This is a genomic window from Pseudomonas sp. HP_12 (assembly GCF_055283955.1).
Genome location: NZ_JBTOQG010000007.1, coordinates 1 through 112,331 on the forward strand (window position 1 = coordinate 1; position 112,331 = coordinate 112,331).

108 protein-coding genes, 1 other RNA gene and 2 pseudogenes (1 of these 111 running past the window's edge) are annotated in these 112,331 nt (G+C 60.7%); 51 read left to right on the plus strand and 60 right to left on the minus strand.

Going from position 1 to position 112,331, the window contains the following annotated elements:
* Positions 1-153 precede the first annotated feature (153 nt).
* Both cysQ and nudE read right to left on the minus strand, forming a co-directional pair.
* On the minus strand, positions 154-1,038 hold the full coding sequence (gene cysQ / locus ACYASU_RS06875; RefSeq protein ID WP_463582373.1) for a 3'(2'),5'-bisphosphate nucleotidase CysQ: 885 nt from the start codon (positions 1,036-1,038) through the stop codon (positions 154-156).
* The gene (nudE, locus tag ACYASU_RS06880; RefSeq protein WP_463582374.1) at positions 1,035-1,601 is read right to left on the minus strand and encodes an ADP compounds hydrolase NudE; all 567 of its coding nucleotides are present in this window, start codon (positions 1,599-1,601) and stop codon (positions 1,035-1,037) included. Before nudE ends, cysQ begins: the two co-directional genes overlap by 4 nt.
* A gap of 96 nt (positions 1,602-1,697) precedes the next feature.
* Between nudE and yrfG the strand changes: the two genes are divergently transcribed.
* Entirely contained in the window at positions 1,698-2,360 is a 663-nt protein-coding gene (gene yrfG, locus ACYASU_RS06885) for a GMP/IMP nucleotidase (protein WP_463582375.1), read from the plus strand.
* A 72-nt stretch (positions 2,361-2,432) separates the two neighbouring features.
* Here yrfG and lysM read toward each other — a convergent pair whose 3' ends face one another.
* Positions 2,433-2,879 carry a peptidoglycan-binding protein LysM gene (gene lysM / locus ACYASU_RS06890; RefSeq protein ID WP_192171331.1) on the minus strand — a complete coding sequence of 149 codons (447 nt, stop codon included), beginning with the start codon at positions 2,877-2,879 and terminating at the stop codon, positions 2,433-2,435.
* A 171-nt stretch (positions 2,880-3,050) separates the two neighbouring features.
* On the opposite strand from lysM, the gene ACYASU_RS06895 reads away from it, so the two are divergent.
* The 4 genes from ACYASU_RS06895 (at position 3,051) to ACYASU_RS06910 (ending at position 8,112) form a co-directional block, all read left to right on the plus strand.
* On the plus strand, positions 3,051-3,938 hold the full coding sequence (locus ACYASU_RS06895) for a LysR family transcriptional regulator (RefSeq protein ID WP_463582376.1): 888 nt from the start codon (positions 3,051-3,053) through the stop codon (positions 3,936-3,938).
* Between the two features lie 94 nt (positions 3,939-4,032).
* On the plus strand, positions 4,033-4,872 hold the full coding sequence (fdhD, locus tag ACYASU_RS06900; RefSeq protein WP_192171333.1) for a formate dehydrogenase accessory sulfurtransferase FdhD: 840 nt from the start codon (positions 4,033-4,035) through the stop codon (positions 4,870-4,872).
* Positions 4,873-4,874: 2 nt separating this feature from the next.
* Positions 4,875-7,205 (plus strand): FdhF/YdeP family oxidoreductase, encoded by a 2,331-nt coding sequence (locus ACYASU_RS06905; protein WP_463582442.1) that lies wholly within the window; start codon positions 4,875-4,877, stop codon positions 7,203-7,205.
* A gap of 445 nt (positions 7,206-7,650) precedes the next feature.
* A complete protein-coding gene (locus ACYASU_RS06910; protein WP_037016408.1) occupies positions 7,651-8,112 on the plus strand; it encodes a glycine zipper domain-containing protein in 462 nt (153 codons plus the stop codon).
* Positions 8,113-8,182: 70 nt separating this feature from the next.
* On the opposite strand, the gene ACYASU_RS06915 is transcribed toward ACYASU_RS06910, so the two are convergent.
* Positions 8,183-8,611 (minus strand): acyl-CoA thioesterase, encoded by a 429-nt coding sequence (locus ACYASU_RS06915; protein ID WP_192171334.1) that lies wholly within the window; start codon positions 8,609-8,611, stop codon positions 8,183-8,185.
* 54 nt (positions 8,612-8,665) lie between these two features.
* Positions 8,666-10,597, minus strand: coding sequence for a RecQ family ATP-dependent DNA helicase (locus ACYASU_RS06920; RefSeq protein WP_463582377.1), 1,932 nt, complete (start codon positions 10,595-10,597; stop codon positions 8,666-8,668).
* Between the two features lie 241 nt (positions 10,598-10,838).
* On the opposite strand from ACYASU_RS06920, the gene ACYASU_RS06925 reads away from it, so the two are divergent.
* The 3 genes from ACYASU_RS06925 to ACYASU_RS06935 all read left to right on the plus strand — a co-directional run bounded on the left by ACYASU_RS06925 (position 10,839) and on the right by ACYASU_RS06935 (position 13,873).
* Positions 10,839-11,645, plus strand: coding sequence for a hypothetical protein (locus ACYASU_RS06925; RefSeq protein WP_282365752.1), 807 nt, complete (start codon positions 10,839-10,841; stop codon positions 11,643-11,645).
* Between the two features lie 130 nt (positions 11,646-11,775).
* On the plus strand, positions 11,776-12,903 hold the full coding sequence (locus ACYASU_RS06930) for a hypothetical protein (protein WP_463582378.1): 1,128 nt from the start codon (positions 11,776-11,778) through the stop codon (positions 12,901-12,903).
* A 235-nt stretch (positions 12,904-13,138) separates the two neighbouring features.
* Positions 13,139-13,873, plus strand: coding sequence for a hypothetical protein (locus ACYASU_RS06935; protein WP_282365753.1), 735 nt, complete (start codon positions 13,139-13,141; stop codon positions 13,871-13,873).
* Positions 13,874-13,934: 61 nt separating this feature from the next.
* On the opposite strand, the gene ACYASU_RS06940 is transcribed toward ACYASU_RS06935, so the two are convergent.
* Entirely contained in the window at positions 13,935-15,476 is a 1,542-nt protein-coding gene (locus ACYASU_RS06940; RefSeq protein ID WP_423571891.1) for a phosphoenolpyruvate carboxykinase, read from the minus strand.
* 191 nt (positions 15,477-15,667) lie between these two features.
* Positions 15,668-16,570: an Hsp33 family molecular chaperone HslO gene (hslO, locus tag ACYASU_RS06945; protein WP_192171341.1), complete on the minus strand. Its 903-nt coding sequence runs from the start codon at positions 16,568-16,570 to the stop codon at positions 15,668-15,670.
* Positions 16,571-16,668: 98 nt separating this feature from the next.
* On the opposite strand from hslO, the gene ACYASU_RS06950 reads away from it, so the two are divergent.
* Complete coding sequence (locus ACYASU_RS06950) at positions 16,669-17,478, plus strand: phosphatase PAP2 family protein (protein WP_463582379.1); 810 nt, start codon at positions 16,669-16,671, stop codon at positions 17,476-17,478.
* Positions 17,479-17,543: 65 nt separating this feature from the next.
* Here ACYASU_RS06950 and ACYASU_RS06955 read toward each other — a convergent pair whose 3' ends face one another.
* On the minus strand, positions 17,544-17,945 hold the full coding sequence (locus ACYASU_RS06955) for an RNA-binding S4 domain-containing protein (RefSeq protein WP_065987435.1): 402 nt from the start codon (positions 17,943-17,945) through the stop codon (positions 17,544-17,546).
* Between the two features lie 118 nt (positions 17,946-18,063).
* On the opposite strand from ACYASU_RS06955, the gene rimA reads away from it, so the two are divergent.
* From rimA to rimK, 3 genes are read left to right on the plus strand one after another with little or no spacing between them, the layout of a single operon-like run.
* Positions 18,064-18,837, plus strand: coding sequence for a S6 modification regulatory phosphodiesterase RimA (gene rimA, locus ACYASU_RS06960; RefSeq protein ID WP_463582380.1), 774 nt, complete (start codon positions 18,064-18,066; stop codon positions 18,835-18,837).
* A 15-nt stretch (positions 18,838-18,852) separates the two neighbouring features.
* On the plus strand, positions 18,853-19,335 hold the full coding sequence (rimB, locus tag ACYASU_RS06965) for a retropepsin-like aspartic endopeptidase RimB (RefSeq protein WP_065987437.1): 483 nt from the start codon (positions 18,853-18,855) through the stop codon (positions 19,333-19,335).
* Positions 19,332-20,237: a 30S ribosomal protein S6--L-glutamate ligase gene (gene rimK / locus ACYASU_RS06970; protein ID WP_065987438.1), complete on the plus strand. Its 906-nt coding sequence runs from the start codon at positions 19,332-19,334 to the stop codon at positions 20,235-20,237. The genes rimB and rimK overlap by 4 nt, the downstream gene beginning before the upstream one ends.
* 77 nt (positions 20,238-20,314) lie before the next feature.
* On the opposite strand, the gene ACYASU_RS06975 is transcribed toward rimK, so the two are convergent.
* Together ACYASU_RS06975 and ompR are read right to left on the minus strand one after the other, a co-directional pair.
* Complete coding sequence (locus ACYASU_RS06975) at positions 20,315-21,628, minus strand: ATP-binding protein (RefSeq protein ID WP_192171344.1); 1,314 nt, start codon at positions 21,626-21,628, stop codon at positions 20,315-20,317.
* 166 nt (positions 21,629-21,794) lie between these two features.
* Positions 21,795-22,535, minus strand: a complete 741-nt coding sequence (gene ompR / locus ACYASU_RS06980; protein ID WP_065987440.1) for an osmolarity response regulator transcription factor OmpR — start codon at positions 22,533-22,535, stop codon at positions 21,795-21,797.
* Between the two features lie 280 nt (positions 22,536-22,815).
* On the opposite strand from ompR, the gene ACYASU_RS06985 reads away from it, so the two are divergent.
* The 3 genes from ACYASU_RS06985 (at position 22,816) to gshA (ending at position 27,307) form a co-directional block, all read left to right on the plus strand.
* Positions 22,816-25,140 (plus strand): Tex family protein, encoded by a 2,325-nt coding sequence (locus tag ACYASU_RS06985; RefSeq protein ID WP_463582381.1) that lies wholly within the window; start codon positions 22,816-22,818, stop codon positions 25,138-25,140.
* The gene (locus tag ACYASU_RS06990) at positions 25,140-25,523 is read left to right on the plus strand and encodes a PaaI family thioesterase (RefSeq protein ID WP_463582382.1); all 384 of its coding nucleotides are present in this window, start codon (positions 25,140-25,142) and stop codon (positions 25,521-25,523) included. Before ACYASU_RS06985 ends, ACYASU_RS06990 begins: the two co-directional genes overlap by 1 nt.
* Positions 25,524-25,720: 197 nt before the next feature.
* Complete coding sequence (gshA, locus tag ACYASU_RS06995) at positions 25,721-27,307, plus strand: glutamate--cysteine ligase (protein ID WP_463582383.1); 1,587 nt, start codon at positions 25,721-25,723, stop codon at positions 27,305-27,307.
* A 238-nt stretch (positions 27,308-27,545) separates the two neighbouring features.
* On the opposite strand, the gene argA is transcribed toward gshA, so the two are convergent.
* Both argA and argE read right to left on the minus strand, forming a co-directional pair.
* Positions 27,546-28,844, minus strand: a complete 1,299-nt coding sequence (gene argA, locus ACYASU_RS07000; RefSeq protein WP_463582384.1) for an amino-acid N-acetyltransferase — start codon at positions 28,842-28,844, stop codon at positions 27,546-27,548.
* 149 nt (positions 28,845-28,993) lie between these two features.
* Complete coding sequence (gene argE, locus ACYASU_RS07005) at positions 28,994-30,142, minus strand: acetylornithine deacetylase (protein WP_463582385.1); 1,149 nt, start codon at positions 30,140-30,142, stop codon at positions 28,994-28,996.
* A gap of 166 nt (positions 30,143-30,308) precedes the next feature.
* Between argE and ACYASU_RS07010 the strand changes: the two genes are divergently transcribed.
* Positions 30,309-31,676 (plus strand): CYTH domain-containing protein, encoded by a 1,368-nt coding sequence (locus ACYASU_RS07010; protein WP_463582386.1) that lies wholly within the window; start codon positions 30,309-30,311, stop codon positions 31,674-31,676.
* Positions 31,677-32,168: 492 nt separating this feature from the next.
* On the opposite strand, the gene ACYASU_RS07015 is transcribed toward ACYASU_RS07010, so the two are convergent.
* Positions 32,169-32,639: an Lrp/AsnC family transcriptional regulator gene (locus tag ACYASU_RS07015; RefSeq protein ID WP_192171351.1), complete on the minus strand. Its 471-nt coding sequence runs from the start codon at positions 32,637-32,639 to the stop codon at positions 32,169-32,171.
* 148 nt (positions 32,640-32,787) lie between these two features.
* On the opposite strand from ACYASU_RS07015, the gene ACYASU_RS07020 reads away from it, so the two are divergent.
* Both ACYASU_RS07020 and tfpB read left to right on the plus strand, forming a co-directional pair.
* The gene (locus ACYASU_RS07020; protein ID WP_463582387.1) at positions 32,788-33,135 is read left to right on the plus strand and encodes a hypothetical protein; all 348 of its coding nucleotides are present in this window, start codon (positions 32,788-32,790) and stop codon (positions 33,133-33,135) included.
* A 112-nt stretch (positions 33,136-33,247) separates the two neighbouring features.
* Positions 33,248-35,032 carry a type IV pilus assembly ATPase TfpB gene (tfpB, locus tag ACYASU_RS07025; RefSeq protein WP_192171353.1) on the plus strand — a complete coding sequence of 595 codons (1,785 nt, stop codon included), beginning with the start codon at positions 33,248-33,250 and terminating at the stop codon, positions 35,030-35,032.
* On the opposite strand, the gene ACYASU_RS07030 is transcribed toward tfpB, so the two are convergent.
* Both ACYASU_RS07030 and ACYASU_RS07035 read right to left on the minus strand, forming a co-directional pair.
* Complete coding sequence (locus ACYASU_RS07030) at positions 35,033-36,082, minus strand: L-idonate 5-dehydrogenase (protein WP_463582388.1); 1,050 nt, start codon at positions 36,080-36,082, stop codon at positions 35,033-35,035.
* Between the two features lie 14 nt (positions 36,083-36,096).
* Complete coding sequence (locus ACYASU_RS07035; protein WP_463582389.1) at positions 36,097-36,867, minus strand: glucose 1-dehydrogenase; 771 nt, start codon at positions 36,865-36,867, stop codon at positions 36,097-36,099.
* Positions 36,868-37,135: 268 nt separating this feature from the next.
* Here ACYASU_RS07035 and ACYASU_RS07040 point away from each other — a divergent pair, with 268 nt between their 5' ends.
* The gene (locus ACYASU_RS07040; protein WP_065987516.1) at positions 37,136-37,453 is read left to right on the plus strand and encodes a DUF2388 domain-containing protein; all 318 of its coding nucleotides are present in this window, start codon (positions 37,136-37,138) and stop codon (positions 37,451-37,453) included.
* A gap of 97 nt (positions 37,454-37,550) precedes the next feature.
* Here the strand turns inward: ACYASU_RS07040 and gcvH are convergent, their stop codons facing one another.
* From gcvH to ACYASU_RS07080, 8 genes are all read right to left on the minus strand, one after another.
* Complete coding sequence (gene gcvH, locus ACYASU_RS07045; protein WP_282365791.1) at positions 37,551-37,934, minus strand: glycine cleavage system protein GcvH; 384 nt, start codon at positions 37,932-37,934, stop codon at positions 37,551-37,553.
* Between the two features lie 66 nt (positions 37,935-38,000).
* Entirely contained in the window at positions 38,001-39,083 is a 1,083-nt protein-coding gene (gene gcvT / locus ACYASU_RS07050) for a glycine cleavage system aminomethyltransferase GcvT (protein ID WP_192171357.1), read from the minus strand.
* Positions 39,084-39,237: 154 nt separating this feature from the next.
* Positions 39,238-40,854 (minus strand): ABC transporter permease, encoded by a 1,617-nt coding sequence (locus ACYASU_RS07055; RefSeq protein ID WP_463582390.1) that lies wholly within the window; start codon positions 40,852-40,854, stop codon positions 39,238-39,240.
* 203 nt (positions 40,855-41,057) lie between these two features.
* Positions 41,058-42,059 (minus strand): extracellular solute-binding protein, encoded by a 1,002-nt coding sequence (locus tag ACYASU_RS07060; protein WP_463582391.1) that lies wholly within the window; start codon positions 42,057-42,059, stop codon positions 41,058-41,060.
* A gap of 267 nt (positions 42,060-42,326) precedes the next feature.
* Positions 42,327-43,547, minus strand: a complete 1,221-nt coding sequence (locus ACYASU_RS07065; RefSeq protein WP_463582392.1) for a 2-octaprenyl-3-methyl-6-methoxy-1,4-benzoquinol hydroxylase — start codon at positions 43,545-43,547, stop codon at positions 42,327-42,329.
* Positions 43,548-43,596: 49 nt separating this feature from the next.
* Entirely contained in the window at positions 43,597-44,784 is a 1,188-nt protein-coding gene (ubiH, locus tag ACYASU_RS07070; RefSeq protein ID WP_282365801.1) for a 2-octaprenyl-6-methoxyphenyl hydroxylase, read from the minus strand.
* Entirely contained in the window at positions 44,781-46,115 is a 1,335-nt protein-coding gene (gene pepP / locus ACYASU_RS07075; RefSeq protein WP_074892586.1) for a Xaa-Pro aminopeptidase, read from the minus strand. The genes ubiH and pepP overlap by 4 nt, the downstream gene beginning before the upstream one ends.
* A gap of 80 nt (positions 46,116-46,195) precedes the next feature.
* Positions 46,196-46,753: a YecA/YgfB family protein gene (locus ACYASU_RS07080; protein WP_463582393.1), complete on the minus strand. Its 558-nt coding sequence runs from the start codon at positions 46,751-46,753 to the stop codon at positions 46,196-46,198.
* A 149-nt stretch (positions 46,754-46,902) separates the two neighbouring features.
* Between ACYASU_RS07080 and ACYASU_RS07085 the strand changes: the two genes are divergently transcribed.
* The 5 genes from ACYASU_RS07085 to ACYASU_RS07105 all read left to right on the plus strand — a co-directional run bounded on the left by ACYASU_RS07085 (position 46,903) and on the right by ACYASU_RS07105 (position 49,215).
* Positions 46,903-47,112 (plus strand): TIGR02449 family protein, encoded by a 210-nt coding sequence (locus ACYASU_RS07085; RefSeq protein WP_037016503.1) that lies wholly within the window; start codon positions 46,903-46,905, stop codon positions 47,110-47,112.
* Positions 47,109-47,432, plus strand: a complete 324-nt coding sequence (locus ACYASU_RS07090) for a cell division protein ZapA (protein ID WP_065987460.1) — start codon at positions 47,109-47,111, stop codon at positions 47,430-47,432. The genes ACYASU_RS07085 and ACYASU_RS07090 overlap by 4 nt, the downstream gene beginning before the upstream one ends.
* 31 nt (positions 47,433-47,463) lie before the next feature.
* A non-coding RNA gene (ssrS, locus tag ACYASU_RS07095) (6S RNA) lies at positions 47,464-47,642 on the plus strand.
* 101 nt (positions 47,643-47,743) lie between these two features.
* Entirely contained in the window at positions 47,744-48,373 is a 630-nt protein-coding gene (locus tag ACYASU_RS07100) for a 5-formyltetrahydrofolate cyclo-ligase (protein WP_463582394.1), read from the plus strand.
* A 392-nt stretch (positions 48,374-48,765) separates the two neighbouring features.
* Positions 48,766-49,215, plus strand: a complete 450-nt coding sequence (locus ACYASU_RS07105; RefSeq protein ID WP_463582395.1) for an EVE domain-containing protein — start codon at positions 48,766-48,768, stop codon at positions 49,213-49,215.
* A gap of 15 nt (positions 49,216-49,230) precedes the next feature.
* On the opposite strand, the gene ACYASU_RS07110 is transcribed toward ACYASU_RS07105, so the two are convergent.
* Entirely contained in the window at positions 49,231-49,641 is a 411-nt protein-coding gene (locus ACYASU_RS07110; protein WP_192171367.1) for a flagellar basal body-associated protein FliL, read from the minus strand.
* Positions 49,642-49,776: 135 nt separating this feature from the next.
* On the opposite strand from ACYASU_RS07110, the gene ACYASU_RS07115 reads away from it, so the two are divergent.
* Entirely contained in the window at positions 49,777-50,754 is a 978-nt protein-coding gene (locus ACYASU_RS07115) for an NADPH:quinone oxidoreductase family protein (protein WP_463582396.1), read from the plus strand.
* Between the two features lie 63 nt (positions 50,755-50,817).
* Here the strand turns inward: ACYASU_RS07115 and ACYASU_RS07120 are convergent, their stop codons facing one another.
* Entirely contained in the window at positions 50,818-51,453 is a 636-nt protein-coding gene (locus ACYASU_RS07120; RefSeq protein WP_463582397.1) for an energy transducer TonB, read from the minus strand.
* Between the two features lie 252 nt (positions 51,454-51,705).
* Here ACYASU_RS07120 and ACYASU_RS07125 point away from each other — a divergent pair, with 252 nt between their 5' ends.
* Positions 51,706-52,848 (plus strand): acyltransferase family protein, encoded by a 1,143-nt coding sequence (locus ACYASU_RS07125; protein ID WP_463582398.1) that lies wholly within the window; start codon positions 51,706-51,708, stop codon positions 52,846-52,848.
* On the opposite strand, the gene ACYASU_RS07130 is transcribed toward ACYASU_RS07125, so the two are convergent.
* A complete protein-coding gene (locus ACYASU_RS07130; RefSeq protein WP_463582399.1) occupies positions 52,845-53,834 on the minus strand; it encodes a WaaS/CpsH family glycosyltransferase in 990 nt (329 codons plus the stop codon). The genes ACYASU_RS07125 and ACYASU_RS07130 overlap by 4 nt on opposite strands.
* Before the next feature lie 217 nt (positions 53,835-54,051).
* On the opposite strand from ACYASU_RS07130, the gene glpT reads away from it, so the two are divergent.
* On the plus strand, positions 54,052-55,401 hold the full coding sequence (gene glpT / locus ACYASU_RS07135; RefSeq protein ID WP_282365818.1) for a glycerol-3-phosphate transporter: 1,350 nt from the start codon (positions 54,052-54,054) through the stop codon (positions 55,399-55,401).
* A gap of 141 nt (positions 55,402-55,542) precedes the next feature.
* On the opposite strand, the gene relB is transcribed toward glpT, so the two are convergent.
* From relB to ACYASU_RS07175, 8 genes are all read right to left on the minus strand, one after another.
* On the minus strand, positions 55,543-55,737 hold the full coding sequence (gene relB, locus ACYASU_RS07140) for a type II toxin-antitoxin system RelB family antitoxin (protein ID WP_192171373.1): 195 nt from the start codon (positions 55,735-55,737) through the stop codon (positions 55,543-55,545).
* Between the two features lie 76 nt (positions 55,738-55,813).
* On the minus strand, positions 55,814-56,488 hold the full coding sequence (locus ACYASU_RS07145) for a gamma-glutamylcyclotransferase (protein WP_192171483.1): 675 nt from the start codon (positions 56,486-56,488) through the stop codon (positions 55,814-55,816).
* Positions 56,489-56,699: 211 nt separating this feature from the next.
* Positions 56,700-57,668 carry a CDP-6-deoxy-delta-3,4-glucoseen reductase gene (locus ACYASU_RS07150; RefSeq protein WP_463582400.1) on the minus strand — a complete coding sequence of 323 codons (969 nt, stop codon included), beginning with the start codon at positions 57,666-57,668 and terminating at the stop codon, positions 56,700-56,702.
* Positions 57,668-59,134 (minus strand): 4-hydroxy-3-polyprenylbenzoate decarboxylase, encoded by a 1,467-nt coding sequence (ubiD, locus tag ACYASU_RS07155; RefSeq protein WP_463582401.1) that lies wholly within the window; start codon positions 59,132-59,134, stop codon positions 57,668-57,670. Before ubiD ends, ACYASU_RS07150 begins: the two co-directional genes overlap by 1 nt.
* 70 nt (positions 59,135-59,204) lie before the next feature.
* Positions 59,205-61,163, minus strand: a complete 1,959-nt coding sequence (locus ACYASU_RS07160) for an acyltransferase family protein (RefSeq protein WP_463582402.1) — start codon at positions 61,161-61,163, stop codon at positions 59,205-59,207.
* A gap of 96 nt (positions 61,164-61,259) precedes the next feature.
* Positions 61,260-62,519, minus strand: coding sequence for a transcription termination factor Rho (gene rho / locus ACYASU_RS07165; RefSeq protein WP_037016529.1), 1,260 nt, complete (start codon positions 62,517-62,519; stop codon positions 61,260-61,262).
* 228 nt (positions 62,520-62,747) lie between these two features.
* Positions 62,748-63,077 carry a thioredoxin TrxA gene (trxA, locus tag ACYASU_RS07170; RefSeq protein ID WP_192171377.1) on the minus strand — a complete coding sequence of 110 codons (330 nt, stop codon included), beginning with the start codon at positions 63,075-63,077 and terminating at the stop codon, positions 62,748-62,750.
* Between the two features lie 123 nt (positions 63,078-63,200).
* The gene (locus tag ACYASU_RS07175; RefSeq protein ID WP_192171484.1) at positions 63,201-63,905 is read right to left on the minus strand and encodes a FadR/GntR family transcriptional regulator; all 705 of its coding nucleotides are present in this window, start codon (positions 63,903-63,905) and stop codon (positions 63,201-63,203) included.
* 266 nt (positions 63,906-64,171) lie between these two features.
* Between ACYASU_RS07175 and ACYASU_RS07180 the strand changes: the two genes are divergently transcribed.
* The 5 genes from ACYASU_RS07180 to ppx all read left to right on the plus strand — a co-directional run bounded on the left by ACYASU_RS07180 (position 64,172) and on the right by ppx (position 68,727).
* On the plus strand, positions 64,172-64,957 hold the full coding sequence (locus ACYASU_RS07180; RefSeq protein WP_463582403.1) for a transporter substrate-binding domain-containing protein: 786 nt from the start codon (positions 64,172-64,174) through the stop codon (positions 64,955-64,957).
* A 23-nt stretch (positions 64,958-64,980) separates the two neighbouring features.
* Positions 64,981-65,646 (plus strand): amino acid ABC transporter permease, encoded by a 666-nt coding sequence (locus tag ACYASU_RS07185; RefSeq protein ID WP_346628106.1) that lies wholly within the window; start codon positions 64,981-64,983, stop codon positions 65,644-65,646.
* Positions 65,643-66,293, plus strand: a complete 651-nt coding sequence (locus ACYASU_RS07190) for an amino acid ABC transporter permease (RefSeq protein WP_463582443.1) — start codon at positions 65,643-65,645, stop codon at positions 66,291-66,293. Before ACYASU_RS07185 ends, ACYASU_RS07190 begins: the two co-directional genes overlap by 4 nt.
* Positions 66,280-67,014 carry an amino acid ABC transporter ATP-binding protein gene (locus tag ACYASU_RS07195; protein ID WP_463582404.1) on the plus strand — a complete coding sequence of 245 codons (735 nt, stop codon included), beginning with the start codon at positions 66,280-66,282 and terminating at the stop codon, positions 67,012-67,014. The genes ACYASU_RS07190 and ACYASU_RS07195 overlap by 14 nt, the downstream gene beginning before the upstream one ends.
* 210 nt (positions 67,015-67,224) lie before the next feature.
* Positions 67,225-68,727, plus strand: coding sequence for an exopolyphosphatase (gene ppx / locus ACYASU_RS07200; RefSeq protein WP_346627448.1), 1,503 nt, complete (start codon positions 67,225-67,227; stop codon positions 68,725-68,727).
* On the opposite strand, the gene ppk1 is transcribed toward ppx, so the two are convergent.
* Entirely contained in the window at positions 68,714-70,951 is a 2,238-nt protein-coding gene (gene ppk1 / locus ACYASU_RS07205; protein ID WP_192171381.1) for a polyphosphate kinase 1, read from the minus strand. The two genes, ppx and ppk1, sit on opposite strands and share 14 nt — an antisense overlap.
* Positions 70,952-71,468: 517 nt before the next feature.
* On the opposite strand from ppk1, the gene ACYASU_RS07210 reads away from it, so the two are divergent.
* Both ACYASU_RS07210 and elbB read left to right on the plus strand, forming a co-directional pair.
* Positions 71,469-72,098 carry a DedA family protein gene (locus ACYASU_RS07210; protein WP_346627456.1) on the plus strand — a complete coding sequence of 210 codons (630 nt, stop codon included), beginning with the start codon at positions 71,469-71,471 and terminating at the stop codon, positions 72,096-72,098.
* Between the two features lie 135 nt (positions 72,099-72,233).
* The gene (elbB, locus tag ACYASU_RS07215; protein ID WP_192171383.1) at positions 72,234-72,914 is read left to right on the plus strand and encodes an isoprenoid biosynthesis glyoxalase ElbB; all 681 of its coding nucleotides are present in this window, start codon (positions 72,234-72,236) and stop codon (positions 72,912-72,914) included.
* A gap of 54 nt (positions 72,915-72,968) precedes the next feature.
* Here the strand turns inward: elbB and ACYASU_RS07220 are convergent, their stop codons facing one another.
* From ACYASU_RS07220 to ACYASU_RS07235, 4 genes are all read right to left on the minus strand, one after another.
* Positions 72,969-73,451: a YaiI/YqxD family protein gene (locus ACYASU_RS07220; RefSeq protein ID WP_192171384.1), complete on the minus strand. Its 483-nt coding sequence runs from the start codon at positions 73,449-73,451 to the stop codon at positions 72,969-72,971.
* Positions 73,452-73,478: 27 nt separating this feature from the next.
* The gene (locus ACYASU_RS07225) at positions 73,479-75,371 is read right to left on the minus strand and encodes an FTR1 family protein (RefSeq protein WP_463582405.1); all 1,893 of its coding nucleotides are present in this window, start codon (positions 75,369-75,371) and stop codon (positions 73,479-73,481) included.
* Positions 75,372-76,036: 665 nt separating this feature from the next.
* Positions 76,037-76,663, minus strand: a complete 627-nt coding sequence (locus ACYASU_RS07230; protein ID WP_192171386.1) for a LysE family transporter — start codon at positions 76,661-76,663, stop codon at positions 76,037-76,039.
* 140 nt (positions 76,664-76,803) lie between these two features.
* Complete coding sequence (locus tag ACYASU_RS07235) at positions 76,804-78,714, minus strand: ATP-binding cassette domain-containing protein (protein ID WP_346629500.1); 1,911 nt, start codon at positions 78,712-78,714, stop codon at positions 76,804-76,806.
* 46 nt (positions 78,715-78,760) lie between these two features.
* Between ACYASU_RS07235 and ACYASU_RS07240 the strand changes: the two genes are divergently transcribed.
* A complete protein-coding gene (locus ACYASU_RS07240) occupies positions 78,761-79,228 on the plus strand; it encodes a TIGR02444 family protein (RefSeq protein ID WP_463582406.1) in 468 nt (155 codons plus the stop codon).
* Here the strand turns inward: ACYASU_RS07240 and ACYASU_RS07245 are convergent.
* The gene (locus tag ACYASU_RS07245) at positions 79,225-80,241 is read right to left on the minus strand and encodes an AlgP family protein (protein WP_463582407.1); all 1,017 of its coding nucleotides are present in this window, start codon (positions 80,239-80,241) and stop codon (positions 79,225-79,227) included. The two genes, ACYASU_RS07240 and ACYASU_RS07245, sit on opposite strands and share 4 nt — an antisense overlap.
* Before the next feature lie 179 nt (positions 80,242-80,420).
* On the opposite strand from ACYASU_RS07245, the gene ACYASU_RS07250 reads away from it, so the two are divergent.
* Complete coding sequence (locus ACYASU_RS07250) at positions 80,421-81,098, plus strand: FKBP-type peptidyl-prolyl cis-trans isomerase (RefSeq protein ID WP_192171390.1); 678 nt, start codon at positions 80,421-80,423, stop codon at positions 81,096-81,098.
* 92 nt (positions 81,099-81,190) lie between these two features.
* Here ACYASU_RS07250 and rsd read toward each other — a convergent pair whose 3' ends face one another.
* The 8 genes from rsd to ACYASU_RS07290 form a co-directional block, all read right to left on the minus strand.
* Positions 81,191-81,649: a sigma D regulator gene (gene rsd / locus ACYASU_RS07255; RefSeq protein ID WP_192171391.1), complete on the minus strand. Its 459-nt coding sequence runs from the start codon at positions 81,647-81,649 to the stop codon at positions 81,191-81,193.
* 182 nt (positions 81,650-81,831) lie between these two features.
* Positions 81,832-82,335: a disulfide bond formation protein B gene (locus ACYASU_RS07260; protein ID WP_463582408.1), complete on the minus strand. Its 504-nt coding sequence runs from the start codon at positions 82,333-82,335 to the stop codon at positions 81,832-81,834.
* 275 nt (positions 82,336-82,610) lie between these two features.
* On the minus strand, positions 82,611-83,858 hold the full coding sequence (locus ACYASU_RS07265) for a heme biosynthesis HemY N-terminal domain-containing protein (RefSeq protein ID WP_463582409.1): 1,248 nt from the start codon (positions 83,856-83,858) through the stop codon (positions 82,611-82,613).
* Positions 83,855-84,997: a uroporphyrinogen-III C-methyltransferase gene (locus ACYASU_RS07270; protein ID WP_463582410.1), complete on the minus strand. Its 1,143-nt coding sequence runs from the start codon at positions 84,995-84,997 to the stop codon at positions 83,855-83,857. Before ACYASU_RS07270 ends, ACYASU_RS07265 begins: the two co-directional genes overlap by 4 nt.
* A 49-nt stretch (positions 84,998-85,046) precedes the next feature.
* Entirely contained in the window at positions 85,047-85,820 is a 774-nt protein-coding gene (locus tag ACYASU_RS07275; protein ID WP_463582411.1) for a uroporphyrinogen-III synthase, read from the minus strand.
* Positions 85,817-86,758, minus strand: coding sequence for a hydroxymethylbilane synthase (hemC, locus tag ACYASU_RS07280; protein ID WP_192171396.1), 942 nt, complete (start codon positions 86,756-86,758; stop codon positions 85,817-85,819). The genes ACYASU_RS07275 and hemC overlap by 4 nt, the downstream gene beginning before the upstream one ends.
* Before the next feature lie 162 nt (positions 86,759-86,920).
* On the minus strand, positions 86,921-87,667 hold the full coding sequence (locus tag ACYASU_RS07285; protein ID WP_074892681.1) for a LytR/AlgR family response regulator transcription factor: 747 nt from the start codon (positions 87,665-87,667) through the stop codon (positions 86,921-86,923).
* Positions 87,664-88,746, minus strand: coding sequence for a sensor histidine kinase (locus ACYASU_RS07290; RefSeq protein ID WP_463582412.1), 1,083 nt, complete (start codon positions 88,744-88,746; stop codon positions 87,664-87,666). Before ACYASU_RS07290 ends, ACYASU_RS07285 begins: the two co-directional genes overlap by 4 nt.
* Positions 88,747-88,892: 146 nt before the next feature.
* Here ACYASU_RS07290 and argH point away from each other — a divergent pair, with 146 nt between their 5' ends.
* The 4 genes from argH to ACYASU_RS07310 all read left to right on the plus strand — a co-directional run bounded on the left by argH (position 88,893) and on the right by ACYASU_RS07310 (position 94,115).
* Positions 88,893-90,287 carry an argininosuccinate lyase gene (gene argH, locus ACYASU_RS07295; RefSeq protein WP_282365873.1) on the plus strand — a complete coding sequence of 465 codons (1,395 nt, stop codon included), beginning with the start codon at positions 88,893-88,895 and terminating at the stop codon, positions 90,285-90,287.
* Between the two features lie 63 nt (positions 90,288-90,350).
* Positions 90,351-90,644, plus strand: coding sequence for a hypothetical protein (locus tag ACYASU_RS07300; protein WP_282365877.1), 294 nt, complete (start codon positions 90,351-90,353; stop codon positions 90,642-90,644).
* Between the two features lie 170 nt (positions 90,645-90,814).
* Complete coding sequence (locus ACYASU_RS07305; protein ID WP_074892677.1) at positions 90,815-91,066, plus strand: TIGR02647 family protein; 252 nt, start codon at positions 90,815-90,817, stop codon at positions 91,064-91,066.
* 199 nt (positions 91,067-91,265) lie between these two features.
* On the plus strand, positions 91,266-94,115 hold the full coding sequence (locus ACYASU_RS07310) for a class I adenylate cyclase (protein WP_463582413.1): 2,850 nt from the start codon (positions 91,266-91,268) through the stop codon (positions 94,113-94,115).
* A gap of 1 nt (position 94,116) precedes the next feature.
* Here ACYASU_RS07310 and ACYASU_RS07315 read toward each other — a convergent pair whose 3' ends face one another.
* Both ACYASU_RS07315 and cyaY read right to left on the minus strand, forming a co-directional pair.
* Positions 94,117-94,350 (minus strand): DUF1289 domain-containing protein, encoded by a 234-nt coding sequence (locus ACYASU_RS07315; protein WP_463582414.1) that lies wholly within the window; start codon positions 94,348-94,350, stop codon positions 94,117-94,119.
* The gene (gene cyaY, locus ACYASU_RS07320) at positions 94,347-94,703 is read right to left on the minus strand and encodes an iron donor protein CyaY (RefSeq protein WP_192171402.1); all 357 of its coding nucleotides are present in this window, start codon (positions 94,701-94,703) and stop codon (positions 94,347-94,349) included. Before cyaY ends, ACYASU_RS07315 begins: the two co-directional genes overlap by 4 nt.
* Positions 94,704-94,991: 288 nt before the next feature.
* On the opposite strand from cyaY, the gene lptM reads away from it, so the two are divergent.
* The 6 genes from lptM to ACYASU_RS07350 are packed head-to-tail and all read left to right on the plus strand — an operon-like array spanning position 94,992 to position 99,592.
* Entirely contained in the window at positions 94,992-95,156 is a 165-nt protein-coding gene (lptM, locus tag ACYASU_RS07325; RefSeq protein ID WP_192171403.1) for an LPS translocon maturation chaperone LptM, read from the plus strand.
* Positions 95,157-95,165: 9 nt separating this feature from the next.
* The gene (gene lysA, locus ACYASU_RS07330) at positions 95,166-96,413 is read left to right on the plus strand and encodes a diaminopimelate decarboxylase (protein WP_282365888.1); all 1,248 of its coding nucleotides are present in this window, start codon (positions 95,166-95,168) and stop codon (positions 96,411-96,413) included.
* Between the two features lie 4 nt (positions 96,414-96,417).
* A complete protein-coding gene (gene dapF, locus ACYASU_RS07335) occupies positions 96,418-97,248 on the plus strand; it encodes a diaminopimelate epimerase (protein ID WP_463582415.1) in 831 nt (276 codons plus the stop codon).
* Positions 97,249-97,261: 13 nt separating this feature from the next.
* The gene (locus ACYASU_RS07340) at positions 97,262-97,999 is read left to right on the plus strand and encodes a DUF484 family protein (RefSeq protein WP_463582416.1); all 738 of its coding nucleotides are present in this window, start codon (positions 97,262-97,264) and stop codon (positions 97,997-97,999) included.
* A 2-nt stretch (positions 98,000-98,001) separates the two neighbouring features.
* On the plus strand, positions 98,002-98,907 hold the full coding sequence (gene xerC / locus ACYASU_RS07345; protein ID WP_463582417.1) for a tyrosine recombinase XerC: 906 nt from the start codon (positions 98,002-98,004) through the stop codon (positions 98,905-98,907).
* On the plus strand, positions 98,897-99,592 hold the full coding sequence (locus ACYASU_RS07350; protein ID WP_463582418.1) for an HAD family hydrolase: 696 nt from the start codon (positions 98,897-98,899) through the stop codon (positions 99,590-99,592). The genes xerC and ACYASU_RS07350 overlap by 11 nt, the downstream gene beginning before the upstream one ends.
* A gap of 110 nt (positions 99,593-99,702) precedes the next feature.
* Here ACYASU_RS07350 and ACYASU_RS07355 read toward each other — a convergent pair whose 3' ends face one another.
* The 4 genes from ACYASU_RS07355 to glnK all read right to left on the minus strand — a co-directional run bounded on the left by ACYASU_RS07355 (position 99,703) and on the right by glnK (position 102,517).
* Entirely contained in the window at positions 99,703-100,032 is a 330-nt protein-coding gene (locus tag ACYASU_RS07355; protein WP_192171409.1) for a hypothetical protein, read from the minus strand.
* A 93-nt stretch (positions 100,033-100,125) separates the two neighbouring features.
* Positions 100,126-100,557: a secondary thiamine-phosphate synthase enzyme YjbQ gene (locus ACYASU_RS07360; protein WP_463582419.1), complete on the minus strand. Its 432-nt coding sequence runs from the start codon at positions 100,555-100,557 to the stop codon at positions 100,126-100,128.
* 249 nt (positions 100,558-100,806) lie between these two features.
* Complete coding sequence (locus ACYASU_RS07365) at positions 100,807-102,144, minus strand: ammonium transporter (RefSeq protein WP_346627428.1); 1,338 nt, start codon at positions 102,142-102,144, stop codon at positions 100,807-100,809.
* Positions 102,145-102,178: 34 nt separating this feature from the next.
* The gene (glnK, locus tag ACYASU_RS07370; protein ID WP_002555808.1) at positions 102,179-102,517 is read right to left on the minus strand and encodes a P-II family nitrogen regulator; all 339 of its coding nucleotides are present in this window, start codon (positions 102,515-102,517) and stop codon (positions 102,179-102,181) included.
* 415 nt (positions 102,518-102,932) lie between these two features.
* Between glnK and ACYASU_RS07375 the strand changes: the two genes are divergently transcribed.
* The gene (locus tag ACYASU_RS07375; protein WP_192171412.1) at positions 102,933-103,217 is read left to right on the plus strand and encodes an accessory factor UbiK family protein; all 285 of its coding nucleotides are present in this window, start codon (positions 102,933-102,935) and stop codon (positions 103,215-103,217) included.
* Between the two features lie 20 nt (positions 103,218-103,237).
* Here ACYASU_RS07375 and ACYASU_RS07380 read toward each other — a convergent pair.
* Positions 103,238-103,390, minus strand: a pseudogene (locus ACYASU_RS07380) (helix-turn-helix domain-containing protein); the annotation flags it as partial.
* An 18-nt stretch (positions 103,391-103,408) separates the two neighbouring features.
* On the minus strand, positions 103,409-103,969 hold the full coding sequence (locus tag ACYASU_RS07385) for a GNAT family N-acetyltransferase (protein ID WP_463582420.1): 561 nt from the start codon (positions 103,967-103,969) through the stop codon (positions 103,409-103,411).
* A gap of 93 nt (positions 103,970-104,062) precedes the next feature.
* Here ACYASU_RS07385 and ACYASU_RS07390 point away from each other — a divergent pair, with 93 nt between their 5' ends.
* The 3 genes from ACYASU_RS07390 to ACYASU_RS07400 all read left to right on the plus strand — a co-directional run bounded on the left by ACYASU_RS07390 (position 104,063) and on the right by ACYASU_RS07400 (position 106,188).
* Entirely contained in the window at positions 104,063-105,556 is a 1,494-nt protein-coding gene (locus ACYASU_RS07390; RefSeq protein ID WP_463582421.1) for a YifB family Mg chelatase-like AAA ATPase, read from the plus strand.
* Between the two features lie 61 nt (positions 105,557-105,617).
* On the plus strand, positions 105,618-105,917 hold the full coding sequence (locus ACYASU_RS07395; protein WP_463582422.1) for a type II toxin-antitoxin system RelB/DinJ family antitoxin: 300 nt from the start codon (positions 105,618-105,620) through the stop codon (positions 105,915-105,917).
* Positions 105,904-106,188, plus strand: a complete 285-nt coding sequence (locus tag ACYASU_RS07400) for a type II toxin-antitoxin system RelE/ParE family toxin (protein ID WP_463582423.1) — start codon at positions 105,904-105,906, stop codon at positions 106,186-106,188. Before ACYASU_RS07395 ends, ACYASU_RS07400 begins: the two co-directional genes overlap by 14 nt.
* 50 nt (positions 106,189-106,238) lie before the next feature.
* Here ACYASU_RS07400 and ACYASU_RS07405 read toward each other — a convergent pair whose 3' ends face one another.
* The 3 genes and pseudogenes from ACYASU_RS07405 to ACYASU_RS07415 all read right to left on the minus strand — a co-directional run bounded on the left by ACYASU_RS07405 (position 106,239) and on the right by ACYASU_RS07415 (position 109,352).
* On the minus strand, positions 106,239-107,099 hold the full coding sequence (locus tag ACYASU_RS07405; RefSeq protein WP_463582444.1) for a methyl-accepting chemotaxis protein: 861 nt from the start codon (positions 107,097-107,099) through the stop codon (positions 106,239-106,241).
* A 42-nt stretch (positions 107,100-107,141) separates the two neighbouring features.
* Positions 107,142-108,263, minus strand: a pseudogene (locus tag ACYASU_RS07410) (Cache 3/Cache 2 fusion domain-containing protein); the annotation flags it as partial.
* Positions 108,264-108,431: 168 nt separating this feature from the next.
* A complete protein-coding gene (locus ACYASU_RS07415) occupies positions 108,432-109,352 on the minus strand; it encodes a LysR substrate-binding domain-containing protein (protein ID WP_346629513.1) in 921 nt (306 codons plus the stop codon).
* A 164-nt stretch (positions 109,353-109,516) separates the two neighbouring features.
* Here ACYASU_RS07415 and ACYASU_RS07420 point away from each other — a divergent pair, with 164 nt between their 5' ends.
* Complete coding sequence (locus ACYASU_RS07420; RefSeq protein ID WP_346629514.1) at positions 109,517-110,899, plus strand: NorM family multidrug efflux MATE transporter; 1,383 nt, start codon at positions 109,517-109,519, stop codon at positions 110,897-110,899.
* A gap of 179 nt (positions 110,900-111,078) precedes the next feature.
* On the opposite strand, the gene ACYASU_RS07425 is transcribed toward ACYASU_RS07420, so the two are convergent.
* Positions 111,079-112,331 carry the 3' portion of a putative bifunctional diguanylate cyclase/phosphodiesterase gene (locus ACYASU_RS07425; RefSeq protein WP_463582424.1) on the minus strand. It continues 418 nt past the right edge of the window, so the window shows 1,253 of its 1,671 coding nt (coding positions 419-1,671); the start codon falls outside the window, past its right edge; its stop codon occupies positions 111,079-111,081.

A 112,331-nucleotide genomic window follows, 5' to 3' on the forward strand; every position in this document is an offset into this window, starting at 1 on the left:
CCGTATTCAGCAGAGACATCTGCAGCGTCTTCTGACACCGCGCTTTCTCGCAGCAGACACAGCCCCTGTGGGAGTGAGCTTGCTCACGAAAGCGGCATTCCAGCCGCTGAAAATGGCGTGGATATACCGACCTATTGGCGAGCAAGCTCGCTCTCACAATTGATCCCCTACGGCGTCCTCAGAGCTGATGTGCGCCCAAGCCCTCGCCAACGCCAGCAACGCGCCGCGCCATGCCGCTTCCGCCGGTAACGCCAGGAAATACGAATTCAGCAGCGTCTCCCGCGCCGGGTACTCGAAGGTCGTGCCGTCCAGGTTCAGCACTACGCCGCCCGCCCCTTCCACCACACCTTGTGCAGCAGCGGTATCCCACTGAGACGTCGGCGCCAGACGCGGGTAGCAATCGGCGGCCCCTTCGGCCAGCAGGCAAAACTTCAGCGAGCTGCCGATATTGGTCAGCTGCAGCTCACCCACCACTTCCGACAAACCGGCCAGCAACCTCTGTTGCTCGGGGCTGGAGTGACGACGGCTGGCGACCACGGTGAACGCTTCTCCCGCGCCCGGCGCATTGCGCACGCTGATCGGCGCCAGATGCTGCGAATCGTCACTGCGCCACGCACCCAGCCCGGCGCCACCGAAATAGCAGCGGTTATTGGTCGGCATCGACACCACGCCAAATACCACGCGACCGTTCTCGATCAGTGCCACGTTGACGGTGAACTCTTCGCTGCCGGCAATGAATTCCTTGGTACCGTCCAGCGGGTCCACCAGCCACCAGCGTTGCCACTGGCTGCGTTCGCTCAACGGGATGTTGGCGTCCTCTTCGGACAAGATATGAATACTCGGATCCAGCGCCTTGAGGCCAGCCACCAACAGCTCATGGGCGGCCAGGTCGGCGGCCGTGACAGGTGAGTCATCCGACTTGACCTCGACTTCCACGCCGGCGCGCCAGAACGGCAGTATGACTTCGCCCGCCTGCCGGCAAAGTTCTATGACGGGCGCAAGCAGCGGATGCGGCAATTGGGCGAATGTCGGGTTCATGGCAGGAAGTCCCCACGCTCGGCCAACAGGTCGCGGGCGAGGTACAGCGCCGCCAGCGCGCGCCCTTCAGTGAACTGCGGGTTCTGAACCAGGCTGGAGAGCTCACGCAGATTGACCTTGTCCACGCGCATCGGCTCAGGCTCGTCGCCGGGCAGCGTTTCCTCATACAAATCGGTAGCCAGCACGACCTGAATTTTCTGGCTCATGTAGCCTGGCGAAAGGGATAGTTCGGTCAGGTGCACCAAGGTCCGCGCGCCATAACCGGCTTCTTCCTTGAGCTCGCGATTGGCAGCGGCCAGCACATCCTCGCCCGGTTCGATCAAGCCTTTGGGCAGCGACAGCTCGTACTGATCAGTGCCGCCGCAGTATTCCTCGATCAGCACGGCGTGGTCGGCATCGAGCATGGCCACGATCATCACCGCGCCGTAGCCACTGCCGCTGCCGACCAGCCGCTCGTAGGTGCGCTCGACGCCGTTGGAAAAGCGCAGCTGCACTTCTTCAACGCGGAACAGACGGCTGCTCGCGACGATTTTGCGAGAGAGGACGGTAGGTTTCTGCTGCATGACGAGCTCCTTGGCGTAGACGGGTTACTATACCGTGGCTTTTGCGGATGTCTTCGCCGCAAACCCACGCGACCCCTTCAACGCCGAGAGACTTGTATGCCTTCTTTGCCCTGGCGCGATATCGACACCGTTCTGCTGGATATGGACGGCACGCTGCTCGACCTGCATTTCGACAATCACTTCTGGCTGGAGCATCTGCCCAAGCGCTATGCCGAAGTGCACGGGGTCAGTCTGGCCATGGCGCAACTGGAGCTGATGCCGCTCTTCGAAAAAAACGCCGGCACCCTCAACTGGTACTGCACCGATTTCTGGAGCACGGAGCTGAACCTGCCGGTGAAGGACATGAAAGTCGAGATCGCCCACCTCATCGCCTTGCGCCCCGACGCCGAGACGTTTCTGGCCGCCCTCAAGCAGGCCGGCAAACGGGTCATCATGATCACCAACGCACACCGCGACTCGCTGTCGCTGAAGATGGAAAGACTGGAACTGGCGCCCTACTTCGAGCGTTTGATCAGCTCCCATGACTACGGTTATCCCAAGGAAAACCCGCAGTTCTGGGACGCGCTGCAGGACGACATCACGTTCGATCCGGCGCGCAGTCTGTTCATCGACGACACCTTGCCGATCTTGCGCAGCGCCGGGCGATACGGCATAGGCCATTTGTTGGCAGTGCGGGAGCCGGACAGCCGAAAAGGCCCGAAAGACACCGAAGAGTTCGAGGCTGTTGAGGATTATCGGGCGTTGGTACAGGGCTTGTAAGAATCATGCCGCATGGGATGCCGTACGGTCAGCGCTAACGCTGGTTTCCGTACGGCCAGTACAACTTACCGCTTACTCAGGAATACGCAGAACCTGACCTGGGTAGATCTTGTTTACGTCCTTCAGCATCGGCTTATTGGCGTCGAAGATTTTCTGGTACTTGTTGGCATCGTGATACACGCGCAGCGAGATGGCGCTGAGGGTATCGCCCTTCTGAACAGTGACGAACGTCGCAGCAACCACAGCAGGTGCGCCGGCGGCGATGGTCAGCTGATCATCAACGCTGCCAACACCGGCGATGTTACCGGCCGCCAGTACGATCTTCTCTTTCTCTTCCTGACTGGCGACTTCGCCCGTCAAGGTAATCTTGTCGCCTTCAACCGTCGCATGAACGTTGGGATTGCCCAACCCGACAGACTCGATGTGCTTTTTCAGCTCATCGCTGGCGTTGGCGTTTCCTGGGGTGAGCAGGTCGATAAGCTTCTCACCGGCTTCCTTCACAAAACTGAACAGACTCATGGGTTTCTCCTTGGTGTCGTCGTAGTGTCGTTGTGGTTTCCCGCGCAACATCTGTTCCGCTGACATTGCCCGACAAAACTCCGACCTGTGGCCGCGTCTCAAGGTTTCAAGCCATTTGACGTTCGGTCGCGATAGACTTCGCCGGGCCGGCCTGTGCCTCAAGGAAAGACGATGGACATCAAGCAGCTGAAATTTCTGATCGCCCTCGACGAAACCCGTCACTTCGGGCAGGCCGCTGCGCGCTGCCATATCACGCAACCGACCCTGTCGATGCGTCTGCGCAGCCTTGAAGAAGAGCTGGATCTGCCGCTGGTCAATCGCGGCCAACGCTTCGAAGGCTTCACCGCGCCGGGCGAACGCGTTCTGGCATGGGCGCGCACGGTGCTGGCAGCGTATGACGGCTTGCAGGCTGAAGCCGCCGCCTGTCGCGGGCATCTGGTCGGCACGTTGCGACTGGGCGTGGTGCCACTCTCGAACTTCGATCCGCTGCCCTTGCTGCAACGCCTGCATTCCCTGCACCCGAACATGCGCTTCGAGCTTTCATCCCTGAGCTCCGAGCAGATTCTCGATCAACTCGCCAGCAACCGCCTGGACCTCGGGGTTTCGTATCTGGACCGACTGGACTCCGAGCGTTTCGACTCATTGCAACTGGCCGAGACGCGGATGGGTGTGATGTATGACCAGCGCTATTTCAGCTTTGCCGAAGCGACGTCGAGCTGGGAAAGCCTGACCAAACTGCCCTTGGGCCTGCTCACCAGCGGCATGCACTTTCGGCAGTCCATCGATCACAACTTCCACAGCCGCGGCCTCCATCCGCAGCCGATCATTCAGACCGATGCGGTCCATCAGCTGCTGCAAGCGGTTCATGGCGGCTTCTGCTGCGCGATCATGCCGCTGGACGGCGGGCTGGAATCCCTCACCGAGCATCTGCGTTTGCAACCCATCGAAGACGCACAGACTCTGGCTCGACTAGGCTTGATCATGCGTCGCTCAGCGCCGCGCTCGGCATTGGCTGAAGCCTGTCTGGCGCTCTATCACACGATGATGCAAGAGAGTTGATCGACGTCATCTATCGGTGCATCAGTACTAGCGATTAGACGTAATCCGACCGGAGGCCTAGGCTTAAGCCTAATCATTCTGCCGGTTACTCCCAATGCACGCCAAGCACATGGATATCACGGCGCCCGCACAACAACTGCCCGCGCCCGCCGCAAGCCAGTCCTACAGCTATTCGAACCTCGAACACGACGTCAGCGAGCCCAATGTGCTGGCCGAGGAAGTCGCGTTGGCGATCGCCTACAACGGCATCAGCCAGGCGGTCATGCTGGTCACGCCCAGCGATCTGGAAGACTTCATCGTCGGCTTCAGCATCGGCAGCGGGCTCATCGAATCACCGGACGAGATCTACGACATCAAGCTCGGTGGTTGTGGCTCTGCGCAGACCGCAGAAGTTGAAATCGCCAGCCGCGCCTTCTGGAACCTGAAAACCCAGCGTCGGCAAATGGCCGGCACCAGCGGCTGCGGCCTGTGCGGCGTTGAAGCCGTCGAGCAGGCCTTGCCCGAGCTCAACGTGCTGCCCGGCGCCCCTCTTCCCCCCGCCGAATGGCTGAAAGGCCTGCGCGCGCGCATGGGCGAATTCCAGCCGTTGGGCGAACACTGCGGCGCGGTCCATGCGGCTATGTTCATGGACGCTCGCGGCGAAATTCTTTTAGGTCGTGAAGACATCGGCCGACATAACGCTTTGGACAAGCTGATCGGCGCACTGATTCGCCAGAACATCCCGACCACGGGCGGGCTGGCTATCGTCACTAGCCGCTGCAGTCTCGAACTGATTCAAAAAGTATTACGTGCCGGCATTCAGACCCTTGTCAGCCTGTCATCGCCGACCGGCCTGGCGCTGCAATGGGCTCGCCGCCACAACCTCAACCTCATTCATCTGCCTAAACACAGTGCGCCGCGGGTTTACAGTCCTGCGTTGGAGAATCAAGCGTGAGCATGCATAAAGAAGCCGACAAGGTATCGACCCCCCGCTACAAGCCCTACAAAGGCCCAGCTGGCGGATGGGGCGCATTGATCAGCGTCGCCCACTTCTGGCTGACCAGCGACAACGCCCTGAAGAACATTCGCACGATGCTCAAGACCAACCAGAACGGCGGCTTCGACTGCCCAGGTTGCGCGTGGGGCGATTCGCCGGAAAGCGGCATGGTCAAGTTCTGCGAGAACGGCGCCAAGGCCGTGAACTGGGAAGCGACCAAGCGCCGCGTCGACCCGTCTTTCTTCGCCCGCTACAGCGTGAGCGCGCTGCTTGAGCAAAGTGATTACTGGCTGGAATATCAGGGCCGTCTGACCGAGCCAATGGTCTACGACGCTCAGACCGATCGCTATAAGCCGATCGCCTGGGACGACGCCTTCGCCCTGATCGCCAAGCACCTGAACAACCTGCCAAGCCCAAACATGGCCGAGTTCTACACTTCGGGCCGTGCCAGCAACGAAGCGGCGTATCTGTATCAGCTGTTCGTCCGTGCCTATGGCACCAACAACTTCCCTGACTGCTCGAACATGTGCCACGAAGCCAGCGGCGTTGCGTTGTCGCAAAGCGTGGGCGTCGGCAAAGGCACGGTGACCTTCGAGGACTTCGAGCACGCGGACGCGATTTTCGTCCTCGGCCAGAACCCGGGCACCAACCACCCGCGCATGCTGGAGCCGCTGCGTGAAGCGGTCAAACGTGGCGCCCAGGTGGTGTGCGTCAACCCGCTGAAAGAGCGTGGACTTGAGCGTTTCCAGCACCCGCAGCACCCGCTGGAAATGCTCAGCAACGGCTCCGAGCCGACCAACACGGCGTATTTCCGTCCGGCATTGGGCGGCGACATGGCCCTGCTGCGCGGCATGGCCAAGTTCCTGCTGCAGTGGGAACGTGAAGCTCAGGCGAAGAACGAGCCATCGGTGTTCGATCACACGTTCCTCAATGAGCACACCAATGGCGTGCTGGAATACCTGGCCGCCATCGACGATACCTCGTGGGATTTCATCGTCGAGCAATCGGGTCTGCCATTGACCGACATCGAACTCGCCGCGCGCATGTACGCCAAAGGCAAGAACGTGATCATGTGCTGGGCGATGGGCATCACTCAGCATCGCCATTCGGTGCCGACCATCCAGGAAGTTTCCAACCTGATGCTGCTGCGCGGCAACATCGGCCGGCCCGGCGCTGGCCTGTGTCCGGTGCGCGGCCACAGCAACGTGCAGGGCGACCGCACCATGGGCATCAACGAGCGTCCGCCGGCGTTCTTCCTTGATGCGCTGGAGAAACGTTTCCAGTTCAAGGTGCCGCGTGAAAACGGTCATAACGTCGTCGAAGCGATTCACGCGATGCTGGAAGGCCGTGCGAAAGTCTTCATCGGGCTGGGTGGCAACTTCGCCCAGGCCACTCCGGACAGCCCGCGCACCTTCGAAGCCCTGAGCAACTGCGACCTGACCGTACAGATCAGCACCAAGCTCAACCGCAGCCATCTAGCCCACGGCAAAGAAGCGCTGATCCTGCCGTGCTTCGGCCGTACCGACATCGACATCCAGGCCGAAGGCCCGCAAGCAGTGACCGTTGAAGACTCGTTCAGCATGGTCCATGCGTCCAACGGCCAGCTCAAGCCGCTGTCGCCGCAGATGCGTTCCGAGCCTGCGATTCTGGCGGGCATCGCCAACGCGACGCTGGGCAAGCAGCCGGTGGACTGGCTGTGGCTGGTGGCGGACTACAGCCGTATTCGCGACCTGATCGCCGACACCATTCCCTCGTTCCAGAACTTCAACGAGAAGATCAAGAACCCGGGCGGCTTCTATCTGGGCAACGCCGCAGGCTCCCGTCGCTGGAACACGCCAAGTGCGCGGGCCAACTTCAAGCCGAACGTATTGCCGAGCGATCTGGTGCATGAAAGCGTGCGCGGGACAGGCATCGTGCCGGATCTGATCATGCAGTCCATGCGCTCGCACGATCAGTACAACACCACCATCTATGGCCTGGACGACCGTTATCGCGGCGTGAAAGGTCAGCGTGACGTGATGTTCGTGAACGAGGCCGACATCGTTCGGCTGGGCTTCGTACCGGGCCAGAAAGTCGACATCGTGTCGATCTGGGGCGATGACATCACGCGTCGCGTGAAGGGCTTCACCCTCCTGCCGTTCGACATCCCTGCCGGCCAGGCTGCCGCCTATTACCCGGAAGTGAACCCGCTGGTGCCGCTGGAAAGCGTCGGCGACGGCAGCAGCACGCCGACGTCCAAGTTCGTCGCGATCAAGCTGGAACGGCATGTGGAGACCGCGCGGATTATTTAATCTGCGTAGCAAAGCATATCTATGTGGGCGAGATGGCCCGCATAGACCTGCGTTCAGTCTCCAGAGAATTGGCTGAGTGTTCCGGCCCCTTCGTGAGCAAGCTCACTCCCACAGGTTCATCGCACTGATCGAGTTAGCTCGCTGACTCACGTCCTGGTGGGAGCGAGCTTGCTCGCGAAGGGGACCTTTCAGCCGCTGGATGTTCACCGGATGTACTGGTCACGTCGCGATCAAGCTCACCTGCGCAGCAGCCACAAAAAAAGGCCCGAATCGCGAGATTCGGGCCTTTGTCCAGTAGCGTATGACTCATCAACCTGACTTAGGTTCCCAAGCCAAAACAATAAGTTAGCGTTTTGTATACAGGTCGTGTTACTCGTCGGAATTCGATTGTGACATTTTCTTCATACTTGCAGGATCGCGGCGTCATCCCTACGAGCATTCCTACATGAAGTATTCCTCGATTCTGTTGTTGTCGTTCTCACTGGTCAGCGGTTTTGCCTCAGCAGGCGATAACGTGACGGCCGGCGTGGGCGGCGCATTGGGTGGGGTACTCGGCTCCGTCGTTGGCCAACAGGTCGGCGGCAGCACAGGTTCGGCAATCGGTGCCGGCCTTGGCGGCGCGGCCGGTGGCGCAGTGGGCGCCAACCGCAGAAACCGTACCGAAGCCGCAATCGGCGGCGGCCTGGGTGCCGCGGGCGGCAACGTGATTGGCCGCAGTGTCGGCGGCAGCACGGGCAGTCTGATCGGCGCAGCGGCGGGCGGCGGCGCGGGCGGCGCACTCGGCAACTACATGGGCGACGAAAGCCGCCGTGACGACGACCGAGGCCGTGGCTACCGTGGCGATCGCCGCGACTACAAACACGGTCGCGGCCACGCGTACGGTCATCGCAAGCATCATCGTGACTAACGCCGTCGAGTCCGACGCGCGCACCTGACCCGATGAACACCGGCCGCCCTTGACGCGGCCGGTTTCATTTTCAGACCACCAATCGCTCAAGCGCCTGCCGCAACCCCGTCGGGATCGGCACCGGCTGATTGGACGCCCGATCCACGAACACATGCACGAAGCGGCCTGCCGCCCGCGCTTCGTCTTCCCCCGCCTTGAACACCGCCAGCTCATATTGCACCGAGCTGTTGCCCAGCTTGCCAACCCGCAGCCCGACCTCGATCAACTCCGGATAGGCAATCGACGCAAAGTAATCGCACGACGAACTCACCACAAAGCCCACCGCTTCACCGTCGTGGATATCCAGCCCGCCCTGCTCGATCAGGTAGGTATTCACGGCGCTGTCGAAAAAGCTGTAATACGTGACGTTGTTAATATGGCCGTACACATCATTGTCGTGCCAGCGCGTCACGATCGGCTGGAAGTGGCGGTAGTCGGCGCGCTGCGGGGTGTCGTTCATGTGGCTCCCTCCGGTTTGTCTGTTGTGCTTCTTCGTTTATGAGGTTGGTAAAGGCTATTGAATCTGGCCCTGAATCCACTTCCGCACCTCGGCATACGGATACGCCTCCAGCGCCGCAAACCCGCCGATATTGCGGGCCTTGAGCCGGGTAAACATCGGCACGCTGATCCCGCAGAAAAACCGCGTCAGGCACTCCGCACCCGGCTCATGCCCTCGGACCTCAAGGTGCTTGCCAACGAACTCGCTGCACAGGTCCACGAAGTTCTGCTCGCTCAACGGCGTCAAGGCTGGCGGCTCGGGGAGCACAGCCACATGGCCCTCGCACACCGAACAATGGCCGCACTGCTCGGGCGCAAGGTCGTCGCCGAAGTATCGGGCCAGACGATGGCTGAGGCACTGCTCGCTGGCAAACAGTTCGAGCATCGCGTGGATGCGCGCGACTTCGGTCTTTTCGTGATCGACGAAATAGTCATGCAACTCCTCGCTCAGCGCCTGCGCGTCGAAGTCGGCGGCGATCAGGCTGTAGACCTCCGTCATCTGCTTGCTTTCGAGTTCGATCCAGCCCTTTTCCTGAAAGAAATCCAGCGCCGTCACCACTCGCCCGCGCTCGGCCTGATACTGCTGATACATCGCGTCGAAGTTAACGGTTGCCCAGGTGCGCGCCCGGCTTGACGTCTCGGTCAGCGCCTGCACGAACTCACGTCGTTCGCCCTGAAAGCGTTGCACCAGCACCTGCGGCTCTATCAGGTACTTGAAGCGATACTCCGCGAAATACGAATAACGCGGCGCAATGATCCCGCGCAGTTCCAGCTGCACCAGCAGCGTTTTGAGGGGCAGTTGGCGGATGTTGCTGAGGTCCGACAAAGGCGCCAGCAGAAACTCCCACTGACTGTCGTTGCGCGCGCCTTGCAGATCGTCCAGCACCAGCCGGATGCTCTCCTGCTCCGGCGTGTCGCCGTACACAAAGTTTTCCAGCACGTTCAGGCTATTGCGATTGGCCAAGACCAGACACTCCGACGTCGCCCCGTCGCGCCCCGCACGGCCGATTTCCTGGCTGTAGTTCTCGATGGATTTGGGCAGATCGAAATGCACGACGTTGCGGATGTCACTCTTGTCGATGCCCATCCCGAACGCGATCGTGGCAACGATGCAGTTCAGACGCCCGTCCATGAACTGGCGCTGGATCGATTCGCGCTTATCGTGGGGCAGACCGGCATGGTAGGCGTACGCCGGGATGCCGTTCTGCGACAGATGAGCGGCCACGAACTCGGCAGTCTTCTGCAGCGTGACGTAAACAATGCTCGGCTGCCCGGCCCGTTCGCCAAGCCACTCAACCAGACGCCGGCGCTTGTCCCGGCCCGCAACCGGCTCAACCCGCAGCGTGAGGTTGGGTCGGTAGAATCCGGTCGTCACCACATCGTCCGGCGCGATGCCGAACTTGCTTTGCATGTCATTGATGACTTGGGGCGTCGCGGTCGCTGTCAGGAGCAGCGCCTGGGGGATGTTGAACTCGCGCTGGTAGTCAGGGAGTTTCAGGTAATCGGGCCGGAAGTTGTGGCCCCACTCGGAAATGCAGTGCGCTTCGTCCACAACCAGAAGGGAGATTGGCACCTGAGTGATGAAATGCCGGAAGCGCTCGTTCTTCAGGCGCTCGACGGAAATCATCAGGATTTTCAACTCACCGGAGCGGGCCCTGGCCATGACCTCGGCGACGTCATCGCGGCTTTGCGCGGAGTCGATGCTCGCTGCCGCAATGCCGTGCCGTTGAAGGAAAGCCAACTGGTCCTGGATCAGCGCCAGCAGCGGTGACACCACCAAGGTCAGATGCGGCAGCAGCAACGCAGGCAGCTGATAGCAGAGGGATTTACCGGAACCTGTGGGAAATATCGCCGCAGCGGAGCGTCCTGCCAACACCGCACTGATGGCGGCCTCTTGTCCGGCGCGAAACTGCCGATAACCGAAAACCTGCTCAAGGGTTTGATGCATGTATGCCACTCCTTTGACCGTCGCAAGGGCGTGAACCATAGCGCGGTGGGTCCGGGCGCAATACACCTAAACCATTACAGAAATATCGGACAGGATACATCCCGGATACAAGTACCGTACGCGGTGCTGGCAAAACGGCATTCCGACGATTAATCTCGCGCGACGCAACCCATCGCTGCACATCAGACAGCCCGTTCGGCGGTAATCCCGTCTACGTCAGAAGATTCGCCAAGGAGAGGCAATGCAACCCACCACACCGCAGCCCGAGGATGACGGACTCACCATGCAGCGGCTGGCACCCGGTCAGTTCGACGTCGTGCTCGGTTCTCATCCCACCCGAAGCAGTGTTGCATCAGGCAAAAGCAATTGGCCGTTGAGCAGCCTTTTGATCTGCCTGGCACTGCTGATAGCCATCCTCTTTCTGATCGCGCAGATGTTTCGCACGCCCAAGCCGGCAGCAACGGTCATCCCTGCGCCGCCCATCGCTGAGGTGGTCAGCGAGCCTGACCCAGAGCCCGTCGCTCAGGTACGCAACGTCGAACAAGTGGTTTATATCGCCCCCAAGGTCGATATCTCCCAGCCCGCCGCGGCGCGGCCGCTCGACGCCTGCCTGAAAGACGGCAATGTCATCGACCGGGACGTCATCAATTGCCGCTTCGGTGAAGCTCAGGCCAACGACTCCCAAGTCACTCGCCCCCAAGGCATGGTTTCAGATCGTTACATGGCGAACTACAAGGCTGCCGCCGCCAAACCCAAAACAGAGCCCGCGCGACGCTACGAAGTAGCGGGCGTGTTCATCCGCGAAATTGACGGCCGCAACCGCTACGAAGCCCGCTATCGCATTTCCAACAACCACATTGAAACCAACAGTGTCTGCATGAACTTCCTGGCCGACAGTGTCGAACACCGTGAATGCCGCCGCGCCGCCGTACCCTACTTCAAAGACATGTGCAGCGATTGGAGCAAACGCGTCGCCAAAGACAAGAGCGACAAAAACAAACTGGCGCAAGAGCAATACTGCACGGCGGCCCGGGAATATTCCGCCTGATAGGTGATCAACTGACGTGCCGAGAAACCCATCAGTGCTTATTAACTAACACGCAGTAACAACAGCAGCCGACATGTTCTCAAACCGTCTTCTAACCTCGTCAGACCTATCAACCAACGAGGCTAGAAACATGACAACATTTACAATTTTCTTTTGCGGTACCGGCTCTACCAAATACGACAACTTGAACAAGAACTACTGGAACGGTGAGTTGGTCGCTACATTGGCGAACAACATCGACGGTCACGAGTTCGCCGAGTGGATTGTCATCGACGGGCCGGGTAGCGGCAACATGCAGGCCGATGAACTGTTCACCGAATCCAAAGGGTTTGGCTGGTCTGGCACCGCATTCGGCAAAGGCTGGCATGAGAATGTGCAGCATGCCGTCAACATCGTTCATGGCAAATTCGATTGGCAAAGAACCAAACTTTCAGAAGCTGACTACCTGCGTCTCAAAAAAGCCGACGTGCCTATCCCCGACGCTCAGGCGCATGGCTCCTGGTTCTGGCGGCAATACGACTACGGTAATCGCATCAGCCCGCAGGAACTCCAGCAACAACTGATCAAGAACCTGAGAAAAGGCGGCTTGATTCCAAAACAAATCAATCTGGTGGGCTGGAGTCGGGGCGGCGTCAGTTGCCACATGCTCGCCAATGCGCTGATGGCCAATCCGGTCACACGTCAAATCCCGGTCAATATCTTTGCGGTCGACCCAGTGCCCGGCCCACTGAATTATCAGCCTGAAAAAGTTTCTCTCGGTAGCAACGTTAAAGAATATGTAGGGTTCTATGCCCGCGATGAACGCTCCAAAGGGTTCTCTTGCATCATTCCGAAAACAGACCCCAAGACTAAAGTCAGCATATATCCCATGGCCGGACGTCACGCTACGCTGGTGGGTAACGCGTCGCTCACGGGCGCAAGTGGGCCAGGCGACCTGACAGAGCCTGGCAAGCTGGTGCGACATTACGCCGAAGTATGCCTGACCCGATGGGGCACTAAGCTCCAGCGAAAACTCAACTTGTCGGCTATCGAGATTGGCAAGCTGCATCAAAGTATCGTGATGCACGAAGCCGAGTTCATCAAAATGCGCAAAAACTCGTACACCGTTTTTTTTGAAGACTATAAAGCTGAACGTCATGTCAGTTACGCGAATAAGGCAACTGGCTTCAGCATGGTCGCAGGTACGCCGTTTAAGCCCGCGCAAGGCTTGGCGGCAAGCCTCGCAAAAGGGCATAGCGCCTACAAGGACATCTGCTGACAAAACCTGCAGTTCATAACAAGGGCGACTAGCGCATTATGTGGCTTTCCCGTCCATCGCCAATGGCCTCCTGCTGAGCGCTACGCTGGTGAAAAACAGAATTCCTGCGGAAGCCGCCCATAAGGGCGGCTTCTTCGTCCCGCTTTTTGTCATCGCTGCATTGACCCGCAAGCGTTTTATGCGGTCATAGGGAGCTAAGGTCAAAGAAACCCGCAGCGATTACGGACGGAACACCATGCCTCAAGCAGCCCCGCGAACACATACCAGCCTGTTTCCGCTGTTTCTCGCCGCTGCAGCCGCTCTTCTTTCGGGCTGCGGCGATGATGCCAAGACGACCAACGCGGCAACCGCGAGTGCATCGCCCCTGCAAAAGGTCATGAGTGTCGAGGTAAGCGGAGCGCTGAACCTTCACTACGAAGCAAGAGGCGATCAAGTAGCCGTGGGCTTCTTGCCCGGCAAACTGCCCGGTTCCAACTGGCTGACGCTGAGCGCGGATCAGGAAGCCGAGGGCGACCGCAATGAGGTGAGCATCGGGCCGATTCTCGGGTTCTCCTTCGATAACCCCGATCAGGAAAAGAAGGCGATCATGTTTCAAGGAGGCCGCGTCGAAGTTGCCCATGATGAAAACAGCGCGTCCTACGACACCGGTTCGTACTATCAGTATTTCGATACGGACAAGGGTGGCAACAACAGCAACGTCCAGCTCGTCTTCAGCAAAATCGAGAAACTCACCTCACCCAACAAACTGCTCGACCGCTATCGGTTGATCGGTACGTTTCAATTCAATGCCGCGCTTTCCCCTGAGCAGCCCACCGACGAATGCACCCGGGAAGCCGCTGCGTACGCCGCCGAGCATGGCGAGCGCCACCCCGGGTTCGACGCCAGGCTGTGTAACGCGAAGAGCGTGGTGGCGAAGGGCAGCTTCGACATTACCCAGGACTTTCCAGCGACGACGAAGGCGGACGGCTAGCTATCGCGCAGGCATAAAAAAACCGCCCCGAAGGGCGGTTTCTTTTTAGCAGGCGCCGATCTTACAGCTTCGGGCCCGCTGCCTTGATCGCGTCGCTCACGTCGAACTTCTTGAAGTTCTCGATGAACAGGCCGGCCAGTGCTTTGGCTGCTTCGTCGTACGCCGCTTTGTCAGCCCAGGTATTGCGTGGGTTGAGCAGGCCGGTTTCGACGCCCGGCACGGAAGTCGGGACATCCAGGTTAACAGTGTCGAGGTGCTCGGTTTCTGCACCGATCAACGCGCCGCTCTGGATGGCCGCGATGACGCCACGGGTGGTCGGAATGTTGAAGCGCTTGCCGACACCGTAGCCGCCGCCAGTCCAGCCGGTGTTGACCAAATAGACCTTGGAGCCGAAACCGCGGATACGCTTGATCAGCAGCTCTGCGTATTCACCAGCAGGACGCGGGAAGAACGGTGCGCCAAAGCAGGTGGAGAACGTCGACTTGATGCCAGCGCCCGAACCCATTTCAGTGGAGCCGACCAGTGCGGTGTAACCCGACAGGAAGTGGTAGGCCGCTTGTTCTTCGCTGAGGATCGACACGGGTGGCAGCACGCCGGTCAGGTCGCAGGTCAGGAAGATCACCGCGTTTGGCTCGCCGCCCAGGTTCTTCTCGGAGCGCTTTTCAACGTGCTCGAGCGGGTAAGCGGCGCGGCTGTTCTGAGTCAGGCTGCTGTCGGCATAGTCGGCATGGCCGGATGCGTCCAAAACCACGTTTTCCAGGACGGCGCCGTGCTTGATGGCCTTCCAGATCACCGGCTCGTTCTTCTCGGAGAGGTCGATGCACTTGGCATAGCAACCGCCTTCGATATTGAAGACAACGCCTTCGCCCCAGCCGTGTTCGTCGTCACCGATCAGGTAACGGGTCTCGTCGGCGGACAGCGTGGTTTTACCGGTGCCGGACAGACCGAAGAACAGCGTCACGTCGCCGTCTTCACCGATGTTGGCCGCGCAGTGCATTGGCAGCACGTCGGAGGCCGGCAACAGGAAGTTCTGCACCGAGAACATGGCTTTCTTCATTTCACCGGCGTAGCGCATACCGGCAATGAGGACCTTCTTCTGGGCGAAGTTGATGATGACGCAACCGTCGGAGTTGGTGCCGTCACGCTCGGGCACGCACTCGAAGTTAGCCACGTTGAGCACTTGCCATTCTTCACGACCGGCCGGGTTGTACTGGGCCGGATTGATGAACAGGCAGCGACCGAACAGGTTCTGCCAGGCCGTCTGGGTGGTCATCTTGACCGCCAGGTAGTGGTCTTCGGCTGCGCCTACGTGCACGTGGGAAACGAAGTGTTCCTGGGCGTTGTTGAACGCCTCGACACGCGCCCACAGGGCGTCGAACTTGTCGGCCGGGAACTTGCGGTTGATCGGGCCCCAGGCGATCGCAGCCTGAGTGGAGGGTTCGTCTACGATGAAGCGGTCGACAGGCGAGCGGCCTGTGCGGTGGCCTGTTTCCACGACGAGTGCGCCAGTATCGGACAGCACGCCTTCTTCGCGTTTGAGGGCTTCTTTAACCAGATCGTCGACACTGAGATCGGTGTGAACGGCGTTATTGGCTTGCGTCATGAGATTCCCCGTCGGCTCGATGGCCGAGTGCTCCAAACGTTTTGTAGTAGAAAAACCAACACTACTACAGCTAAAAAGTGGCCGGATTATGCCAGAAAAGCCCAAAAAAGGTAGGGCCCTCCTGTCAGAACTACATGAAGAAGAGTCAAGCGGGCCGGGCGGAAAGCTTTCAGCGCAGGACCCGCACTACATTAATGGCGGGTATCGGAAGGGGTATCTACCCCACCCCCTGCAAACAGCTGCGCTACATCGGTTGCATCGAACAGATAGCGCTGATTGCAGAACTGGCAGTCGATCTCCACCGCACCGTGATGCTCGATCACCAACTGCTGTGCATCTTCCAGACCAAGACTGACCAACGCATTGCCAGAACGTTCGCGCGAGCAGCTGCAACGGAACACCAGCGGCTGGACGTCGAACATGCGCACGACGTCTTCGTGGAACAGCCGTTTCAACACAGTTTCGTTGGTCAGGCTGAGCAATTCTTCGGCGGTCAGGGTGTCGACCAGCACATTGACGTGCTGCCAGCTGGCTTCGCGCTCATCCTGATCTTTCAGCTTCTCGGCCGGTAACTGTTGCAGCAGCAGCCCACGTGCGCGCTTGCCGTCGGCCTTGATCCAGAAGCGCGTAGGCAGTTGCTCCGACATCACAAAATACTCGGACAGACACGCCGACAGGTCGACGCCGTCCAGGCCTACGATGCCCTGGTAGCGTTTGCCCTGACGCGGGTCTATGGTCATGGTCAGGTCGCCGTTGGGCATCAGGTCGAGCAGCGTGGCGTCCGGCTTGACCAGGCTTTCGTCGTAGCGCGCAATGCCGCGCAACTCACGCTCGCTGGAGCACTCGACCATCAGCAGGGACACCGGCCCAAGCGACCGCGCCTGCAGAACCAGCAGACCGTCGAACTTCAGCGTGCCCACCAGCAACGCAGCGGCGGCGAGCATCTCGCCGAGCAACTGAGCGACTGGCTCGGGATACGGGTGTTTGGCAAGTACTTCGGCGTAGCTACGCTCAAGGGCCACGAGCTCGCCGCGAACGTCGCTCTCGTCGAAGATGAAGCGCTGGGTGTAATCGGTATCCGGAAAGTCTGGCATAGGAGAAGGTATCTGAATGGATGACAAAATGATGACAAGCGCCTATAAAGCGCGGTTTAGCACCGCTTGGTGCACTGTCATGCCGATGGGGGCATTTTATGGACTATCCCGCGTTGTTCCAACCCAAGTGGAACGTCAAAAAATTCTTGCTGTGCAATCTGGTGGCGCTGGCACTGCTGCTGCTGTGGATCTGGCCCACGGGCCACGCGGCATTCACGCATTTCGATGAAGGCCTGTTTCACGTACTGAACCGCCCGCTTGAGCAAAACAAGGCGTGGTTGTGGATCTGGACGGTTGCCAGCATGCGACCCTTCGATATCGTCGTCGGCCTGATTCTTCTGACGCTGCTCATAAAGGGCGACTGGGTGTTCAAATCCCTGCAAACCCGTGCCGCGCTGATCGGCTTCGTGCTGACGCTGATCCTGCTGCTGATCATCCGCACGGTGTTTTCCAAGATCATCGACCACAGCGCGCTGCAACACGACAGCGCCTCGATGATGATCCCTGATGCCATCAAGCTCAGCGACATATTCCCGGGTCTTGAAGACAAGTGGCAGCTCAAGGACCGTTCCAGCCAGAGCTTCCCGGGTGACCACGCTTCGGTGCTGCTGATCTGGGCGATGTTCATGAGCGTCTACAGCCGCACCGTCGGCCAACGTGTCGTCATCTGGGCGCTGGCGTTCCTGTTCATGATGCCGCGCCTGGTCGCCGGCGCGCATTGGGGTCAGGACGACTACATCGGCGGCGTGATGATCGCGTTGCTCGCGCTGGGCTGGAGTTGCTACACCCCGTTCGCGGCCACTGCTACCGCCTTCGTGTTTCGACTGACCGCGCCGGTCTTCAATGTGTTGGGCCGCCTGCCGCTGATCAAATGCCTGAGCATCATGAAGCAGGGCTCTCATTTGTAAGCTGCCCGTTGCTACCGAGCAGTCCGGGGTCGATTAACCCACGATCCCGGAAAGCGGCGAGATCGTCAGTCGTCACCCGAACGAAAATGAAACAATTGCCGACGCTGCTTTTTGGTCGGCCTGCCGTCGGTCGTCACGCCCAGGCTTCCGGCCTTGCGCATCTCGGCGGCTTGTTCGCGTTTGGCGAGGCTCTCCGGCGTTTCGCTGTACAGCAGCTGAGCCTCCGGGGCGCCACGGCGGACAATCGACAACGCCTGAACCACCACGGTCCGCTCATCGAAGCCCGCTCTGATCTGGAACTCGTCACCTACGCGCGGCTCTTTTCCCGGCTTGCAACGTTCGCCCCGGCAATGAACCTTGCCGCTTTCAATGGCGGCTTTTGCCAGCGCACGCGTCTTGAAGAAGCGCGCCGCCCAAAGCCATTTGTCCAGACGGACTTTGTCGTCCTCGTCTGACTTCTGTGTCATCTGAATTCCTCAATCGCGTAATGGTCAGAACCGTACTACGTCACGCCGGGGACGCAGTAACCGCCACCCTCGTTTACACTGCCCCCCAAGACTAAAGCACCGGCTTCAGGAGAACGACGTGACAGACTTCCCTACGTCATTGACCGGTGGGTGCCAGGGCTGCAGAGAAAGCGCCGCGCTGGATTTCGAATTTGAATTCGCCTATCAGCCAATCGTGGACGTCCGCAACCGCTCGGTGTTCGCTCACGAGGCGTTGGTACGGGGCGTCAACGGCGAAAGTGCCCTGTCTGTACTGAATCGGGTGGACCACACCAACCGTTACCGTTTCGATCAATTGTGCCGAACCCGCGCGATTTCAACTGCCGCCCGGCTGGGAGTGGACGAATACTTGTCGATCAACTTCCTGCCCAACGCGGTGTATCGCCCTGAACTGTGCATTCGCAGCACCCTTGAAGCGGCTCGCGCCCACAATTTTCCGCTGGACCGGCTGATCTTCGAGACCGTCGAAACCGAGCATGTGTGTGACAACAGCCACCTCACTAACATCCTTCGCGAGTACCGCCAGTTTGGCTTCAAAACCGCTATCGACGACTTCGGTGCCGGGCATTCGGGACTGACCCTGCTTGCCGACTTTCAGCCTGACCTGATCAAGCTTGACATGGCGCTGGTGCGCAACGTCCATCTGGATCCCGCACGGCAGGCCATCGTGCGCGGCATTGTCACAATGTGTACGGACCTGAACGTTACAGTGATCGCCGAAGGCATCGAACATGCAGGCGAACGAGACTTCCTCGCCGACTGCGGCATTTACCTCATGCAGGGCTACTGGTTCGCCAAACCTGCATTCCAGGCGCTGGCGCACATCGACGCCGGTGCCTGGCAAAACGTGTAAACGAACGGAAACGCTTTGAAAACATTTGATCATCTGACCGTCATCGGCCTCCGCGAATGGGTGGCGCTGCCCCATCTGGGCGTTGCCGGGCTGCGCGCGAAAATCGACACCGGGGCCAGCACCTCCAGCCTGCACGCGACTGAAATCGAGCCGTTCGAACGGGACGGCGAAAAATGGGTGCGCTTCAACGCGCATCTGGGGACGGTGGTGCAGCTGCGTCATCGTCGCTGCGAGGCACAACTGGTGGCGATGAAAACCATCAAAAGCTCCAACGGCCACGCTCAGGTTCGCTACGTCATTCGCACGACACTGGCGCTGGGGGATAGGGTCTGGCCGGTTGAGTTCACGCTGGCCTGCCGCAAGGCCATGCGCTACCGGTTGCTGCTCGGTTCCAAAGCCCTGATTGACGGCCAGTTGGTGGTCAATCCGGGTGTTACTTATATTCAGGACAAGCCGGTCTTCCCGGCTTCAAATCTCTCTGCCACAGGTGCTGCATGAAGATCGCTGTGCTTTCGCGAAACCCGCGTCTGTATTCAACTCGTCGTCTGGTCGAAGCTGGCATTCAGCGCGGCCACGAGGTCGTGGTGGTCGATACCCTGCGCGCCTATATGAACATCGCCAGTCATAAGCCGCAGATTCACTACCGAGGAAAACCCCTGGAAGGCTTTGATGCGGTGATACCGCGCATCGGCGCTTCCGTGACCTTCTACGGCTGCGCCGTGCTGCGTCAGTTTGAAATGATGGGCGTGTTCCCGCTCAACGAATCCGTCGCTATCGCGCGGTCCCGTGACAAGTTGCGCTCGCTGCAGCTGTTGTCGCGACGCGGCATTGGCTTGCCCGTCACCGGCTTTGCTCACTCACCGGATGACATCCCTGACCTGATCCAGATGGTCAACGGCGCGCCGCTGGTGATCAAGGTGCTCGAGGGCACGCAAGGCATCGGCGTGGTGCTGTGCGAAACCGCAACGGCGGCCGAGTCCGTGATCGAGGCCTTTATGGGTCTGAAGCAGGACATCATGGTGCAGGAGTACATCAAGGAAGCCGGTGGCGCGGACATCCGCTGCTTCGTGGTGGGTGACAAGGTCATTGCGTCGATGAAGCGTCAGGCGAAGCCCGGGGAATTCCGCTCCAACCTGCATCGAGGCGGCACCGCCAGCCTGATCAAGATCACCCCCGAAGAACGCATGACGGCCATTCGGGCCGCCAAGGTCATGGGCCTGAGTGTCGCGGGTGTCGACATCCTGCGCTCCAATCACGGGCCATTGGTGATGGAAGTGAACTCGTCGCCAGGTCTTGAAGGCATTGAAACCACCACCGGCAAGGATGTCGCGGGGATAATCATCGAGTACATCGAGAAAAACGGCGGGCCGCACATGACCCGCACCAAGGGCAAGGGCTAACGCTTAAGCCCGTTTCTGCACGGAGGCTTTGGTCGCGAGCACGCCGCCCAAGGTCTCCAGTCGGAATCAGTAACGAGTCAATCGGCATCCCGCGGCAGCAACAGCCCCAACGGCAACCGAACCCTGGCCTCCAGCCCGCCTCCCGAACGATTACGCAACTCGACATTGCCGCCGTGCATCGCTGCAATGCGCTTGACTATCGCAAGGCCAAGCCCCGTCCCCTTGCCACTTCGGGCGCGGTCACCACGGATGAAGGGATTGAAAATACCCTCCAGCTCCGACGGATCAATCCCCATACCCCGATCCAGCACGCTCAGCACCACATAGGGCGCACCGCTGTCGCCGGAAACATAGGCCGCCACTTCAACGCCGTCACCGGCATGGTGCATGGCATTGCCAATGAGGTTGTTGAGCAGCCGCTTCATGGAAACCCGTCGCAGCGGGAACGGCGGAATCGACTCAAGGCACAGCCGGACCTGCTCGACCGGGTTGTTGTAGGGCGCCACCACTTCGTGGACCAGCTCGACCAGATCGACTTCTTCGACCTCTTCATCGCGCCCGTCCCGAATAAATGCCAGGAATTGGTCGAGGATGGCATCCATGTCCTCAATGTCGCGAACCATGCCTTCCATGAATTCGTTGTTGGTCGGCATTAATTCCAGTGACAGGCGCAAACGCGTCAGCGGCGTTCGCAAATCGTGGGACACCCCGGCCAGCATCAGCTCGCGCTCCTGCCCGGCCTGCTCCACGTCTTCGGCCATCTGATTGAACGCCCGGTAAACCTCGGTCATCTCGCTGGGCGTGTCGCCCACCGGCAACCGCACGCTGCGGCCCTGCCCCAGCTGGCGTGCGGCAAAAACCAGGCGCTTGAGCGGCTGATTGAGCTGGCTGACGAAGATCCACGCCGAAGCCGTCGAGAGCAAGCCGATCGCCAGAAACCAGCCCAACACGCTCCAGATTTTCTGCCCGCGCAACGGATGTGGGTACAGCGGCACTTTCAGCCAGCCATCGCCGAGACTCGGCGCCCTCACCCACAGCGCAGGAGGCGCATGGACACGCAGACGCACTTCGGTGTCCGCGCCCAGTTCATCCTGCATCTGCCGTTGGTAGATTTCGGAATACGGCCAGTGCTGCTCGCCTTCCGGTACGCCGCCACCCACCACGCGGATCAGCCCGGCGGCGTCGGCGATGGTCTGCCGGTCGCTCTCGTCGGCCGCCCAGTAAGCCCGCAAAGTGAGTGCAACGCCGTGGCTGTATTGGCGATCGACCAGAACATCCTCGTTCATCAGCAAATAGACGAGGGTCAGGGCCTTCGAAAACAGCACGACAATGAGCACCAGCCACAGGGTGCGGGAGAAAAAACTTTGCGGGAACCAGAGCGGTGTCTTCATAACAGCAGCTACACACTTTGCGGAAGCGAGCCGGGCTCGCGAATTTGCGGAACACATGACACAGCAAAAACCAGCCACGCCAATGGCCGCTTTCGCGAACATCGAGGTGACTGGCTAACGTAGGCGGGCGTGAGACAGGCCCGGCAGGTTACCGTCGAACTTGCTGCTACTGCTTGTTGGCACCATCTGGCACGAAAACATAACCCACTCCCCAGACCGTCTGAATGTAACGCGGCTTGGCAGCGTCCACCTCAATCAGACGACGCAGGCGGGAGATCTGGACGTCGATGGAGCGCTCCAGGGCGTCCCACTCGCGGCCACGGGCCAGATTCATCAGTTTGTCCCGCGTCAGCGGCTCACGCGCATGCATGACGAGTGCCTTCAGCACGGCGAATTCACCGGTGGTGAGCATGTGTACTTCGTCGCCCCGCTTGAGCTCGCGGGTGGCGAGCGACAGAGCGTAGTCGCCGAAAGTGACGGTTTCGTCTTCCGTGGCAGGTGCGCCGGGTACGGGTGCGGATTGACGACGCAGCACCGCGCGGACGCGGGCCATCAATTCGTCAGGATTGAAAGGTTTTGCGAGGTAATCATCGGCGCCGAGCTCGAGGCCCTTGATACGGCTGAGCTCGTCGCCCTTGGCGGTCAGCATGATGATGGGGACTTGATTGTTCGCGGCGCGCAGACGGCGGCAGGCGGACAGGCCGTCTTCGCCCGGCAGCATCAGGTCCAGCACCACGAGGTGGAACACTTCGCGCGCCAGCAGCCGATCCATTTGCTCCACGTTGGGCACAGCCCGGGCGCGGTAGCCCTTGCTGTTGAAAAAGCGCTCTAGCAGGCTGCTCAAGCCCGGGTCATCGTCAACGATGAGGATTTTCTCGCCTTCAGCCGTTTGTGCAGTGCTGCTCATTGGAAGCTCCTTTGATCTCGGCGCGCATTATGGCGTAGCTGCAGTTATGCGCACCGTGTGCATTGTTAGCAGATTTTTCCTGAATCCACATGGGTGCTCTCGCTCAGTCACTTGAGGGCGATTCGCCGCGGCTGCGCGGGCTGAAACCGGCGTATCGACGGGCCGATCCCCTATTCAGGGCTCACTGGGTATAATGCGCCGCCTTCAAGGTCAGGCAACGCTCGTTCAAGGCGGTTCGCCAGCCGCTGATTTAATGCACACACATTTGCCAGGTGGTTTTATGGACAGTATCAACAGCCGCATCGCCGAGGAACTCGGCGTCCGCCCGCAACAGGTCGAAGCGGCCGTCGCGCTACTGGATGAAGGCTCAACGGTGCCTTTCATCGCTCGTTACCGCAAGGAAGTCACTGGCAGCCTCGATGACACGCAACTGCGTCATCTGGAAGAGCGCCTGCGCTACCTGCGCGAACTCGACGAGCGCCGCATCAGCATCCTTGCCAGCATCGAAGAGCAAGGCAAGCTGACCCCTGAGCTGGCGCGCGATATCAAGCTCGCCGACACCAAGACCCGCCTTGAAGACTTGTACCTGCCGTACAAGCAGAAGCGCCGCACCAAAGGCCAGATCGCACTGGAGGCCGGCCTGGGTGAGCTGGCCGACGGCATCTTCAACGATCCAACCCTGACCCCGGAAACCGAAGCTGCGCGCTTCGTCGATGCCGAAAAAGGCTTCGCCGACGTCAAGGCCGTGCTCGAAGGCGCCAAATACATTCTGATGGAGCGCTTCGCCGAAGACGCGACGCTGCTGGAAAAGCTGCGCAGCTTCCTCAAGCACGAAGCCGTGATCAGTGCCCGTGTAGTGCCGGGTAAGGAAGAAGAAGGCGCCAAGTTCCGCGATTACTTCGAACACGACGAGCCGCTCAAGAGCATGCCGTCGCACCGTGCGCTGGCGATCTTCCGGGGTCGCAACGAGGGCGTGCTGAGCTCGGCGCTGAAAGTCGGTGAAGAGCTGCCCGGCACCCTGCACCCGTGCGAAATGATGATCAGCGAGCGCTTCGGCCTGCAGAATCAGAACCGTCCTGCGGACAAGTGGCTGGCGGAAGTCGTGCGCTGGACCTGGAAGGTCAAGCTGTACTCCAGTCTCGAAACCGACCTGCTCGGCGAGCTGCGCGAAGGTGCCGAAACCGAAGCGATCAACGTATTCGCTCACAACCTGCACGACCTGTTGCTGGCCGCACCGGCGGGACCACGCGCCACGCTGGGCCTCGATCCGGGCCTGCGCACGGGTTGCAAGGTCGCCGTGGTCGACAGCACCGGCAAGCTGCTGGACTACGCCACGGTCTACCCCCATGTACCGAAAAACCAGTGGGATCAGACCATCGCCGTGCTCGCGGCCCTGTGCGCCAAGCATTCGGTTGACCTGATCGCGATCGGCAACGGTACCGCCAGCCGCGAAACTGACAAGCTGGCCGGCGATCTGATCAAAAAGTATCCAGGCCTGAAGATGACCAAAGTCATGGTCTCTGAAGCGGGCGCTTCGGTGTACTCGGCGTCGGAACTCGCTGCCAAGGAATTCCCGGACCTCGACGTTTCGATCCGTGGCGCCGTCTCCATCGCACGCCGCTTGCAGGACCCCCTCGCCGAACTGGTGAAAATCGACCCGAAATCCATCGGCGTCGGCCAATACCAGCATGACGTGTCGCAGCTCAAACTGGCCCGCGGCCTCGACGCGGTGGTGGAAGACTGCGTGAACGCCGTGGGTGTGGACGTGAACACCGCATCCGTCGCCCTGCTCGCTCGGATTTCCGGCTTGAACACCACCCTGGCGCAGAACATCGTTGCCCACCGCGACCAGAACGGCGCGTTCAAGACCCGTGCGGCATTGAAGAAAGTCCCGCGTCTGGGCGAGAAAACCTTCGAACAGGCCGCAGGCTTTCTGCGGGTTATGAACGGTGACAACCCGCTGGATTCGTCAGCCGTTCACCCTGAGGCGTATCCGTTGGTGCAGCGCATCGCCGCCCAGACCGATCGCGACATCCGTTCGCTGATCGGCGACGCTGCCTTCCTGAAGCGTCTCGACCCGAAGACATTCACCGACGAAACCTTCGGCCTGCCGACCGTCACCGACATCCTTCAAGAGCTGGAAAAACCGGGCCGCGATCCACGTCCGGGGTTCAAGACCGCTGAGTTCCAGGACGGCGTTGAAGACTTGAAAGATCTTCAGCCGGGCATGATCCTGGAAGGCGTGGTCACCAACGTCACCAACTTTGGCGCGTTCGTTGACATCGGCGTGCATCAGGACGGTTTGGTGCACATCTCCGCGCTTTCGGAGAAGTTCATCAAGGACCCTCGCGAGGCGGTCAAAGCCGGCGATGTGGTGAAGGTCAAGGTGATGGAGGTGGACATCCCGCGCAAGCGCGTTGGTCTGTCGATGCGCATGAGCGACACGCCGGGCGAGAAAGTCGACGGCGCTCGCGGTGCCCGTCCGGGAGCAGCGCCGCGTCAGCAGCAAAGCAATGCCCCTCGCAAGGAAGCCTCGACCCCGGCGCCGAGCAATAACCCGATGGCGTCGCTGTTCGCCAACGCCAAACAATTGAAGAAGCGCTGATGGATATCCCTGATGAGCTGACCCAGAGCGCCTATTTCAAGACGCTCGGCTGCCGGGTAATGAAACTGGACGAAGGCGTTGCCGTCGTCGCTCTGCCGCTTGAACCGCACCTGCGCAACCGCGGCAACGTCATGCATGGCGGCGCGCTGTTCAGTCTGGTCGACATCACCATGGGCCTGGCCTGCTCCAGCGCCCACGGCTTCGACAAGCAAAGCGTTACCGTGGAATGCAAAATCAATTACATGCGCGCCGTGGCCGAGGGCGAAGTCATCTGCACCAGCACGGTGCTGCATGCCGGACGCCGAACGCTGGTGGTCGAAGCCGAAGTTCGCCAGAACGACAAGCTGGTTGCCAAAGCGCAGGGCACGTTCGCGATCGTCTAGCTGTCCGATAGCGTTATGAGTTAATTTCGGCACTGTTCAGCAGTGTCGAAATTTTCTGATTTCCTTGTAGGAACGATCAGCGACGGGCATCGGCGTTAGGGCCATCGACGAGGCGAAAACGCCAGTTCCTTTCTTCACCCTTGTAGACCGCCATATCGCCCCCATATAGGGCCGACTGACGCGTGAAGGATTCCAACTTGAGCGAACTTCTCAACCGCCGCCTGACTCTGCTTGGCGAGCACTCCAACCTCTCCCTTCTGGAGAAGTGCTTGCACGGCATCGAGCGTGAATGCCTGCGCGTTACGGGCGAAGGCCGTCTGGCGCAAACCCCGCACCCGGAAGCCTTGGGAGCGGCGCTGACCAACGAGCAAATCACCACCGATTACTCCGAGTCGCTGCTGGAGTTCATCACTCCGGCCCTGGCCGACCCGGCTGACACGCTGGAAAGCCTGGACAAGATTCATCGCTTCGCCTACAGCAAACTGGGCAGCGAATACATCTGGAGCCCTTCGATGCCGTGCCCGCTGCCAGCCGAAGCGGATATTCCGATCGCCTATTACGGCACTTCCAACATCGGCAAGCTCAAGTACGTCTACCGTCAGGGCCTTGCCTTGCGTTACGGCAAGACCATGCAGTGCATCGCCGGCATTCATTACAACTTCTCGCTGCCTGAAGCCATCTGGCCCGTGCTCAAGCAGGACGCGAAATTCGAAGGCGATGACCGCGATTTCCAATCCGAGAGCTACATCGGCCTGATCCGCAACTTCCGTCGTTACAGCTGGCTGCTGATGTACCTGTTCGGCGCGTCGCCGGCGCTGGACGCCAGCTTCCTGCGCGGCCGTTCGCATCAACTTGAGCAGTTCGACGCCGAAACGCTGTACCTGCCTTACGCCACCAGCCTGCGGATGAGCGATCTGGGTTATCAGAGCAATGCCCAGGCGGACCTGACGCCTTGCTACAACGATCTGCTGACCTACACCGACAGCCTGCGTCGTGCGGTGGCAACGCCCTACGCGCCTTACGTCGAAATCGGCACGCACAAGGATGGTGAGTGGATTCAGCTGAACACCAACGTGCTGCAGATCGAGAACGAGTATTACTCGACGATCCGCCCGAAACGCGTCACTTATTCCGGCGAACGCCCGATTCAGGCGCTGGTCGCGCGCGGCGTGCAGTATGTGGAAGTCCGCTGTCTGGACATCAACCCGTTCCTGCCGGTGGGCATCGACCTTCAGCAATCGCGCTTCATTGATGCGTTCATCCTGTACTGCGCGCTGCACGACAGCCCGCAACTGGCGAGCAACGAGTGCGGCAACGCCAGCACGAACTTCCTGACCGTGGTCAAGGAAGGTCGTCGTCCCGGCCTGCAACTGAACCGCAACGATACGACGATCGACCTGAAAGTCTGGGCCAACGAGATGCTGGACACGATCAGGCCGATCTGTGAGCTGCTCGATGCCAGCCAGGGCACGGATCAGCACGTCAAGTCGCTGGACGTTCAGCGCGCGAAAGTGGCGGACGCCTCTCTGACGCCTTCGGCACAAGTGCTGGCGGCGATGACCGAGCACAAGGAAGGCTTCACGGCTTTCTCGCTGCGCCAGTCACAGGTTCACGCTGATCATTTCCGCAGCAATCCGCTGAGTGCCGAGGACCAGACGCACTTCGAAAGCAAGGCGCGCGAGTCCCTGGCTCAGCAAGCGGAGCTTGAACAAACCGAAGAGAAAGTGGATTTCGATACGTTTGTGGGTGCGTATCAGGCGAGCATTCTGGCAATCAGCAACTGACGCCAGGCCTGTTGTAAACGGTGGGAGCTCGCTCTCATCAAACAACACCGCAGATGTGTCTGCCGGCGGACGAAATGGTGGGACGACTAGGGTGGCGCTCCACATTGCTCGCGAAAGCGGTGGCTCAGGCGAGAGAGATGTATCGCCTGACCTGGCCCCTTCGCGAGCAAGCTCGCTCCCACAGGGGTTCTATCGAACCGAAAATGCGCGTCAGGCTCCAGGTCCTGACGCACTTCGCTTAAATCGCCTTTTCGAAAATCTTCGAATTACGCTGATAGTTGTACAGCGACGCACGGGCGCTTGGCAGGCGGTCAACGCTGCTGGCCTCGAAACCGCGCTCCTGGAACCAGTGCGCAGTACGCGTCGTAAGGACGAACAGGGTTTTCAGCCCCAGCGCCCGGGCGCGTTCTTCAATGCGCTCAAGCAGCTCATCGCCGCGCCCACCGTGGCGATACTCGGGGTTCACTGCCAGACACGCCAGCTCACCCGCTTCGGAATCGGCAATCGGATACAGCGCTGCGCAGGCGATGATCAGGCCCTCGCGCTCGACCACGCTGAACTGCTCGATTTCACGCTCCAGCACTTCCCGCGAACGACGCACGAGAATCCCCTGCTCTTCCAGCGGCGTGATGAGGTCCATCAGCCCGCCAACGTCGCCAATCGACGCTTCGCGCACCAGTTCGAATTGCTCCTGCGCCACCAGTGTGCCGCCGCCCGTGCGTGTAAACAGCTCGGAGAGCAGCGCGCCGTCTTCGGCATAGCTGACGATATGGCTGCGCGCCACCCCACCGCGACAGGCCTGAGCCGCCGCATCCAGCAGCTCCGCCTGGTAGTTGCTGCCCAAGCGTTGAAGGTGCGCGGGAACCTGTTGCGGACGCAACTCGCGGACCAATCGGCCCTGCTCGTCCAGCAAGCCTGACTCGGCACCAAACAGCAGCAGCTTTTCCGCACCCAGATCAATGGCCGCGCGCGTCGCAACGTCTTCACAGGCCAGGTTGAAGATCTCGCCAGTGGGCGAATACCCCAACGGCGACAGCAGCACGATGGAGCGCTCGTCGAGCAGACGGCTTATGCCCTTGCGGTCGATGCGGCGTACTTCGCCGGTCTGCTGGAAATCGACGCCTTCAAGGACGCCGATCGGACGCGCCGTGACAAAGTTGCCGCCCGTCACGCGCAACCGCGAGCCCTGCATCGGTGAAGCAGCCATGTCCATCGACAGACGCGCTTCGATGGCAATGCGCAGGGCGCCAACGGCGTCGATCACGCATTCGAGCGTGGCGAAATCGGTCACGCGCATGTCGTGATGGAAATGCGGCGTCAGGCCGCGCGCTTGCAGGCGGCTCTCGATCTGCGGGCGGGAGCCGTAAACCAGCACGAGGCGCACGCCAAGGCTGTGCAGCAACACAAGGTCGTGGACGATGTTGCCGAAGTTCGGGTGCTCGACGCCATCGCCCGGAAGCATGACGACGAAGGTGCAATCCCGGTGGGCATTGATGTAAGGAGACGCGTGGCGGAGCCAATTGACGTAATCGGGCATATCCGAAAGGAGCCTGTAGTGGATGGACGAAGGGTGGAAACACTCAAGACGGCATGAGCTTTATCGTCGGAACAGGCATCGCAACACGCGTACTCTCCTTATCGGGTCATTCTAAGACAGGGCCTGACTCCAGCAGCACGTGGGCGCACTCAAGGGGTAGCCAGGCAGTAATGTTCGATCAATTGACGTAACAGACGCACTGTAGGCTGCAAACGTGACATTTCAAGATATTCACCGGGCTGGTGCGCACAGGCAATGTCCCCGGGCCCCATCACGATGGTTTCGCAACCAAGGCGCTGAAGATAAGGCGCTTCGGTGCCAAATGCCACCGCTTCGGCCGTATGACCGGTCAGACGCTCTGCGATTCGCACCAGTTCCGCATCGGCGCTTTGTTCAAAGGGGGACACTTCCGAAAACAGCGGCGCATAGTCGATCTGCACCTGATGCAGCTCGGCGACGGGCTGCAGTTTCTGCCGAATCGCGGCACGCAGCACTTCAGGATCCATGCCCGGCAGCGGGCGCAGGTCAAACTCCAGCGAGCACTGCCCGCAGATCCGGTTCGGGTTGTCGCCGCCATGGATGCAGCCGAAGTTCAGGGTCGGTTGCGGAACGCTGAACTGCGGATTGCGGTATTGCTCCTGCCACTGTCGGCGCAGGCCTTTCAGCTCGCCGATGGCGTCGTGCATGGCTTCAAGGGCGCTGCGCCCCAGGCTCGGGTCCGAGGAGTGACCGCTGCGGCCGAGAATCTCTATGCGCTCCATCATCACGCCTTTGTGCAGGCGGACCGGCTTGAGACGGGTCGGCTCGCCAATAACTGCCGCGCGTCCCAGCACACCGCCCGTCGCCGCCAATGCCTTGGCTCCGGCCATTGAGCTTTCTTCGTCGCAGGTCGCGAGGATGATCAGCGGCTGCTTGAACGGCTGATCGAGCAGTGGCTGCAGCGCTTCGATGGCCAAGGCGAAGAAGCCCTTCATGTCGCAGCTGCCCAGTCCTACCCAGTTGCCGTCAACTTCGGTCAGCTTCAGTGGATCGGTCTTCCACAAAGCATCGTCGTAAGGGACCGTATCGCTGTGGCCCGCCAGCACCAACCCGCCGGGGCCGGTGCCGAAAGTGGCCAGCAGATTGAACTTGCCGGGGCTCACCTGCTGGATGTCGCAGGCGAAACCCAGATCGCCCAGCCAGCTTGCCAGCAGATCAATGACGGCGCGATTGGACTGGTCGAGCGCAGGCTGCGTACAGCTCACAGACGGCGCGGCGATCAGGGCAGCGAACTGGTCTTTCATGGACGGCAACGGCATAGGCGACTCCGGTGATGGGGTGCGACACGCGGACCATCATAGGTCGATTGCCCCGCATGAATAAACTGTCACGGTTGATGTCCTGTACACTGCACGGCCCACGCAGCTGTGTCGATTCCGGCTGCGACCCCTGTTATCAGCGATAGAGCGTTTGGATTCTCCGGCCATGCAGAAAGAAACCGAAATCAAACTCCGCGTCAGCCGCGAAACCCTCATAGCCCTGCGCGAGCACCCGTTGCTGAAGAAACGCAACAAGGGTGGCTGGGAGCGGTTGGAGCTGTTCAATCAGTACTTCGACACCCCCGAGCGTGAGCTGGCCCATGCCAAAGTTGCGCTGCGCCTGCGCCGCGACGGCGACGCCATCATTCAGACCCTCAAGACTCGCGGCCAGAGTGTCGCAGGCCTGTCCGAGCGTAACGAATACAACTGGGATGTGCCCAAAGCCAAGCTGGACCTGAAGAAGCTCGACGGCGAATGCTGGCCCGAGCAACTGGCGGATCTGGACAAGAAAACCATCAAACCGGTGTTCACCACTGATTTCGTCCGCGAAAAAGCGGAAATCGCCTGGGGCCGTGGCAAGTCCAAGGTGGTGATCGAGGCAGCGCTGGACCTGGGCAAGGTGGTCGCCGGCAATCAGCAGGAAGAAATCTGCGAGCTGGAACTGGAATTGCGCGAGGGCGACCCTGCCGCGCTGCTGGAACTGGCCGCAGAGCTGGCCGAGAAACTGCCGCTGATGCCCTGCGATATCAGCAAGGCCGAACGTGGCTATCGTCTGTTCGACGCCAGCAGCTACTCCATCAAATTGCCAACGCCCGAGCTGCATGGCGAACTCTCGGTAGACGACGCGTTCAGCGCCATCGCCTGGTTCCTGCTCGGCAGCAGTCAGCGTCTGGCCGAGCAATACCGTTTCAACGGTCACTGGAGCCTGTTGCAGGAGTGGGTCGAAGTCCTCGCTGAACTGCGCGCTCTGGCCGGCAGCCTCGGTCAAGCCGCTCCGCGTGCCACGACCCATGACCTGCGTGCCGCGCTGGACGCCTTGCTGGAGGACTGGCGCACGCTGGTGCTCGCCGGCCAGGAAGATGGCGATGTACGCGCCGCTGCCCATGAGCAGTTCATCGAAGAGCTGCAGGACACCCGTTGGGGCCTGTTCTCGCTGACCACGTCGCGCTGGTTGATGGCGCGCAGCTGGACGGTCGAGCGCAACAACCGTGGCAATCGTCAGGGCCACGCAATGCTCAGCAGCTGGGTGCCGCGCTTCCTCGGTGATGAGGCGACCGCGCTGAACCTACCGCGCTACCAGCAGCAGCCGGAAGATCTGGCCGAGCAGTTGCCACGCATCGAGCGCATTCAGGTGTGGCTGCATTACGCCCGCCAGGCCCTCGACCTGCCTGAGCTGGATCGCTTGTACGGCGAGCTGAACAAGCTCGAACAACTGGCGCATCTGGACATCACCGATGAAATCCTCGATGCCCGCGTCCAGCAAACCATCACCGTCCTGCAAAGCCGGGCGTGGAAAACATTGTTGAAGTTGTAAGACGCTGGCAGTAGGACCGGCTGACGCTGTTTTGGTAGGACCGGCTTCAGCCGGGAAGAGGCCAGTAATAGCACCCTCAATTTTTGCAGTGTGCCTACCTACGCTTTCCCGGCTAAAGCCAGTCCTACGAAAGGCGCGCGTGTGTCAGTAGGACCGGCTTCAGCCGGGAAGAGGTCAGTAATAGCACCCTCAATTTCGCAGTGTGCCTACCGACGCTTTCCCGGCTAAAGCCAGTCCTACGAAAGGCGCGCGTGTGTCAGTAGGACCGGCTTCAGCCGGTAAGAGGTCAGTGATAGCACCCTCAATTTCGCAGTGTGCCTACCGACGCCTTCCCGGCTAAAGCCAGTCCTACGAAAGGCATGCGTGTGTCAGTAGGACCGGCTTCAGCCGGGAAGCGTCCAGTGGCATCACTCTCAATTTTGCAGTGTGCCTACCGACGCATTCCCGGCTGAAGCCGGTCCCACTAAATGCACGCAGCGCGGGATTGGCACCCTATCTGTTGATCGGCAAGCTCGTCGTCGATTTGATTTCCGACAGCGCTACTGTCGAATTCACTTCCTGAATCCCGGGCACCAGCGAGAGCTTTTCGAAGAAGAATCGCTCGTACGCTTCGATGTCTGGCGTGACGATGCGCAGCAAAAAGTCCACCGACCCCATCAGCACATAACACTCCAGCACTTCGGGAAAGCCTCGGATCGCTTCGGTGAATTCGGTGAAATTAGACCGCCCGTGGGCGTTGAGTTTTACCTCGGCAAAAATCTGCGTGTTCAGGCCGATCTTCTTGCGATCCAGCAGTGTCACCTGCCGTCTAATCACGCCTTCATCCTTGAGCCTCTGAATGCGCCGCCAGCAAGGCGACTGCGACAGGCCGACCTGCTCGGCGATCTGCGCGCTGGACAGCGACGCATCCTCCTGCAGGAGCGCCAGAATCTTCCGATCGTAGGCATCCAGCTCAATCCGCATAATTAATTCCCGAAATAAGACTGCTGAACATAGACAAGTCTCGATGAGACTAATACAGCCCGTCTTCGACCAGTAATTTCTTTTTCAGCGTGTAAAACTTTCTGCCATTCAACGCCATTGCAACGACGAGATTGTCAGGAGGTATCCCATGCCACATTTCGAAACCGTCAGCCCTGCTCCGTTTCGCAACGACGTCTGGTCGGTCAGCAACGCTCACTGCCTGTCGCGCTATCAAATCCTTGCCGAAGCGGAAGCTGACGTACTCTGCCGGCTGCTCAACCTGTTCGCGATGCAGTACCTGATTCCCCAACAGGTCAGCGTGCTGCAGCAGGAAGGCATGCTGATGGTGAGCGTCGAGGTGGGTGGCATGACGTGGCACCGCGCTCAGGTGATTGGTGAAAAAATGCGCAACCTCGTCAGCGTTTGCTCGGTCGAACTTGAACCCATGGGCGATTTGCACGTCGTAACCGAGGCCGTCTCACTCGCCGCCAGTTGAGTGCTCCGAAAATATTGGCAACGCTTCGCTACCGGCAGGGCGCAACAACTGGCACGCTTGGGACTACTCTTGCTCAACACCGAAGTAAGCCGTCTCGTACCAAGGAGCCCGCATGTCCGTCCTCGCCTCATCATCTCAGGACCGCTGGCTGGATCTGAACGAAGTACTGCGTGACCTCGTCGCCCAGGGATACCTCGATCAGGACAACGCCGAATATGCGCTCACGCTGCGCCGAGCCGCGCAGAATCTCCACGCCCACCCGCTCGAACTCATCGCCACCCAGCAGTTCGACAACCACAAGCGGCCCGGCAAGAAACTCGACCTCGAAACCCTGACCGCCTGGCTGGCTGAGCAAGCCGGCCAGCCGTACCTGCGCATCGACCCTCTGAAGATCAACGTCGCCGCCGTGACCCCGTTGATGTCCTACGCCTTTGCCCAGCGCCACAAGATTCTCGCGGTGGACGTTGATCGCGATGCGGTGACCATCGCCAGCGCGCAGCCTTACGTGAGTGCGTGGGAAGCCGACCTGACCCACGTACTGAAGATGCCGATCAAGCGCGTCGTCGCCAATCCTGTCGACGTGCAGAAACTGGCCGTCGAGTTTTATCGGCTGGCGAAATCGGTCAGCGGCGCAAGCGCCAGCGATCAGAAAATCAGCAACATGGGCAACTTCGAACAGTTGCTCAAGCTCGGCGCCAGCGATCAGGAGCCGGACGCCAACGATGCGCACATCGTCAATATCGTCGACTGGCTGTTCCAGTACGCGTACCAGCAGCGGGCGAGCGATATTCACATCGAGCCTCGCCGTGAAGCCGGTACCGTCCGTTTCCGCATCGATGGCGTGCTGCACAACGTTTATCAATTCCCGCCCCAGGTGGCGATGGCTGTCACCAGCCGTCTGAAAAGCCTGGGCCGGATGAACGTGGCCGAGAAGCGCAAGCCGCAGGACGGCCGGGTGAAGACCAAGACGCCTGACGGTGGCGAAGTGGAGCTGCGGCTGTCGACGCTGCCCACGGCCTTCGGCGAAAAAATGGTCATGCGGATTTTTGACCCGGAAGTGCTGCTCAAGGACTTCGACCAGCTTGGGTTCTCCGGCGATGACCTGCGTCGCTGGGAGGGCATGACCCGTCAGCCCAACGGCATCATTCTGGTGACCGGCCCGACCGGTTCCGGTAAGACCACCACGCTGTACACCACGCTGAAGATGCTGGCGACTTCGGAAGTGAACCTCTGCACCATCGAGGACCCGATCGAGATGGTTGAGCCGGCGTTCAACCAGATGCAGGTGCAGCACAACATCGACCTGACCTTTGCCAGCGGCGTCCGCGCGCTGATGCGGCAAGACCCGGACATCATCATGATCGGCGAGATTCGCGACCTGGAAACCGCAGAAATGGCGATTCAGGCGGCATTGACCGGTCACTTGGTGCTGTCGACGCTGCACACCAACGACGCGCCCAGCGCCATCAGCCGTCTGCTGGAGCTGGGCGTCCCGCATTACCTGCTCAAAGCGACGATCCTCGGCGTGATGGCGCAACGTCTGGTACGGACGCTGTGCCCGCACTGCAAGGCGCCGATCGAAATGGATGAGGTCGACTGGCAAACCCTGACGCGGCCTTGGCAGGCGCCCGTGCCAAGCGGCGCGCACCGGGCAGTGGGTTGCGCGGAATGCCGTGACACGGGTTATCGCGGGCGTGCGGGGGTGTACGAGATCATGCTGATGTCCGACGCCGTGAAGTCGCTGATCACGGCGGACCTGGACCTGACGGCGTTGCGTCGCCAGGGCTTCAAGGACGGCATGCGCAGCCTGCGGTTGTCCGGTGCGCAAAAGGTCGCGGCGGGGCTGACGACGGTTGAAGAGGTGCTACGCGTGACACCGCAGAGCGAGCAGCGTTAGTTACTGGTCCGGCACCCCGAAATCCAGCACGACTTTCATCGCTTGCTGCTTGTCCCCGGCCAGCTCGAACGCCTGGACCGCGTCCTGAAACGCGAGGGTGTGGGAGATCACCGGGGTCACGTCGATCACCTTGCGATTGAGCAAGTCCACCGCCTGGGCGAATTCGGGATGGAAGCGAAAGGTACCGCGCAGGTCGATTTCCTTGCCCACCACCAGGTTCAGCGGAATTGCCACATCGCCACCGAGCCCGACTGTCACCACAACCCCACGCGGTCGCATGCAGGTCAGGCCATCGCGCAGGGCTTGCGCACTGCCGGAGGCCTCGAACATCACGTCGAAATAACCCTTGTCGGCGGTATAGCGCGCCAGTGCTTCGGGCTCGTCGCGCAGATTGTGGGTTTCGCTGGCACCCATGCGGCGCGCGCAGGCCAACGCGCTGTCGCTCAGATCTGCGGCAATAATCTGCAACGCACCCGCCGCGCGCAGGCTGCCGATCAGCAAGTTGCCTATCGGGCCGCAGCCGGTCACCAGGACGCGCTTGCCGAACACGCCGCCGGCGCGCTGGATCGCGTGAAGCCCGACCGACAGGGGCTCGGCCAGGGCGCCTTCAGCCAGCGTCGTGGTCGGCGCCAGCACATGGGCCTGGTTCGATTCGATCACCAAGTGCTCGCGGAACGCGCCCTGAATGTGCGGAAACGGCATCGCGCTGCCGTAAAAACGCATGTTCAGGCAATGGTTGAGCAGGCCTTCGTGACAGTATTTGCAGTCTCCGCACGGCCGTGACGGCGACACGGAAATCCGTTGCCCGACGCTGAAAGCGCTCTGGGCGTCGCCGACTTCCTCGATGACTGCCGAAATTTCATGGCCAAGGACCATCGGCTCTTTCAGCCCAACGGCACCGAATCCGCCGTGCTGGTAGTAGTGAAGATCCGAGCCGCAGATACCGCCGCGAGCAACGCGAACACGTAACTGGCCGGCAGACAACGGCAACGCTTCGTTGCCGGGCTCGACACGCAGGTCTTTCGCGGCATGGCAGACAATCGCTTGCATGGTCATTCTCCGGATTACAGCGATGCCGTGATGGCACCGTCGACGTAAAGGATGTGGCCGTTGACGAAGCTGGCCGCGTCCGAGGCGAGAAACACCGCCGCGCCCGCCAGCTCCGACACTTCGCCCCAACGACGGCTGGGCGTGCGTTGCACCAGCCAGTTGCTGAATTCGGTGTTGGCCACCAGCGCAGCGTTGAGCTCGGTCTTGAAGTAGCCCGGCCCGATCCCGTTGATGTTGAGACCGAACGGGCCCCAGTCGATCGCCATGCCTTTGGTCAGCATCTTCAGCGCGCCCTTGCTCGCGGTATACGGCGCAATACCCGGCCGGCCCAGCTCGCTCTGCACCGAACAAATGTTGATGATGCGCCCGCGCCCACGGGGGATCATGCAGCGCGCGACGGCCTGACCCACGAAGAAGGCGCTGTCCAGGTTGGTACGCATCAGCTCGTGCCAGTCCGCCTCGGCGAACTCCGCCAGCGGCCCGCGCCGTTGGATGCCGGCGTTGTTGACCAGGATTTCCAGCGGCCCAACGCGTTCTTCGATTTCCTGAACCGCAACGGCGACCGCCTTGCTGTCCGTCACATCAAAACTCTGCGTGTGAACTGCATGCCCCTCCGCGATCAGGGCTTGAGCGGACGATTGCAGCGTCTCGGCGTTGCGGCCGTTGAGCACGACCGTGGCGCCTGCTTCGGCCAGACCCCGGGCAATCGCCAGACCGATGCCTGCGCTGGAGCCGGTGATCAGCGCCACCCTGCCGTCGAGACGAAAACTTTCCAGAACAGCCATGACGCCCTCCTATTGTTTTTGCGGCTTGAATCTCGATGGGCTGCGCCAGCTGTTGTTCCGATCAACACAGAAGCCGCGCAGATTGCAGTCACCGTACTCTGCCCGATCAACTTCCCACCGTCATCAGCCATGACCTCCGAACGTTGATCAACGCCCGGACGAGACGACTTGGCAGGTCGTTGCGCTATGAAGCCCTGCGCATGGGGAACTAGAACGGGAGATGGCGTATCAAATCGTTTCAGAACAAACCAACATCGGAGTACCCGTCATGCGTCTTAAACTTGCTGTAGCCACGTTAGCTTTGCTTTCCCTGCCGGTCGGTTCAGCAATGGCCGACGGTTTTCTGCGGGACGTGCTTTCGTCTGGTGCCACAACCGGTTCGACCTACCTCACCTTCCGTCACCACAAGCTGATCGTCGCTGCACAAGATGACGCTGGCAGCTTCGTCGCCAGCAACGGCGAAATCCGTGGCCCATACCTGGAAGCCGCCATGGATCAGGTGCGCAAGGACAACCCGGCCCTCAAGGCATCGGACATGGACCTGGCGAACGCCATCCTGGCGAAGAACCTGGTTGCCGAGCAATAAGTCAGACCTGTCGGGACGGGTTGGCGGCATAACGCCAATCTAGCTCCCAATAAAAAGCCGCTCACTTGAGCGGCTTTTTTGTGCCTGACCGATGGGCTTATTCGCCGATCAGTGCCTTGTAGCCGGCTGCATCAAGCAGCTTGCCCAGGTCCGCGGTATTGGCTGGCTTGACCTTGAAGATCCACGACGCGTATGGCGCCTCGTTCAATGCCTCTGGGCCATCAGCCAGCGCCTCGTTGACCTCGACGACTTCGCCCGCCACGGGCGAGTAGATGTCAGACGCAGCCTTTACCGACTCGACGACACCGGCCTGATCACCTGGGGCCGCGAAAACCTTACCCACCTCAGGCAGCTCGACGAACACCACGTCACCCAGCGCTTCCTGCGCATGATCGGAAATACCGACAACGATCAGATCACCCTCTTGCTTCGCCCACTCGTGGCTCTCGGCAAAACGCAGTTCGGCGGGAATAGTGCTCATGTTCTTATCCTCTCTACTTCATCAGGTCAGCGGAAAAACCCGCCAGGGATGGCTTTCAAATCAGGGTTAAATCAGGGCCTTGCCGTGACGCACGAATGCGGGTCGAACCACTCGGACCGGGTACCACTTGCCCCGGATTTCCACCTCGGCACGGTCAGCGGTGGCCATCGGCACTCGCGCCAGCGCGATCGACTTGCTTAGCGTAGGAGAGAAACTACCACTGGTGATCTCTCCTTCGCCAACTTCCGCTATTCGGACGACCTGATGAGCGCGTAAAACGCCCCGCTCTTCGAGGACCAGCCCTACAAGTCTTGAGGAGATGCCTCGCGCGCGCTCTGCTTCGAGTGCTGCACGCCCGATGAACGTTCGGTCTTCAGGCGTCCACGCGACCGTCCAGGCCATGTTGGAGACCAGCGGCGAAACCTGCTCGTCGATTTCCTGACCGTACAGATTCATGCCCGCTTCCAGCCGCAGCGTATCGCGGGCGCCCAGACCGATAGGCGAGATGCCGGCACCGACCATGTCGTTGAAAAAACTGCAGGCTTCGGTGGCGGGCAGGATGATCTCCAGGCCGTCTTCACCGGTATAACCCGTGCGGGCAATGAACCAGCCGCCTTCCTGCTGGCCTTCGAAGGGTCTGAGGGTGTGGATGAGCGCGGTGCGTTCCTGATTGACCAGTTCGCCGATCTTCTGCCGGGCGTTTGGCCCCTGAATGGCGAGCATGGCCAGCTCCGAGCGATGCCTGACGCGCACGTCGTAGCCGGCAAGGTTGGCGTTCATCCAGGCCAGGTCCTTGTCGCCGGTGGCGGCGTTGACCACCAGTCGATAACCCTCGTCGGTCAGGTAGACGATCATGTCGTCGACGATACCGCCGTGGGTGTCGAGCATCGCGCTGTAAAGCGCCTGCCCGGTCTGTTGCAACCTGCCGACGTCGTTGGCCAGCAGATGTTGCAGCCAGGGCTTGGCCTGGCTGCCGGATACATCGAGCACATGCATGTGCGACACGTCGAAAATCCCGCAATCCCGGCGCACCTGATGGTGCTCCTCGACCTGCGATCCGTAGTGCAAGGGCATGTCCCAACCACCAAAATCGACCAGCTTCGCGCCGAGCGCGAGGTGCAGGTCAAAGAGGGGCGTACGCTGTCCCATGGGTTTCTCCTTCCGGGCGTGGCGAAGACGCGGTCACTGGCAATCCCGCAAATCCCCCGTGAATTGGGGTTTGGAGCCGTTGCTAATTTGTGGAATTGTCTGACAGACCGAGTCGATTGCGGCGCATTGTAGCCGCAAGGTTGGGACCCCGCACCTAACCAATCGGCTTAGCCGAACGTCTGATCAAACCGATGACCGGGAGCAGCCCGACCAGCACCAACGTCAGTGCAGGCAGAGCCGCACGCGCCCACTCGCCTTCACTGGTCATTTCGAAGATGCGCACGGCCAGCGTGTCCCAGCCAAACGGGCGCATGAGCAGCGTGGCGGGCATTTCCTTGAGGACGTCGACGAAGACCAGCAGCGCAGCGCTCAACGTGCCGGGTATGAGCAGCGGCAGATAAATCCTGAAAAACAATCGTGGCCCACTGACCCCCAGACTGCGAGCGGCTTCGGGCAATGAAGGGCGAATGCGCGACAGGCTGTTCTCGAGCGGCCCGTAGGCGACCGCAATGAAGCGCACCAGGTAAGCAAGCACGAGCGCCCCCAGGCTGCCCAGCAAAAGCGGCCGGCCAGCACCGCCCATCCAGGTGGATAAGGGCACGACCAGTTCCCGGTCGAGATAACTGAACGCCAACATGATCGACACCGCCAGCACAGAGCCGGGCAGCGCGTAGCCGATGTTGGCGAGGCTGACGCCCGAGCGGATGGCGCGAGTGGGGGCGAGACGCCGGGCAAACACGAGAATCATCGCGACGCACACCGTGACCAGCGCAGCGATGCCGCCCAGATAAAGCGTGTGCAGGATCAACCCGGCGTAGCGCTCGTCGAGGTCGAAACGCCCGCGCTGCCAGACCCAGACAATCAACTGCAGCAGTGGCACCACAAACGCGCAGGCGAACACCAGCCCACACCATGTGCTGGCGGCGGCGGCGTTCAGACCGCGCAGGTGATACAGCGCATTGACCCTCGGACGCTCGTTGCTCGGTCGGCTCGCCCCCCGTGCGCGATGCTCGCCGTACAGCAGGACCATGACGGCCAACAGCAGCAGGCTCGCCAGTTGCGCCGCGCTCGACAGGCTGAAGAAGCCGTACCAGGTTTTGTAGATGGCGGTGGTGAAGGTGTCGAAATTGAACACCGACACCGCGCCGAAATCCGCCAGGGTTTCCATCAACGCCAACGCGACACCGGCACCGATCGCCGGCCGCGCCATGGGCAATGCCACGCGCCAGAACGCTTGCCACGGCGACTGCCCCAAAATGCGGGCGGCCTCCATCAGGCCTTTGCCCTGCGCCAGGAATGCCGTGCGCGCCAACAGATAGACGTAGGGGTAAAACACCAGCACCAGCACGATGATCACGCCACCGGTCGAGCGCACTCGCGGCAGACGCAGGCCGGAGCCGAACCACTCGCGCAACAGCGTCTGCACCGGACCTGCGAAATCCAGCAATCCCACAAAGACAAACGCCAGCACATACGCCGGGATGGCAAACGGCAGCATCAGCGCCCAGTCGAGCCAGCGCCGCCCTGGAAACTCACACAGCGCCGTCAGCCACGCGAGACTCACGCCCAAGACCGTAACGCCCAGCCCGACGCCGAGCACCAGCGTCAGGGTGTTGCCCAGCAACCGTGGCATCTGGGTTTCCCAGAGGTGGGACCAGATCTGCTGATCGACGGTTTGCCAGGAGAACATCAGCACGCTCAACGGCAGCAGCACCAGCGCGGCGATGGTGAAAACCAGGGGGTACCAGCGACGCTGGGGGGAATGGGCCAAAGGGGTTACTCATGGAGAGTTGCGGGTTGCCGAAGCCCTCGGGGGGAGCGACCGGGGTGGCGCTCCACCTTGCTCGCGAAGAGGCCGGCACATCCGCTAGATCTCCAGCGATTGAAATGCCGTCTTCGTGAGCAAGCTCACTCCCACAGGATCTTCACCAAAATGCAAAAACCGGCGTTAATCCGGGCTTTTTTTGCGAAAGATCAGTTCCAGCCAGCACGGTCCATCATGCGAATCGCCTCGGCCTGCCGCCGACCGGCCACTTCAACCGGGATTGTGTCCGCCTTGAATGCGCCCCAGCTCGCCACTTCTTCGGACGGTGCGACTTTCGGGTTGGCCGGGAATTCCTGGTTGGTGCCGGCGAATATCGTCTGGGCTTCGGGGCCCGTCATCCATTCCACCAACGCCTTGGCGGCGTCGGCATGGGGCGCGTATTTGGTCAGGCCGATGCCGGAAAGATTGACGTGCACGCCGCGATCCGACTGATTGGGCCAAAACAAGCGCACGGCAAGGTCCGGATTGTCCTTGTGCAAGCGACCGTAGTAGTAAGTATTGACGATGCCGACGTCGCATTGGCCGGCATTGATGGCTTCCAGCACCGCGATGTCATCGGAAAACACGTCGGTCGAGAGGTTGTTCACCCAGCCCTTGAGAATCTTTTCAGACGCCTCGGCGCCGTGGGTTTCGATCAGCGTGGCGGTCAGCGACTGGTTGTAGACCTTCTTGGCGGTACGCAGGCAAAGACGTCCTTCCCACTGTTTGTCGGCCAGCGCTTCGTAGGTGGTGAGTTCTTCAGGTTTGACGCGATCGGTGGAGTAGGCGATGGTCCGCGCGCGCAGGCTCAGGCCGGTCCAACTGTGGGTGGAAGAGCGGTATTGCGGGGGAATATTCGCGTCGATGACCGGCGAAGTGAACGGCTGCAGGATACCCATCTGTTCCGCTTGCCAGAGGTTGCCTGCGTCGACGGTGAGCAGCAGGTCAGCCGTTGCGTTCTGGCCCTCGGCCTTGATGCGCTGCATCAGCGGGGCTTCCTTGTCGGTGATGAACTTGACCTTCACACCGGTCTTGGCGGTGTAGGCATCGAACACCGGTTTGATCAGCTCATCGATTCGGGAGGAATACACCGCCACTTCATCTGCGGCCTGGGCGGTGCTGCCGAGCACGGTTAATGCCAGGGCAGCCAAAAGACGCTTGCTCGCCTGCATGCAGGTTCTCCTGATTCGAGAGAGGGGAAAAACGAGGCGAAATGGTAGTGAATCGCATCTACCATCTCAACCGAAGTCAGGATTGAGCCGTTACCGGATGTTGCGGAGTGCCGGCGGTGAACCCTCTGAACGCGCGCGGTTTCAGTGGGACCGGCGTCAGCCGGGAAGAGGCCAGCTTCAACGCCATCAGATTCCCCGCGTAGCAAATGGCGCTTTCCCGGCTAAGCCGGTCCCACAGTGAAGCGCGCGGACAGAAGTGCTGTGCCGTCAGAGCTTCGCCAACTCGGGGAGGTCCCCGGTCAGCCCCAGCGCCTGACGCACGAACAATGCTTTGGCTTCTGCCGAATGATCGACCATCTTCAGCCCGGCATTGCGCAACAAACGAACCGGCAGCGCATCGGCCTGGAACAGCCGCTCGAAGCCTTCCATCGCCGCCATCAACGCCAGATTATGCGGCATGCGCCGACGCTCGTAACGGCTCAACACACGCTCATCGGCCAGACGCTCTCCGCGCTCGACCGCACCGCGCAGCACTTCGGCGAGCACCGCCGCGTCGAGAAAGCCCAGGTTGACGCCCTGCCCCGCCAATGGATGAATGGTGTGTGCGGCGTCGCCGATCAGCGCAAGGCCCGGCGCCACATAGCGCTTGGCATGGCGTTGCCGCAGCGGGACGCAAACCCGCGAATCAGCCGAGATCACCTGCCCGAGACAGCCTTCGAACGCATTCTCCAGCTCACGGCAGAAGCGTTCGCCATCGAGCTTCATCAACCGCTCGGATTGCTCCGGTGTTACCGACCAGACGATGGAGCACCAATGCTCACCCTCTCGATCCAGCGGCAAAAAGGCCAGCGGGCCGTCGTCAGTAAAGCGCTGCCAGGCGGTTTTGCGGTGGGAATCCGCCGTGCGCACGCTCGTCACAATGGCATGATGCAGGTAGTCCCATTCCCGCGTCGCGGTGCCCGTCATGCGCCGCACGGTCGAGTTGGCGCCATCGGCCGCGACTACCAGCGGCGCGCGCAATGTGCGGCCGTCGGACAGGGTCAGCAGCCAGTCATCGCCGGAGTGACGCATCTGCTCCAGACGCGCATCGGCCAACAAACCGATGTTGCTGTCATGCAAGCGTTCGACCAGCGCATCCTGCACCACGCGGTTTTCAACGATATGCCCAAGCACTTCGGCGTGAACGCTGGAGGCAGAAAAATGCACCTTGCCCGTGCCGCTGCCATCCCACACGTGCATGTCGCTGTAGGGGCTGACTCGCCGCGCAACGATGCCGTCCCAGACGCCTAGCCGCTCGAGAATGCGCTGACTGGCGATGGACAGCGCGCTGACGCGCGCCTCGAATGGCGCGTCGGCCACGAACGGCTTGACCGTCAGAGGACCACCATCCACCACGAGAATGTTCAGCCCACTGTCGCGCAGCGCCAGTGCAAGCGCGCTCCCCACCATTCCGGCCCCGACAATCAGCAGATCTGCGCGCGTTTCCATGCTTTAAATCGTTCTCGGTTGTGGCGAAGGCCACGAATGAATGGAGTGTTCAGACATCGCTTCGCGTTCCCAGGCCCATGGCCTGACGGGCGAACCAGCTCTTGGCGGACGGCAGCAGATCCAGGCCCAGGAGGCCCAAGTTGCGGCCTGCCGTGACGAGGGATTGCTGACTGCTGAACAGCCGGGTGACTTGATCCGAAAAGCCGACGGTCAGTTTTTGATCAACGCGCTGGCGCTCGCGGTAGGCCTGCAGCGTCGACAGCTCGCCCAGCGGTGCTTCGCTGGCGAGCAGTGATTCGGCCAGGGAGGCCGCATCACGCAGCGACAGGTTGAAGCCCTGCCCCGCAATCGGGTGAAGACTGTGGGCCGCGTTGCCGAGCACCACCAGATGGGAGCGGATCTGCTCTTCGGCCTCGATCAACGCCAGCGGATAGCTATGCCGCGCACCCACTTGTTTCAGCGCACCCAAACGGTAGCCAAAGACGCCCTGCAGTTCTTCCAGAAAGCGTCGGTCGTCCAGCGCCATCAGCCGTTGAACGTCATTGCCGGTGCGCGTCCAGACCAGTGCGCAGCGGTTGTCCGGAAGCGGCAACAACGCCATGGGGCCATTTTCGGTGAACCGCTCGAAGGCCTCACCACCGTGTGGATCTCCCGGCGTGATGTTGGCAATGAGGGCGCTCTGATCGTACGGCGTGTTCCGCACGGCAATGCCCAACTGCTCGCGCAGGCTGGAGCGGCCGCCGTCGGCCAGCACCGCCAGATCGCAAGTGAGCTGAGTTTCGTCGTTCAGGGTAAGTTGGTAGCCATCGGGCAGCGCCTGCATGTGCGTGACCTCAGCCGGCACCCGCCAACTGATCACGTCCTTGTCCAGCGCCTGCCACAGGCATTGGCCAAGCCAGGCGTTTTCAACCACATAGCCCAGGGCCGGAACGCCTTCCTCCATCGAAGACAGGTGCGCAGCGCCGAACCGGCCTTTGTCGGAAACGTGAATTTTGAGAATGGGCTCGGCGCGGCGGCTGATCTGCTGCCACAGGCCCAGGCGCTCGTAGATCTGCCGCGCGCCGAAAGACAGCGCCGAAGAGCGCGCGTCATAGCTGGGCTGGTACGTGTCGCCAGGCGCAAACGGCTCGATCAGGACAATTTTCCAGCCCCGCGCCTTCGCCCCGGCTTGCAGGGCGAGAGCGAGGCTTGCGCCGACCAGCCCGCCGCCGACGATGGCCAGATTAAAGCGGCTCATGCGGCTTGGGTTCGCGCAGCGGCCATCAGGGCCTCAATGTCGGCAACGGTTTTTGGCACGTCGCCCGTCAGGATTTCACAGCCTTTTTTGGTCACCACGACGTCATCCTCGATTCGCACGCCAATCCCGCGCCACTTCTTGGCAACGGTCTGATTGTCCGGGGACACATAAATGCCGGGCTCGACCGTCAGCGCCATCCCGGCCTCCAGCACGCGCCACTCGCCGCCGACCTTGTATTCGCCGACATCGTGCACGTCCATGCCCAGCCAGTGTCCGGCACGGTGCATGTAGAAAGCTTTGTACGCTTCGGCGGCAATCAGTTCATCCACCGCGCCTCGCAGCAGCCCGAGTTCAACCAAGCCTTCGGTGATAACCCGAACCGTCGCCTCGTGGGCCTGATTCCAGTGATTGCCGGGTTTGATCGCCGCAAACGCCGCTTCCTGGGATTTGAGCACCACCTCGTAAATCGCTTTCTGTTCGGCGGAGAACTTGCCGCTGACCGGGAAGGTACGGGTAATGTCACTGGCGTAGCAGTCGATCTCGCAACCGGCATCGATCAGCACCAGGTCGCCGTCTTTAAGCGGCGCGTCGTTCTCCTGATAGTGCAGGATGCAGGCGTTGCGCCCCGACGCGACGATCGAGCCATAGGCCGGCATCTTCGCGCCGCCCTTGCGAAATTCGTAATCAAGCTCCGCTTCCAGGCTGAACTCGTAGAGCCCGGCGCGACTGGCTTGCATCGCCCGCACGTGGGCCCGGGCCGAGATCTGCGCGGCCTCACGCATCACTTTCACTTCGGCCGCCGATTTATACAGGCGCATGTCGTGGAGCAGGTGATCCAGCGCAACGAATTCTTTCGGCGGCTGCGCACCCAGATGCGCCTTGGAACGGATGACGTTGATCCACTCCATCACATGTCGATCGAATTCAGGATTGCTGCCCATGGACGAATACACCCGATCGCGACCTTCGATGAGGCCGGGCAGGATGTCGTCGATGTCGGTGATCGGGAAGGCATCGTCAGCGCCATACTCGCGCATCGCGCCGTCCTGACCCGCGCGCAGGCCGTCCCACAGCTCGCGCTCGGGATTGCGCTCGCGACAGAACAGGACGTACTCACCGTACTCGCGGCCGGGGATCAGCACGATCACCGCTTCAGGCTCGGGGAAGCCGCTCAGGTACTGAAAGTCGCTGTCCTGGCGGTACACATGTTCAACGTCCCGGTTCCGAATGGCCACAGCCGCCGCTGGCAGAATGGCGATGCTGTTGGGCTCCATCTGCTCCATCAACGCCTTGCGGCGGCGGGCATATTCGGCTTTCGGGATATGAATCATGGGCAAGTGCGGTACTCCGGGAGGTGCGCTTCGGCCACCGCCGCGCAGGGCGGCATGGCCGAAGCAGCGATGACGCGCTGTCAGTGCAAAGACGGCTTGGCTTCGTCTTCGGCGTCGGTTTTCTGGTTGAACTCGGTGAACAGCAGCAACGGCGCAACGCGCAGGTATTCCATCACTTCCATGTAGTCGCTCTCGCCGTCTTCGGACTCGTCGAGCGCATCGTGGACCTGAGCGATGGCAGCCAGATCTTGCAGCACGTCCCTGGCATCATCGCTCAGCGACTGACCACCGACCCGGGCAAAGCCGCTAAGGAAACCCTGGCACCACTGGGCCATGGCGGCGGTGCGCGTAGCCAGAGGCTCATCATCGCCGGGCAACAGCAACACGACGGTCATGTCGTCGCCGGTCAGTTCGCTTTTGACCATTGCCTGCAGGCCGATCAGGGCCTGGCGCACTTTGTCGTCAGGCTCTGTTTCCAGCAGCAGGTGAGCGTCGGTCAGCCACTCCTCAGCATCAAAGCCTGCGCCGGCGCAACTGCGACCGAGCAAAAGGCCGTGCAATTCGGCAGGCGATACGTGATGACCACTGCTGGTAAGCAGGGTGGCGAAGCCGTTGTACGGGGATTTCTGAATAGGCATGGGCAACTAGGCGCCAGGCGGCGCAATGTCTAGAATGAAGGCCTTGTATCGTAGCACCGGCAGACGCGCCCAAGCTATCAGGCGATGTCCGGGGCGAATCCAGACGCCAGCGCCTGCACCACTCATCTGAAAGTAATCAGTGGAAAACAATGGAAGACAACGACCTGCAAGCGCTGATGGCTCGACTGGAGTTATTGATCAATCGTGTCGAGCAACTAAAAAGTCAAAACGGACTCCTATTAGCTCAGGAAAAATCCTGGCGCGAGGAACGCGCTCAACTCATTGAAAAAAACGAAATCGCCCGGCAAAAGGTCGAGTCCATGATTTCGCGCCTCAAGGCCCTGGAGCAAGACTCATGAGTAATGGCAACAGCATCACCGTGCAAATCCTCGACAAAGAATATTCGATCATCTGCCCGCAAGAGGAGCGCACCAATCTGGTCAGCGCCGCGCGTTATCTGGACGGCAAAATGCGCGAGATCCGCAGCAGCGGCAAAGTCATCGGCGCCGACCGTATTGCGGTGATGGCCGCACTGAACATTACCCATGACCTTCTGCACAAACAGGAACTGCCACCCGCAAAGGCCCAGGCAAATGGTGCCAATAGCGAGCAGGTTCGCGATTTGCTGGACCGTGTAGACCTGGTCCTTGCCACGGATTCGGATAAAGCACAAGGCTGATTGTTCGGACATGATTCGGTATACTTGCGACCGCTCCCTGGAGTGCTTGCCAGTCGGTCATGTCCCTGAGCCGATACGCACAACCACGGGGGTTGCACGTTGGGGTTGGTGTGCATGTCCGCTCGACGGAAAGCCTTAAAACCTCCTGCAATCTCCACCTTGAACTTTCGGGTTCAAGGGCTACACCGACAGCGGTTCGTCGGGGAGTCTCGAACCTTCTACCCATCGCCAGGCGTCCCGTCTGGCGGTGGGCATCGTGAATCTGCCTGATTACACGACATCACCTTCCAAAGCCTTACGGACCCGCCAGCATGACCTCATCCGGCGCCGCTCCCCTCCCAGATCCTTCAAGCCTCACTCGCCCACAGTTGCGTCGGCTGCTTCGCCATAATCGCCGCGCGCTCAGCCCGGCAGAACAGCGACAGGCGGCGCAGGGTGTGTACCGTCAACTTGCGCAAAACCCTCTGTTTCGCCGCGCCCGGCACGTTTCTCTCTATCTTCCGATGGACGGTGAGATCGACCCGCGCCTGCTGCTTCGTGCCGCTCAAAAACGCGGCAAGGCCACCTACCTGCCAGTGCTGAGCGCCTGGCCGCGAACGAAAATGGTGTTCCAGCGCGTGCATCCAGGGGAGAAGTTCAAGCCGAACCGGCTCCGTATCCCCGAGCCGCGCATCAATGCCAAGCGACAGCGCAAGATCTGGACACTGGACCTGGTGTTGATGCCGCTCGTGGGATTCGATCCGCAAGGCGGACGTCTTGGCATGGGGGGCGGCTTTTACGACCGCAGTCTGGCTTATCGCGCGCGTCGTAAAACCTGGCGCAAGCCGGTGCTGCTGGGACTGGCCCATGAGTGTCAGAAAGTCGCGAAGCTGGCGGTCGCCAGTTGGGATGTTCCGTTGGCAGGAACGGTGACGGATAAGCGCTGGTATGTGGCGGGGTGAATTGTCAGCAAGGCGCGCTCCTGAGAGGAAAGCGCGCTGCGAAAGCGGTTTAGCGGCGGGACAATGGCTGCTGTTGCTGAGTGATTTCAACCGGCGCGTCTGCCTTTGCGGCCCACAGACTTTGCGCGTAACCGGTGGTGACGATTCCCAAGCCGAACAAAATTGCCAAAACCCACAGTACATCCGGCTTGCGTCGCATTCATCGTCCCCTTTGTAACGAATCAGAATCTAAAATCGATAACGTTTAAACAGGCTGCCAGATCGTGCAGCCCTTAAAATGCCGGCATTCTGCGGCAACGTGACGCAACACGCAAATACTGACGCCAGCCGACTGTCGGGTTGTCATCAAAACGTAGGACAACTTTCCCAACACCTGTTCAGGAGCCTTGTAAATGGCCTATTGGCTGATGAAATCCGAGCCCGACGAGCTCTCGATCAGCGGGCTTAAAAAGCTCGGTCAGACACGCTGGGACGGTGTCCGCAACTATCAGGCGCGGAACTTTCTACGTGCGATGGCCGTGGGTGATCAGTTCTTTTTCTACCATTCCAGCTGCCCCGAGCCCGGGATCGCCGGCATTGGAGAAATCGTTAAGTCAGCGTACCCCGATCCCACCGCGATGGACGAGAAAAGCCACTACTTCGATGCCAAAGCCACCGAGGAGAAAAATCCCTGGAGCGCCCTTGATGTGGATTTCGTCGAGGAGTTTCCGAAGGTGCTGGGACTGGGATTTCTGAAGCAGCAAGCTGCCCTTGAGCAATTGCCACTGGTGCAGAAAGGCAGCCGCTTGTCCGTCATGCCGGTGACGGACGAACAATGGGCGGCCGTACTGGGCCTGCGCTGAGTTCAGAGCGCGGCGTTATTGGGCAATGAAGTTGTTGAACAGCAGGTCATCAACGACGGGCTTGCCGGTTTCCTGGGTCAATACCTGCTGGGTCTGCTTCAGCGCTTCCTGACGCAGTTTTTCCTTGGCATCCACGTTGCCCATGCTGTCGACCGTTTGCTGAGTGAACAACGCCACCAACTGGTTGCGAATCAGCGGCTCGTTCTGCTTCACCAGTTTCTGCGCTTCGGCGCCGGTCACGCGCAAGGCGACGTCGGCCTTGTAGACGTGCAGCTTCGGGCTACCGTCCAGCGCGTAGTTGCCCACGAAAGGTGGCGTCAACGCCACGTAGGAAACCTTGTTCGGATCTTCTTTCTCGCCGCCCTCTTCGGCCAGCGCTACAACAGGCATCGACAATGCCATCAACATAACAATCCACGCTTTCACAGTCCGCTCCTCAATCCGTTTTGCCGCATAGCTTACTTCAGCTTATGCACGCCTATCAGGCCGGGCCATGCTCATTGACCCCACAACCTCGCTACCTGTACTTATCGGCCATCCCCGAAAAAGGAATAGCCCTCGATGAAAGCCGTGCTGTGTAAAGCCTTCGGTCCCGCTGCAGATCTGGTGTTGGAGGAAATCCCCAGCCCGGAGCCGAAGAAAAACGAGATTCTTCTGGACGTGCACGCTGCCGGGGTCAACTTCCCGGACACGCTGATTATCGAAGGCAAATACCAGTTCAAGCCGCCTTTTCCGTTTTCGCCCGGAGGTGAAGCGTCGGGCGTCGTGACGGCTGTCGGCGAAAAGGTCAGCCATGTTCGTGTCGGTGACCGAGTGATGGCGCTGACCGGCTGGGGCAGCTTCGCCGAACAGATCGCCGTGGCCGGTTACAACGTCCTGCCCATCCCCGAAACGATGGACTTCACCACCGCTGCTGCTTTCAGCATGACGTACGGCACCTCCATGCACGCCCTTAAACAGCGCGCCAATCTGCAGGCAGGCGAAACGCTCCTCGTCCTCGGCGCATCGGGGGGCGTCGGCCTCGCCGCGGTTGAGATCGGCAAAGCCATGGGCGCTCGCGTGATCGCCGCCGCCAGCAGCGCAGAAAAGCTGGAGGTCGCCAAAACCGCCGGCGCCGACGAGTTGATCAATTACAGCGAAAGCAATCTGAAGGATGAAATCAAACGCCTCACCAGCGGCAACGGCGTCGATGTGATCTATGACCCTGTGGGCGGTGACCTTTTTGATCAAGCCGTTCGCGGCATCGCCTGGAACGGCCGATTGCTGGTCGTCGGCTTCGCCAGTGGTCGCATCCCCGAACTGCCGGTCAATCTCGCGCTGTTGAAAGGTGCCTCGGTTGTAGGCGTGTTTTGGGGCTCATTTGCCCAACGCCAGCCGCAAGACAATGCGGCGAATTTCCAACAACTGTTCACCTGGTTCAGCGAAGACAAGTTGAAGCCGCTGGTGTCGAAGATTTACCCGCTGGAGCAAGCCGGGGAAGCGATTGAATCGCTGGCGCAGAGAAAAGCGGTGGGCAAGGTAGTGGTTAGCGTCAGGTAGCGTGCATCGGGATCGACCTGTTCTGAAGAAACGGAACTCACTTTGCGCAGTTCTCTGCACGGCTCATAGCATCCTCCTCACTTGATCAGGCAACACGTCCTTGTAACGCAGTTCCGGAGTCGCCCGGCAGCGCTGAATGACCTCCGGAACTGCATCTGCCAGCGCATCCCCCAGCGCGAACCTGTCCTCGTCGGACAGCTTTCTGTAAGTCGCCACCCTCGCGAGCACGCTGTAGGTGTGCCGGAACACGCTCATCTCCACCTGTTCAAGATCAGACGAGTTCTGCTGGAAGTCTTCGAAGCGTTTGTTGAATTTCGCGCAGGACAGGTGGCGCAGACTCCGATGCAGCCAAGGCACGGCGGCATTTCCTTCACGCGGGTGGACGAAGTAATGCTCCTGACGCAGCGAAATGACTGCCGGACGCTGCTCACTGACGACCCAGGGTTTTACGCGCCACGTTGGCACCACCTTTACGACGGCGAGGGAAAACAGAGGATGCGAGCTGTCCAGCACCTCAGGCTCGGAAACCCGTCCATCATGGTGCGCCACTAGGTCGTAGACGACCCACCCGGATATTCCCGATTTTGAAAGCGAATACGGCCAGGCAGGCGCCCTGCGGTAATCAAACTCCACACTGTGCTCATCTGCATGGGCGCCGATACATACCGCGAACATCAGCCATAAAACCCACTTGCTCATCACTGCCATCACCTGCGCGCTTCTCTCGTCTACCTCCTGCGTGGGTGCAAAAGGCTGGCGCGCATTTTGTTTGCTGTTCTCCGGCGGCAATAGCTCATGACTTCCCAGGGCTGCGTAGGATCGGTCCCAAAATCAACACGCCGCTAAACAACCCGCGACGGCGCCTGATGTGTTCCGTATATTTCACGGCCGATACATACCGAACACGAGTCATTCGGTATCGACTCCCATACGAACTGCGGACCCGTGTTGATGACCGTCACTCTGCTTTTGATCACGTTGTACGCGCTGTCGATCGCGATATTTTGCTTCGCCACCCGGCGCCTGCCGATCCTCTCCCGAGACGCGCTTCATCGCGTTTCGTCGCTGGACGGGCTGCGAGGCGTGCTCGCAACCGCAGTCATTGTTCACCACTTCATGGTCAGTTATTACTGGCACGTCAACGGCGTTTGGGAAACCACGGACAGCCGCGTGCTGAACAACATGGGCACGGTGCCGGTGTCGTTGTTTTTCATGATCACCGGTTACCTGTTTACCGCGAAGATCTACCGAAGCGAGCCAAAATGGCGTCAGATTCTGTCGTCACGGGTACGACGAATCTTCCCGATGTATCTCTTCAGCGTCGCGCTGATTACGGCCATCGCGCTGTACCAGTCCGCAGGCATCAGTGCGCCGGTCATGGACACGATCAAGGCGCTCGGGCGATGGGTGATTTTCATCGGCAGCCCCCTCAGTGGTTTTCCGGACACCGTGCGTATCAACGCGTCGGTGCAGTGGACGCTGCTCTATGAAGCGGTCTTCTACCTGTCGCTGCCGGTGCTGTATTGCCTGCTTCGACGCAAGCTCCCCGGCATGGCCGTCGTGGTCGCGCTGATTGCGCTGGCGTGCCTGTGGGGCGAGTACCACCATCACTTTCACAACCGGTTCATAAAACTGTTTGCTGTCGGGATCGCGGTGGCGGTCTTTGAAGACCGGATGCGCCAGTGGAAAATCGACTTCACGGGCGTACGCTGCACGTTGGTAGCGGTCGCGATACTGCTGATCTGCATGAAACTCAAATCGTACTCAACGCTACAAATGCTGATCCTCGGCCTCCCGTTTGCGCTGTTCGTACTCGGCAACAGCTTGCACGGGGTGCTGGAGATTCGAGGGTTGAAGATTCTGGGCGAAGCGAGCTTCAGCATTTACCTGCTGCACGGCATCGTCATCTACAGCGTGTTCAGCCTGCTGGGCGCGTACGACTTCGCCATGCCGGACCCGCTCAGCTACGCGCTGTACTTACCGTTGATCATCCTGCTGACCAGCAGCATCAGCGTCGCAACGTACTGGTGCATCGAGTACCCGTTCCTGCGCAAGGCATCGCCGAGCGCCAAAGCAACCCTGCCGAATGCTTAAGGCTCGGTAACGGTTAACTGACGCTGCCTAGCCGGGGGCGGACTGAACACCTCATTCGCCCAACTGGCCATGCTGTACCGCTGCACGACTTCTTCGGGCGGGTCCACGTACTCCCCGTTAATGAAAGCGTCAGGGATAACGGGGTGCTCGCTGTCGATGATCAGGATGTTGCGCGGATCGTAGAAGTCGTAATCCGCCACCGATGGATTGTTGGTGATCATTTTCTTGCGGTAGAGCAGCGCTTCAAAAAAACGGAAGCTCAAACCCGCGTGGCCCGGCCGGACGATATCGATCAGGATTTCCGAACGCCTGACGTATTCGGCCGTTTCATCGATGTCCATGCGCTGGCGGAAGAAGGTCAGTAATGGACTGGCTCCGGGCACTGGTTTGCTCTGCACCAGAAATTTGCAGGTGCTGGTGTAGCCCAGCTGTTCAAACGCTTGAGCCACCCGGCCAAGCACATCAACGCGGTGCTTGCCGCCCATCACGACGAAAGCCTTGAAGTCGGACGTCGTTTTGAAATCGGCGTGCTCTTCGTAGATGTAGTTGTAGAGCTTGCGCAGCTGATACTCGTGGGCATCGGCACTGTCGAAGGTGTAGACCTTGTCAAAGGTCGCCAGTTGATCGAGCGGCATGGACAACCGTGCGATTCCGTCTGACAGATACGCAATGGTCAGCTGAGCGGCGGACTTTGCCCGCAAGACCAGCCCCTGATCCAGCTGACTCGGGTTCACCACCAGCAATGCGTCGACATGCCCTGCTGCCCGGATCGTAGCGTTGGCACGCCGAATGATCAGGTACTTCTTCAGCCATCGCCGCATCTTTCCCGGAAGCCAGGACAGCTCCTTCCCGCCTTGGGTCAGGTTAATGAACACCACGTCGTTCGACTTGCCGAGAAAGTGGCTGAGCCGGCCAAGGTATCCGCCGACATCGCGGCACAGAATGATGATCTTTTGATTCCGAATCCCAAGCGGGGGTGACTGCATGTCGGTTTGCCAATCGTGAGCCCATGAGCGCGCACTTTACCTGTCCCACGCATTGAAACCCACCTGCGCGCAGCACTGCACAAACGCGATGTTCGCAAAGGAATTCCATCCCGCCCCGCATTTACGCCCTTTTTATCCGATGAGAAGCCTTCCTATTTTCTGTAACGAAAATGTAATATTCGGATTCGCATAACAAAAAAATAAATGGAGTGTCCCGATGTTTGCCTTTTTCCGTCCTGCCGCGCATCAGGCTCCGCTGCCTGCGGAGCGTGTCGACTCCACCTACCGCCGCCTTCGCTGGCAGATTTTCGCCGGCATCTTCTTCGGCTACGCCGGCTACTATTTGCTGCGCAAGAACTTCTCGCTGGCCATGCCCTACCTGATCGATGAGGGATATACCCGCGGTCAACTGGGGCTGGCGATCTCGGCGATCGCCATTGCGTACGGCCTTTCGAAGTTCCTCATGGGGCTGGTGTCGGATCGCTCCAACCCGCGTTACTTCCTGCCTTTCGGATTGGTGATTTCCGCGCTGGTGATGTTCGTGTTCGGATTCGCACCCTGGGCGACGTCCAGCGTGACGATCATGTTCATTCTGCTGTTCATCAACGGATGGGCCCAGGGCATGGGCTGGCCGCCGAGCGGACGCACGATGGTGCACTGGTGGTCGCAGAAGGAACGTGGCGGCGTCGTGTCGGTGTGGAACGTGGCGCACAACGTCGGCGGCGGCTTGATCGGCCCGCTTTTCCTGCTCGGACTCGGCTGGACCAACGACTGGCACGCCGCATTTTATGTGCCTGCGGCGGTTGCCCTGTTTGTCGCTCTCTTCGCCTTCGTCACCATGCGTGATACCCCGCAGTCCGTGGGCTTGCCGCCGGTCGAGGAATACAAGAACGACTACCCGGAAGGCTACGACGCGAGCCACGAAGAGGAATTCACCGCCAAAGAGATCTTCGTCAAATACGTCCTGCGCAACAAAATGCTCTGGTACATCGCGCTGGCCAACGTGTTCGTTTACCTGCTGCGTTACGGCGTGCTGGACTGGGCGCCAACGTACTTGAAAGAAGCCAAGCACTTCGACGTCGACAAAACGTCGTGGGCCTACTTCTTCTATGAGTGGGCAGGTATTCCGGGCACGTTGCTGTGCGGCTGGATGTCCGACAAGATCTTCCGTGGCAACCGTGGCCTGACCGGCATCGTATTCATGGCAATGGTGACCGTTGCGACGCTGGTCTACTGGCTCAATCCGCCCGGCAACCCCACCGTCGACATGATTGCGCTGGTCTCGATCGGCTTTCTGATCTACGGCCCGGTCATGCTGGTCGGCTTGCAGGCCCTTGAGCTGGCACCGAAGAAAGCAGCCGGCACGGCAGCGGGATTCACTGGCCTGTTCGGGTACCTCGGTGGTTCGGTCGCCGCCAGCGCCCTGATGGGCTACACAGTCGACCACTTCGGCTGGGACGGCGGCTTCGTGCTGCTGGTGTCCGCTTGCATCCTCGCGATAGCGTTCCTGGTGCCGACGCTGCGCCATACGCGGGTGGCGAGCCAGTCGCGAGAGGAAATGGCTTAAGTCTCAAACGGAAAAGGCTTGGTCAGTGCGCTGATCAAGCCACGTCTGTTCAAGGGTATTGCTGGCGAGCGTGAAGGTGGATTTCGCTCATCAATATACTCAAGTATCTCCCACAGATCGGCGACTGCCTCCGGGCGCCAATCAACGATCATCGCTACGCTTGTCGCGCTTGGCGGCCAGTCTCGCTTTCAGTTTTGCCATGACTTCATCATGCGGGACGTTAGGTCGTGGGTCATCTACCGAAGCCTGCACCTTGGCACGGAGCCAAGCGTCGTAGCGCGCAGCCTGCTCTTCTGATTCGAACTCCGACACAAGCGGAGAAAGCCGAGCACTCATGATTAGCTCCTCAATCGGTTTCGATGCAGTCTAGCCGTCTCGCGCGTAAACCTGATCGAAAGATCGTGACCAGATGCTATATCGCCAACAACACCGGTTTACACCGCTTGAACCGCGCCTCCAGGCTCAGGTCCGGCATGGCGTGGGTGCGCAGTGCGTGGATGGTTTGTTCGACGTATTCCCACGTGGTCCCGTACCGCCCGCTGGCATTGGCCAGCACTTGGGTAAGCACGCTGTCGGGCAGGTTGCCGGCGTAACTGGGCAAATGCCGCTCCAGCACAAATCCCAAAGCCTGCACCTTGGTGCCGTCTTCAAGTCGGCAGTTGAGCCAGTGTGGGCGGTAGGACGGGAACGGCATTTCTCTCTGCCACAACGCCAGCAGCGATTCGTCGATATTGTCTTCGGGCAATCGGTAGGCGAATCCGCTGCAGGAGCCGCCTCGATCCAGACCGAAGACCAGCCCCGGCTGCTCGGGGGTGCCGCGATGTTCATGGGACCAGAGATAGAGGCCGCGATGATAACCGTGGACCCGACCGCGCTGACGCTCGACGGCGCTGCACTCGGGCCGCCAGATCAATGATCCGTACGCGAACAACCAGATCGGGCCGCCCTGGTGACGGCTCATCGTGGCGTGGATGGAGGCAAGCAGCTGTTCTCGGGTGAGCTTCGGCCCAAGATCGATGACCGGCGGGTAGGACAACCCCAGGCCGTCATGGACAGCTCCCGCCAGGATATTGATTTGATTCCCCATCTGGTTCCCCCCACCGGCAAGGCTGACGCCGGTGCAACGCTGAACGCTCATGAAACGGGTCTGGCAACAACGAATGAACAATCAGACGGCATCGCAGGCAGTGTGACGTTGTGACTCGGCCACCGGCGCATGGGTCACGCCGGAAAAACCGATATCTGACAAACAGTCATGCAATACGCTGTCCACATCCAGCTCGGCGAGTGGCTGCGCTTCAGGGCCTCGGCGCGTAAGCGAAAACATCGGCACGCATCTGATGCGCATCCATGCCAGCCAGCACCAGCGCATCAAGGGTCGAATAGACCATCGCCGGTGAACCGCTGGCGTACACATAAAGCGACTTCAGATCGCTGAAGTCCTCGCAGACCGCCTCGTGCAGCATGCCGCAGCGCCCTTCCCAACCGCACAGATCACTGACGACCTTGTGCAGGAAAAGGTTGGGCAGCGTCTGCCATTCATCCCAATGCCTGAGCTGATAGAAATCTTCCGGACGGCGCATTCCCCAATACACATGCACCGGATACGGAAAGCCTTTTGAGCGGCAATGCTCGATCAGGCTGTGCATCTGCCCCATACCGGTGCCTGCCGCGATCAATACCAGCGGGCCATCGAGCAGTTCGCCCAGGTGAGTATCACCAAAGGGCAGGTCAACTCGCGCCATGCCATCGCGCTGCAACTGTTTGATCAGATTTTGCGCACTGGCCTCGCGGGCGAGCACGTGAAATTCCAGATCTCGCCCGCTCTCCGGCGCCGAGGCCATGGAAAATGCCGATTTCTCGCCGTCGTCTCGATGGATCATCAGGTACTGACCAGCGTGATAACGCGGCGGTTTGCCCGCAGGCGCACGGAGCATCACGCGCCAGACATCGCCGCCGACTTCCACACATTCGCTGACCTGGCAGGCGAACGTGCGCACCGGCAACTCGCCGAGCGCCAGCACACTGTCCCACAGCACGACGCAGTCTTCCTGCGGCACCGCCAGGCACGTATAGATTTCGCCGTGGTTGCGGATTTCTCCGCCCTGCTCGACGCTGCCTTCGACCAGCAGCGCGGAACAGATGTGGCAATTACCGTTGCGACAGCTTTGAGGGCATTCGTAGCCCAGACGCTGAGCGGCGTCGAGGATCCGCTCGCCCGGCAATGTCTCGATGACTGCGCCCGATGGCTGCAAGGTTACACGCATCAATCAATTCCCAGCTGAGTCCAGATTTCATCGATCCGGCGGGTCACCGCTTCGTCCTTGACGATAGCGCGACCCCATTCACGGGTGGTTTCGCCCGGCCATTTATGCGTGGCATCGAGCCCCATTTTCGAACCCAGGCCGGAGACCGGCGAGGCGAAATCGAGGTAGTCGATTGGCGTGTTGTCGATCATCACCGTGTCGCGCTTGGGGTCCATGCGCGTGGTGATCGCCCAGATGACGTCATTCCAGTCACGGGCATTGATGTCGTCGTCGGTGACGATAACGAACTTGGTGTACATGAACTGTCGCAAAAACGACCAGACACCCAACATCACACGCTTGGCATGGCCGGGATACTGTTTCTTGATCGTCACAACCGCCATGCGGTACGAGCAACCCTCGGGCGGCAGGTAGAAGTCGACGATCTCGGGGAACTGCTTCTGCAGAATCGGCACGAACACTTCATTCAGCGCAACGCCCAGAATGGCGGGCTCGTCAGGCGGCCGGCCCGTGTAGGTGCTGTGGTAGATCGGTTTGATGCGGTGGGTGATGCGCTCGACCGTGAAGACCGGGAAGCTGTCGACCTCGTTGTAGTAGCCGGTGTGGTCGCCGTACGGCCCCTCATCGGCCATTTCGCCGGGATGAATCACGCCTTCGAGGACAATCTCTGCACTGGCCGGGACCTGGAGGTCGTTGCCACGGCACTTGATCAATTCGGTACGGTTGCCACGCAGCAGGCCGGCGAATGCGTATTCGGACAGGCTGTCAGGCACCGGCGTCACGGCGCCGAGGATGGTAGCGGGATCTGCGCCCAAGGCCACCGAGACCGGGAATGGCTTACCCGGGTGTTTGTCGCACCAGTCCTTGAAATCCAGCGCGCCGCCGCGGTGGCTAAGCCAGCGCATGATCACCTTGTTGCGGCCGATCACCTGCTGGCGGTAGATGCCCAGATTCTGCCGTTCCTTGTTAGGCCCGCGAGTGACCGTCAGGCCCCATGTGATCAGCGGGCCCACATCGCCGGGCCAGCAGGTCTGTACCGGCAGCATGCCGAGGTCGACGTCGTCGCCTTCGATCACGATCTCCTGACACGGGGCGTCCTTGACGACTTTCGGCGCCATGGCGATGACTTTTCTGAAGATGGGCAGCTTGGACCAGGCGTCTTTCAGGCCCTTGGGCGGCTCGGGCTCCTTGAGAAAGGCCAGCAGCTTGCCAATTTCCCGCAGCTCGGACACCGATTCGGCGCCCATGCCCATGGCCACCCGCTCAGGCGTGCCAAACAGATTGCCGAGCACCGGAATGTCGAAACCCGTCGGCTTTTCGAACAGCAGCGCTGGCCCCTTGGCGCGCAGGGTCCGGTCGCAGATTTCGGTCATTTCCAGTACAGGGGAAATAGGCACCTGAATGCGTTTCAACTCTCCGCGCTGCTCAAGCTGCTGCACGAAATCCCGTAGATCCTTGAATTTCATTAACCCGGCCACTCACCAAATAGATGCACATCCTACCTGCTCTGACCGCAGACGGCAGCCTGTGTCCAACTCAAATGCGCGGTGTTGCGCGGAATACCGGCGCGAACAGCGGCTGCATCTTCTCGCCGCCCAGATCCGACAGGTGATCCTCGTCCTTGTACAGCGAACGCCCGTCAACTTCGGCACGGCACAGGCCGCCCTCACACAGCAGTGGTTTTGGATCAATCAGGTGAACGCCCGCATCCGCTTGGCTGAGGGTGGCGAACAGCTGATTGATGAACGCCTGTCGCGCATCGAGCTCCGTCGCCGGCCGCCCAACCTCTGCCGCCGAACGCCCGACCCGCGCCAGGCTGCTCAATCTCTCGATGGTGCCCTTGCGCTGCTGCGGCACTTCCTTGAACAACCAGACCTGGGCGCCGGCTGCACGCAATTCGGCGATCTGCGCTTTCAACGCATCGGCAAAATACGCTTCGTTTTGAGCAATGGATTCCCGTTTCAGCAGCACGTTGCTCTTGTTGCCGTCTTCCAGGCCGTAGATGTACAGGCTCCAGCGCGCGGCCAAGGTGACATCGGGAATTTGCTGCATTCGAACGCGCTCGACGTTCAGCGCATTGAAATCCTGACAGCGCTTACTGGTTGCGGTGCTAACAAGGGGCGGGCATCCACTCATGCTCGCCAGCCAGACAGGCATGTGCGCTCGCTCGGCCGCGATTCTGACGCCAGGCCACAAAGCCGCTGCATGACTGTCGCCCCAGATGAGATGGGACGGCGCGGCGTCGGCACTGCCACCCGCTCGACAGAGCTTGTCCAGACCCTTGCTGTGCTTTGATCCGAGCAGGAAGCAGTCCATCTGACCGGCGTTCCATTCCTGAGACTGCGCATAGGCAAGCGCCTGACCCGACATCCGTTGCGGCACGCCATCACTGGAGCGCACCGCCTGCCCTACCAGCGCCAGCACGGCCAGGGTCAGCAGGCCGCCAATCAGCACCGGCTTGCGGCCGGCCAGTAAGCGGCGCTCACGGAACGGCAGCTCGATGAAGCGCCAGCTCAGCCAGGCCAGCGCGCCGGCCAGAAGAATCCAGCCGACCGCTTCCAGGTCGGAAATGCCGTCGGCGGAAATCGCATTGGCGTAGACATGGATAGGCCAATGCCACAGGTACAGCGAGTAGGAGATGAGACCGATCGCCACCAGCGGTTTGATGCTCAGCAAACGCCCGATCCATGACGCGGGATGACCGTTGGCCCAGATCATCGCAGTCGTGCCCAGCACCGGCAGCAGCGCCGCCCAGCCGGGAAATTGAGTGGTTTTGTCAAAGCTCAGCATCGCCAGCACGACCGCCGCAAAGCCGCTCAGGCTGATCGTCTGGTACACCCAGCTCGGCAGCGGGCGTTTAGGCGCAGACGCGACGGCCAGCATCGCACCACAGAGCAGTTCCCATGCACGCATCGGCAGCAGAAAGAACGCGGCCTCGGGCTTGTGCTTGATCGCCCAGATGTTCAGCCCGAACGACAGCACCAGCAAGCCGAGCAGCAACCAGCGCCAGTGCCGCACGTACCGCGTCGCCAGCACCATCAGCAGCGGGAAGAAAATGTAGTACTGCTCCTCCACCGCCAGCGACCAGGTGTGAAGCAGCGGTTTGAAATCTGACGCGGAATCGAAGTAGCCGTCCTGCCGCATGAACAGCAGGTTGGACATGAACATCGACTGATACCGCACTTCCCGGCCCAGCTCGGCGTAGTCCTTGGGCGTCAGCAATATCCAGCCAAACGCCAGCGTAGCCAGCACGACAACGGTCACGGCGGGGACGATACGCCGCGCGCGACGGGCCCAGAAATCAACGAAACTGAATCGCTCAGCGCTGATCTCACGGAAAATGATGGACGTGATCAGGTACCCGGAGATGACGAAGAACACATCGACGCCGACGAAGCCGCCGCTCAGTCCAAGACCGAAGTGAAACAACAGCACCGGGACCACGGCCAGGGCCCGCAGCCCATCGATATCTCGGCGATTGCCAAACGTGTGCATGACGCTCCTTGTCTACGGGAGGGGTCTACGGAAAAGGGCAAAAAAAATGGTGTCCGGAAGGACACCATTTTTCTACGGTCGGTTCAGCGCAGGGTGTTACTTGCGCTTCATCGACAGGAAGAACTCATCGTTGGTCTTAGTCTGTTTCAGCTTGTCGATCAAGAACTCGATGGCGGCGACTTCATCCATAGGATGCAGCAGCTTGCGCAGGATCCACATGCGCTGCAACTCGTCGTCGGCCGTCAGCAACTCTTCGCGGCGTGTGCCGGAGCGGTTGATGTTGATGGCCGGGAAGACGCGCTTCTCTGCGATCTTGCGATCCAGAGGCAGCTCCATGTTGCCGGTACCCTTGAATTCTTCGTAGATCACTTCATCCATCTTCGAGCCGGTTTCAACCAGCGCGGTGGCGATGATGGTCAGCGAGCCGCCTTCTTCGATGTTACGTGCCGCACCGAAGAAACGCTTTGGCTTCTCGAGGGCGTGCGCATCGACACCACCGGTCAGGACCTTGCCGGAGCTCGGAATGACGGTGTTGTAGGCGCGAGCCAGACGGGTGATGGAGTCAAGCAGGATGACCACGTCTTTCTTGTGCTCGACCAGGCGCTTGGCCTTTTCGATCACCATTTCGGCGACCTGCACGTGCCGGGTCGGTGGTTCATCGAAAGTGGAAGCAACCACTTCGCCGCGCACTGTGCGCTGCATTTCGGTTACTTCTTCAGGACGCTCATCGATCAGCAGAACGATCAGATGGACTTCAGGGTTGTTACGCGTGATGTTCGACGCAATGTTCTGCAGCATGATGGTCTTGCCCGCCTTTGGCGGAGCAACGATCAGGCCGCGCTGACCTTTACCGATCGGGGCACACAGATCGATGACGCGACCGGTGAGGTCTTCGGTGGAACCGTTGCCGGCTTCCATCTTCATGCGAATGGTCGGGAACAGCGGCGTCAGGTTTTCGAACAGAATCTTGTTCTTCGCGTTTTCTGGACGGTCGAAGTTGATGGTGTCGACCTTGAGCAGTGCGAAGTAACGCTCGCCTTCCTTTGGCGGACGGATCTTGCCGACAATGGTGTCGCCCGTGCGCAGGTTGAAGCGGCGGATCTGGCTCGGCGAGACGTAAATGTCGTCTGGGCCGGCGAGGTAGGAGGCGTCTGCAGAACGAAGGAAGCCGAAGCCATCCTGGAGGATCTCCAGCACGCCGTCACCCGAGATTTCCTCGCCGCTCTTCGCGTGCTTCTTCAGCAGGGAGAAAATCACGTCCTGCTTGCGCGAACGGGCCATATTTTCTATGCCCATCTGTTCGGCCATTTCGAGCAGATCGGTAATAGGCTTTTGCTTGAGTTCAGTCAGGTTCATATAGGAATGACGTAATCATGTATGGAGGGGGAAATTAAGCTTTTGGCTTAATGAGGCCGCGCCGCAGAGAAGGCGACAGGATCGCGTGCAAATCGAAAGGAGACGGTCGGCGACAGCTAGCAGGGGGCAACGGAGAAGCCGTTGCGGGGCCGAATGTACCACTTGATTTTCTAAGCGTCTAGTACGACGCCAGAAAAAAACCCCGCGATTTGCGGGGCTTTAACGTCATCAGATATTGGCGTCGAGGAACGCTTGCAGCTGGGACTTGGACAGTGCGCCGACCTTGGTCGCGGCGACTTCGCCGTCCTTGAACAGCATCAGAGTCGGAATACCACGGACGCCGTGCTTGGCCGGTGTTTCCTGGTTGTCGTCGATGTTCAGCTTGGCGATGGTCAGCTTGCCATCGTAATGAGTAGCGATGTCATCCAGAACCGGGGCAATCATCTTGCACGGGCCACACCATTCAGCCCAGTAATCGACCAGTACAGGGCCGCTGGCCTTCAGGACATCGGCTTCGAAGCTCGCATCGCTGACATGCTTGATCAGGTCGTTACTCATGAGATTTCTCCGAGGTCATAGGCAAAAAAACGTGGGCCATCATAACTGTGTCACGCGGTGACAGGAAGCCGAGGTTGATTGTCTCTTGCTATGACTCGACAGGGTTGCCTCAATCGACGGAGCTCAGCCGGAGGGTGCGACGAACACAATGCCGGTGCGTAACGCCGCGCCGCGGATGTGCTCCTGCATGGCTTTCTGCGCCGGGCCAGACGCGTTTCGCGCCAACGCCCGGAGGATCTTGCGGTGCTCCTGCCAGGTCTCCATCGCCCTGCCCGCCCGGATAAATGGCAGCTTCTGGCTTTCCAGAAAAATATCGGCGCTGCTGGTGATGATCCCCAGAATCGCCTGATTGCCACTGGCGACAAGGATGCGTCGATGAAAATCGAAGTCGAGCCGGGCTGCGCACTCAAAGTCCCCGGCCTTGAGCTCAAGCCGCATCGCCTCGACGTTGTCTTCCAGTACATCGCGCTCGTCGGCCGTCAACGTCACTGCCGCAAGCCCGGCTGCAAAACCCTCCAGGGCGTAGCGCAACTGAAACGTCTCTGCGGGCGAGGCGTGCGCTGCATACGGCCAGGAAAATCCACTCGTGCTCCGTTGTGGTTCAGAAATCGCCTGCACGAAGACGCCCTTGCCGGGCTGCACACTGACGAGTCCCAGAGCGCTCAACGATGACAATGCTTCACGCAACGAAGCGCGACTGACGCCCAGACGAATCGCCAGATCCCGCTGGGATGGCAGGCTGTCGCCGGGCACATAGCCCTGCTCGGCGATCAATTTGCGGATCGCCTGGAAGGCGGCTTCAGGCACTGCGACAGGGCTCGGATGCATAGCGATCAAGGTGTGGAAACCGTAGGAAAAATCCCTTGTATCGCCATCGGAGGTATCCGGCAAGTGACGCCCAAGCGAGGGGCGCCGGGCCTTTCAGGCGCGCCAAAGCAGGGCACCTCGTCAACTCACTGTTCAGACCAGTTAGACCGGATCAGGCCTGGGGCCCGCATTCCATGGTCGCAAACAAGCGGCTGGCATGGGCTGTGCACTGGTGCTTGGCCATCACTCGGGCTTCGCCTACACATTGATCGATTCGGAGACACCCCATGACCCAGCGTTACAGCGCCCTGCTCGCCGCCCTGTTTGCCAGCCTCATGCTCGGCCAGGCCACCGCCCACGCTAATGGTCTGGATGATGTAACCGCCCGCGGCACGTTGAAAGTCGCTGTGCCGCAAGACTTCCCGCCCTTCGGCTCGGTCGGCCCCGACATGAAGCCGCGCGGCCTGGACATCGACACCGCACAGCTGATCGCCAACCAACTGAAGGTCAAGCTTGAGCTGACCCCGGTCAACAGCACCAACCGCATCCCGTACCTGACGACCGGCAAGGTTGACCTGGTCATCTCCAGCCTTGGCAAAAACCCGGACCGCGAAAAGGTCATCGATTTCTCCCGCGCTTACGCACCGTTCTACCTCGCGGTATTCGGCCCGCCTGAAGACGCGATCAAAACCGTGGACGACCTGAAAGGCAAAACCATCAGCGTGACCCGTGGCGCTATCGAGGATATCGAGCTGACCGCCGTCGCGCCGAAGGAAGCCACGATCAAACGCTTCGAAGACAACAACTCGACCATCGCGGCTTACCTGGCCAAGCAGACCGACCTGATCGCCAGCGGCAACGTGGTGATGGTCGCCATCAGCGAAAAGAATCCCAAGCGCATTCCGGAGCTGAAAGTGAAGCTCAAGGACTCGCCGGTCTACGTGGGCGTGAACAAAGGTCAGCCTGAGTTGCTGGCCAAAGTGAACGAGATCCTCGAAGCGGCGAAGAAAGACGGCGCGCTGGAGAAGAACGCGCAGACCTGGCTCAAGCAGCCACTGCCTGCCGACCTCTGATCATCGACTGCCGAGGCACTTAAATGGCTTATCAGTTCGACTTTATCCCGGTCCTGCAAAACACTGACCTGCTCCTGCGCGGCGCGCTGTTCACCTTGGAACTGACCGCCATCGGCACCCTGCTCGGCATCAGCGTCGGCATCGTCGGGGCGATTGTCAGGGCGTGGAAAATTCAGCCGTTCTCGGCCATTTTCGGTGTCTACGTCGAGCTGATCCGCAACACGCCGTTTCTGGTGCAGCTGTTTTTCATTTTCTTCGGGCTGCCGTCCCTGGGGCTGCAGATATCCGAGTGGCAGGCCGCCGTGCTGGCGATGGTCATCAACCTCGGCGCCTATTCGACGGAGATCATCCGCGCGGGTGTGCAGGCCATTCCGCGCGGCCAGATCGAAGCCTCGGCCGCGCTGGCAATGACCCGCTTCGAGACCTTCCGCCACGTCGTGCTGGTCCCGGCACTGGGCAAGGTCTGGCCGGCGTTGAGCAGCCAGATCATCATCGTAATGCTCGGCTCGGCGGTCTGTTCGCAGATCGCAACGGAGGAGCTGAGCTTTGCGGCGAACTTCATTCAGTCGCGTAATTTCCGCGCGTTTGAGACGTACATCATTACCACGCTGATCTACCTGTGCATGGCGCTGCTGGTGCGTCAGTTGCTGGCGTGGATCGGCCGACGTTACATCGCGAGGAGCCGCTGATGGATTTCACCCTCTGGGACGTCGTGCGCAACTTGCTGACCGGGCTGCAATGGACACTGGTGTTGTCGCTGGTGGCATTCATCGGCGGCGGCGTGATCGGGTTGCTGGTGATGACTCTGCGCATCTCCGAGAAGGCAATGCCCCGGCGGCTCGCGCGCTGCTATATCGAGCTGTTTCAAGGCACGCCGTTGTTGATGCAGCTGTTTCTGGTGTTCTTCGGCGTGGCGCTGATGGGCATCGACATTTCGCCCTGGTTCGCGGCGGCGCTGGCGTTGACGCTGTTCACCAGCGCGTACCTGGCTGATATCTGGCGGGGCTGCGTGGAGTCGATTTCCAACGGCCAATGGGAAGCTTCGGCGAGCCTGGCGCTGACGCCCTTCGAGCAACTGCGCTACGTGATTCTGCCTCAGGCGTTGCGCATCGCGGTGGCGCCGACGGTAGGGTTCTCCGTGCAAGTGGTCAAAGGCACTGCAGTGACGTCGATCATTGGCTTCACGGAGCTGACGAAAACCGGCGGCATGCTCGCCAATGCCACGTTCCAGCCTTTCATGGTCTACGGCTTCGTTGCCCTGGGCTACTTCCTGCTTTGCTATCCGTTGTCGCTCAGCGCGCGCTACCTGGAAAGGAGACTTCATGCCTCTGCTTAGAATTTCCGCCCTGCACAAGTATTACGGCGACCACCATGTGCTCAAGGGCATCGACCTCAGCGTCGAGGAAGGCCAGGTCGTGGCGATCATCGGCCGCAGCGGTTCAGGCAAGAGCACGCTGCTGCGCACGCTCAACGGACTGGAGTCGATCAATGACGGTGTGATCGAAGTCGACGGCGAATACCTCGATGCAGCGCGGGCTGACCTGCGCAGCCTGAGACAGAAAGTCGGCATGGTCTTTCAGCAATTCAACCTGTTTCCTCAGCTGACGGTGGGCGAGAACGTGATGCTTGCGCCGCAGGTGGTGAAGAAGGTTTCCAAAGCCGAAGCGACCAGGCTGGCGAAGGAAATGCTCAATCGCGTGGGCCTGGGCGAGAAATTCGACGCCTTCCCTGACCGGTTGTCCGGTGGTCAGCAGCAGCGCGTGGCGATTGCGCGTGCGCTGGCGATGTCGCCCAAAGTGCTGCTGTGCGACGAAATCACCTCGGCGCTCGACCCGGAACTGGTCAACGAAGTCCTCGCGGTCGTTCGCGAGCTGGCCAAAGACGGCATGACGCTGATCATGGTGACCCACGAAATGCGCTTCGCCCGGGAAGTGGGTGACAAGCTGGTGTTCATGCACCAGGGCAAGGTGCATGAGGTGGGCGACCCGAAAGAGTTGATGGCCAACCCGAAAACGCCCGAACTGGCTAATTTCATTGGGTCAGTCGAGCAGGCTTGAGCCCGAGTGCAGCACCGGCTTCGGCTCAAATCGTAGGACCGGCTTTAGCCGGGAAGACGTCAGGTGCCATACCGCAACATTGATGGCGCGCAAGCAGGCCTCTTCCCGGCTGAAGCCGGTCCTGCTAATACCGCGCAAATACGTTGCCGGTTTGGCGACGGTGATGGATCGTGGCACGATGTCGGAGTTATCGACCGAGACCTTTTGACCATGCCGCTATCCACAGCCAAAAACCTCTCGCTGATCGCCGCGATCGACCTGGGCTCCAACAGCTTCCATATGGTTGTCGCCAAAGCCAATCAGGGCGAAATTCGCATCCTTGAGCGGCTCGGTGAGAAAGTGCAGCTGGCCGCGGGGATCGATGACGACCGCCGCCTCAGCGAAGAATCCATGCAGCGCGGGCTCGACTGCCTCAAGCGTTTCGCCCAGCTGATCAACGGTATGCCGCCCGGCGCCGTGCGCATCGTCGGCACCAACGCCCTGCGCGAAGCCCGCAACCGCAACGAATTCATTCACCGCGCCGAAGAAATCCTCGGCCATCCGGTCGAGGTCATCTCCGGCCGTGAAGAAGCGCGCCTGATTTACCTGGGCGTCTCCCACACCCTGGCCGACACGCCCGGCAAACGCCTGGTCGCCGACATTGGCGGCGGCAGCACCGAGTTCATCATCGGCCAGCGCTTCGAGCCGCTGCTGCGCGAAAGCCTGCAGATGGGCTGCGTCAGCTTCACTCAGCGTTATTTCAAGGACGGCAAGATCACCCCGGCGCGCTATGCCCAGGCTTACACCGCGGCGCGGCTGGAAATCATGAGCATCGAGCACGCACTGCATCGCCTGACCTGGGATGAAGCAATCGGCTCGTCCGGGACCATTCGCGCCATCGGCCTGGCGCTGAAAGCCGGCGGCCACGGTAATGGCGAGGTCAACGCCGAAGGCTTGGCCTGGCTCAAGCGCAAGCTGATGAAGCTGGGCGAAGTGGAAAAAATCGATTTCGAAGGCCTCAAGCCTGATCGTCGGGCAATCTTCCCGGCGGGCCTCGCAATCCTCGAAGCCATCTTCGACGCCCTCGACCTCAAGCGCATGGACCACTGCGAAGGCGCCCTGCGGGAAGGCGTGCTCTACGACCTGCTTGGCCGTCATCATCACGAAGACGTGCGCGAACGCACCCTCAGCTCGCTGATGGAGCGCTATCACGTTGATCTCGAGCAAGCCGCCCGTGTCGAGCGCAAGGCGCTGTCGGCGCTGGAGCAAGTGGCGAAGGCGTGGGAGCTTGAGGACAATTCGTACCGCGAGTTACTGAGCTGGGCCGCCAAAGTGCATGAAGTGGGCCTGGACATCGCCCACTACCACTACCACAAGCATGGCGCGTACCTGATCGAGCACTCGGACCTGGCCGGCTTTTCCCGCGAGGACCAGCAAATGCTTGGCCTGCTCGTGCGCGGTCACCGCCGTAATATTCCCAAGGACAAGTTTGCCGAGTTCGGCAACGAAGGCGTGAAGCTGATTCGTCTGTGCGTGTTGCTGCGTTTCGCGATCCTGTTCCACCACATTCGCGGCACCCAAGAGATGCCGCAGCCTGTGCTGACCGCCAACGATAACCATCTGGACATCGTGTTCCCGGACGGCTGGCTGGAAAACAACCAGCTGACTCAGGCCGACTTCGCGCTCGAAGCGGAGTGGCTGACCCGAGTCGGCATCATCCTTAACGTACGCTGAGGACCGGGTTGCTGAGTTTTTCCAACAGGCTCGCCTGCACATTGCGGGCGTTTTGGTTGCCGGTCGGGGTGCTGCGAATGTAGCGCCCGTCCGGCTGTAGCAGCCAGCTATGGGTGTTGTCGGTCAGGTACCCTTCCAGCTCTTTCTTCACACGCAAGATCAGCTTCTTGCCTTCCACCGGGAAGCAAGTCTCGACGCGCTTGTCGAGGTTGCGCTCCATCCAGTCGGCGCTGGACAGAAACATCTGCTCGTCCCCGCCATTCAAGAAGTAGAACACCCGTGTGTGCTCAAGGAAGCGCCCGATGATCGAGCGCACCTGAATGTTGTGGGACACGCCCGGCACGCCAGGACGCAGGCAGCACATGCCGCGCACGACGAGGTCGATCTTGACCCCGGTCTGGCTGGCCTTGTATAGCGCGCGAATGATCTTCGGATCGGTCAACGAGTTGAACTTGGCGATGATGTGCGCAGGCTTGCCCTCGGACGCGAACTGCGTCTCCCGGCCAATCATGTCCAGCATGCCTTTCTTCAGGGTGAACGGCGCGTGCAGCAGCTTCTTCATGCGCAGCGTCTTACCCATGCCGATCAACTGGCTGAACAGCTTGCCGACGTCTTCGCACAACGCATCGTCCGAGGTCAGCAGGCTGTAGTCGGTATAGAGACGCGCGTTGCCGGCGTGATAGTTGCCGGTGCCCAAATGCGCGTAGCGCACAATCTCACCAGCTTCACGGCGCAGGATCAGCATCATCTTGGCGTGGGTCTTGTAGCCGACCACGCCGTAGATCACGACGGCGCCGGCCGCTTGCAGGCGGCTCGCCAGTTGCAGGTTCGACTCTTCGTCAAAACGCGCACGCAGCTCGATAACCGCAGTGACTTCCTTGCCGTTGCGCGCGGCATCCACCAGCGCATCGACGATTTCAGAGTTGGCGCCGCTGCGGTACAGCGTCTGCCGCACGGCCAGCACGTGAGGGTCTTTCGCGGCCTGGCGCAGCAGATCGACGACCGGGGTGAAGGACTCGAACGGGTGCAGCAGCAGGATGTCCTGCTTGCTGATGACGTTGAAAATGTTTTCGCTGTTCTGCAGCAGCTTCGGAATCGCCGGGGTGAACGGCATGTACTGCAGCTCGGGGTGACTGTCCAGACCCGTGATGCTGAACAAACGCGTCAGGTTCACCGGGCCATTGACCTGATACAGCTCGGTCTCGCTCAGATTGAACTGCTTGAGCAGATAGTCCGACAGCAGTTTCGGGCAGGTGTCTGCCACTTCCAGACGCACTGCATCGCCGTAGCGACGGGAGAACAGCTCGCCACGCAGCGCGCGGGCAAGGTCTTCCACGTCTTCGGAGTCGAGGGCCAGGTCAGCGTTACGGGTCAGGCGGAACTGATAGCAGCCCTTGACCTTCATGCCTTGGAACAGGTCATCGGCGTGGGCGTGGATCATCGACGACAGGAACACATAGTTGTCACCCGGGCCGCCCACGTCTTCCGGCACCTTGATGATGCGCGGCAACAGGCGCGGTGCCGGGATGATCGCCAGACCCGAGTCACGGCCGAAGGCGTCAATGCCTTCCAGCTCAACGATGAAGTTCAGCGACTTGTTCACCAGCAACGGGAACGGGTGCGTCGGGTCCAGACCGATCGGCGTGATGATCGGTGCGATCTCGTCACGGAAATAACGGCGCACCCAGGCCTTGATCTTCGCGTTCCAGTTGCGACGGCGAATGAAGCGCACCTGATGCTTCTCCAGCTCCGGCAACAGGATGTCGTTGAGAATGGCGTACTGGCGATCCACGTGGCCGTGGACCAGCTCGCTGATGCGCGCCAGCGCCTGATGAGGCTGGAGACCATCAGCGCCGGCCTGTTCGCGAGCAAAGGTGATTTGCTTCTTGAGCCCGGCAACGCGGATTTCGAAGAATTCGTCGAGGTTGCTGGAGAAGATCAGCAGAAACTTGAGCCGCTCAAGCAACGGATAGGACTCGTCGAGCGCCTGTTCCAACACGCGGATGTTGAACTGCAGCTGCGACAGCTCCCGATGGATGTAGAGACTGCTGTCATCCAGGTTGGGCACCGCGATGACATGCGGGGCTGGATGATGCGGTTCCAGCGCGGGGACCACTTCAATGGTCGGCTCGACCACGGCAGTGACCTCTTGGTTGACGGGCGGCTGATTGACAGGCTGAGGGTCAAGCTCGACTGCGGCTTCGGTAGATCCTTCGGTGCTCATGAATAATCCTGTAAGGCAATTGGCCTTGTAACAGTTGGGCCGCGCATACGGCCGATGTCGGAACGCCGCTTGCGCCACAACAGTGGTGACGTACAGCGTGGGACAACGGTCACGCCCAAGGCGTGGCGGTTCTGAAGATGTTTGCAGCCTGACTCGATGTCGTGCGGCGAGGCGACCGGCGTCAGGCTCGACGCTGTGAGCGGTTTGACTCTCCACGCTACGGATTTCTCCGTACGGTGCAAGCCCTGACCTGCAAACATTCGGGTGGTGCCAGGTAGAAGGCACGTGCAAGAAGGGGCTCCGAGCCCATCCAGACGGGCAAGCGTGACATTTATAAGCGGCGATTATGACACTCGCGTGACAGGTGTAATTGCGACGTAACGTGTGCGATACAAACCCCCTCTCCAAGCGAATAATCGCTCCCGGATGTAGGAAACTTTAACGCGGTGACACATTTGCATACTTTCCTGAATGACTTGGGCGCGTTAGGCTGCGCGTTCATTTCGCCAGCACCTAAATAATGCTCCAGCATTTTTTACAAGAATTTGGCTACTTCGCCCTTTTCCTCGGGACCTTTTTTGAAGGCGAGACCATTCTGGTGCTCGCCGGCTTTCTTGCGTTCCGCGGATACATGGATATCAATCTGGTCGTGGTGGTTGCCTTCTTTGGCAGCTACGCAGGCGACCAGCTCTGGTATTTCATGGGGCGCAAGCATGGCCGCAAGCTCCTGGCGCGCAAGCCACGCTGGCAGTTGATGGGCGACCGTGCGCTGGAGCATATCCGCCGCCACCCCGACATCTGGGTGCTGAGCTTCCGCTTTGTGTATGGCTTGCGCACGGTCATGCCGGTTGCCATCGGCCTGTCCGGTTATCCACCGGGGCGCTACCTGTTGCTCAACGGCATCGGCGCGGCGGTATGGGCGGCGGCGTTGGGGGCAGCGGCGTACAAGTTCGGCTCGGTGCTCGAAGGCCTGCTGGGCAACGTCAAGAAATACGAGCTGTGGGTGCTTGGGGCCCTGCTGGTAATTGGCGTGCTGCTGTGGATTCGCCGCCGCATCAAAAACGCACGCATCGCTCGAGAAGAGAAGCTGGCCGTCGCGGCCAATGCCGAAGCCAATGTAGAAGCCAGAAACACCCCTGACGAGTAAATCCTCGGCCCATGCCGATGAATCCGGAGACATTCGCTGACGGCGTTGTCCTAGGTTCATGGCTTGCGACAATCAGCGCAATGCTGACCTGCGTAACCGGTGACTGACCGGAGCGCCCGAGAGAGGAACACGCGAATGACCAAAAAAGTGGCCGTTATTCTTTCTGGCTGTGGCGTTTACGACGGCGCGGAAATCCACGAAAGCGTGCTGACGTTGCTGCGCCTCGATCAACGTGGCGCCTCAGTGAAGTGCTTCGCACCGAATATCCCTCAGCACCACGTTATCAATCACCTGACCGGCGAAGAGATGCCCGAGTCGCGTAACGTGCTGATCGAATCAGCCCGCATCGCCCGTGGCGCCATCGAAGACATTCGCGAAGCCGACGTCACTGAGTTCGATGCGCTGATCATCCCCGGCGGCTTCGGTGCTGCGAAAAACCTGTCGAACTTCTCTACCCAAGGCGCTGGCTGCAAGGTCCAGGCAGAAGTGCTGGCGATGGCCGAAGCGTTCGCCGCCGCCGGCAAACCTATCGGGCTTATCTGTGTTTCGCCTGCGCTGGCCGCCAAAATCTATGGGCCGGGCGTGACCTGCACGATCGGCAACGACGCCGATACCGCTGCAGCGATCACCCGAATGGGTGGCACTCACCAGGAATGCGAGGTGACGGAAATCGTCGAGGACAAGGACCGCAAGTTGGTGAGCACGCCAGCTTATATGGTCGCCACGTCCATCGGCGAGGCAGCGTCCGGGATCAACAAGCTGGTGGATCGGGTGCTGGAGCTGGTGCAGGAAAACGAGGATCGCCTCCCGGACTGATGCTGGAAAAGGGGCTGGAAAAGGGGCTGGAAGCGGATTGATCGCTCGCCAGCCCTACGGGTTCTCGCCTGCAGGCGGCGAGGGATACTCGCGAGCCAGCCGCGTCAGGATTCGGTCGAGGCAGTTGGCGAACGCCTGTTTCTCCCGCTCGCCATAGGCGCCCTGCCCGCCACTGGCCTGGCCTTGCTCCCGCAGATCCGTGAAGAGGTTACGCATCGCCAGGCGCTGACCCATGTTCTGCGCATCGAACTCCTTGCCCCGGGGATCGAGCGCTGCAACGCCCTTCTTGACCAGCCGATCAGCCAACGGCACATCGCTGCAGATCACCAGCTCGCCCGGCACGGCGTGCTCCACCAGATAGTCGTCAGCCGCATCCGGCCCGCTGGGTACCACGATCAACTTCACCAGGGTGAGGCTCGGCTTGATCTGGCTCTGCCCCGCCACCAGCACCACCTCATACTTGCGCTTGAGGGCGAACTTGATGACGAGGTCCTTGGCAGCCTTGGGACAGGCGTCGGCATCGATCCAGACGCGCATAAGCGACTCCAATTCCAGAAAATGAATTTATGCGGCGACCGCCCGGCGCTTCTCGGCTATCCGGCTGCGGCCATACAGCACCACAATCGCCAACAACGCGATGGCTTGCGCGCCGAGGGAATAGGCGTCGGCGTGAATGCCCAGCCAGTCGAATTCGAAGAACGGCACCGGACGCGTTCCGAAAATCCCGGCTTCCTGCAACGCCTTGACGCCATGGCCGGCGAACACCACCGACAGCGCACACAGCAGCGCGGCATTGATGCCGAAAAAGAGCGTCAGCGGCAGCTTCGCAGAACCCCGCAGGATCACCCACGCCAGGCCGACAAGCAGCACCAGCGCCGTGGCGCCCCCGGCCAATACGGCGTTGTGACCGGCAGGGCCCGCCTGCAGCCACAGGGTTTCGTAGAACAGAATGACTTCGAACAGCTCGCGGTAGACCGAGAAGAACGCCAGCACCGCAAAACCGAAACGGCCACCGCCGCCAACCAGGCTGCTCTTGATGTAGTCCTGCCAGGCGGCGGCATGACGTCGGTCGTGCATCCACACACCCAGCCACAGCACCATGACGCTGGCGAACAGTGCGGTCGCGCCTTCCAGCAGTTCGCGCTGCGAACCGCTAACATCGATGACGTATGCCGCCAGCGCCCACGTGCCCAAGCCTGCCAGCAACGCCAGCCCCCAACCGACGTTGACGCTGCGCACCGCCGATTGCTGACCGGTGTTGCGTAGGAACGCGAGAATGGCGGCGAGCACGAGAATCGCTTCCAGTCCTTCGCGCAGCAGGATCAGTAGACCGGAGATGAAGCTCAATGAGGTGCTCAGGCCATCGCTGCCAAGCAGATCGGCCGATTCCTTGAGCTTGACCTTGGCATCAGCGAGCTTCTGCGCCGCCTGGGCTGCGGGCAGGCCATCCTGAAGCGACTGCCGGTAGGCCATGAGCGCTTTTTCGGTGTCCTTGCGCACGGTGGCATCGACGTTGTCGAGTGAGCTTTCGACCAGCTCGAAACCCTCCAGATACGCCGCGACGGATAGGTCATATGCCTGCTCGCGCTCACCGGATTGGTAAGCGGCCAAACTTTTGTCCAGAGTTGCGCTGGTGTAATCGAGCAACTGAGCCGGGCCGCGCTGAACCTGAGGCGGCTGCGCGCGCTGGGCACGGAAGCTGGCAGCGGCTTGCGGCCCTTCGCTGGCACCGACTTCAGCCGGTGTCTGCCGCGCCAGATCGGCGAGGTTGTAGGGTTTTTCCTGCTTCGCAGCGGAATCCGCGCTGAAGCCTGCGATGTAAGTCGCGACGTCCCAACGCTGACGGTCATCCAGCTGGTCCGCGAAGGCAGGCATTTCAGTGCCTTCAATGCCCAGGCCGAGCGTGTTGTAGAGGTCGTAGAGACTCAGGCGGTCCAGCCGCGCTGCGTCACGCAGGTTGGATGGCGGTGGTGAAAGGCCAATCCCGGCGGGGCCGTCTCCTGCGCCCGCGTCGCCGTGGCACACCGAACAATACTGCGCGTACAAGGGCGCGCCACGTGCGGGATCCGGGGTGATCACCGGCGCCTGACTGACTTCGTACGCCACGGCCAGCTTCGCGCCGAGCTGACGCGCCTGACGGGCCACTTGAGCGCCGTCCTGCTTCTGGTTGACGGCATTCAACAGCGCCGTGACGCCCTGCTCCAGCTCTGCGCGCTCCGGCTTTGCCGGCAGCGTTGCGATCGTGCCCTGCAGCGCCGCGAGAAACTCCACTTGCTCGCGGTACTCCGCGTCATCCACGACCTTGCCATCCGCGACCGTCGCCGGGTAGTCCGCCCCGACGTAATCGAGCAAATGCAAAGCCTGAGCAGCGTCCTCGGCAGGCGCTGCGCAGGCCCCGACGCTGAACACGCTCAACAGCACGAGGCTCAGGCAGGTCAATAAGCGGGAGCGAAACATGAGGGTGGATCTCAAATAGGAATGCGAAGGGTTGCCATTGTTCATGTTAGGCGCTGAGGACTCAAGCGCTGCGTTGATGGCTTTGACTCAATTGCAGGACCGGCTTTAGCCGGGAAGACGTCAGTCCCGTTTTAACCATGTTGTCTGACACACCGCCTTCGCGAGCAAGCTCACTCCTACAACTTCGTGTGCGCACCCGACCTCCGCGCTGGACGCAAATCCCCTGTAGGAGCAATCGGAGGTTGCGACGGACGCGAACGCGGTGGGCCTGTGACGTCAACGGTGGCTGACACACCGTATTCGCGAGCAAGCTCACTCCTACAATTTCGTGTGCGCACCCGACTTCCGCGCTGGACGCAAATCCCCTGTAGGAGCAATCGGAGGTTACGACGGTCGCGAACGCGGTGGACCTGTGACATCGAGGGTGGCTGACACACCGCGTTCGCGAGCAAGCCTTGTCATTTTCACTGGACGAACGCGATGCTTTTAGTGGGACCGGCTTTAGCCGGGAAGGCGTCATGTGTCACACCGCAAAAGTGTGAGTGCTGCCTCTGGCCGCTTCCCGGCTGAAGCCAGTCCTACGATTGAGGGTTTAAGCCGGTTTCCAGCCGAGCACAGTCAGCGGGACCGACTGTGACTCAACTGTGAGAAGGGCTTTTACCGAATCAGGCCCGATGCAAGGTGGCGAGGAACGCCGCTGCACTGACGAACAATCCGGCGAAGGTGCGGTTCATGCGACGTTGCTGTTTGGGGGTTTTAAGGGCGCGGAGCACCTTCGAGGCCAGGCCGGTGTAGCCCGCCATGACGATCAGATCCACGCAGACCATGGTCGCGGCGATGATCAGGTATTGCGGCAGCAGCGGCAGGTGAGTGTCGATGAACTGTGGCAGGATCGCGAGGATGAACACCAGCGCCTTGGGGTTGCTGATGTTCACCAGAAAGCCACGGGCCATGAGCACCAGCGGCTTGCCCACCGGGCGTACAGCTGACTCATCCGCCAGATCGCTTGGCAGCGCACGCCACTGCTTGATGCCCAGATACACCAGGTAGGCGACGCCAAACCACTTGATCAGAGTGAATGCCAGCGCCGAAGTGGCCAGAACCGCGCCAAGCCCTACGGCGACCACGGCAATCTGCACGACAAGGGCGATCTGCAGGCCGAGCGCGTTCCAGTATCCACGCCAGAAGCCGTATTGCAGTCCGCTGGACATCGAGGCAATAGCGCCCGCGCCAGGAGACAGGCTGATAACCCAGCAAGCGGCGAAGAACCCCAACCATGTTTCGAGCGACATCACACACCTCAGCCAACGAATACCTGCGCCTAAGCTAGTGTTTCCAGGCCTTTAAACGCCAGTCATTTCTGACTGTTGCGGCGACTTGCCAGACAGCTGTTCCGGTCGCCTGCGTTATACGGCCAACGCAGGTGACGCCATCAGGACAACGCTTCCAGCTCGGCCTGCATCGACTCCAGCAATTCCAGTGCTTCCATCCACGCTTCTTCAAGCTCGGACTCACGGGATTTCAGCTTGGCCTGATCGGCCAGCAGGTCGCGCAATTTGTCTCTGTTGGCCGCTTCGTAGATACCGCTGTCGCCCAGGGCGACTTCGATCTTCGCCAGTTTCTCGTGCAACGTGCCGAGCTCTTTTTCAAGCTTGTCGGCTTCGCGCTTATGCGGGGCGAGTTGCTGGCGCAATGCGGCGGCCTGCTGTCGCTGGGCTTTCTTGTCAGTCTTGTCGACATTGACCGGCGTATTGCTGGCCGGTGCATTGCGCAGGCGATAGTCCACCAGCCAACGGGCATAGTCATCCAGGTCGCCATCGAACTCCTGAACCAGGCCATCGGCGACGAGGAGGAAGTTGTCCGTCGTGCTCTTGAGCAAATGCCGGTCGTGAGACACCACCAGCACCGCGCCACTGAACTCCTGAAGCGCCATGGTCAGGGCCAGGCGCATTTCCAGATCCAGGTGGTTGGTCGGTTCGTCGAGCAGCAGCAGGTTGGGTTTGTCCCAGGCAATCAGGGCCAATGCCAGCCGCGCTTTTTCGCCGCCGGAGAAATTCAGCACCGGCTCGTCGAGGCGCGCACCACGGAAGTCGAAACCGCCGAGGAAATCCCGCAGCGCCTGCTCGCGTTCGGTGGGCGCAATGCGTTGCAGGTGCAGCAGTGGACTGGCCTTGGCGTCCAGCGAGTCAAGCTGATGCTGGGCGAAATAGCCGACCACCGTGTTTTCGCCACGCACCATGCGCCCGCTCAATGGCTCGAGTTCGCCTGCGAGGTTTTTGATCAGCGTGGATTTACCGGCCCCGTTCGGGCCCAGCAAGCCGATGCGTGCGCCCGGCGTCAGTTGCAGTTTGACCTTCTGCAGGATGGCTTTGTCGCCGTAGCCCAGTCGCGCGTCAGACAGATCCATCAGCGGGCTGGAGATCTTGGTCGATTCGCGGAAGGTGAAGTCGAACGGAGAATCGACGTGGGCCGCCGACAGCTCTTCCATTCGCTCAAGCGCCTTGATCCGGCTCTGGGCCTGCTTGGCCTTGGTAGCCTGGGCCTTGAAGCGCGTGATGAATTTCTCCATGTGCGCGCGCTGGGCCTGTTGCTTGTCGTAGGCCTGTTGTTGCTGGGCCAGACGTTCGGCACGGGCGCGCTCGAACGCGCTGTAACCGCCGCGATAAAGCGTGATCTTTTTCTGCTCGACGTGGGCAACATGATCGACGACCGCATCCAGAAAATCGCGGTCGTGGGAGATCAGCAGCAGCGTGCCCTGGTAGCTCTTGAGCCAGTCTTCGAGCCAGAGAATGGCATCGAGATCCAGGTGGTTGGTCGGTTCATCGAGCAGCAACAGGTCCGAAGGACACATCAAAGCCTGCGCCAGGTTGAGACGCATCCGCCAGCCACCGGAAAAATCGCTGACCTGGCGCTCCATCTGCTCGTTGGTAAAACCCAAACCTGCCAGCAACTTGCGCGCCCGCGCGTCGGCCGTGTAGCCATCGGCACTGTCGAGCTCCGAATGCAGACGTGCTTGCGCGGCGCCGTCCTGAGCGGCCTCGGCAGCCGCGAGGTCATGCTGCACCTGACGCAGACGCAGGTCGCCGTCGAGCACATAATCCACCGCCACACGATCGAGGGTATCGACCTCCTGACGCATGTGGGCGATGCGCCAATCGGCGGGCAGCAGACAGTCGCCGTTGTCGGGGGTCAATTCACCCCGCAACAGTGCGAACAGGCTGGATTTACCGGCGCCGTTGGCGCCGATCAGGCCGGCTTTCTGGCCGGCGTGCAGGGTCAACTCGGCGTCTTCTAGCAGACGTTGCGGACCACGCTGTAAGGTAAGGCTTTGAAGTCTGATCATAATGGCGGCGGAGTCTACCAGCTTCGCCCAAAACAGGTAGATGACGATGCTTTCGGACCTATGGAGTTTCACTCTCGATTTCTATGCTCGCCCAGGCGTTGAGCAGGCATGTCTCACCCTGCAGGCCAGTGGCGCCAATGTCTGCGCGCTGCTGTGCGGCGTCTGGATGGACCGGCGTGGTGTGCAGTTCGACTCAGAGCGGGCGCGAGAAATCGGACAATTGGCCGACCCGTGGCACGAGAAGGTGGTGGGGCCATTGAGGGATGTTCGGACACGCTGGAAGGCCGACGCGGCTGAAGACGAAGAGCTGAAGGCGTTACGCGACAGACTGAAAACCCTGGAGCTCGATGCCGAGCGTGAGCTGCTGGTGCGTCTGCAACGGCTGACCAAAGACTGGCCTGAGCGAGATTCTCAACCTACGGGTGTTTGGCTGGGAGCGCTGGCGGGAGGTGCTGCTCAAGCCAGTCCCGACGCGTTGCAGATTCTGCTTCGCGCCGGGACCGATATCGCTTAGGACGCGCTGTTCGAGGTCGAATCAGCAGCTGGCGCGGCCGGGGCGGCTGGCGCAGGAGACGCTGCCGGAGCAGCAGGTGCTGGCTTGGCGGTTGCGGAGACAGCAGGCTTGACGGCCGGTTTTGCCGCAGCCTTCGCTGCGACTGGCTTGGCAGCGGCAGGTTTCGACGCTGCTGGCTTGGCAACCGGGCTCGCTTTCGCGGCAGGCTTGGCGGCTACTTTGCTCGCAGCAGGCTTGGCAGCGGCACTGGCGGCCGGCTTTGCAGCAGGCGCTTTAGCCGGAGCAGGTTTGGCAGCGGCCTTTACGGCAGCCGGCTTGGCAGCGGTAGTCTTGGCGGCTGGCTTGGCGACCGGCTTCGCGGCAGTCGAAGTTTTAGCGACTGGCTTGCTTGCGGCGCTGACAGCTGGCTTGGCAGCGGGCGCCTTGCTCGCAGCTGGCTTGGCGGCGACGGTTTTCGCAGTCACTTTGGCAACGGTTTTTTCAGCGACGGCTTTGACTGCAGTTTTAGCGGCAGGCTTGGCCGGGGCCGCTTTAGCAGCAGGTTTTGCAGGTGTTTTTGCAGGAACAGGCTTGGCGGCAGGCTTGGCAGCCGCTTGCACCGGGGCGTTTGCAGCGCGATCGTTCAGCGCTTTGCCAACGGCTTCCTTCACGCGGCCAATGCCTTGGGCCAGCTTCAGGCTTTCCTGAGCATCACGCTTGAGGTTGAGGATATAGCTGCGGGTTTCGGTCTGACGATCTTTCAACGCGTCGAGCAACGACTCGAGCTCGGACACGCTGTCTTTGGCCTTGCCTTGCGCCTTGGCTTTACCGGCGGCAGCAGCGTCCTGCAATTTGGTGCGCGACTTGTGCAGCTTTTCCTGCGCCTTGCCACGTTGTTTCTCGAGTTTGGCGAGCAGTTTTTCAGCGTCAGCCAATGCTTGAGAGCAAGCGTCTTCGAGATGTTCGAGCAGGCTGCTCGAGAGCTGTTGGAGCAAATGCAACGGAGTGTTTACTGGCTTCTTGGTGGCCGACATGACTTACCTCCTGGCTGATTTGAGTGCGGCCATACTAGACCTCCGCCCGCACCGCCGCTAGGGCATCTTGACACTACAATCCCCGCTCTGTTGCAGGACGCCGAAAAACGCGGCAATACCCGTCACGCTCGGGCCTCAGCGCTGGCATAATCGCTCACTTCCCAGGCCGGAGAGCATTCATGTCGCGCTACCTGTTTATGTCGTTGTTCCTCTTGGTACCCCTTGCTCACGCGACCGATGCTCCGGCGTCCGACAACACCCACGATCTTTCCTATAGCCTCGGTGCGAGCCTGGGTGAGCGCCTGCGTCAGGAAGCACCCGACCTGCAGTTGCCCGCGCTGCTTGAAGGTCTGCAGTCGGCGTATCAAGGCAAGCCGCTGGCGATCAAACAGGAACGCATGGAGCAGATCCTCAGCGACCACGACGCCGCCCTTGCCCAGGCTGAAAACTCCGGCCAGACCGAACCGCAGACTGAAGCGGCGTTGAAGGATGAGCGCAAGTTCATGGACGCCGAGAAGGCCAAACCGGGCGTTCGCCAGCTCGCGGACGGCATCCTGATGACCGAGCTGACGCCGGGCAACGGTGCCAAACCCGACATCAATGGCCGTGTGCAGGTGAAGTATGTAGGCCGTCTTCCTGATGGCACGATCTTCGATCAGAGCCAGCAGCCACAATGGTTCCGCCTGGACAGCGTCATCGCTGGCTGGACCACAGCCCTCGCCGACATGCCGGTGGGTGCCAAATGGCGGCTGGTCATCCCCTCGGCCCAAGCGTACGGCGCAGAGGGTGCAGGCGATCTGATCGATCCCTACACGCCGCTGGTGTTCGAAATCGAGCTGCTCGGGGTGTCGCAGTAACGCTGGAACTGGCTCAGGCTCGTAGGCGGCAGCCCTAAAGACAGACCATAAAAAAGGGTGCCCAAGGCACCCTTTTTTCATCAGCGGTCTGCTCAGACCTCTGCCTCAATCTGTTCCTTGTGCGCGTTATGCAGCACTTCGATCAGGCAGTCTTCCAGTTCAAAACGCTCGTGCAGCAAGCCGCCCAATTCCTTGAATTTCTCGGTGACACATTTGCCTTCGTCACAGAGATCGTTGAAGGCCAGTAGCTTCTCGGTGATGACGTCGATTCGAGGATAGATCGTGTCAGCCAGCTCGAGGCCACGCTGATCGTTGAATGCCTTGGCCTCGCTGGTGAGTTGCTCGTAGATTTCGAAATGACCGGCCGACACGTAATCGACCAGCGTGCCGCAGAAGTCCTGCAGGGGCACGCGCTTTTCAGAGAACGCTCCCGGCTCTGCACCGATGGCATCGTAAGCCTTGATCAGCTCGTTGCGCTCCAGCAACCAGCGGTCAATCAGCTTGTGAACCCCACCCCAGCGTTCCTGAGCGTTCTGACAACTTTCCAGCATGATGTTCTCTCTTCCCTTCAGGGGCATGCTGCTTCAAGCGCACTCCGGTTCGGTCCGAGATTGGTCGGTACCGGCCTGGACAAGCGTCGACAACAGCATTGATCCGATGATGCGTGCGGCCCAGATTATGCCCGCATGACTAGCCCATCAAGGTACGCAGGACACAAAGTTCATACAAGTGTTTAATCCGAAGGCCCTACATCTATTGATCTGAATCGCCGAAACTCGATAAAGAGGTAGTACAGCGCGAACAGGCAAAGCCCCGAAAATGCCAGCAGGCTCCACTCCGGCAAGCTGATGCCGAACAGCGACCAGTTGATCTCGGAGCACCCCGCACTTCCCGCCAACACCATCAGCATGACCTTCACGAAGGTTTGCGTTTCCAACAGGTAGTGAAGATTTTCAATGCACGCCGCCATGTTCTCGGGCGGCGAAGCCTGCAACCAGACCTGTCGTGCCGCGACGCTCGCCCCCAAAGCGGAAAACAGTAAAAGAAAGCCTGCGTAGACACGCCAGCCGGATTTGCCAGGCGCGTGCAGCGCGGCGAGCAGGCAAACAACCGCTGATAACGCCATGAGCACACGCTGAAGCAGACACATCGGGCATGGCGCCGCATCAACCACAGGGCCGAGATAAACCGTCGCTCCCACAATCGATGCGCAGGCCACAAACGCCAGAGAGAACAAGGAGCGCGTACGAGCCAGCTGCATGGAAGATCCGTAACAAAAGACGAAGGCGGCTACGGTAGAGGAAAGCGCGAGTCGCTTTCAAGGCACCCGACGGAGGATATTTCTTTGTTGCTGTAGGTAAATCCCGACGCCGTGTTTAAGACGTTGTACCGATAGCTTGAAGATCTTCTCAACAAGCCACACCAAGCACGGAAAGGTCCTACACGAATCAGGGAAGCAGACACTGAAAAGGCCCGCAATCGGGCCTCTTCGAGTTGACGCCTCGACCCAGTCTAAGCGCGTGTCAGCGCTGGCAACGGACGTGCAAGCAAACGCTCATCCAGCAGGCCCAGGCCTTCCTGAAACAGCTGATTGCTGCGATCAGTTTCGCCCAGCTGCGCGAGCAAGCGAGCCAGTTCGGCACACGCTTCCGGGTTGCGCTGCAACCTCAAGCTCGACTCAAGATAATCACGCGCTTTACCCCACAGGCTGCTCTGCAGACACAGACGGCCCAGGGTCAACAGCAAGCCTGGGTCATCGGTGTGACTTTTCAGCCAACCTTCGGCGGTCTGCAGTTGTTTGGCAGGATCAGCGCCGCGCACCAGGCCATACAAACGTGCAAGGTGGGTGTTGTAATCGCGCTTCATGGCCTTACGCAAAACCTCTTCGGCCTGCACATCGGCGCCCAGACGTCGCAGCTGCTCGGCATACGCCAATACCAGCGCAGGCTCCTGGCGCTGGGCCGAGGTCAATTGCTGCCAGGCGTTCTCCAGCGACGGGAGGCCCGTGGCTACGGTATCGCTGTCGGATTCACGATGGGCGGCCAACGAGAGATTCTCGCCCCACGCGCGGCTCTCAAGCTCAGCCAGCTCTTGCGCCGGGAGCACTTTGTCCTTGCGCAGCTCAGGCATCAAGCGAATCAACTCCGCCCACTCGCCGCGCTCGCGGTACAGGCGCTGCAACTGGCGCAACACCTGCGGGTTATGCGGATGGCGCTCCTGCATGGCCTGAAGGGTCACCAGCGCGCCGTCGAGATCGCTGCGGTCCACCTGCAACTGTGCGTGGCTCAGCGCAATGGCCAGTTCGGCGTGAGGCTGACGCTCCAGCGCGCGCTCGAGGAGATTGTCGCTTTCCTCATAACGGCCCTGCTCGTTCGCAGCCCGGGCCGCGCCGAGGTAGTAAAGCAGTGGCTGACGTTCCGCCTCGGCAGCGCGATGCAAATTGCGTTGCGCGCTGGCCCAGCGCCCTTCGGCGAGGTCCAGCTGGCCCTGCTCGATCGCGTTTTGCACACGACGGCTTCGGTTGCGACGCGACCAGGGATTGACCACCCCACCGGAGGTCGTCAGCAATGAGATCAGCACCCGCACCAGCCAAAGAATAAACAGGAGGGCGACCAGTATCGCCAGTGCTGCCCAGATGCTCGATTCGTAGCGGAAAGTGTCGTAGGAGATCAGCACGTAACCCGCATGGCGAGAGATCGCGACACCGATCAGCGCCGCGGCCACCACCAGCACGAAGAGGACGACGTAAGCGCGCTTCATGGCTGTTTCCCAGGCTGGGCCTCGTCAGTGCGCTTCTCCAGCGCACCGCCAACAGGCGTATGACGCTGCTCGAGATACGCCTGAACCGCCGCCAAGCTTTGTGTCAGGTCAGGGGTCGCCACGGAAACCGGCTGTTTGCCCAGCTCATCCAGACGCTGGCCGAGGGCTTTGCTCTGCTGGTTATCGCGATTGAAATTGTCGTCCAGGACGCTACGCGCCTCAGCCATGGCTTTTTCGTAGACCGGGGCCTGGCCGTTGAGCGCTGCCCATTGCGCCTGCTCGATCGCCAGGCTCAGCGCCAGACGAACCTGGGTCAGGCTCTGGCCAGCCAGCAATGGACGAATATTCTTATCTGCATGGAAGTCGATTCGAACGAACTGGGAGATCTTGTCCCACCACTTGGCCCAGTAGCTGTCCTCGCTCACATCGGTCAAACCGAACAGCGAGTCGCCCTTGTCTTGGTATTCCGGCGCCAGCTCGTTCAATTGCGCGACTTGATCACGCACTGCCGCCAGTTGCAGAAACAGACCCGTGCGATCCGGTTGATCGACGCTGCGCAGCGCAGTCAGGCTCTTGGCCAATTGCTCGCGGGCTGCAAATGCGCCGGGATCGTCCTGCTCGCGCAGGATCTCGTCGGCGCCCTGCACCAGCGCTGCAGCGCTATTGATGTCTTGCAGCGCAGACAGCCTCAGGCTCGCCAGGCGCAGCAAATGCTCCGCTTCGGCGAGACGCCAATCCTTGCGGCTGGCGCCGAGCACGGTTTCTACACGCTGGCTCAGGCGCTGCTGATCACCCTGCAACTGCGTGACGAGGCGGCGGCGATCTTCAAGCTCCTGGGCAGGAGGCAGTTGCGCCAGACGCGCAGCGATCTGCTGCTCGCTCTGCTTGAGGGCTTGAGTCTGAGAGCCGATGTCCTGCAACTGGCCCGACTGCTCCTGATGACCAGCCTGCATGGCGCGCAGTTGCCAAACGCTCCAGCCGCCAACGGCAACGCCCGCAGCGCCCAGCAACAGGGCCAGTATGGCGAGCCCGTTGCTGCTCCGGCGAGTCGACGGTTCTTTGTACGCTGGATCCGGCAGCGGCTCGGATTTGGCCAGTACCGGTTCAACGTCATCTTTTGGCAAGACTGTTTCGCTCACGTGTCCATCCTTTGCATTTTGGGCGTCGCGTAATCCGACTGATCGAGCATTACGCCTGTGAGGCAGGCGCGGTGTATCCGCGCAATGCTGCCAGCAAGGCCGGGGCGCTGGCGCCACGGCAGTCCACTACGGTAAGAGCTCCGGCAGCACGCGCCATTTCGGCGACCCGCGGGCTCGGTACAAACAAAGGCATCTGCGCAAGCGTAGGCCAGGCGTCGCCCGCCAACTCGCGCAGATGCTCGAAACCCTGTCCACTGCTGACCACCAGCCCATTCAAGCGTTCCGCTTTTACCGTATCCGGCAACGTAAAAGCCGGGTATTGCGGCAGGTGGCGACGATACAGCGGCAGGTAATCCACCACCACACCGCGCTCGCGCAACCGCTCGGCGAGCAGCTCGCGGCCGTCTTCGCCGCGCATGATCAGCACTTTGGGGTCATAGCCCGAGAGGGCTTGTTGAAACTGCGGCAGGTCGAGCAATGCTTCGCTGTCATCGCCGTGCTCTGAGAAGAAAACTGGCAGGCCGTAGTCATCGAGAATTTGCGCAGTGGCAGCACCAACGGTGAACCACTTCTGCATCGGCGGCTGCGGCCAGACTTCATCGAGCATCGCCAGGCCCAGCCGCGCGGCCGGCTTGCTGACGACGATGACAGCGCAGTACGCCGCAAGGTCATAGATGATCGAACGGTTCGCTTCTGAAACCGGCAATGGCTCGATCTCCAGCAACGGCAGGCTGGCGCTGTACACGCCAACCTCAGCCAGGGTCTGCGCAAGGGCCTGGGATTCTTCAGCAGGACGCGTGAGCAGCAAACGCCAGGCCTTCACTCGTCGCCTGCCTCGCCGTACACCGCTTTGAGAATCTTCGCCGCACCTTGAGCCAGCAGCGCTTCGGCCACTTGTACACCCAGCGTTTGAGCATCCACTTGGGGCGCACGCGCTTCGGCGTGGAGCAGCACTGTGCCGGAAGGATCGCCCACAAGACCGCGCAACCACAGTTGTTCGCCTTCCAGCACGGCGTAGCAGGCAATCGGCACCTGGCACCCACCGTTGAGGTGCTTGTTGAGCGCGCGCTCAGCGGTGACCCGCACGGCCGTATCGTCATGGTGCAGCGGGGCCAGCAAGGCATGAAGTTCGATGTCGACGCTGCGGCATTCAATGCCCACTGCGCCCTGCCCGCCAGCCGGCAAGCTGTGGTCGATGCTGATGGGGGCAGTGATGCGGTCTTCGAAACCCAGACGGATCAGGCCGGCCGCGGCAAGGATGATCGCGTCGTACTCACCGGCGTCCAGCTTGGCGAGGCGCGTGTTGACGTTGCCACGCAGAAACCGGATTTGCAGGTCAGGCCGACGCGCCAGCAACTGGGCCTGCCGACGCAGGCTCGACGTTCCCACCACGGCGCCGGCGGGCAGTTCATCGAGACTGGCGTAGGTGTTGGAGACGAAGGCATCGCGCGGGTCTTCGCGCTCGCAGATGCAGAACAGGCCAAGCCCCTGAGGGAAGTCCATCGGCACGTCTTTCATCGAGTGGACGGCGATGTCGGCGGTGTGCTCCATCAGGGCTGTTTCCAGCTCCTTGACGAACAGACCCTTGCCACCGATTTTCGACAGCGGCGAATCCAGCAGCTTGTCGCCGCGACTGACCATTGGCACCAGCGTCACGATCAGACCGGGATGCGCCTGCTCCAGACGCGCCTTGACGTACTCGGCTTGCCAGAGGGCCAGGGCGCTTTTGCGGGTGGCGATGCGGATTTCGCGAGAAGACATGAACCGGTCCGTACTGAGTGAATGCGGCGAATAATAACAGCTCGGCCGGATCGGGCCGAATGACTGTATTCAATCGTTGCGCATCATGATCTCAATCAACCTGCGCACGCCATGCGACGGCGTGTCGCCCGCATCGCACGGCATGGCCCTCGCGGCACTCGCTTACAACTGCTGCATCATCTTGCGCACACCGGCAACGTGCCGGCGGCTGACGATCAGCGCATCACCGTTGAGCCCCTTGAGGAACAACTGGAAATGGCCCAGCGGCGTGCGCTGCAGGCGTTCAATGCGCTCCCGGGCGACCAGCGCGTTGCGGTGAATACGCACAAAACGGTCGCCGAATTCGTCTTCCAGGGCTTTAAGCGGTTCATCCAGCAGCACTTCGCCGCCTTCATGGCGCAGGGTCACGTACTTGTGATCGGCGATGAAATAGATCACCTCAGCCAGCGGAATCAGCTCAATGCCCTTTCGGGTACGCGCGCTGATGTGGCTGCGCGGGCCGGTGCCGCTTTCGGCAGCAGGTCGGGTCATCGCCGCCAGTTGCACGCGATTCGGCCGCTCGGCCTTGCGCAACGCCTCAAGCAGGTGCTCGGGACGAACCGGTTTGACCAGATAACCCACGGCGCTGACCTGAAAGGCCTCCAGCGCAAATTCATCGTGGGCCGTGCAAAACACGACGGCAGGCGGGGTGTCGCGCTCGCACAATTTAGCCGCGACCTGAAGTCCATCCAGGCCCGGCATGCGGATATCCAGCAACACCACGTCGGGTTTCAAATTTTCAATCAGCTGCAATGCTTCTTCGCCATTGGTGGCGCTGGGTTCAAGAACCTTGTAACCCTCGAGCTCACTTACCATACGGCTCAGGCGGTCTCGGGCTAGGGGTTCGTCATCAACGATCAGGACATTCATATTGCTCTGGCTTCCTGCGTGAGTCTCGCACAAGGATAGCGTAGACAGGTGAAGTGACGACCGTCTCGGCGCTCCACGCTCAGACTGGCGAGAGGGCCGAAAAGTGCCGTGAGTCGAGCGCCGATGTTTGCCAAGGCCTGCTGAGTGCCGCCTGGATTTTGCTGTAAGACGACCTCATCGTAAGGATTACTGACGCGCAATATAAATACTCCCCGTTCGTAGTCCGCCTCAACTCTGACCACGCCGCCTTCAACACGGGGCGCGATGCCGTAAATCAACGCGTTTTCCAATAATGGCTGCAAGGTTAGCTGGGGAATTGGCAAGTCGTCGGGAATTGCACTAACGGCCCAGTCCAACTGTAGACGCTCGCCAAGTCGATATTGCTCAATCGATAAATAGCGTTTCGCCAAATCAAGTTCTTCACGCCATGTCGTCAGGCTGCCGGGCTTGCCCAGACTGGCCCGGAACAGGTCGGACAGATCAAGCACTGCCTGCTCCGCCTTGACCGGATCGCTGGTGACCAGACTGGCGATGCTGTTGAGCGTGTTGAATAGAAAATGCGGGCGGATACGTGCCTGCAAGGACTCGATCCTGGCCTGGAGTTCGGCCTGCTGCTGCTTGCGCCACTGACTCTGCAGGTAAAAGTAGCGCAGCATCAGTACGGACATGATCAAGGCGATCAAGGCATAGCGCAGGTACCGCTCGACGACGCCATCGAACGAGGTCGGGGGATTCACCTGGTAGTAGTCCGTCACGGCGGTGCACATCAGCGTCACCGCCACCACCAGCAGACAACCGATGCAGCCGGCCACCCCGGCACGCAGCCGTGCCAGCCAGGGGCGCAAGCCACACAGCAGCGCAGCGGACAACAGCACGATCCACTGCACGAAAAGAGAAATCAGCGCCAACCGCACCCAGTCGAAATCCGGCTGCATGGGTTCGATGAGCACAAGCACGAAGACCAGCAACTCCGCCAGCACGACCAGCATCAGCAGCGCCTGGGGCAGACACAGTTCCGGGAGGAAAAACTCTTTGCCGGGCGCACTGCTCTGCCCCGGGTGTTTGCGCTCGTTTTGCATGGCCGCCAGTCTCTTCGCTCATACCGGTGCGGGCAAGCCGCCGGGGATAAATAAACGGCAATGCTGTTATCATCGCCCGCGTCTTTAGAATCGGCCGGCGCCGGTTTTTCATCAGTTTCAGCCACCAGCAAAGCAGCGAGCGAATCATGAGCACCGACAAGACCAACCAGTCCTGGGGCGGCCGCTTCAGTGAACCCGTCGACGCCTTCGTCGCACGCTTCACCGCCTCCGTCACCTTCGATCAGCGCCTTTATCGCCACGACATCATGGGCTCCGTCGCCCACGCCACGATGCTGGCCAAGGTCGGCGTGCTGACCGACGCCGAGCGCGACACCATCATCGACGGGCTGAAGAGCATTCAGGGCGAGATCGAGGCCGGCACGTTCGACTGGCGCGTGGACCTCGAAGACGTGCACATGAACATCGAAGCGCGCCTGACCGATCGCATCGGCGTCACCGGTAAAAAGCTGCACACCGGTCGTAGCCGCAACGATCAAGTCGCCACCGACATCCGCCTGTGGCTGCGTGATGAAATCGACCTGATTCTGGCTGAGATCACTCGCCTGCAAGAAGGCCTGCTGGGGCTGGCCGAGCGCGAAGCCGACACCATCATGCCGGGCTTCACTCACCTGCAGACCGCGCAACCCGTGACCTTCGGCCACCACATGCTGGCGTGGTTCGAAATGCTCAGCCGCGATTACGAGCGTCTGGTCGATTGCCGCAAGCGCACCAACCGCATGCCCTTGGGCAGCGCCGCGCTGGCCGGCACCACCTACCCGATCGACCGCGAACTGACCTGCCAGCTGCTGGGTTTCGAAGCCGTTGGCGGCAACTCGCTGGACAGCGTCTCCGATCGCGACTTCGCCATCGAATTCTGCTCCGCCGCGAGCATCGCGATGATGCACCTGTCGCGTTTCTCCGAAGAGCTGGTGCTGTGGACCAGCGCGCAATTCCAGTTCATCGACCTGCCTGATCGCTTCTGCACCGGCAGTTCGATCATGCCGCAAAAGAAAAACCCTGATGTCCCTGAGCTGGTCCGTGGCAAAAGCGGCCGCGTGTTCGGCGCCTTGATGGGCCTGCTGACCTTGATGAAAGGCCAGCCGCTGGCCTACAACAAGGACAATCAGGAAGACAAGGAACCGCTGTTCGACGCCGCCGACACCCTGCGCGATTCGCTGCGTGCATTCGCTGACATGATCCCGGCGATCAAGCCCAAGCACGCCATCATGCGCGAAGCCGCGCTGCGCGGTTTCTCTACCGCCACCGACCTTGCCGATTACCTGGTGCGTCGTGGCCTGCCATTCCGTGATTGCCACGAGATCGTCGGTCACGCGGTGAAGCACGGCGTTGAGACCGGCAAGGACCTGGCCGAGATGACGCTGGACGAGCTGCGTCAGTTCAGTGATCAGATCGAACAGGATGTCTTCGAGGTGCTGACGCTCGAAGGTTCGGTCAACGCGCGTAATCACATCGGCGGCACGGCGCCGGAGCAGGTCAAGGCCGCGGTTGTACGTGGACAGCATTTGCTAGCCACCCGCTAAACGCATCAGAGGGGTCGCCCGTTACGGGCGATTCCAATCAATTGGCAAGACATCGAGAACGACATGAGCGACAACATCGAGAACGACGACGAAGAGTTTGCCGAAGCCACGCTGATTGAAGCCATCGAAAATCAGATCGAAAGCGACAACCCGCCAGCGGCCAAAGCCACTTACAACAAGCTGACCCTGGTGGGCATCGAGCGTGAAGAGATTCTGCAGATGATGGCCCACATTCTGGCGCTGGAGATCGACGGGATCCTGGCCGAAGATCGCCCGTTCAATACCGTCTGGTACGAAGCGGCCCTGCGTGCACTGCCCGACATGCCACCGGGCGTGCGACTGGCGGAAGACGAGTAAAACCCGCCACACATGCCGGTCGCTCAACTGACCTGACGACCGGCCAGATACTTCCTGCAAAATCCCCAGACCTGACTACACTCCAACAGCCTCGCTGCCGCATAGCGACGGGGCCGTCACGCCTGCGATTCTGATCGCGGTGTATCCACTGGAAAAAGTCTGGAGCACCTATGTCGTTTACCCCTGAATTGGTTGCCGAGCTGGAAATCCTGTCGCTGTTCAATCTGAGCAATACCAAAGAGGGACTGAAGGTCCACCACCACTCTGCGGCCCCCACGGCCATCGCGGCTGCCCAACGACTTTTCGACAAAGGCCTCACCACGCAACACGACGGAGGCTATTTGACCAGCCTGGGGCTGGATGCCGCTGACCACGCTCAATCGCTGCTGATTATTCTTGCTACCAGCCAGGAAGCTGCCTGATTTCGTCCCTCGCGAAACCTTTGCCTGGACGCATCAAATAAAGGTTTCGCGAATCCTCCATTTCGACGATGCTGCGCCGATAAAATAATGGCGCCATAAAAAAGACCCGTGATCGAGCCGTACTGGCCTGACGTCCAGCTGTCTTTATTATCGCTATACCCTCACCTCATGCAGTGCCGCCCGCCGGCTTCGAGTCGCGATGACGCGTAGTTCCGAAATTCGCCCGGATCTGGATGAGGGCATTGATCGCAAGGTCCTCGCTCAGTTGCGCAGCCGCTTTCTGGCCCTGAGTCAGAGTCGCTTGGCGCGTGCGTACGAAGGCCTGTCGACCCGTCAGCAAAGCGTGCTCACGCTGCTTCCGCTGCTTTTCCACGTCAATCATCCGCTGCTGCCAGGCTATGTGTCGGGCTCGACCCCCGCTGGCGTGTCCCATTACGAGCCAGACGCCCAGGCCCTCGCTGAAGCGCAACGCCTGACCCGGTCGTTTTCATACAAACCACGGCGGGTGAATCCGCCACAGCCGATTCACGGCATCTTCCTGATGGGCAGCCTTGGCACCCTCGCCCAGGCCGACCAGAGCGACATGGACGTGTGGATCTGCCACGACCCGCTGCTGTCGGCCGACGAAATCCAGGAGTTGCGCAGGAAGTGCCAGTCCCTCGAAAGCTGGGCAGCCAGCATGGGCGCCGAGGCACACTTCTTTCTCGTTGATCCTGAGCGTTTTGTCGTCGGCGAACGTGACGCGCAGCTGAGTGGCGAGGACTGCGGCACAACCCAGCACTATTTGCTGCTGGACGAGTTTTATCGCACCGCCATCTGGCTCGCCGGGCGCACCCCGATGTGGTGGCTGGTGCCGGTCTATGAAGAAGCGCGCTACGCCGAATACACCCACACCCTGCTGTCGAAACGCTTTATTCGCGCCGACGAGGTGCTGGACCTCGGCAACATGTCGCACATCCCGCCGGGGGAATTCATCGGCGCCGGGCTCTGGCAGCTGTTCAAAGGCATCGAATCACCTTACAAATCGGTGCTCAAGCTACTGTTGACCGAGGTTTATGCCAGCGAGCACCCCCATGTGCAGTGCTTGAGCATGCGCTTCAAGAAAGCCGTGTTCGCCAACCGCGCCGACCTCGACGAGCTGGACCCGTACGTGATGGTGTACCGGCGCATCGAGGAATACCTGTTGGCGCGGGGTGAACCCGAGCGACTGGAACTGGTACGCCGCAGTTTGTACCTGAAGGTGAACAAGAAACTCACCGGCTCCACCCGTCACCGCAGTAACGGCTGGCAACGGCTGCTGCTGGAGCGGCTGGTCAATGAGTGGAACTGGGACGAGCGTCAACTGGCGTTGCTCGACAGCCGCAGCCAATGGAAAGTGCGACAAGTCGCCAGCGAACGCCGCGCGCTGGTCGGCGAGCTCAACTACAGTTATCGCTTCCTGACCCAGTTCGCTCGCGCGCAAAAAGCGGTCAATTCGATCACCAAGCGCGACATGAATGTGCTCGGGCGTCGTCTGTATGCAGCCTTCGAACGCAAAGCCGGCAAAGTGGAATTTCTCAACCCGGGCATTGCGCCGGATCTGGCCGAGGACACGCTGACGCTGGCGCAACTGCCGAACAAGCGCGAGCCCGGCAGGTATCAGTGGTGCCTCTACAACGGCAGCCTGAGTGCCCACGAGCTGGAGACGTTTGCGCCCATCAAGCGCAGTCGCGAGTTGCTGGAACTGCTCACGTGGTGCCATCGCAACAACGTCATCGACAGCAGCACGCGCCTGGCGCTCCACCCTGGCATCAGCGATCTGACCGAATTTGAACTGTTTAATCTACAAGGCGCGCTGCAGCAGAGCATTGCGCTGCCGCTGGCCATGGTCGATGAAGACGTACTGCTGAGCCCGAGCGTGCCCTGCGAGATTCTGCTGTTGGTCAACGTCGGCGTCGACCCGCTCCGGCACCACAAAGATCTGAACATCCTGATGACGACCGAGCGAACCGACTCGCTGAGTTACGCCGGCGTCCGAGAAAATCTGGTGCTGACCTTCGACCAGATCACCCTCAACAGCTGGAACGAGGTGTTGGTCAATCGCTTCGACGGCCCCCATGCGCTGCTGGACTGCCTGACAGAATTGCTCAACGGCCTGCCGGAAAAGTCCGTCAGGCCGGTCATCCGCGTGCGCTGTTTTTGCCACAACCGTGCGCAGGCTATCGCCCAGCGCGTGGAAGAGCTCATCGGCACTGCGCAACTGCTGCTGGACCGGCGCCTGAATCATCGCTATCTCATTCAGGTCGAGCAGCGTTACCACGTTCTGGAAATGATCCCCGGCCAGGTCAGCCACGTCACGCTCGAACACGTGCCGGCGCTCTTCAGCTATCTGGGAGAAGAGCTTTCCGCCTACAGCCCGCTTCATCTGGACCCGCAGGCACTGGACGACTCGGACCTGTCGCTGTTCATCCCGTACGGTCAGCCCGAATGCATTCAAGTGTTTTACCGGATCAATGAACCCAATGCCGATCTGTACGTGCTCGATGAGCGCAATGCGTTATGGCATCAGCAGGTGCCTTATCACAGTGAGCCCAGCCTGCTGGTTCCGCTGCAGCGCTTTTTTCAATCGTTGACGTACCGGCGCGTGACGTTGCTGCCGCTGGATAACCCGTTGGAATCAACGTCGCTGGAGGCTTTGTATTACCGCATAACCCCCGATGGCTCAGGGCGGGCCCGCCGCGTTGAGCATCGGCCGAGCCCGGCCATGCTCATCGACAAATCGTTCTTTGACGTGCAGGCGATTATCGAGGAAGCATCCCCCGGCCAGGTCAGCGTGACGCTGTATTGCGACGGGATGGAGTTTTCCGAGCTGGAGTTTGGCGATCAGCTGTTCAGTGTCGTGGCGCGGCGGATCCTCGACCAGCGCCGCGAGACGCAACGTTACCGCTGCTACATCACCGACCTGGACCTGTCCGGGATACTGGGGGACACGCGCGGGCAGACTATTCTGTTCCTGCGCTACAAAGCCCAGCTGGAACAGTCACTGAATACCGCGATGGATGAAGCGTGACCTACACGTGATCGGAAGTCGCACTGCGACGCAAATCTGCCTGCCGCACGATCTCCCGTCGGCGCTCATCGGTCGCCGACCGCCACTCGCGAATGTCTTCGACGTGGCGCTGGCAGCCCGTGCAGACTTTGTCTTCGTCGAGCCGGCAGATGCTGATGCACGGCGACGGCACAGCCGGGCTGACGTTGCTGAACAGCGGCTTTGGCGGCTTGACCGGGGTTGCGCTAACGGTCACTGGCGGTTGCCATCGCTGCCGTCGAGGGCGTCGAAGTCGATTTCTTCGCCGGCCTGCTCCTTCGCCAGACGATAGAGCATCTCGCTCAACAGCTCTTCGCTCTTGTCGCAGATCCAGTGCTTCGCTTCTTCGTCGTAATCAAAGTGAAAACCACCCGACGCAGCCGCCAGCCACAGCTGACGCAAAGGCTCCTGACGGCTGAAAATGAACTGCGAGCCGTTTTCGAATTTCACGGTCAGCACACCGGCCGACTCCTCAAGGTCCAGATCCAGACCGCTCTCGTCGAAGATATCCTGGAGCTTTTCCTGGGTGGCATCGACCAGATCGTGAAAACGGGCTTCGGTCAAACTCATTGCATGAACCTCAAAAGTGTCAGCGGACGGCGCAGCGACGCACGATACGGTCGCTCCACGGCAAATGCAAAGCCTACCCGCCCAAGTGCAAATGTGGGACCGGCTTTGGTCGGGACGGCATCGAACATCACCCTGCACCACAGACCGCGTCAGAAATCCGCACGTGCTGCGCAGTCTAATTGCGCGGCGGCGTCAAACCCCCGCCGGACGGGAACTCCAGCGCATAGGCAATCTGTCGGGTGGTCGGTATACTCGGGCGCAATTAATGCTTATACAAAGGATTTCGCCATGAAGCGCCTGATTTCCTCCCTGGCCGCGCTGCTTGCAGTTGCGTGTCTGGTCTCTGCCTGCGGTCAGAAAGGTCCGCTGTATCTGCCCGACGACGATTCGTCCGCCGACGGCACCAGCCAGACCAAATCGCACTCGCACAAGCATCAGACTTCGACCTACTAGGAATCAGTCATGGACGCCTTCAACTACCGCGACGGCGAGCTGTTCGCGGAAGGAGTGGCGTTGTCTGCCATCGCCGAACGCTTCGGCACGCCGACATACGTCTATTCCCGCGCGCACATCGAGGCGCAGTACCGCGCCTACGCCGACGCCTTGAGTGGCATGCCGCATCTGGTCTGCTTTGCGGTCAAAGCCAACTCGAACCTGGGCGTTCTCAATGTCCTCGCGCGTCTGGGCGCCGGTTTTGACATCGTGTCCCGTGGCGAGCTGGAGCGCGTGCTGGCGGCAGGCGGTCAGGCTGACAAAATCGTTTTCTCCGGCGTCGGCAAGACCCGCGATGACATGCGCCGAGCGCTGGAAGTCGGCGTGCATTGCTTCAACGTCGAGTCCACCGACGAGCTTGAACGACTGCAAGTCGTCGCCGCCGAAATGGGCGTGCGTGCTCCGGTTTCGTTGCGCGTCAACCCGGATGTCGACGCTGGCACCCACCCTTATATCTCCACCGGCCTCAAGGAAAACAAATTCGGCATCGCCATCGCGGACGCCGAAGACGTTTACATCCGCGCCGCGCAGCTGCCGAATCTCGACGTCATCGGCGTGGACTGCCACATCGGCTCTCAACTGACCACCCTTTCGCCTTTCGTGGATGCGCTGGATCGCCTGCTCGATCTTGTCGACCGACTGGGCGATTGCGGCATTCTGCTGAAGCATATCGATCTGGGCGGCGGTCTGGGCGTGCGTTATCGCGACGAAGAGCCGCCCCTCGCGGGCGATTACATCAAGGCCGTGCGTGAACGCCTTGATGGCCGCGATCTGGCGCTGATGTTCGAGCCCGGCCGCTTCATCGTCGCCAATGCAGGAGTGCTGCTGACCCGCGTCGAGTACCTCAAGCACACCGAGCACAAAGACTTCGCCATCGTCGACGCCGCCATGAACGACCTGATTCGTCCAGCCCTGTATCAGGCCTGGATGGACGTGACGGCCGTCAAACCCCGCGACGGCGCCAAACGCACCTACGACATCGTCGGCCCGATTTGCGAAACCGGGGATTTCCTGGCCAAGGAGCGTGAACTCGCGCTGGCTGAAGGCGATCTGCTGGCGGTGCATTCGGCTGGCGCCTATGGCTTCGTGATGAGCTCCAACTACAACACCCGCGGACGTACGGCCGAGGTGCTTGTGGATGGCGAGCAAGCCTTCGAAGTGCGTCGCCGTGAAACCGTGACTGAGCTGTTTGCCGGCGAAAGCCTGCTGCCGGAGTAATCCCATGCTGCTGCGTTTTACCAAGATGCATGGCCTGGGCAATGATTTCATGGTGCTGGACCTTGTGAGCCAACACGCCCACATTTTGCCCAAGCACGCCAAGCAATGGGGCGATCGCCACACGGGTATCGGTTTCGATCAGCTGCTGCTGGTGGAGGCGCCGAACAATCCGGACGTGGATTTTCGCTACCGGATTTTCAATTCCGACGGCTCCGAGGTCGAGCAGTGCGGCAATGGCGCGCGCTGCTTCGCCCGTTTCGTGCTGGACAAGCGGCTGACGGCCAAGAAGCAGATTCGCGTCGAGACCAAGGGCGGCATCATCGAGCTGGACATCCGCAACGACGGCCAGATCAGCGTTGATATGGGCGCGCCGCGTCTGGTGCCGGCGGACATCCCGTTCGACGCACCGGAACAGGCCGCCAGTTATTCGCTCGATGTCGATGGCGAGACTGTCGAGCTTGCCGCCGTGTCCATGGGCAACCCCCATGCCGTGCTGCGCGTCTACGACATCAACAATGCGCCCGTGCATGTGCTTGGGCCGAAGATTGAAAACCATCCGCGCTTTCCGGCTCGGGTGAACGTGGGCTTTCTCCATGTCGTGGACCGTCAGCGCGCGCAACTGCGGGTCTGGGAGCGTGGCGCCGGGGAAACCCAGGCCTGTGGCACCGGTGCCTGCGCGGCAGCGGTCGCGGCCATTACTCAGGGCTGGATGGATTCCCCGATGCTGATTGACCTGCCGGGCGGACGCCTGTCCATCGAGTGGGCCGGCCCCGGCCATTCAGTGGTGATGACTGGCCCGGCTGTCCGGGTTTACGAAGGCCAAGTACGTCTATGAGTGAGAGTATCCAATGACCGACCAGCCTCAGACTTCAAACGACACGCCCGGCCAGCCCCCTGCCGAGACCGCAGTGCCTGCCCTTGAAGCCGAGGCAGTCGCGGCCTGGCTGCAACAACACCCTGATTTCTTCGCCGAGCACGACGAACTGCTGGCGATGATGCGCGTCCCGCACCAACGGGGCGACACCGTCTCGCTGGTCGAGCGCCAGCTCAAGCTGCTGCGCGAGCGCAACATCGAGATGCGTCACCGGTTGTCGCAACTGATGGACGTGGCCCGGGACAACGACCGGCTGTTCGAAAAAACCCGCCGGCTGATTCTCGATCTGATGGACGCGACCAGTCTGGAAGAGATCGTCATCTGCGTGGAAGACAGCTTGCGCCAGGAATTTCAGGTGCCCTTCGTCAGCCTTATCCTGTTCAGCGACAACCCGATGACCGTCGGCCGCTGGGTGAGCGCCTCCGATGCGCAGAAAGCCATCGGCGGGCTGATGTCCGGCGGCAAGACCCTGTGTGGCGCGCTGCGTGATCATGAACTCGAGTTTCTGTTTGGCAGCGAGCAAAGCAAGGAAGTGGCCTCGACGGCCCTGGCCGCCCTTAGCCACCAAGGCCTGCACGGCGTTCTGGCCATCGGCAGCCGTGATCCGCAGCATTACAAAAGCTCGGTCGGGACGCTTTTTCTCAGTTATATCGCCGACGTTCTCAGCCGCCTGCTGCCACGCTTCACCAACTCTCTGCGTTCGGTTCGCTAGTCATGGAGCGGCAACTGGACGCTTACTGCACGCACCTGCGCAGTGAGCGCCAAGTGTCGAGCCATACGCTTGAAGCCTATCGTCGCGACCTGAACAAAGTCCTGGCGTTCTGCGAAAAGCAGCACATCGACAGCTGGAAAGCGCTGGATATTCAGGCCATGCGCAGCCTCGTCGCTCGCCTTCACCAGCAGGGTCAATCCTCGCGCAGCCTGGCCAGACTGCTGTCAGCCGTGCGCGGCTTTTATCACTACCTCAACCGCGAAGACCTTTGCGATCACGATCCGGCCAATGGCCTGTCACCGCCCAAGGGCGAGCGTCGCTTGCCCAAAACCCTGGATGCCGACCGCGCCCTGCAACTGCTTGAAGGCGCCGTCGAGGACGATTTTCTGGCCCGGCGTGATCAGGCGATTCTCGAACTGTTCTACTCGTCAGGCCTGCGCCTGTCCGAACTGACCGGGCTGAACTGCGAAGACCTGGATCTGGCGGACGGTCTTGTGCAGGTCCTCGGCAAAGGCAGCAAAAGCCGCGTTTTACCGGTTGGCAGAAAGGCACGGGAAGCACTGAAGGAATGGCTCAAGCAACGAGCGCTGGCCAATCCTCAGGACGATGCCGTGTTTGTCAGCCAGCAAGGCCGCCGTCTGGGGCCGCGCTCGATCCAGCTGCGGGTCAAGGCTGCCGGCGAACGTGAGTTGGGCCAGAACCTGCACCCGCACATGCTTCGCCATTCATTCGCCAGTCACTTGCTGGAGTCGTCCCAGGACCTGCGCGCCGTGCAGGAGTTGCTGGGTCACGCCGACATCGCCACCACTCAGATCTACACCCATCTGGATTTCCAGCATCTGGCCACGGTGTACGACAGTGCCCATCCACGGGCCAAGCGCAAAGGTAACGCCGACAATGAGCATTAAGCTGATCACCTTCGACCTGGACGACACGCTGTGGGAAACCGCACCAGCGATTGTCAGCGCTGAAGCCAAGCTGCGCGAGTGGCTGGCTGCCAACGCGCCAAAACTCGGGCCGGTCCCGGTCGAGCATCTGTGGGAAATCCGCTCGCGACTCATCGAAGCGGATCCGACGTTCAAGCACCGGATCAGTGCGCTGCGCCGCAAGGTGCTGTTTCATGCGCTGGAGGATGCGGGGTATGGTCACGCCGAAGCCCATGAGCTGGCGGACCAGAGCTTTGAAGTGTTCCTTCAGGGGCGGCACCAGTTGGACATCTTCCCTGAAGTGGTGCCGACGCTTGAGATCCTGACCAAGTCTTACACGATGGGTGTCGTGACCAACGGCAATGCCGACATCCGCCGTCTGGGCCTGGCCGATTATTTCGCCTTCGCGCTATGCGCCGAGGACCTGGGCATTGGCAAACCGGACCCTGCGCCCTTCGTCGAGGCGCTGAAACGCGGCAATGCCGATGCCAGTCAGGCCGTGCATGTCGGCGATCACCCGGGTGACGACATCGCCGGCGCCCAACAAGCCGGCCTGCGGGCGATCTGGTACAACCCCGGCGGCAAGGTCTGGGAGGCTGAAAAAGCGCCGGATGCCGTAATCAACAGCCTGACGCAATTGCCCGAGGTGCTGGCGCGCTGGGCTTGATCTGCGCTTCGCGCTGCGTGAATGCCAGCCTTCGCGTCGGCAACTCGAATCGCAGGCAATAAAAAACCCGCAGCGACAGCGGGTTTTTCATCAAGCGCGCAGCAGGTCCCTCAGATGGGACGGCTGCCGTACTTGTTGTCAGGCTTCTTGGGCGGATCGGCGACCACGTTGGCCTCCACTTCCACGACCTTGCCACCACGAGCGAGGAATTCTTCCATCGCGCGAGCCAGAGCATCACGCTCCTTGTTCTTGGCTTCCACACTCGGCAATTCATCAACCGAGACGGCGGCCTTGGCCTTGCCTTTGGCCGGAGTCGCAGAGACTTCAGCGCTGTCGTCGACTTCCACTACATCTTCATCGGACGCCGCTGCAAGCCCCTCACCGTCCTCCCCTTCTTCCAGATCGTCTTCCAGACCTTCTTCGATGTCGTCGTCGCTCATGTTCTACCTCATGACTTGCGAAAGCAGATTAGTTATAGCCCAGCCGGGCATGATTTCTTGGACAGCCGGAAAAAATTCAACTACCGCATACGTTCAGCGGTCGTGCCCCTCACCCTGAAGCGTGACGAGGACTTTACGGGCACCGGCTGCATCGCGGTGCTCGCCCAGATAAATACCTTGCCATGTGCCCAACGCCAGCCGTCCATTTGTAACCGGCAATGTAAGCTGGCAGCCAAGCAGACTGGCTTTGAAGTGCGCCGGCAGATCATCGGGCCCTTCGTCGTCATGCTCGTAGCCGTCGCGCCCCTGAGGCACCAGACGGTTGAAGAAACGCTCGAAATCGCGACGTACCGCCGGGTCGGCGTTCTCGTTGACGGTCAACGAGGCCGAGGTGTGTTGCAACCAGACATGCAGCAGGCCGATGCGGCATTCGCGTAATTCGCGAAGGCCCGCGACGATCTCGTCAGTCACCAGATGGAAACCACGAGGCCTTGCCCGCAGCGTGATCAAGGTCTGTTGCCACATACCGTTCTCCGCCCTTCGGCGCGCATTCTAACGCGCTGGAAAAAAAAACAAAGTGCGTAATGAGCGACGATTTTCAGGAGCGCTGAACAAGGGCATTTATGCCCTCTCAAGCATCGAGAATCGTCAGGTTAGGCCGAACATTGCAGCGGATGTTCCTGCAGGGAACGCCCACCCGCTGTGCGGACATCCCTATCGACAAACCTCAGACAAAAAAATGCCCGGAGACCCGGGCATTTTTTCACGCGTGGATTACAAGTTGTAGCCACGTTCGTTGTGTTGCGCCAGATCCAGGCCGACCGCTTCTTCTTCCTCGGTGACACGCAAGCCCATGACCATGTCGAGCACCTTGAGGATGATGAAGGTCACGATCGCGGTGTAGATGACCGTGAAGCCGACGCCTTTGCACTGAATCCAGACTTGTGCAGCGATGTCGGTCACGGTGCCGAAGCCGCCCAGCGAAGGGGCTGCAAACACGCCGGTCAGGATCGCGCCAAGGATACCGCCGATACCGTGAACGCCGAAGGCATCCAGGGAGTCGTCGTAGCCCATTTTGCGTTTCAGGCTGGTGGCGCAGAAGAAGCAGACCACGCCTGCCGCCAGACCGATGATCAGGCCGCCCATTGGGCCGACAGTACCGGCGGCCGGAGTGACGGCAACCAGACCGGCAACCACACCCGAAGCGATGCCCAGAGCGCTTGGTTTACCGTGGGTCAGCCATTCGGCGAACATCCAGCCCAGCGCTGCAGCAGCGGTGGCGATCTGAGTTACCAGCATCGCCATACCGGCAGTGCCGTTGGCCGCAGCTGCGGAACCTGCGTTGAAACCGAACCAGCCCACCCAGAGCATGGCCGCGCCGACCAGGGTGTAACCCAGGTTGTGCGGCGCCATCGGAGTGGTCGGGAAACCTTTACGCTTGCCGAGTACCAGGCACGCTACCAGGCCAGCCACACCGGCGTTGATGTGAACAACGGTGCCGCCCGCGAAGTCGAGAACGCCCCAGTCCCACAACAGACCACCGACGCCGCTCCAGACCATGTGCGCAATCGGCGCATAAACCAGGGTGAACCAGATCCCCATGAAGATCAGCATCGCGGAGAACTTCATGCGTTCCGCGAAAGCGCCGACGATCAGGGCCGGGGTGATGATGGCGAAGGTCATCTGGAAGGTCACGAAGACGGCTTCCGGGAACAGTGCCGCAGGGCCAGTGATGCTTGCAGGGGTGATGCCTGCCAGGAACGCCTTCGAAAGACCGCCGACGAAGGAGTTGAAGTTGACGACGTTGACTTCCATCCCAGTGGTGTCGAACGCCATGCTGTAGCCGTAGACGACCCACAGGATGCTGATCAGGCCGGTAATGGCGAAGCACTGCATCATCACGGAAAGAATGTTTTTCGAGCGGACCATGCCGCCGTAGAACAGCGCCAGACCGGGGATGGTCATGAACAGCACCAGCGCGGTGGAGGTCAGCATCCAGGCGGTGTCGCCGGAATTGAGTACGGGGGCTGCCACTTCGTCTGCCGCCATGGCCAAGCCAGGGGTTACGAGGGACAACAGGGCTCCTAGCCCTGCGAATTGACGCAGAGTCATATTGTTTTCTCCTGGGGCGTTGGGGTTTGGCGGCTTAGATTGCGTCGGTATCGGTTTCGCCGGTACGGATGCGGATGGCCTGTTCCAGATTGACCACGAAGATCTTGCCGTCACCGATCTTGCCGGTGTTGGCCGCTTTGGTTATCGCTTCGATAACGCGGTCCAGATCCTTGTCGTCGATCGCAACATCGATCTTCACCTTGGGGAGGAAGTCGACTACATACTCCGCACCGCGATACAGCTCGGTGTGGCCTTTCTGACGTCCGAAGCCTTTGACTTCAGTAACCGTGATGCCCTGCACGCCGATTTCGGACAGCGACTCGCGTACGTCGTCCAGCTTGAACGGCTTGATGATGGCAGTGACTAGCTTCATGAAACTTTCTCCCGAATTGGTGGACTTGCCCCAGGAAAACAAACCCGACTCAAGTCTAAGCGCAGTGTCTGGCTTTGTAACGCGTCGTGTCCTTAACAGACCTGACCAACTCCAGAAAACCGCTTCTGACGAAACATTCCCCGCTCCGCCTGCCGCACTGCATTCGTCACAGCGACTGCATCAGTGCATGGGTTACAAGCCACTAAGCAGAAAGCTTGCCATCTCATGAATCGGCATGAATTTCGGCCCTTCGACTGTTAATTCACGCTTTAGCGTAGTCGTCGATTGCGATCACCGCACAACAACGGTGCGCACGTGCCCGGGGCCATGCGCGAAAAGCGTGCAGCGCATCGCGTCCGGCAGGAGGTCAAAAGCTGCGTGCTACACTCGCGCCCTCTGATTCTGGAGTTTCATCATGCTCGCCCCCAAAGCTTTTCTCGACGCCCTGAGCGGCCACGCTTCCCGCCTCTTCAACGGCGAAACACCGGTTCCACGCAGCGAATTCGAAACCCAGTTCAAGGCGCTGCTGCAGAGCGGCTTCAGCAAGCTGGACCTGGTCAGCCGGGAAGAATTCGACAGCCAGATGATCGTCCTCGCCCGCACCCGCGCCCGACTTGAGGCACTGGAAGCGAAGATGGCGGAGATGGAAGCGCAGTTGGCGACGCAGCCGAAAGCGTCAGGGGCTGAGCCACAAGGTTGAGCTTCAAAAGCTGAATGTGCTCAGGCGCAGTGCGCAATGCGCTGAACCTGGGCCTTGATTGCCTCACCTCGCTCGATCTCTGTCTTGCGCAGGTCGTAGGTGAGCTGCAAGTTCAGCCAGGATTCCGGGGTCGTCTCGAAACACGCCGCCAAGCGTAGCGCCATGTCGGCACTGTCTTGTGAAGGCTTTGTTCAGCCACCCAATGGCGGGCAGCCTTGAGCAGCGTGCCGAACATAATAGTTATCAAATTCGCCCGCTTCGACGAACTGAAAACCATGACGAGTATAAAAGCGGTTTGAAGCGCTTTCTTTCAGCGCCCCGACATACAAGTCCAGCGACGCCGCACCTGCTTCCATGAAGATCTGACGAAGGACAATCGAACCTACTCCTGATCCTTGTGCACCTGGCTTGATGTAGAGGTGATCGAGCAACAATCCGTCAACGCGCGGTTTGACCACGACAAAACCCACCCGCTTTCCGGCAACCACAATGTGGCGAGTAAATTCGGGGGAAAAGCCGTCCCGGAAACGTTCGCGGGCGCGCACGGGATCGAAGCGACCAATGCGCTCAAGACTCTCACGCATGGCGTCAATCCGGATGGCGACGAGCGCTTCGAAGTCACAGGCTCGTGCCCCGGCAAAGGTGACCGTAGTGGCCAGCGGTTCGAGAAACTCCTCGCTTGGAATTTCCACTGGATACACAGGCCACTCTCCATTACTGGTCATCACTCGTCCTTCCTTCCATTCATTCATACACATGCCGTAGAACATGCACGGGGCCACGCGCCGGAGCAATGACTATCCTTCAGCTCGCCGCAGGAAGCGGTGCTGCCTACAAGGAAAGCCATGTCCCTCGCGATCGTTCTGAGCCGTGCCCAAGTTGGCGTTGAAGCCCCTGCCGTGACCGTCGAAACCCATCTCGCCAACGGGCTGCCGAGCCTGACGCTGGTGGGTCTGCCGGAGGGCGCGGTCAAGGAGAGCAAGGATCGGGTGCGCAGTGCGATCCTCAACTGTCGGCTGGAATTCCCGGCGCGGCGGATCACCCTGAATCTGGCCCCTGCCGATTTGCCCAAAGACGGCGGACGTTTCGATGTCGCCATTGCACTTGGCTTGCTGGCTGCCAGCGCGCAGGTGCCAACGCTCGCGCTGGAGGGCATTGAATGTCTGGGGGAGTTGGCGCTGTCCGGTGCGATTCGGCCCGTACAAGGCGTGCTCCCGGCGGCACTTGCTGCGCGGGAGGCGGGCCACACGCTGATCGTGCCGGCGGTGAATGCCGAGGAAGCGTGTCTGGCGTCAGGCCTGAAGGTGATCGCGGTCAGTCATCTGCTGGAGCTGGTGTCCCACCTGAATGGGCACACGGTCATCGCGCCTTATAAATCCAATGGCCTGATTCTGCAGACGCAGCCTTATCCCGACTTGAGTGAGGTGCAGGGCCAGACCGCGGCCAAACGCGCACTGCTGGTGGCCGCCGCCGGCGCGCATAACCTGCTTTTCAGCGGCCCACCCGGAACCGGCAAAACGCTGCTCGCCAGCCGTTTACCTGGGCTGCTTCCACCGCTGGACGAACTCGAAGCGCTGGAAGTGGCGGCGATTCAGTCGGTCGCCAGTCACGCCCCGCTGACCAGCTGGCCCCAGCGCCCCTTCCGCCAGCCCCATCACTCGGCATCGGGTCCTGCGCTGGTCGGGGGTGGCAGTCGCCCGCAACCCGGAGAAATCACCCTCGCGCACCACGGTGTGCTGTTTCTGGACGAACTTCCGGAATTTGATCGGCGTGTGCTGGAGGTGCTGCGCGAACCCCTCGAATCGGGCCATATCGTGATTTCCCGCGCGCGGGATCGGGTGCGCTTTCCGGCGCGCTTTCAACTCGTCGCTGCGATGAACCCCTGCCCGTGCGGTTATCACGGAGAGCCGACCGGGCGCTGCCGTTGCTCGACCGATCAGATTCAGCGCTACCGCAACAAGCTGTCGGGCCCGTTGCTTGACCGGATTGACCTGCATCTGACCGTCGCTAGAGAAACCACATCTTTAGCAGCTACCCCCGGCTGCAAGGGTGAAAGCACCAGCGCGGCGGAGGTGGTATCCGAAGCCCGACAGCGCCAACAACGACGCCAAGGCTGCGCCAACGCTTTTCTTGATCTGCCTGCGCTGCGCCAACACTGCGCGTTGCTGCCGGAAGACGAAGCCTGGCTCGAGAATGCGTGTGAACGCTTGAACCTGTCCCTGCGCGCTGCCCACCGCCTGCTGAAAGTGGCGCGCACGCTGGCTGATCTGGAGAAGGTCGACGCAATCGCCCGCTGCCACATTGCTGAAGCTTTGCAGTATCGGCCTTCGACGAATTGAAGATCTTCGTTGTGCGTATCTCAAATGAGATACATAGTGATCTTTTTCAGGAGTAGCCCTCATGACAACCCAGACTTCAATGCTGCATGTGAGGATTGATCAGGCACTTAAAAACCAGGCATCGGAGACCTTGGCCCACTTCGGCCTCACCATCTCCGATGCCGTGCGTATTTTGCTCACGCGGGTGGTCCGGGAAGGCGGTTTGCCCGCGGGCCTTGGCGCACACCCGGACGCTTACGATCAATGGTTCAGGGCCAAGGTGCGTGAAGCCATGGACGACTCGGGGCCGACACACTCGCACGAGGACGTCATGGCTGCTGCCAGCGAATTACTTGAAAGGAAGCGCGGTGCTGACAATTGAATGGAGCAAGTATGCCAGGGACGATTTGCTGGCGATCCTTGAATACATCGCCGGCCATGACACCAAAGCAGCGTGGCGCTTGAAGGAGGAGATCGATGTTCGCATCGACCACCTCCCTCGCCATCCAAGGCTTTATAAGGCCGGTCGGGAAGCAGGAACCAGGGAGATCGTAGTGGCTCCGAATTACTTGGTGGTGTATGCCGAAACCCCTACAGCCCTTCTCATTCTTCGCGTTTTACATGCCGCACAACAGTGGCCGCCAAAAGCCTGAGATTTGGTGCCGGTCCCGGTGCGCACTCAAGCGCCACCAACTCTCCCGCCTCACCGAAACCGATCCACTTCCTTCTGCAAGTCAGCCGCCACGGCATTCAGCTCTTGAGCCGTAATCGCCAGGTTGGACACGACCTCGCGTTGCTCGCTGTTCGCCAGGGCGATGCTTTGCAGGTTGGCGCTGAGCAGCGTGGCGGTGTTGCTCTGCTCTTGGGTCGCGGTGGTGATGGACGTGAATTGCTCACCGGCGGAACGGCTTTGTTCGTCGATCTGGGCCAGCGCTGCAGCCACTTTGGCGTTGCGCGACAGGCCTTCCTGCATCAGCGCGTTGCCTTGCTGCATGGTGCTGATGGCATTGCTGGTCTCCAGCTGAATGCTGCTGATCATGCCGGAGATTTCATCGGTGGCCTGGCGCGTACGTGATGCCAGGCTGCGGACTTCATCCGCTACCACCGCAAAACCACGGCCTTGTTCACCGGCGCGTGCGGCTTCGATCGCGGCGTTGAGGGCCAGGAGGTTGGTCTGCTCGGCGATCGAGGTGATGACGCTGACGATGCCGCCGATCTCTTGCGAGCGTTGGCCCAAGGTATCGATCACCGTCGCGGTGCTGCTCAGCGAGCCTGCAATTTGCTCCAGCGAGGCCGATGCCTCCTCCATGGACGTGCGGCCGATGCGGGTCTGCTGGGCATTGCCCTGGGCCATGCGTTCGGTGGTGCCCATGTTGTCGGCGATGGTCAGGGCCGTGGCGCTGAACTCCTCCACTGCGCCGGCCATGCTGGTGATTTCGCCGGATTGCTGCTCCATCCCCTCATAAGCGCCGCCCGACAAGCCGGACAGCGCATTGGCACGACTGCTGACTTCCAGCGCTGCTGTGCGGATGTGGGACACCATGGTTTCCAGCGCCTGGCCCATCTTGTTGAAACTGCCCGCCAGCTGACCAATTTCGTCATGGCTGGACACGTTCAGACGTGCGCTCAGATCACCAGCGCCCAACGCTTCCGCCTGACTGACCAACGCCGACAGCGGCCGCAGCTTGCTGCGCAACAACCAGATCGCGGCACCGACAGCGATCAACATCGCCAGCAGGCTGCCGATGGCCAGTTGCGTGCCAACGCTCCAGGTGACTGCGCTGATTTCATCCTCGGGCATCGTTGCCAGAACCGTCCACGGGCCGCCCGCAAACTTCTCGCCGACGGTGTAGAAATCTTCGCCGGCGTCCTGCCAGAAATGCCCAACGCTCGGCGTCTTGGCGAACTCGGCCAGCGTGGTGCTTGCCTGATCCAGGTCCTTCACGCCCGCAGGCGGCACCAGCCATTTGTTCTGCTCATCAAGCAACGCCAGCGAACCGGTGGAACCGATGCGGAAGTTTTTCAGGTTGTCGAACTGCGCCTTTTGCGCGTCGGTGTAATCGAAGCCGACGAACAGCACGGCGATGACTTTGCCGCTGGCGTCACGCACCGGGCTGTATTGAGTCATGTACAGGCGATCAAACAACAGCGCGCGACCGACATATCCCTGTCCGGCGAGCAACTTGTCGTAGGCCGGGTGTTTGTGATCCAGCGAGGTACCGATGGCGCGTGAGCCGTCCTGCTTGCTCAGCGAGGTGCTAACGCGCACGAAGTCGTCGCCGCTGCGCACGAAAACCGTCGCCACGCCGGCCGTCATTTTCTTGAAATCGTCGACTTCCGTGAAGTCGTTGTTCAGCGCAGTGCCGTTCATCAGCAGCGCAGGGGTCTGCACGCCCGCGACCGCAATCTGCTGATCGCCCTGCAGGCTCAGGCCGCCCGAAAAACGCTTCTCGAACAGACCGCTCAGACGCTGCGTGCTGTCGCGCAGGGTGCTGTGGAAGGTGTTCAACTGGTCGGCCAGCAACCGGGCTTCGCTGCCCATGTGCTCTTCGCGGATGACCAGGTTTGCCGAGTCAAGAGAGCGCAAGGCGAACAGCGTACTGCCGCTGATGACGACGGCCAGAATAACGGCCAGGGCGATGCCGAGTTGCGAAGCAATTCGGGCGCGAGGCTGAGGCATTGGAGCTCCTTGCCGAACGACGGGACCATCCTGATTCAGGAGCACCATTCGGACGAATCTAATAGAGGGAATCGATGAGTCGATTGAGGTGAACCGGCTCTGCAATACACCTTCGGCCGACAGACAAAAAACTTGAGTCCTACGTCGCTTCAGGACGGAATTAATTCCCTTTTTGGCTGTCCTGCGTCCGCTTTCGGTCGGGGTGCGCTTTACGACTCATTCCAGAATCGTCACGTCAGGCAATTCCATCGCCTGCACTTCGCCCTGCAAGAAGTCGCTCAGGCGCCGCAGACGCTCGCCGCCAGGGCGGGTCTTGGGCCAGACGAGGTAGTAGTTTTCGCCGCTGACCACCGCCGTGCGCCACGGCAGGCTGAGCCGGCCCTGAGCGACGTCCTCCGCCACCATCAGCAGATCGCCCATGGAAACGCCGTAACCTCTAGCGGCCGCAATCATGCCCAGCTCCAGCGTGTCGAACACCTGCCCTCCCTTGAGCGAGACCCGCTCAGACAAGTCCATGCGCTCCAGCCATCGGCGCCAGTCGCGACGGTCAGGCGTAGGGTGCAGCAGTTCGGCGCCGGCCAGTCGCTCGGCATCCCACGGCGCGTCATCCAGCAGCGTCGGCGCGCCCACGGGAATCAGCCATTCGGGGAACAGGTACGTTGCCTCCCACTCCGGCGGGAAATGCCCATGGCTGAGCAACACCGCGCAATCGAACGGCTCCTGGGTGAAGTCGACACTGTCGATGTCCATCCAGGCGCTGGTCAGCTGGACTTCGTTGCCCACCTGCAGATGGCGGAAACGACTCAGCCGCGCCAGCAACCAACGCATGGTCAGGGTCGACGGGGCCTTCATGCGCAAGATGCCCTCCTCTGCCATCAACGCGCTGCATGCTCGCTCCAACGCAGAAAACCCTTCCCGCACGCCCGGCAGCAATTCACGCGCGGCTTCGGTGAGCTGCAAATTGCGACCATTGCGGCGAAACAGACGGCAGGCGAAATGCTCTTCAAGCGTGCGGATGTGCCGACTGACCGCGCTCTGGGTGATCGACAGCTCTTCAGCGGCGCGCGTGAACGAGCTGTGTCGCGCAGCGGCTTCAAACGCGCGCAGGGCATACAGAGGCGGAAGAGTGCGAGACATCGGCGGGGATTCCTCAGGCTGGACGGCGACCGAAGCCACTCTACCGCAGAAAACCCAGGATGAGCTTTACTCATGCGAGTGATCGGATTTATCCCTTTGTGCATCTTCACTTGAATCCCCACAATGACCGGCCCGCCAACACCCGCAACCCGAGCGCTAAGACCATGCACCAGCACGCCTTCAAAGAACTGTGGATCATCCTGCGTCTGGCCGGGCCGCTGATTGCTTCGCAGATGGCGCACATGCTGATGGTATTCACCGACACTGTGATGATGGGCAAGCTGGGCCCGGAATCCCTCGCCGGTGGCGGGCTGGGGGCGGCGAGCTACAACTTCGTGTCGTTCTTCTGCGTGGGGGTCATGGCCGCCGTCGGTACGTTGGTCGCGATCCGCAAGGGCGCGAATGATCACGCCGGCGTCACCCGCCTGACCCAGGCCGGTTTGTGGCTGGCGTGGGGCATGGCCTTGGTTGCTGCGCTGATCCTATGGAACCTCGAGCCGATCCTGCTGCAATTTGGTCAAGTCGAAGCCAACGTCCACATGGCCAGCGAATTTCTGATCACCTTGCCATTGGCGCTGCCCGGCCTGTTGAGCTTCATGGCGCTGCGCGGATTCACCAGTGCATTGGGCCGTGCGACCCCGGTAATGGTGATCAGTCTGGTGGGCGTGGCGCTGAACTTCGGACTCAACTACGCGTTTATCCACGGGCTGTTCGGCCTGCCGCACTGGGGCCTGATGGGCATTGGTCTGGTCACGGCCATTGTCACCAACGCCATGGCCCTGGCCCTCGCGCTGCACATTCGTTATCACAGCGCCTACGCGGCGTATCCCCTTCACAAAGAACTCATGAAACTCTCGCGCAGTTGCCTGAAAGAGCTGTGGCGTCTGGGCCTGCCCATCGGTGGCACGTATGCGGTGGAAGTCGGGCTGTTCACCTTTGCGGCATTCTGCATGGGCGCCATGGGCAGCACCCAGATGGCGGCGCACCAGATCGCTCTGCAATCGGTGTCGATGGCGTTCATGGTCCCGGTCGGGATTTCCTACGCGGTGACCATGCGCATCGGTCTGCACTACGGGGCTGGAAACCTGCTGCTGGCGCGCACTGCCGGACGCATGGGGATTGGCTTCGGCGGGCTGCTGATGCTTTCGTTCGGCATTCTGTTCTGGGTTGCGCCCCACGCCGTCATCGGTTTGTTCGTGGACCTCAACGATCCGAAATACCAGGGCGTGGTCGAGCTGGCGGTGAGGCTGCTGGCCATCGCTGCCTGGTTCGAGATTCTCGACGGCACGCAGACCATCGCCATGGGCGCGATCCGGGGGTTCAAGGACGCAAAAACCACGTTCCTGATCGGACTGGCGAGCTATTGGGTGGTCGGCGCACCGCTGGCCTGGGGCCTCGGATTTCTGGCGAACCAGGGCGCGGTGGGCGTGTGGTGGGGATTGGCGATCGGCCTGCTCTGCTCCGCGGTCGCACTGACCTGGGCATTCGAGCGCAAGACAGCGAGGCTGCTGCGCAAAGAGGCGACGGGCGTTGTGGTGATGGGATAGGCCTCTGCGGATATTCACAATCGGGGCGGTCACAAACCCAACTGTAGGAGCAATCGGAGGTTACGACGGTCGCGAAGGCGGTGGATCTGTGACATCCATGTCGGCTGACCCCATGCATTCGCGAGCAAGCTCACTCCTACAGAATCACTCCGAGGTGTGTTCAAAGAACGAGCCGCCGCTCACTGGCTCTGCAGCGCAATCCCTTTGCTCTGGTCCATCGCCAGATAATCCATCAGCTCCGGCAAGGCCAGCGGGTGACTGATCAAAAAACCCTGGGCCTGATCGCAGTTGAAGCTGCGCAGCAAGGCCAGTTGCTCGGGGGTTTCAACGCCTTCGGCCACCACTTCGAGGCTGAGGTTGTGGGCGAGGTTGATCATCGCGTGGACCAGCTTGCGGTTTTCCTCGCGCTGCTCCATTTCACCGACGAAGCTCTTGTCGATCTTCAGCAGTGTGATCGGCAAGCTGTTGAGGTGTACGAAGGACGAGAACCCGGTCCCGAAATCGTCCAGCGAGAAGCGCACACCCAGCCGTCCGAGCGCATCCATGGTCTGTTTGACCAGATCGCTGCGGCGCATGACGGCCGTCTCGGTCAGCTCGAATTCCAGCCATTGCGCATCGATACCCCGATCGGCGATCAACCGGCTGAGGGTCGCGAGCAACTGGTTGTCCTGAAACTGGCGGAACGACAGGTTGATCGCCATGTGCAGCGGCGGCACGCCTTTCTCGCGCAGGGCCTGCATGTCGCGCAGGGCACGGGCAATCACCCAATAACCCAGCGGCACGATCAACCCGCTTTGCTCAGCCAGCGGCACGAACTCACTCGGCGGCAACAACCCACGCTCAGCGTGGCGCCAACGCACCAATGCCTCCAGCCCCAGAATGCGCCCGGTATTCAGGCACAGGCGTGGCTGGTAATGCAGCTCCAGCTCATCGCGACGCAAAGCACGGCGCAGTTCGCTTTCCAGATCGGCGAGGCTGCGCGCGTTGCGGTTGATGCGTTCGTTGAAGACGTGAAAGGTACAGCCCTGAGTGCCCTTGGCCTGCTGCATGGCGATGTGCGCGTGCCACATCAACGGATCGGCGCCGCCATTGAGGCGCGCATAGGCGATGCCAAGGCTGCAACCGATCAACAGGCTTTCCCCATCGACCCAATACGGTTCGGACAAGGCTTCGGTGATGCGCTCGGCGATGGATTCGGCGCGCTCGGGGGCGCGTCGTGTGTCGATCAGCAGGGCAAATTCATCGCTGCCCAGTCGCGCCAGTTGATCGCACGCCTCCAGCTGGCCTTTCAGCCGCGCCACCACTTGCAGGATCAGTCGATCGCCCGCCTGATGACCCAGCGCGTCATTGGCGCGCCGGAAGTTGTCCAGGTCCAGATGCCCCAGCGCCAGGCCGCGGCCGTCGAACTCGGCCAGTCGGGCGGCCAACAGGG

What these genes read in the sequence shown, in the direction of transcription:
- cysQ (WP_463582373.1), bottom strand. Translation starts at nt 1,038, where the DNA reads ATGAACCCGACATTCGCCCAATTGCCGCATCCGCTGCTTGCGCCCGTC.
- nudE (WP_463582374.1), bottom strand. Translation starts at nt 1,601, where the DNA reads ATGCAGCAGAAACCTACCGTCCTCTCTCGCAAAATCGTCGCGAGCAGC.
- yrfG (WP_463582375.1), top strand. Translation starts at nt 1,698, where the DNA reads ATGCCTTCTTTGCCCTGGCGCGATATCGACACCGTTCTGCTGGATATG.
- lysM (WP_192171331.1), bottom strand. Translation starts at nt 2,879, where the DNA reads ATGAGTCTGTTCAGTTTTGTGAAGGAAGCCGGTGAGAAGCTTATCGAC.
- ACYASU_RS06895 (WP_463582376.1), top strand. Translation starts at nt 3,051, where the DNA reads ATGGACATCAAGCAGCTGAAATTTCTGATCGCCCTCGACGAAACCCGT.
- fdhD (WP_192171333.1), top strand. Translation starts at nt 4,033, where the DNA reads ATGCACGCCAAGCACATGGATATCACGGCGCCCGCACAACAACTGCCC.
- ACYASU_RS06905 (WP_463582442.1), top strand. Translation starts at nt 4,875, where the DNA reads ATGCATAAAGAAGCCGACAAGGTATCGACCCCCCGCTACAAGCCCTAC.
- ACYASU_RS06910 (WP_037016408.1), top strand. Translation starts at nt 7,651, where the DNA reads ATGAAGTATTCCTCGATTCTGTTGTTGTCGTTCTCACTGGTCAGCGGT.
- ACYASU_RS06915 (WP_192171334.1), bottom strand. Translation starts at nt 8,611, where the DNA reads ATGAACGACACCCCGCAGCGCGCCGACTACCGCCACTTCCAGCCGATC.
- ACYASU_RS06920 (WP_463582377.1), bottom strand. Translation starts at nt 10,597, where the DNA reads ATGCATCAAACCCTTGAGCAGGTTTTCGGTTATCGGCAGTTTCGCGCC.
- ACYASU_RS06925 (WP_282365752.1), top strand. Translation starts at nt 10,839, where the DNA reads ATGCAACCCACCACACCGCAGCCCGAGGATGACGGACTCACCATGCAG.
- ACYASU_RS06930 (WP_463582378.1), top strand. Translation starts at nt 11,776, where the DNA reads ATGACAACATTTACAATTTTCTTTTGCGGTACCGGCTCTACCAAATAC.
- ACYASU_RS06935 (WP_282365753.1), top strand. Translation starts at nt 13,139, where the DNA reads ATGCCTCAAGCAGCCCCGCGAACACATACCAGCCTGTTTCCGCTGTTT.
- ACYASU_RS06940 (WP_423571891.1), bottom strand. Translation starts at nt 15,476, where the DNA reads ATGACGCAAGCCAATAACGCCGTTCACACCGATCTCAGTGTCGACGAT.
- hslO (WP_192171341.1), bottom strand. Translation starts at nt 16,570, where the DNA reads ATGCCAGACTTTCCGGATACCGATTACACCCAGCGCTTCATCTTCGAC.
- ACYASU_RS06950 (WP_463582379.1), top strand. Translation starts at nt 16,669, where the DNA reads ATGGACTATCCCGCGTTGTTCCAACCCAAGTGGAACGTCAAAAAATTC.
- ACYASU_RS06955 (WP_065987435.1), bottom strand. Translation starts at nt 17,945, where the DNA reads ATGACACAGAAGTCAGACGAGGACGACAAAGTCCGTCTGGACAAATGG.
- rimK (WP_065987438.1), top strand. Translation starts at nt 19,332, where the DNA reads ATGAAGATCGCTGTGCTTTCGCGAAACCCGCGTCTGTATTCAACTCGT.
- ACYASU_RS06975 (WP_192171344.1), bottom strand. Translation starts at nt 21,628, where the DNA reads ATGAAGACACCGCTCTGGTTCCCGCAAAGTTTTTTCTCCCGCACCCTG.
- ompR (WP_065987440.1), bottom strand. Translation starts at nt 22,535, where the DNA reads ATGAGCAGCACTGCACAAACGGCTGAAGGCGAGAAAATCCTCATCGTT.
- ACYASU_RS06985 (WP_463582381.1), top strand. Translation starts at nt 22,816, where the DNA reads ATGGACAGTATCAACAGCCGCATCGCCGAGGAACTCGGCGTCCGCCCG.
- ACYASU_RS06990 (WP_463582382.1), top strand. Translation starts at nt 25,140, where the DNA reads ATGGATATCCCTGATGAGCTGACCCAGAGCGCCTATTTCAAGACGCTC.
- argA (WP_463582384.1), bottom strand. Translation starts at nt 28,844, where the DNA reads ATGCCCGATTACGTCAATTGGCTCCGCCACGCGTCTCCTTACATCAAT.
- argE (WP_463582385.1), bottom strand. Translation starts at nt 30,142, where the DNA reads ATGCCGTTGCCGTCCATGAAAGACCAGTTCGCTGCCCTGATCGCCGCG.
- ACYASU_RS07010 (WP_463582386.1), top strand. Translation starts at nt 30,309, where the DNA reads ATGCAGAAAGAAACCGAAATCAAACTCCGCGTCAGCCGCGAAACCCTC.
- ACYASU_RS07015 (WP_192171351.1), bottom strand. Translation starts at nt 32,639, where the DNA reads ATGCGGATTGAGCTGGATGCCTACGATCGGAAGATTCTGGCGCTCCTG.
- ACYASU_RS07020 (WP_463582387.1), top strand. Translation starts at nt 32,788, where the DNA reads ATGCCACATTTCGAAACCGTCAGCCCTGCTCCGTTTCGCAACGACGTC.
- tfpB (WP_192171353.1), top strand. Translation starts at nt 33,248, where the DNA reads ATGTCCGTCCTCGCCTCATCATCTCAGGACCGCTGGCTGGATCTGAAC.
- ACYASU_RS07030 (WP_463582388.1), bottom strand. Translation starts at nt 36,082, where the DNA reads ATGCAAGCGATTGTCTGCCATGCCGCGAAAGACCTGCGTGTCGAGCCC.
- ACYASU_RS07035 (WP_463582389.1), bottom strand. Translation starts at nt 36,867, where the DNA reads ATGGCTGTTCTGGAAAGTTTTCGTCTCGACGGCAGGGTGGCGCTGATC.
- ACYASU_RS07040 (WP_065987516.1), top strand. Translation starts at nt 37,136, where the DNA reads ATGCGTCTTAAACTTGCTGTAGCCACGTTAGCTTTGCTTTCCCTGCCG.
- gcvH (WP_282365791.1), bottom strand. Translation starts at nt 37,934, where the DNA reads ATGAGCACTATTCCCGCCGAACTGCGTTTTGCCGAGAGCCACGAGTGG.
- gcvT (WP_192171357.1), bottom strand. Translation starts at nt 39,083, where the DNA reads ATGGGACAGCGTACGCCCCTCTTTGACCTGCACCTCGCGCTCGGCGCG.
- ACYASU_RS07060 (WP_463582391.1), bottom strand. Translation starts at nt 42,059, where the DNA reads ATGCAGGCGAGCAAGCGTCTTTTGGCTGCCCTGGCATTAACCGTGCTC.
- ACYASU_RS07065 (WP_463582392.1), bottom strand. Translation starts at nt 43,547, where the DNA reads ATGGAAACGCGCGCAGATCTGCTGATTGTCGGGGCCGGAATGGTGGGG.
- ubiH (WP_282365801.1), bottom strand. Translation starts at nt 44,784, where the DNA reads ATGAGCCGCTTTAATCTGGCCATCGTCGGCGGCGGGCTGGTCGGCGCA.
- pepP (WP_074892586.1), bottom strand. Translation starts at nt 46,115, where the DNA reads ATGATTCATATCCCGAAAGCCGAATATGCCCGCCGCCGCAAGGCGTTG.
- ACYASU_RS07080 (WP_463582393.1), bottom strand. Translation starts at nt 46,753, where the DNA reads ATGCCTATTCAGAAATCCCCGTACAACGGCTTCGCCACCCTGCTTACC.
- ACYASU_RS07085 (WP_037016503.1), top strand. Translation starts at nt 46,903, where the DNA reads ATGGAAGACAACGACCTGCAAGCGCTGATGGCTCGACTGGAGTTATTG.
- ACYASU_RS07090 (WP_065987460.1), top strand. Translation starts at nt 47,109, where the DNA reads ATGAGTAATGGCAACAGCATCACCGTGCAAATCCTCGACAAAGAATAT.
- ACYASU_RS07100 (WP_463582394.1), top strand. Translation starts at nt 47,744, where the DNA reads ATGACCTCATCCGGCGCCGCTCCCCTCCCAGATCCTTCAAGCCTCACT.
- ACYASU_RS07105 (WP_463582395.1), top strand. Translation starts at nt 48,766, where the DNA reads ATGGCCTATTGGCTGATGAAATCCGAGCCCGACGAGCTCTCGATCAGC.
- ACYASU_RS07115 (WP_463582396.1), top strand. Translation starts at nt 49,777, where the DNA reads ATGAAAGCCGTGCTGTGTAAAGCCTTCGGTCCCGCTGCAGATCTGGTG.
- ACYASU_RS07120 (WP_463582397.1), bottom strand. Translation starts at nt 51,453, where the DNA reads ATGAGCAAGTGGGTTTTATGGCTGATGTTCGCGGTATGTATCGGCGCC.
- ACYASU_RS07125 (WP_463582398.1), top strand. Translation starts at nt 51,706, where the DNA reads ATGACCGTCACTCTGCTTTTGATCACGTTGTACGCGCTGTCGATCGCG.
- ACYASU_RS07130 (WP_463582399.1), bottom strand. Translation starts at nt 53,834, where the DNA reads ATGCAGTCACCCCCGCTTGGGATTCGGAATCAAAAGATCATCATTCTG.
- glpT (WP_282365818.1), top strand. Translation starts at nt 54,052, where the DNA reads ATGTTTGCCTTTTTCCGTCCTGCCGCGCATCAGGCTCCGCTGCCTGCG.
- relB (WP_192171373.1), bottom strand. Translation starts at nt 55,737, where the DNA reads ATGAGTGCTCGGCTTTCTCCGCTTGTGTCGGAGTTCGAATCAGAAGAG.
- ACYASU_RS07145 (WP_192171483.1), bottom strand. Translation starts at nt 56,488, where the DNA reads ATGGGGAATCAAATCAATATCCTGGCGGGAGCTGTCCATGACGGCCTG.
- ACYASU_RS07150 (WP_463582400.1), bottom strand. Translation starts at nt 57,668, where the DNA reads ATGCGTGTAACCTTGCAGCCATCGGGCGCAGTCATCGAGACATTGCCG.
- ubiD (WP_463582401.1), bottom strand. Translation starts at nt 59,134, where the DNA reads ATGAAATTCAAGGATCTACGGGATTTCGTGCAGCAGCTTGAGCAGCGC.
- ACYASU_RS07160 (WP_463582402.1), bottom strand. Translation starts at nt 61,163, where the DNA reads ATGCACACGTTTGGCAATCGCCGAGATATCGATGGGCTGCGGGCCCTG.
- rho (WP_037016529.1), bottom strand. Translation starts at nt 62,519, where the DNA reads ATGAACCTGACTGAACTCAAGCAAAAGCCTATTACCGATCTGCTCGAA.
- trxA (WP_192171377.1), bottom strand. Translation starts at nt 63,077, where the DNA reads ATGAGTAACGACCTGATCAAGCATGTCAGCGATGCGAGCTTCGAAGCC.
- ACYASU_RS07175 (WP_192171484.1), bottom strand. Translation starts at nt 63,905, where the DNA reads ATGCATCCGAGCCCTGTCGCAGTGCCTGAAGCCGCCTTCCAGGCGATC.
- ACYASU_RS07180 (WP_463582403.1), top strand. Translation starts at nt 64,172, where the DNA reads ATGACCCAGCGTTACAGCGCCCTGCTCGCCGCCCTGTTTGCCAGCCTC.
- ACYASU_RS07185 (WP_346628106.1), top strand. Translation starts at nt 64,981, where the DNA reads ATGGCTTATCAGTTCGACTTTATCCCGGTCCTGCAAAACACTGACCTG.
- ACYASU_RS07195 (WP_463582404.1), top strand. Translation starts at nt 66,280, where the DNA reads ATGCCTCTGCTTAGAATTTCCGCCCTGCACAAGTATTACGGCGACCAC.
- ppx (WP_346627448.1), top strand. Translation starts at nt 67,225, where the DNA reads ATGCCGCTATCCACAGCCAAAAACCTCTCGCTGATCGCCGCGATCGAC.
- ppk1 (WP_192171381.1), bottom strand. Translation starts at nt 70,951, where the DNA reads ATGAGCACCGAAGGATCTACCGAAGCCGCAGTCGAGCTTGACCCTCAG.
- elbB (WP_192171383.1), top strand. Translation starts at nt 72,234, where the DNA reads ATGACCAAAAAAGTGGCCGTTATTCTTTCTGGCTGTGGCGTTTACGAC.
- ACYASU_RS07220 (WP_192171384.1), bottom strand. Translation starts at nt 73,451, where the DNA reads ATGCGCGTCTGGATCGATGCCGACGCCTGTCCCAAGGCTGCCAAGGAC.
- ACYASU_RS07225 (WP_463582405.1), bottom strand. Translation starts at nt 75,371, where the DNA reads ATGTTTCGCTCCCGCTTATTGACCTGCCTGAGCCTCGTGCTGTTGAGC.
- ACYASU_RS07230 (WP_192171386.1), bottom strand. Translation starts at nt 76,663, where the DNA reads ATGTCGCTCGAAACATGGTTGGGGTTCTTCGCCGCTTGCTGGGTTATC.
- ACYASU_RS07235 (WP_346629500.1), bottom strand. Translation starts at nt 78,714, where the DNA reads ATGATCAGACTTCAAAGCCTTACCTTACAGCGTGGTCCGCAACGTCTG.
- ACYASU_RS07240 (WP_463582406.1), top strand. Translation starts at nt 78,761, where the DNA reads ATGCTTTCGGACCTATGGAGTTTCACTCTCGATTTCTATGCTCGCCCA.
- ACYASU_RS07245 (WP_463582407.1), bottom strand. Translation starts at nt 80,241, where the DNA reads ATGTCGGCCACCAAGAAGCCAGTAAACACTCCGTTGCATTTGCTCCAA.
- ACYASU_RS07250 (WP_192171390.1), top strand. Translation starts at nt 80,421, where the DNA reads ATGTCGCGCTACCTGTTTATGTCGTTGTTCCTCTTGGTACCCCTTGCT.
- rsd (WP_192171391.1), bottom strand. Translation starts at nt 81,649, where the DNA reads ATGCTGGAAAGTTGTCAGAACGCTCAGGAACGCTGGGGTGGGGTTCAC.
- ACYASU_RS07265 (WP_463582409.1), bottom strand. Translation starts at nt 83,858, where the DNA reads ATGAAGCGCGCTTACGTCGTCCTCTTCGTGCTGGTGGTGGCCGCGGCG.
- hemC (WP_192171396.1), bottom strand. Translation starts at nt 86,758, where the DNA reads ATGTCTTCTCGCGAAATCCGCATCGCCACCCGCAAAAGCGCCCTGGCC.
- ACYASU_RS07285 (WP_074892681.1), bottom strand. Translation starts at nt 87,667, where the DNA reads ATGAATGTCCTGATCGTTGATGACGAACCCCTAGCCCGAGACCGCCTG.
- ACYASU_RS07290 (WP_463582412.1), bottom strand. Translation starts at nt 88,746, where the DNA reads ATGCAAAACGAGCGCAAACACCCGGGGCAGAGCAGTGCGCCCGGCAAA.
- argH (WP_282365873.1), top strand. Translation starts at nt 88,893, where the DNA reads ATGAGCACCGACAAGACCAACCAGTCCTGGGGCGGCCGCTTCAGTGAA.
- ACYASU_RS07300 (WP_282365877.1), top strand. Translation starts at nt 90,351, where the DNA reads ATGAGCGACAACATCGAGAACGACGACGAAGAGTTTGCCGAAGCCACG.
- ACYASU_RS07305 (WP_074892677.1), top strand. Translation starts at nt 90,815, where the DNA reads ATGTCGTTTACCCCTGAATTGGTTGCCGAGCTGGAAATCCTGTCGCTG.
- ACYASU_RS07310 (WP_463582413.1), top strand. Translation starts at nt 91,266, where the DNA reads ATGACGCGTAGTTCCGAAATTCGCCCGGATCTGGATGAGGGCATTGAT.
- cyaY (WP_192171402.1), bottom strand. Translation starts at nt 94,703, where the DNA reads ATGAGTTTGACCGAAGCCCGTTTTCACGATCTGGTCGATGCCACCCAG.
- lptM (WP_192171403.1), top strand. Translation starts at nt 94,992, where the DNA reads ATGAAGCGCCTGATTTCCTCCCTGGCCGCGCTGCTTGCAGTTGCGTGT.
- lysA (WP_282365888.1), top strand. Translation starts at nt 95,166, where the DNA reads ATGGACGCCTTCAACTACCGCGACGGCGAGCTGTTCGCGGAAGGAGTG.
- dapF (WP_463582415.1), top strand. Translation starts at nt 96,418, where the DNA reads ATGCTGCTGCGTTTTACCAAGATGCATGGCCTGGGCAATGATTTCATG.
- ACYASU_RS07340 (WP_463582416.1), top strand. Translation starts at nt 97,262, where the DNA reads ATGACCGACCAGCCTCAGACTTCAAACGACACGCCCGGCCAGCCCCCT.
- xerC (WP_463582417.1), top strand. Translation starts at nt 98,002, where the DNA reads ATGGAGCGGCAACTGGACGCTTACTGCACGCACCTGCGCAGTGAGCGC.
- ACYASU_RS07350 (WP_463582418.1), top strand. Translation starts at nt 98,897, where the DNA reads ATGAGCATTAAGCTGATCACCTTCGACCTGGACGACACGCTGTGGGAA.
- ACYASU_RS07355 (WP_192171409.1), bottom strand. Translation starts at nt 100,032, where the DNA reads ATGAGCGACGACGACATCGAAGAAGGTCTGGAAGACGATCTGGAAGAA.
- ACYASU_RS07360 (WP_463582419.1), bottom strand. Translation starts at nt 100,557, where the DNA reads ATGTGGCAACAGACCTTGATCACGCTGCGGGCAAGGCCTCGTGGTTTC.
- ACYASU_RS07365 (WP_346627428.1), bottom strand. Translation starts at nt 102,144, where the DNA reads ATGACTCTGCGTCAATTCGCAGGGCTAGGAGCCCTGTTGTCCCTCGTA.
- glnK (WP_002555808.1), bottom strand. Translation starts at nt 102,517, where the DNA reads ATGAAGCTAGTCACTGCCATCATCAAGCCGTTCAAGCTGGACGACGTA.
- ACYASU_RS07375 (WP_192171412.1), top strand. Translation starts at nt 102,933, where the DNA reads ATGCTCGCCCCCAAAGCTTTTCTCGACGCCCTGAGCGGCCACGCTTCC.
- ACYASU_RS07385 (WP_463582420.1), bottom strand. Translation starts at nt 103,969, where the DNA reads ATGAATGAATGGAAGGAAGGACGAGTGATGACCAGTAATGGAGAGTGG.
- ACYASU_RS07390 (WP_463582421.1), top strand. Translation starts at nt 104,063, where the DNA reads ATGTCCCTCGCGATCGTTCTGAGCCGTGCCCAAGTTGGCGTTGAAGCC.
- ACYASU_RS07395 (WP_463582422.1), top strand. Translation starts at nt 105,618, where the DNA reads ATGACAACCCAGACTTCAATGCTGCATGTGAGGATTGATCAGGCACTT.
- ACYASU_RS07405 (WP_463582444.1), bottom strand. Translation starts at nt 107,099, where the DNA reads ATGGGCCAGGCGCTGGAAACCATGGTGTCCCACATCCGCACAGCAGCG.
- ACYASU_RS07415 (WP_346629513.1), bottom strand. Translation starts at nt 109,352, where the DNA reads ATGTCTCGCACTCTTCCGCCTCTGTATGCCCTGCGCGCGTTTGAAGCC.
- ACYASU_RS07420 (WP_346629514.1), top strand. Translation starts at nt 109,517, where the DNA reads ATGCACCAGCACGCCTTCAAAGAACTGTGGATCATCCTGCGTCTGGCC.